General features: G+C 61.8%; 113 protein-coding genes and 1 tRNA gene (2 of these 114 running past the window's edge). 59 read left to right on the top strand and 55 right to left on the bottom strand.

Translation table 11 applies throughout. The features are described 5' to 3' along the window. Positions 1-313 carry the 3' end of a hypothetical protein gene (locus RIF72_RS06135; protein ID WP_309073963.1) on the top strand. It extends 410 nt beyond the left edge of the window, so only the last 313 of its 723 coding nucleotides appear in the window; its start codon lies beyond the left edge, outside the window; its stop codon occupies positions 311-313. Between the two features lie 20 nt (positions 314-333). Here RIF72_RS06135 and disA read toward each other — a convergent pair whose 3' ends face one another. The 4 genes from disA to RIF72_RS06115 form a co-directional block, all read right to left on the bottom strand. Beyond that, the gene (disA, locus tag RIF72_RS06130; RefSeq protein ID WP_309073962.1) at positions 334-1,410 is read right to left on the bottom strand and encodes a DNA integrity scanning diadenylate cyclase DisA; all 1,077 of its coding nucleotides are present in this window, start codon (positions 1,408-1,410) and stop codon (positions 334-336) included. Positions 1,411-1,699: 289 nt separating this feature from the next. Continuing rightward, complete coding sequence (locus RIF72_RS06125) at positions 1,700-2,323, bottom strand: Pr6Pr family membrane protein (RefSeq protein ID WP_309073961.1); 624 nt, start codon at positions 2,321-2,323, stop codon at positions 1,700-1,702. Positions 2,324-2,377: 54 nt separating this feature from the next. Next, positions 2,378-3,751: a DNA repair protein RadA gene (gene radA, locus RIF72_RS06120; RefSeq protein ID WP_017197019.1), complete on the bottom strand. Its 1,374-nt coding sequence runs from the start codon at positions 3,749-3,751 to the stop codon at positions 2,378-2,380. Between the two features lie 39 nt (positions 3,752-3,790). After that, positions 3,791-4,918, bottom strand: a complete 1,128-nt coding sequence (locus RIF72_RS06115) for an FUSC family protein (RefSeq protein ID WP_309073960.1) — start codon at positions 4,916-4,918, stop codon at positions 3,791-3,793. 236 nt (positions 4,919-5,154) lie between these two features. Here RIF72_RS06115 and pstS point away from each other — a divergent pair, with 236 nt between their 5' ends. From pstS to pstB, 4 genes are all read left to right on the top strand, one after another. Next, a complete protein-coding gene (gene pstS, locus RIF72_RS06110; RefSeq protein ID WP_309073959.1) occupies positions 5,155-6,273 on the top strand; it encodes a phosphate ABC transporter substrate-binding protein PstS in 1,119 nt (372 codons plus the stop codon). A 136-nt stretch (positions 6,274-6,409) separates the two neighbouring features. Then, positions 6,410-7,342, top strand: a complete 933-nt coding sequence (pstC, locus tag RIF72_RS06105) for a phosphate ABC transporter permease subunit PstC (RefSeq protein ID WP_309073958.1) — start codon at positions 6,410-6,412, stop codon at positions 7,340-7,342. Beyond that, on the top strand, positions 7,343-8,446 hold the full coding sequence (gene pstA, locus RIF72_RS06100; RefSeq protein WP_309073957.1) for a phosphate ABC transporter permease PstA: 1,104 nt from the start codon (positions 7,343-7,345) through the stop codon (positions 8,444-8,446). Between the two features lie 58 nt (positions 8,447-8,504). Next, positions 8,505-9,284, top strand: coding sequence for a phosphate ABC transporter ATP-binding protein PstB (gene pstB / locus RIF72_RS06095; RefSeq protein WP_017197024.1), 780 nt, complete (start codon positions 8,505-8,507; stop codon positions 9,282-9,284). A 159-nt stretch (positions 9,285-9,443) separates the two neighbouring features. Here the strand turns inward: pstB and RIF72_RS06090 are convergent, their stop codons facing one another. Beyond that, on the bottom strand, positions 9,444-10,460 hold the full coding sequence (locus tag RIF72_RS06090) for an anion permease (RefSeq protein ID WP_309073956.1): 1,017 nt from the start codon (positions 10,458-10,460) through the stop codon (positions 9,444-9,446). Position 10,461: 1 nt separating this feature from the next. After that, positions 10,462-11,079 (bottom strand): DUF47 domain-containing protein, encoded by a 618-nt coding sequence (locus RIF72_RS06085; protein WP_043469600.1) that lies wholly within the window; start codon positions 11,077-11,079, stop codon positions 10,462-10,464. A 195-nt stretch (positions 11,080-11,274) separates the two neighbouring features. Here RIF72_RS06085 and RIF72_RS06080 point away from each other — a divergent pair, with 195 nt between their 5' ends. Beyond that, positions 11,275-12,006, top strand: a complete 732-nt coding sequence (locus RIF72_RS06080) for a hypothetical protein (RefSeq protein ID WP_309073955.1) — start codon at positions 11,275-11,277, stop codon at positions 12,004-12,006. A gap of 235 nt (positions 12,007-12,241) precedes the next feature. Here RIF72_RS06080 and RIF72_RS06075 read toward each other — a convergent pair whose 3' ends face one another. Then, on the bottom strand, positions 12,242-12,901 hold the full coding sequence (locus tag RIF72_RS06075) for a hypothetical protein (RefSeq protein WP_309073954.1): 660 nt from the start codon (positions 12,899-12,901) through the stop codon (positions 12,242-12,244). A gap of 240 nt (positions 12,902-13,141) precedes the next feature. Between RIF72_RS06075 and RIF72_RS06070 the strand changes: the two genes are divergently transcribed. Continuing rightward, a tRNA-Lys gene (locus RIF72_RS06070) sits at positions 13,142-13,214 on the top strand. A 283-nt stretch (positions 13,215-13,497) separates the two neighbouring features. Here the strand turns inward: RIF72_RS06070 and RIF72_RS06065 are convergent. Beyond that, positions 13,498-13,695 carry a hypothetical protein gene (locus RIF72_RS06065; protein WP_309073953.1) on the bottom strand — a complete coding sequence of 66 codons (198 nt, stop codon included), beginning with the start codon at positions 13,693-13,695 and terminating at the stop codon, positions 13,498-13,500. Positions 13,696-13,868: 173 nt separating this feature from the next. Between RIF72_RS06065 and RIF72_RS06060 the strand changes: the two genes are divergently transcribed. Beyond that, positions 13,869-15,395 (top strand): alpha-N-arabinofuranosidase, encoded by a 1,527-nt coding sequence (locus tag RIF72_RS06060; protein ID WP_309073952.1) that lies wholly within the window; start codon positions 13,869-13,871, stop codon positions 15,393-15,395. Here RIF72_RS06060 and RIF72_RS06055 read toward each other — a convergent pair. The 5 genes from RIF72_RS06055 to RIF72_RS06035 all read right to left on the bottom strand — a co-directional run bounded on the left by RIF72_RS06055 (position 15,392) and on the right by RIF72_RS06035 (position 18,811). Beyond that, positions 15,392-15,763 (bottom strand): hypothetical protein, encoded by a 372-nt coding sequence (locus RIF72_RS06055; protein ID WP_309073951.1) that lies wholly within the window; start codon positions 15,761-15,763, stop codon positions 15,392-15,394. The two genes, RIF72_RS06060 and RIF72_RS06055, sit on opposite strands and share 4 nt — an antisense overlap. A 95-nt stretch (positions 15,764-15,858) precedes the next feature. Next, complete coding sequence (locus RIF72_RS06050; RefSeq protein WP_309073950.1) at positions 15,859-16,167, bottom strand: hypothetical protein; 309 nt, start codon at positions 16,165-16,167, stop codon at positions 15,859-15,861. A gap of 12 nt (positions 16,168-16,179) precedes the next feature. Next, complete coding sequence (locus RIF72_RS06045; RefSeq protein ID WP_309073949.1) at positions 16,180-16,902, bottom strand: GAF and ANTAR domain-containing protein; 723 nt, start codon at positions 16,900-16,902, stop codon at positions 16,180-16,182. A 123-nt stretch (positions 16,903-17,025) separates the two neighbouring features. Then, positions 17,026-17,808, bottom strand: coding sequence for a GAF and ANTAR domain-containing protein (locus RIF72_RS06040; RefSeq protein WP_309073948.1), 783 nt, complete (start codon positions 17,806-17,808; stop codon positions 17,026-17,028). Positions 17,809-18,091: 283 nt separating this feature from the next. Further along, positions 18,092-18,811, bottom strand: a complete 720-nt coding sequence (locus RIF72_RS06035) for a GAF and ANTAR domain-containing protein (RefSeq protein ID WP_309073947.1) — start codon at positions 18,809-18,811, stop codon at positions 18,092-18,094. 98 nt (positions 18,812-18,909) lie between these two features. On the opposite strand from RIF72_RS06035, the gene RIF72_RS06030 reads away from it, so the two are divergent. The 5 genes from RIF72_RS06030 to RIF72_RS06010 all read left to right on the top strand — a co-directional run bounded on the left by RIF72_RS06030 (position 18,910) and on the right by RIF72_RS06010 (position 23,330). Next, positions 18,910-19,035 carry a hypothetical protein gene (locus RIF72_RS06030; RefSeq protein WP_309073946.1) on the top strand — a complete coding sequence of 42 codons (126 nt, stop codon included), beginning with the start codon at positions 18,910-18,912 and terminating at the stop codon, positions 19,033-19,035. A 50-nt stretch (positions 19,036-19,085) separates the two neighbouring features. Then, positions 19,086-20,090, top strand: coding sequence for a LacI family DNA-binding transcriptional regulator (locus RIF72_RS06025; RefSeq protein WP_309073945.1), 1,005 nt, complete (start codon positions 19,086-19,088; stop codon positions 20,088-20,090). Positions 20,091-20,138: 48 nt separating this feature from the next. Next, positions 20,139-21,239 (top strand): D-TA family PLP-dependent enzyme, encoded by a 1,101-nt coding sequence (locus RIF72_RS06020; RefSeq protein WP_309073944.1) that lies wholly within the window; start codon positions 20,139-20,141, stop codon positions 21,237-21,239. Between the two features lie 134 nt (positions 21,240-21,373). Next, positions 21,374-22,483: an ATP-binding protein gene (locus tag RIF72_RS06015; protein ID WP_309073943.1), complete on the top strand. Its 1,110-nt coding sequence runs from the start codon at positions 21,374-21,376 to the stop codon at positions 22,481-22,483. A gap of 187 nt (positions 22,484-22,670) precedes the next feature. Next, positions 22,671-23,330, top strand: a complete 660-nt coding sequence (locus tag RIF72_RS06010) for a biliverdin-producing heme oxygenase (RefSeq protein ID WP_309073942.1) — start codon at positions 22,671-22,673, stop codon at positions 23,328-23,330. Here the strand turns inward: RIF72_RS06010 and RIF72_RS06005 are convergent. Next, complete coding sequence (locus RIF72_RS06005) at positions 23,316-23,837, bottom strand: flavin reductase family protein (protein ID WP_309073941.1); 522 nt, start codon at positions 23,835-23,837, stop codon at positions 23,316-23,318. The genes RIF72_RS06010 and RIF72_RS06005 overlap by 15 nt on opposite strands. A 205-nt stretch (positions 23,838-24,042) precedes the next feature. Here RIF72_RS06005 and RIF72_RS06000 point away from each other — a divergent pair, with 205 nt between their 5' ends. The 8 genes from RIF72_RS06000 to RIF72_RS05965 all read left to right on the top strand — a co-directional run bounded on the left by RIF72_RS06000 (position 24,043) and on the right by RIF72_RS05965 (position 30,379). Continuing rightward, positions 24,043-24,345, top strand: a complete 303-nt coding sequence (locus tag RIF72_RS06000; protein WP_309073940.1) for an urease subunit gamma — start codon at positions 24,043-24,045, stop codon at positions 24,343-24,345. Between the two features lie 8 nt (positions 24,346-24,353). After that, entirely contained in the window at positions 24,354-24,725 is a 372-nt protein-coding gene (locus RIF72_RS05995; RefSeq protein ID WP_309073939.1) for an urease subunit beta, read from the top strand. Then, entirely contained in the window at positions 24,722-26,452 is a 1,731-nt protein-coding gene (ureC, locus tag RIF72_RS05990; RefSeq protein WP_309073938.1) for an urease subunit alpha, read from the top strand. The genes RIF72_RS05995 and ureC overlap by 4 nt, the downstream gene beginning before the upstream one ends. Before the next feature lie 8 nt (positions 26,453-26,460). Further along, entirely contained in the window at positions 26,461-26,934 is a 474-nt protein-coding gene (gene ureE / locus RIF72_RS05985) for an urease accessory protein UreE (RefSeq protein WP_309073937.1), read from the top strand. 141 nt (positions 26,935-27,075) lie between these two features. Continuing rightward, on the top strand, positions 27,076-27,747 hold the full coding sequence (locus tag RIF72_RS05980; RefSeq protein WP_309073936.1) for an urease accessory protein UreF: 672 nt from the start codon (positions 27,076-27,078) through the stop codon (positions 27,745-27,747). A 21-nt stretch (positions 27,748-27,768) separates the two neighbouring features. Further along, complete coding sequence (gene ureG, locus RIF72_RS05975) at positions 27,769-28,386, top strand: urease accessory protein UreG (RefSeq protein WP_309073935.1); 618 nt, start codon at positions 27,769-27,771, stop codon at positions 28,384-28,386. A 239-nt stretch (positions 28,387-28,625) separates the two neighbouring features. After that, entirely contained in the window at positions 28,626-29,327 is a 702-nt protein-coding gene (locus tag RIF72_RS05970; protein ID WP_309073934.1) for an urease accessory protein UreD, read from the top strand. Further along, entirely contained in the window at positions 29,327-30,379 is a 1,053-nt protein-coding gene (locus tag RIF72_RS05965; RefSeq protein WP_309073933.1) for a nickel transporter, read from the top strand. The genes RIF72_RS05970 and RIF72_RS05965 overlap by 1 nt, the downstream gene beginning before the upstream one ends. A gap of 205 nt (positions 30,380-30,584) precedes the next feature. Here RIF72_RS05965 and RIF72_RS05960 read toward each other — a convergent pair whose 3' ends face one another. From RIF72_RS05960 to RIF72_RS05940, 5 genes are all read right to left on the bottom strand, one after another. Next, positions 30,585-31,592 carry a formylglycine-generating enzyme family protein gene (locus tag RIF72_RS05960; protein ID WP_375164201.1) on the bottom strand — a complete coding sequence of 336 codons (1,008 nt, stop codon included), beginning with the start codon at positions 31,590-31,592 and terminating at the stop codon, positions 30,585-30,587. A 122-nt stretch (positions 31,593-31,714) separates the two neighbouring features. After that, complete coding sequence (locus RIF72_RS05955) at positions 31,715-33,328, bottom strand: GMC family oxidoreductase N-terminal domain-containing protein (protein ID WP_309073932.1); 1,614 nt, start codon at positions 33,326-33,328, stop codon at positions 31,715-31,717. Positions 33,329-33,378: 50 nt separating this feature from the next. Further along, positions 33,379-34,917, bottom strand: a complete 1,539-nt coding sequence (locus RIF72_RS05950; RefSeq protein WP_309073931.1) for an aldehyde dehydrogenase family protein — start codon at positions 34,915-34,917, stop codon at positions 33,379-33,381. Between the two features lie 156 nt (positions 34,918-35,073). Continuing rightward, complete coding sequence (locus RIF72_RS05945) at positions 35,074-37,428, bottom strand: arylsulfatase (RefSeq protein WP_309073930.1); 2,355 nt, start codon at positions 37,426-37,428, stop codon at positions 35,074-35,076. A 98-nt stretch (positions 37,429-37,526) separates the two neighbouring features. Then, complete coding sequence (locus RIF72_RS05940) at positions 37,527-39,596, bottom strand: BCCT family transporter (protein ID WP_309073929.1); 2,070 nt, start codon at positions 39,594-39,596, stop codon at positions 37,527-37,529. A 419-nt stretch (positions 39,597-40,015) separates the two neighbouring features. Between RIF72_RS05940 and RIF72_RS05935 the strand changes: the two genes are divergently transcribed. From RIF72_RS05935 to RIF72_RS05925, 3 genes are all read left to right on the top strand, one after another. After that, the gene (locus RIF72_RS05935; RefSeq protein WP_309073928.1) at positions 40,016-40,852 is read left to right on the top strand and encodes an IclR family transcriptional regulator; all 837 of its coding nucleotides are present in this window, start codon (positions 40,016-40,018) and stop codon (positions 40,850-40,852) included. Positions 40,853-41,102: 250 nt separating this feature from the next. After that, entirely contained in the window at positions 41,103-41,504 is a 402-nt protein-coding gene (locus RIF72_RS05930; RefSeq protein ID WP_309073927.1) for a sigma-70 family RNA polymerase sigma factor, read from the top strand. Positions 41,505-41,509: 5 nt separating this feature from the next. After that, positions 41,510-42,511: a hypothetical protein gene (locus RIF72_RS05925; protein WP_309073926.1), complete on the top strand. Its 1,002-nt coding sequence runs from the start codon at positions 41,510-41,512 to the stop codon at positions 42,509-42,511. Between the two features lie 67 nt (positions 42,512-42,578). Here the strand turns inward: RIF72_RS05925 and RIF72_RS05920 are convergent, their stop codons facing one another. After that, the gene (locus RIF72_RS05920; protein WP_309073925.1) at positions 42,579-45,368 is read right to left on the bottom strand and encodes an alpha-amylase family glycosyl hydrolase; all 2,790 of its coding nucleotides are present in this window, start codon (positions 45,366-45,368) and stop codon (positions 42,579-42,581) included. 317 nt (positions 45,369-45,685) lie between these two features. On the opposite strand from RIF72_RS05920, the gene RIF72_RS05915 reads away from it, so the two are divergent. Continuing rightward, positions 45,686-45,883 carry a hypothetical protein gene (locus RIF72_RS05915; protein WP_309073924.1) on the top strand — a complete coding sequence of 66 codons (198 nt, stop codon included), beginning with the start codon at positions 45,686-45,688 and terminating at the stop codon, positions 45,881-45,883. Next, positions 45,880-46,110, top strand: a complete 231-nt coding sequence (locus tag RIF72_RS05910; RefSeq protein ID WP_309073923.1) for a hypothetical protein — start codon at positions 45,880-45,882, stop codon at positions 46,108-46,110. The genes RIF72_RS05915 and RIF72_RS05910 overlap by 4 nt, the downstream gene beginning before the upstream one ends. Before the next feature lie 74 nt (positions 46,111-46,184). Here RIF72_RS05910 and RIF72_RS05905 read toward each other — a convergent pair whose 3' ends face one another. From RIF72_RS05905 to RIF72_RS05885, 5 genes are read right to left on the bottom strand one after another with little or no spacing between them, the layout of a single operon-like run. Continuing rightward, entirely contained in the window at positions 46,185-47,228 is a 1,044-nt protein-coding gene (locus tag RIF72_RS05905; protein ID WP_309073922.1) for a beta-propeller fold lactonase family protein, read from the bottom strand. A gap of 5 nt (positions 47,229-47,233) precedes the next feature. Then, positions 47,234-48,064 carry an aldo/keto reductase gene (locus tag RIF72_RS05900; RefSeq protein WP_309073921.1) on the bottom strand — a complete coding sequence of 277 codons (831 nt, stop codon included), beginning with the start codon at positions 48,062-48,064 and terminating at the stop codon, positions 47,234-47,236. Further along, positions 48,061-49,101, bottom strand: a complete 1,041-nt coding sequence (locus RIF72_RS05895) for an NAD-dependent epimerase/dehydratase family protein (protein ID WP_309073920.1) — start codon at positions 49,099-49,101, stop codon at positions 48,061-48,063. Before RIF72_RS05895 ends, RIF72_RS05900 begins: the two co-directional genes overlap by 4 nt. Continuing rightward, the gene (locus RIF72_RS05890) at positions 49,098-50,069 is read right to left on the bottom strand and encodes an aldo/keto reductase (protein WP_309073919.1); all 972 of its coding nucleotides are present in this window, start codon (positions 50,067-50,069) and stop codon (positions 49,098-49,100) included. The genes RIF72_RS05895 and RIF72_RS05890 overlap by 4 nt, the downstream gene beginning before the upstream one ends. Positions 50,070-50,081: 12 nt before the next feature. Then, on the bottom strand, positions 50,082-50,903 hold the full coding sequence (locus RIF72_RS05885) for an aldo/keto reductase (RefSeq protein WP_309073918.1): 822 nt from the start codon (positions 50,901-50,903) through the stop codon (positions 50,082-50,084). Positions 50,904-51,090: 187 nt separating this feature from the next. Between RIF72_RS05885 and RIF72_RS05880 the strand changes: the two genes are divergently transcribed. After that, a complete protein-coding gene (locus RIF72_RS05880) occupies positions 51,091-51,966 on the top strand; it encodes a helix-turn-helix transcriptional regulator (protein ID WP_309073917.1) in 876 nt (291 codons plus the stop codon). Positions 51,967-52,028: 62 nt separating this feature from the next. Here the strand turns inward: RIF72_RS05880 and RIF72_RS05875 are convergent, their stop codons facing one another. Together RIF72_RS05875 and RIF72_RS05870 are read right to left on the bottom strand one after the other, a co-directional pair. Further along, positions 52,029-52,238, bottom strand: a complete 210-nt coding sequence (locus tag RIF72_RS05875) for a dodecin (RefSeq protein ID WP_011773002.1) — start codon at positions 52,236-52,238, stop codon at positions 52,029-52,031. A 108-nt stretch (positions 52,239-52,346) separates the two neighbouring features. Beyond that, positions 52,347-53,153, bottom strand: coding sequence for an SDR family oxidoreductase (locus tag RIF72_RS05870; RefSeq protein WP_309073916.1), 807 nt, complete (start codon positions 53,151-53,153; stop codon positions 52,347-52,349). A gap of 160 nt (positions 53,154-53,313) precedes the next feature. Here RIF72_RS05870 and RIF72_RS05865 point away from each other — a divergent pair, with 160 nt between their 5' ends. Beyond that, on the top strand, positions 53,314-53,745 hold the full coding sequence (locus RIF72_RS05865) for a universal stress protein (protein WP_054808808.1): 432 nt from the start codon (positions 53,314-53,316) through the stop codon (positions 53,743-53,745). Between the two features lie 82 nt (positions 53,746-53,827). Here the strand turns inward: RIF72_RS05865 and RIF72_RS05860 are convergent, their stop codons facing one another. From RIF72_RS05860 to RIF72_RS05830, 7 genes are all read right to left on the bottom strand, one after another. Then, a complete protein-coding gene (locus RIF72_RS05860) occupies positions 53,828-55,504 on the bottom strand; it encodes a thiamine pyrophosphate-binding protein (RefSeq protein WP_309073915.1) in 1,677 nt (558 codons plus the stop codon). Further along, complete coding sequence (locus tag RIF72_RS05855; RefSeq protein ID WP_309073914.1) at positions 55,501-56,292, bottom strand: cyclase family protein; 792 nt, start codon at positions 56,290-56,292, stop codon at positions 55,501-55,503. Before RIF72_RS05855 ends, RIF72_RS05860 begins: the two co-directional genes overlap by 4 nt. A 7-nt stretch (positions 56,293-56,299) precedes the next feature. Next, positions 56,300-57,934 carry an NAD(P)/FAD-dependent oxidoreductase gene (locus tag RIF72_RS05850; protein WP_309073913.1) on the bottom strand — a complete coding sequence of 545 codons (1,635 nt, stop codon included), beginning with the start codon at positions 57,932-57,934 and terminating at the stop codon, positions 56,300-56,302. Between the two features lie 41 nt (positions 57,935-57,975). After that, on the bottom strand, positions 57,976-59,757 hold the full coding sequence (locus tag RIF72_RS05845; RefSeq protein WP_309073912.1) for a flavin reductase: 1,782 nt from the start codon (positions 59,755-59,757) through the stop codon (positions 57,976-57,978). Positions 59,758-59,784: 27 nt separating this feature from the next. After that, the gene (locus RIF72_RS05840; RefSeq protein WP_309073911.1) at positions 59,785-61,026 is read right to left on the bottom strand and encodes a styrene monooxygenase/indole monooxygenase family protein; all 1,242 of its coding nucleotides are present in this window, start codon (positions 61,024-61,026) and stop codon (positions 59,785-59,787) included. A gap of 44 nt (positions 61,027-61,070) precedes the next feature. Next, positions 61,071-61,859, bottom strand: a complete 789-nt coding sequence (locus tag RIF72_RS05835; protein WP_309073910.1) for an SDR family oxidoreductase — start codon at positions 61,857-61,859, stop codon at positions 61,071-61,073. Positions 61,860-61,982: 123 nt separating this feature from the next. Next, positions 61,983-62,132 (bottom strand): hypothetical protein, encoded by a 150-nt coding sequence (locus RIF72_RS05830; protein ID WP_179017524.1) that lies wholly within the window; start codon positions 62,130-62,132, stop codon positions 61,983-61,985. Positions 62,133-62,327: 195 nt separating this feature from the next. Here RIF72_RS05830 and RIF72_RS05825 point away from each other — a divergent pair, with 195 nt between their 5' ends. Next, entirely contained in the window at positions 62,328-63,251 is a 924-nt protein-coding gene (locus RIF72_RS05825) for an AraC family transcriptional regulator (protein ID WP_309073909.1), read from the top strand. 63 nt (positions 63,252-63,314) lie between these two features. On the opposite strand, the gene RIF72_RS05820 is transcribed toward RIF72_RS05825, so the two are convergent. From RIF72_RS05820 to RIF72_RS05810, 3 genes are all read right to left on the bottom strand, one after another. Further along, positions 63,315-64,463 (bottom strand): Fic family protein, encoded by a 1,149-nt coding sequence (locus RIF72_RS05820; protein WP_309073908.1) that lies wholly within the window; start codon positions 64,461-64,463, stop codon positions 63,315-63,317. A 137-nt stretch (positions 64,464-64,600) separates the two neighbouring features. Beyond that, on the bottom strand, positions 64,601-65,302 hold the full coding sequence (locus RIF72_RS05815) for a FadR/GntR family transcriptional regulator (RefSeq protein WP_309073907.1): 702 nt from the start codon (positions 65,300-65,302) through the stop codon (positions 64,601-64,603). A 74-nt stretch (positions 65,303-65,376) separates the two neighbouring features. Then, entirely contained in the window at positions 65,377-66,180 is an 804-nt protein-coding gene (locus RIF72_RS05810; protein ID WP_309073906.1) for an alpha/beta hydrolase, read from the bottom strand. A gap of 129 nt (positions 66,181-66,309) precedes the next feature. On the opposite strand from RIF72_RS05810, the gene RIF72_RS05805 reads away from it, so the two are divergent. The 5 genes from RIF72_RS05805 to RIF72_RS05785 all read left to right on the top strand — a co-directional run bounded on the left by RIF72_RS05805 (position 66,310) and on the right by RIF72_RS05785 (position 71,706). Next, complete coding sequence (locus tag RIF72_RS05805) at positions 66,310-67,818, top strand: four-carbon acid sugar kinase family protein (RefSeq protein WP_309073905.1); 1,509 nt, start codon at positions 66,310-66,312, stop codon at positions 67,816-67,818. Positions 67,819-67,906: 88 nt separating this feature from the next. Then, a complete protein-coding gene (locus tag RIF72_RS05800; RefSeq protein ID WP_091464645.1) occupies positions 67,907-68,809 on the top strand; it encodes an NAD(P)-dependent oxidoreductase in 903 nt (300 codons plus the stop codon). A 101-nt stretch (positions 68,810-68,910) separates the two neighbouring features. After that, complete coding sequence (locus RIF72_RS05795) at positions 68,911-70,377, top strand: GntP family transporter (RefSeq protein WP_309073904.1); 1,467 nt, start codon at positions 68,911-68,913, stop codon at positions 70,375-70,377. Then, a complete protein-coding gene (locus RIF72_RS05790) occupies positions 70,377-71,252 on the top strand; it encodes a class II fructose-bisphosphate aldolase (RefSeq protein WP_309073903.1) in 876 nt (291 codons plus the stop codon). Before RIF72_RS05795 ends, RIF72_RS05790 begins: the two co-directional genes overlap by 1 nt. A gap of 61 nt (positions 71,253-71,313) precedes the next feature. Beyond that, the gene (locus RIF72_RS05785; protein WP_309073902.1) at positions 71,314-71,706 is read left to right on the top strand and encodes a DUF1304 domain-containing protein; all 393 of its coding nucleotides are present in this window, start codon (positions 71,314-71,316) and stop codon (positions 71,704-71,706) included. Between the two features lie 24 nt (positions 71,707-71,730). Here the strand turns inward: RIF72_RS05785 and RIF72_RS05780 are convergent, their stop codons facing one another. Further along, entirely contained in the window at positions 71,731-72,150 is a 420-nt protein-coding gene (locus tag RIF72_RS05780) for a VOC family protein (RefSeq protein WP_309073901.1), read from the bottom strand. 157 nt (positions 72,151-72,307) lie between these two features. Between RIF72_RS05780 and RIF72_RS05775 the strand changes: the two genes are divergently transcribed. Further along, the gene (locus RIF72_RS05775; protein ID WP_309073900.1) at positions 72,308-73,663 is read left to right on the top strand and encodes an acyltransferase; all 1,356 of its coding nucleotides are present in this window, start codon (positions 72,308-72,310) and stop codon (positions 73,661-73,663) included. Then, positions 73,660-74,016 carry a GNAT family N-acetyltransferase gene (locus RIF72_RS05770; protein ID WP_309073899.1) on the top strand — a complete coding sequence of 119 codons (357 nt, stop codon included), beginning with the start codon at positions 73,660-73,662 and terminating at the stop codon, positions 74,014-74,016. Before RIF72_RS05775 ends, RIF72_RS05770 begins: the two co-directional genes overlap by 4 nt. Before the next feature lie 32 nt (positions 74,017-74,048). Here RIF72_RS05770 and RIF72_RS05765 read toward each other — a convergent pair whose 3' ends face one another. Then, positions 74,049-74,426: a hypothetical protein gene (locus tag RIF72_RS05765; RefSeq protein WP_309073898.1), complete on the bottom strand. Its 378-nt coding sequence runs from the start codon at positions 74,424-74,426 to the stop codon at positions 74,049-74,051. Between the two features lie 289 nt (positions 74,427-74,715). On the opposite strand from RIF72_RS05765, the gene RIF72_RS05760 reads away from it, so the two are divergent. The 11 genes from RIF72_RS05760 to RIF72_RS05710 all read left to right on the top strand — a co-directional run bounded on the left by RIF72_RS05760 (position 74,716) and on the right by RIF72_RS05710 (position 87,813). Then, positions 74,716-76,278, top strand: a complete 1,563-nt coding sequence (locus RIF72_RS05760; RefSeq protein WP_309073897.1) for an aspartate aminotransferase family protein — start codon at positions 74,716-74,718, stop codon at positions 76,276-76,278. Then, positions 76,275-77,618 carry a lysine N(6)-hydroxylase/L-ornithine N(5)-oxygenase family protein gene (locus RIF72_RS05755; RefSeq protein ID WP_309073896.1) on the top strand — a complete coding sequence of 448 codons (1,344 nt, stop codon included), beginning with the start codon at positions 76,275-76,277 and terminating at the stop codon, positions 77,616-77,618. The genes RIF72_RS05760 and RIF72_RS05755 overlap by 4 nt, the downstream gene beginning before the upstream one ends. Next, entirely contained in the window at positions 77,615-78,205 is a 591-nt protein-coding gene (locus RIF72_RS05750; protein ID WP_309073895.1) for a GNAT family N-acetyltransferase, read from the top strand. Before RIF72_RS05755 ends, RIF72_RS05750 begins: the two co-directional genes overlap by 4 nt. Then, on the top strand, positions 78,202-80,043 hold the full coding sequence (locus tag RIF72_RS05745) for an IucA/IucC family siderophore biosynthesis protein (RefSeq protein WP_309073894.1): 1,842 nt from the start codon (positions 78,202-78,204) through the stop codon (positions 80,041-80,043). Before RIF72_RS05750 ends, RIF72_RS05745 begins: the two co-directional genes overlap by 4 nt. A gap of 184 nt (positions 80,044-80,227) precedes the next feature. Continuing rightward, positions 80,228-81,271, top strand: coding sequence for a LacI family DNA-binding transcriptional regulator (locus tag RIF72_RS05740; RefSeq protein ID WP_309073893.1), 1,044 nt, complete (start codon positions 80,228-80,230; stop codon positions 81,269-81,271). Continuing rightward, positions 81,268-82,251, top strand: a complete 984-nt coding sequence (locus RIF72_RS05735) for an ABC transporter permease subunit (RefSeq protein ID WP_309073892.1) — start codon at positions 81,268-81,270, stop codon at positions 82,249-82,251. Before RIF72_RS05740 ends, RIF72_RS05735 begins: the two co-directional genes overlap by 4 nt. A gap of 7 nt (positions 82,252-82,258) precedes the next feature. Then, positions 82,259-83,218: a carbohydrate ABC transporter permease gene (locus RIF72_RS05730; protein WP_309073891.1), complete on the top strand. Its 960-nt coding sequence runs from the start codon at positions 82,259-82,261 to the stop codon at positions 83,216-83,218. A gap of 76 nt (positions 83,219-83,294) precedes the next feature. Continuing rightward, positions 83,295-84,902, top strand: coding sequence for an ABC transporter substrate-binding protein (locus RIF72_RS05725; protein WP_309073890.1), 1,608 nt, complete (start codon positions 83,295-83,297; stop codon positions 84,900-84,902). 90 nt (positions 84,903-84,992) lie between these two features. Then, positions 84,993-86,498 (top strand): glycoside hydrolase family 32 protein, encoded by a 1,506-nt coding sequence (locus RIF72_RS05720; RefSeq protein WP_309073889.1) that lies wholly within the window; start codon positions 84,993-84,995, stop codon positions 86,496-86,498. 50 nt (positions 86,499-86,548) lie between these two features. After that, positions 86,549-87,328 (top strand): SDR family oxidoreductase, encoded by a 780-nt coding sequence (locus RIF72_RS05715; protein WP_309073888.1) that lies wholly within the window; start codon positions 86,549-86,551, stop codon positions 87,326-87,328. 68 nt (positions 87,329-87,396) lie between these two features. Beyond that, positions 87,397-87,813, top strand: a complete 417-nt coding sequence (locus tag RIF72_RS05710; RefSeq protein WP_309073887.1) for a hypothetical protein — start codon at positions 87,397-87,399, stop codon at positions 87,811-87,813. Between the two features lie 21 nt (positions 87,814-87,834). Here RIF72_RS05710 and RIF72_RS05705 read toward each other — a convergent pair whose 3' ends face one another. Continuing rightward, complete coding sequence (locus tag RIF72_RS05705) at positions 87,835-88,908, bottom strand: FUSC family protein (protein ID WP_309073886.1); 1,074 nt, start codon at positions 88,906-88,908, stop codon at positions 87,835-87,837. A 134-nt stretch (positions 88,909-89,042) separates the two neighbouring features. Here RIF72_RS05705 and RIF72_RS05700 point away from each other — a divergent pair, with 134 nt between their 5' ends. Together RIF72_RS05700 and RIF72_RS05695 are read left to right on the top strand one after the other, a co-directional pair. Further along, positions 89,043-89,513, top strand: coding sequence for an SRPBCC family protein (locus RIF72_RS05700; RefSeq protein WP_309073885.1), 471 nt, complete (start codon positions 89,043-89,045; stop codon positions 89,511-89,513). Beyond that, positions 89,510-90,025: a GNAT family N-acetyltransferase gene (locus RIF72_RS05695; protein WP_309073884.1), complete on the top strand. Its 516-nt coding sequence runs from the start codon at positions 89,510-89,512 to the stop codon at positions 90,023-90,025. Before RIF72_RS05700 ends, RIF72_RS05695 begins: the two co-directional genes overlap by 4 nt. Positions 90,026-90,039: 14 nt before the next feature. Here the strand turns inward: RIF72_RS05695 and RIF72_RS05690 are convergent, their stop codons facing one another. From RIF72_RS05690 to RIF72_RS05680, 3 genes are read right to left on the bottom strand one after another with little or no spacing between them, the layout of a single operon-like run. After that, positions 90,040-90,441, bottom strand: coding sequence for a VOC family protein (locus tag RIF72_RS05690; RefSeq protein ID WP_309073883.1), 402 nt, complete (start codon positions 90,439-90,441; stop codon positions 90,040-90,042). 9 nt (positions 90,442-90,450) lie between these two features. After that, positions 90,451-91,074 carry an FMN-binding negative transcriptional regulator gene (locus tag RIF72_RS05685; protein WP_309073882.1) on the bottom strand — a complete coding sequence of 208 codons (624 nt, stop codon included), beginning with the start codon at positions 91,072-91,074 and terminating at the stop codon, positions 90,451-90,453. 6 nt (positions 91,075-91,080) lie between these two features. Beyond that, positions 91,081-92,001, bottom strand: a complete 921-nt coding sequence (locus tag RIF72_RS05680; RefSeq protein WP_309073881.1) for a DMT family transporter — start codon at positions 91,999-92,001, stop codon at positions 91,081-91,083. Between RIF72_RS05680 and RIF72_RS05675 the strand changes: the two genes are divergently transcribed. Further along, positions 92,000-93,415, top strand: coding sequence for a PLP-dependent aminotransferase family protein (locus RIF72_RS05675; protein WP_309073880.1), 1,416 nt, complete (start codon positions 92,000-92,002; stop codon positions 93,413-93,415). The two genes, RIF72_RS05680 and RIF72_RS05675, sit on opposite strands and share 2 nt — an antisense overlap. Before the next feature lie 141 nt (positions 93,416-93,556). Here RIF72_RS05675 and RIF72_RS05670 read toward each other — a convergent pair whose 3' ends face one another. Next, the gene (locus RIF72_RS05670) at positions 93,557-95,188 is read right to left on the bottom strand and encodes an MFS transporter (RefSeq protein ID WP_309073879.1); all 1,632 of its coding nucleotides are present in this window, start codon (positions 95,186-95,188) and stop codon (positions 93,557-93,559) included. Positions 95,189-95,817: 629 nt separating this feature from the next. Between RIF72_RS05670 and RIF72_RS05665 the strand changes: the two genes are divergently transcribed. Further along, positions 95,818-96,018: a hypothetical protein gene (locus RIF72_RS05665; RefSeq protein WP_043469623.1), complete on the top strand. Its 201-nt coding sequence runs from the start codon at positions 95,818-95,820 to the stop codon at positions 96,016-96,018. 66 nt (positions 96,019-96,084) lie between these two features. Then, positions 96,085-96,345: a hypothetical protein gene (locus tag RIF72_RS05660; RefSeq protein WP_309073878.1), complete on the top strand. Its 261-nt coding sequence runs from the start codon at positions 96,085-96,087 to the stop codon at positions 96,343-96,345. A gap of 106 nt (positions 96,346-96,451) precedes the next feature. Here RIF72_RS05660 and RIF72_RS05655 read toward each other — a convergent pair whose 3' ends face one another. Next, complete coding sequence (locus RIF72_RS05655; protein WP_309073877.1) at positions 96,452-99,025, bottom strand: ATP-dependent DNA ligase; 2,574 nt, start codon at positions 99,023-99,025, stop codon at positions 96,452-96,454. A gap of 38 nt (positions 99,026-99,063) precedes the next feature. Here RIF72_RS05655 and RIF72_RS05650 point away from each other — a divergent pair, with 38 nt between their 5' ends. Further along, a complete protein-coding gene (locus tag RIF72_RS05650; RefSeq protein ID WP_309073876.1) occupies positions 99,064-99,930 on the top strand; it encodes a Ku protein in 867 nt (288 codons plus the stop codon). A gap of 79 nt (positions 99,931-100,009) precedes the next feature. On the opposite strand, the gene RIF72_RS05645 is transcribed toward RIF72_RS05650, so the two are convergent. Together RIF72_RS05645 and RIF72_RS05640 are read right to left on the bottom strand one after the other, a co-directional pair. Then, positions 100,010-100,276 carry a Rho termination factor N-terminal domain-containing protein gene (locus RIF72_RS05645; RefSeq protein WP_309073875.1) on the bottom strand — a complete coding sequence of 89 codons (267 nt, stop codon included), beginning with the start codon at positions 100,274-100,276 and terminating at the stop codon, positions 100,010-100,012. 106 nt (positions 100,277-100,382) lie between these two features. After that, a complete protein-coding gene (locus RIF72_RS05640) occupies positions 100,383-100,907 on the bottom strand; it encodes a DUF6328 family protein (RefSeq protein ID WP_309073874.1) in 525 nt (174 codons plus the stop codon). Positions 100,908-101,024: 117 nt separating this feature from the next. Between RIF72_RS05640 and RIF72_RS05635 the strand changes: the two genes are divergently transcribed. Beyond that, positions 101,025-101,249, top strand: a complete 225-nt coding sequence (locus RIF72_RS05635) for a hypothetical protein (protein WP_309073873.1) — start codon at positions 101,025-101,027, stop codon at positions 101,247-101,249. Between the two features lie 108 nt (positions 101,250-101,357). Here the strand turns inward: RIF72_RS05635 and RIF72_RS05630 are convergent, their stop codons facing one another. After that, positions 101,358-101,528, bottom strand: coding sequence for a hypothetical protein (locus RIF72_RS05630; RefSeq protein ID WP_017197102.1), 171 nt, complete (start codon positions 101,526-101,528; stop codon positions 101,358-101,360). A 309-nt stretch (positions 101,529-101,837) separates the two neighbouring features. On the opposite strand from RIF72_RS05630, the gene RIF72_RS05625 reads away from it, so the two are divergent. Both RIF72_RS05625 and RIF72_RS05620 read left to right on the top strand, forming a co-directional pair. Then, positions 101,838-102,317: a Dps family protein gene (locus tag RIF72_RS05625; protein WP_017197103.1), complete on the top strand. Its 480-nt coding sequence runs from the start codon at positions 101,838-101,840 to the stop codon at positions 102,315-102,317. A 41-nt stretch (positions 102,318-102,358) separates the two neighbouring features. Beyond that, positions 102,359-103,318: a DNA topoisomerase IB gene (locus RIF72_RS05620; RefSeq protein WP_309073872.1), complete on the top strand. Its 960-nt coding sequence runs from the start codon at positions 102,359-102,361 to the stop codon at positions 103,316-103,318. Between the two features lie 70 nt (positions 103,319-103,388). Here RIF72_RS05620 and RIF72_RS05615 read toward each other — a convergent pair whose 3' ends face one another. The 5 genes from RIF72_RS05615 to RIF72_RS05595 form a co-directional block, all read right to left on the bottom strand. Beyond that, entirely contained in the window at positions 103,389-103,664 is a 276-nt protein-coding gene (locus tag RIF72_RS05615) for an HPr family phosphocarrier protein (RefSeq protein WP_054809227.1), read from the bottom strand. A 70-nt stretch (positions 103,665-103,734) separates the two neighbouring features. Further along, on the bottom strand, positions 103,735-105,762 hold the full coding sequence (locus RIF72_RS05610; RefSeq protein ID WP_309073871.1) for a fructose-specific PTS transporter subunit EIIC: 2,028 nt from the start codon (positions 105,760-105,762) through the stop codon (positions 103,735-103,737). Then, positions 105,759-106,751, bottom strand: a complete 993-nt coding sequence (locus RIF72_RS05605) for a hexose kinase (protein WP_309073870.1) — start codon at positions 106,749-106,751, stop codon at positions 105,759-105,761. Before RIF72_RS05605 ends, RIF72_RS05610 begins: the two co-directional genes overlap by 4 nt. Continuing rightward, positions 106,748-107,539, bottom strand: coding sequence for a DeoR/GlpR family DNA-binding transcription regulator (locus tag RIF72_RS05600; protein WP_309073869.1), 792 nt, complete (start codon positions 107,537-107,539; stop codon positions 106,748-106,750). The genes RIF72_RS05605 and RIF72_RS05600 overlap by 4 nt, the downstream gene beginning before the upstream one ends. A gap of 725 nt (positions 107,540-108,264) precedes the next feature. Then, complete coding sequence (locus RIF72_RS05595; RefSeq protein WP_309073868.1) at positions 108,265-108,597, bottom strand: hypothetical protein; 333 nt, start codon at positions 108,595-108,597, stop codon at positions 108,265-108,267. 276 nt (positions 108,598-108,873) lie between these two features. Between RIF72_RS05595 and RIF72_RS05590 the strand changes: the two genes are divergently transcribed. The 3 genes from RIF72_RS05590 (at position 108,874) to RIF72_RS05580 (ending at position 111,500) form a co-directional block, all read left to right on the top strand. Next, the gene (locus RIF72_RS05590; protein WP_309073867.1) at positions 108,874-109,647 is read left to right on the top strand and encodes a GAF and ANTAR domain-containing protein; all 774 of its coding nucleotides are present in this window, start codon (positions 108,874-108,876) and stop codon (positions 109,645-109,647) included. 348 nt (positions 109,648-109,995) lie between these two features. Then, positions 109,996-110,325, top strand: a complete 330-nt coding sequence (locus RIF72_RS05585; protein ID WP_309073866.1) for a hypothetical protein — start codon at positions 109,996-109,998, stop codon at positions 110,323-110,325. A 38-nt stretch (positions 110,326-110,363) separates the two neighbouring features. Next, on the top strand, positions 110,364-111,500 hold the full coding sequence (locus RIF72_RS05580; RefSeq protein WP_309073865.1) for a glutamate--cysteine ligase: 1,137 nt from the start codon (positions 110,364-110,366) through the stop codon (positions 111,498-111,500). A gap of 3 nt (positions 111,501-111,503) precedes the next feature. On the opposite strand, the gene RIF72_RS05575 is transcribed toward RIF72_RS05580, so the two are convergent. Next, a complete protein-coding gene (locus RIF72_RS05575) occupies positions 111,504-111,905 on the bottom strand; it encodes a VOC family protein (RefSeq protein ID WP_011773069.1) in 402 nt (133 codons plus the stop codon). Positions 111,906-111,924: 19 nt separating this feature from the next. Further along, positions 111,925-112,225 carry the 3' portion of a helix-turn-helix transcriptional regulator gene (locus RIF72_RS05570; protein WP_309073864.1) on the bottom strand. 140 nt of this gene lie beyond the right edge of the window, so 301 of the gene's 441 nt are visible here — the last part of the coding sequence; the start codon falls outside the window, past its right edge; its stop codon occupies positions 111,925-111,927.

Below are 112,225 nucleotides of genomic sequence, written 5' to 3'. Positions count from 1 at the left end.
GACCATGACCATCACCAACGGCGGCACCGCCCCGTGCGAAGTCAACGTAGGCACCTCCCAAATGGAGTATCTCCTGATGAGTGGCTCGGACCGCATCTTCTCGTCAAAGGACTGCCAGACGGGCGGCGAAGACCTCATCAGGACCATCCAACCCGGCAAGAGCGAGACCGCAAACTTCCCCTGGCAACGCAACCGCACGCTTGAAGGCTGCGCCGCGATCACTGCTACGCCGGGGGCTGGCGGCGCTTACTACACGTTTGAAGCGCGCCTCGGGAACAAGTCGAGCCCCAAGGTCGCCTTCCAGCTGAACTAGCAGCTTTCGACGACGGCGGGCTAGAGGAAGCGGTCCAGGAGGCTCGCCTCGGCCATGCGGCTCAGGCCCTCGCGGACTGTGCGGGCGCGCTGGTCGCCGATGCCGTCCACGGTCATGAGGTCGTCGATCGTGGCTGCCATGAGGTTCTGGAGCCCGCCGAAGTAGTCCACCAAACGGTCGGCCACGGCTTTCGGCACGGACTTCAAGCCGGACAGCAGTCGGTATCCCCGGGGCTGCACGACGGCGTCCAACTGCTCCACCCCGCCGGCGAAGCCGATGATGTGGGCAATGCGGCTGAGGTCGATCAGTTCCGTGGGGCCCAGGTTGAGGAGGGCCTGGACGGATTCCTCGATTTCCTCCGGCGTAGCGTTGGGATCGGAGTAGTCCCGGATGATGACATCGCTGCCCGGGCCGCGACCCACGGTGAGTTCTTCAACCTGGAGGGACAGGAGGCGGCCGTCTTCGCCCAATTCCAAGACGTATTGGGCGATTTCCTCGGAGATGCGGCGAACCATTTCCTGGCGTTGCAGGGTGACGGCAACATCCCTGACCGTAACCAGCGCTTCGATTTCGAGGGCCGAAAGGGAACTGGTGACCTGGTCCAAGCGGGCGCTGTACCGTTCCAAGGTTGCGAGGGCCTGGTTGGCGCGGGCGAGGACCTTTTCTGAGCCCTCCAGGACGTGACGCAAGCCGTTCACGTAGAGCGCGATGATTTGCATGGACTGGCTGACGGAAATCACGGGAACGCCTGTTTGGATTGCGACGCGCTCGGCGGTGCGGTGCCTAGTGCCGGATTCCTGGGTTTCAATGCTTGAATCAGGGACCAGTTGGACGGCTGCACGGACAATGTTGCTGGCGTCCTTGTCGCAAATGATGGCACCATCCATCTTGGCCAACTCACGGAGGCGTGTTGGGGAGAAGTCGATGCCAATATCGAAGCCGCCGGAACAGATGGAATCGATGGTGCGATCGTAGCCCAGCACAATCAAGGCGCCGGTGCGTCCGCGGAGGATGCGTTCCAAGCCATCACGCAATGGAGTTCCGGGTGCGACTCTGGCCAAGGTCGCCTTGAGCGACTCTTCCGGACTCCGGGCCATAGGGTTTCCCTTCGAAGGTGCAAGCCACGGCTCACAGACAAGCTGAATCGGGCGTCAGCGCGCGATACCGAAAAATGCCCACATGACGACAAGCACAATGATAGGGCTTCCAGGCACCGTTAACCGCACCAGCAAGCCCCAAAGTGGGTCATTTCGTTATGTTCGGTGATGCCTGGAAGGTGCATTTTCCGAGCTGTCCGACAGGTGTACTTTGCCGAAGTTTCTCTGCTGACATGGGCGAATATAGCTAGTTGCTGTAGTTATTCCGCCATTCCTTGAGCAGGCCTGCCTAGTAATCAACCTGCCGCTTCAGCTTGTTCCCGAGCCACAGCATCGCCAGGCTCACAACGAGGAAGCCGACGGAAATTGCTACGGCAAACACCACCACGCCGCCCCAGCCACCTGCGCGGGCCGGATCGATGAACCAGTACGGGTACCAGTTCACGAACGCTCCGCGTATGAGGCTGTAGGCCAGGTAGCCGATGGGATAGAGCAGCCAATACCAAATGTGCTTGGGACGGAGGGTGGCCCTGGGCGGTTGGAACAACCAGTCCGCAACCATCACCACGGGGATCAGATAGTGGACCACGAAGTTGACCCAGGGGAGCAGGGAGCCGAGGTCCTCACCGGCCAGCAGTGCACCAAACACCAGCCCCACAACGGCCATGGCGATAGTGGCCGTGCCTCGGGTGACGTCATCGATTTCACTGGGTCGCTTTCGGATCAGCACCCGGTAGCCACTGATCAGCAGCACAAGGGCAGCGAAGATGTTGGACAGGTTGGTGAAGTAGCTGAAGAAGTTCCAGGGGTCATAGCCCATGCCCAAATGAACTGTCAGCTGTGTTCCCACGGCCACCAAGGTCAAAAGGCCAAAGAAAAAGCGTCCCCCGATAAGCACATTCCGTTTGGTCATGCCTCTCATCCTCGCCGAACACGCAGCACAGTAGACTCCGACACCCCGGCGTACTTACGTGATCAGCAGTTCCAATGCCTCGGCCAGATGCCCTACTTCACGCACGGAGAAGCCATCCGGGATAACACCGGCGCCTGCCGGGCTGGCCGGAACAATAGCGTGCGTGAACCCGAGTCGGTGAGCTTCCTGGATGCGCTGGTTAATCCCGGGCACGGGACGTACTTCGCCAGCCAAGCCCACCTCGCCGAACGCAATGAGCCGTTGGGGGAGTGCCTTGCGGGACTTAGCCGATGCGACGGCCAGGGCAACAGCCAGGTCCGTGGCCGGCTCCGTCAGCTTCACTCCGCCCACGGTTGCAACATAGGAATCATCCTTATGAAGCATGCAGCCGGCACGCTGCTGAAGCACTGCGAGCAACATGGCAACCCTGGAGCTTTCCAGCCCGCTGGTGGCGCGGCGGGGCTGGGAATTGGCGCTCTCAGCGAGAAGGGACTGAACCTCCGCCAGCAGCGGCCTGCGACCCTCCATGGTTACCGTGATGCAGGTTCCGGAGACGGGCTCCCGGGTCCGCGAAACGAACAGTCCGCTGGGATCGGCCAACCCCTCGATGCCGGCCTCATTGAGGTCAAAGCAACCGACGTCGTCCGTGGCACCGTAGCGGTTTTTCACAGCCCGGAGCAGCCGCAGGCGGGAATGGCGCTCGCCCTCGAACTGGCATACAACGTCCACCAGGTGTTCCAGCAAGCGCGGCCCTGCAATGGTGCCTTCCTTGGTCACGTGGCCCACCAGCAGCGTTGTCATGTTGCGTCTCTTGGCCGCAGAGATGATCGACGCCGCAACCTCACGCACTTGCGAGACACCACCGGCGCTGCCCTCGACGTCCGCACTGCTCAGGGTTTGCACGGAGTCCACAATCAGCAGTTTGGGCTCGAGCTTCTCCACTTGGCCCAAGGCCTGCCCGAGGTCGGTTTCGGCGGACAGATAAAGGGTATGGGCGACGGCGTCGATGCGCTCAGCGCGCAGCTTCACCTGCGCCGCGGATTCCTCACCCGTGATGTAGAGGACATCCTGCCCGGTGCGCGCGAATTTCGCCGCGACGTCCAGCAGGAGCGTGGACTTTCCGACGCCGGGTTCCCCCGCCAGCAGGATGACGGCACCTGGAACGAGCCCTCCGCCCAGGACGCGGTCGAGTTCGTCCACGCCCGTGGGCAGGAACGCCGCCGTGGTCCCATCCACCTCAGCGATACGGCGGGCAGGCTCCAAAACGGTTGCGGCCGCCGTCGTACGCGCTACCGTGGCACCGTACTCCTCCACCGTTCCCCAGGCCTGGCACTCACCGCAACGTCCAACCCACTTGATGGCAGTCCAGCCGCATTCGGCGCACTTGTAGGCGGGTGTTTTGGATGCGCGGGAGGTCTTGGAAGCCATGGGTTCAAGCGTAGTGGCGGCCACCGACAGTATTAGCCGCTACAGCGCTGGCAGCACAGCCCGGGCCTCGTCAGGTTCCATCCCGCTCGCTTCCAAAAGGTCCACCATGAGCGGCCGGAACAGCATGACTACGGTTTCGCCCTCGAGCCTCTGGACGTCCAGCATCTTGGGATGCAGCCGGGCTGCGATATCAGAAAGATCGTTCCTGGCACGGCGGAGATGCACACGGCGGGTACCTTCACTTTGCTCCGACAAGCCGATGTTCATCTCATCAATCGCGGCTGCAGTTTCCTGAAGGACGTCGGAGATACTGTCGATCGCTTCATCGGACAACGCTGCGTGGTTGATCGCACTGGTGAGGCGCCGCGCGAACACCCGGCTGTTACGGAGCGCGAGGTCAATGTATTCCAGCGAATGCTCCAGGCCGGCGAGTTCGTCGCGATGCCTTCGATGGGCCGGAGCCAGGGTGGCGACTTCACCCGATGCCCGCAAAGTCTGCCGCATCCGGTCCACCAAGGGCTGGCAGTTACGGCCGCGGATCAGGGCATGCCAAGCTACGGTGGAGTCACTCTCGCTCATCGCCTTGGCACACTCGCGGAGCACCTCGGCGAGTTCATGCAGGATCTTCTCGACGTCCTTCCGAGGCTCCCGCCGCGGATCCTTCGGCACCAGGATGGTCACCAGAAGCGCAAACACACCACCAATCACGGCGTCCAAACTCCGTGTAAAAGGCCCTCCGGCCGGCGCCGGCAGCAGCACCACCAACAACGACTGCAGTCCCAGCTGGGTGGTGAAAATCGTGCCGCTGTCCAGGAACCGGGCCAGCAGGATGGAGAAAAGAAGCACGACGGCGGCCTGCCAGATCCCGGCGCCCAGCCAGTGAAGCAGCAGGTCGCCAACTACGATGCCCAGGGTGCAGCCGAGGCCCACCTCGATCACCCGGCGCAGGCGAGGCTCGCGGGAGAATCCAAGGGCGATCAAAGACGACGTCGCCGCGAACAGGGGACCTTGATGACCCAGCACGTATTCAGCGAAAGCATAGGCGCCAACGGCGCACACGGTCATCTGTATGGCCGGCGTCAAGGAATTGCGGCTGCGGACCAGGCCCGTCCGGACTCTGGCGCGCAGGAACCTCTTGCTTGCAGAAAATCCCTTCGCGGCAGCCATGCCTTCCAGTCTATTTGCCCAAGCCTCCCGACTACCGCAAGCCAGGTGTCGCTCAAGGTGGCACGCGCCACATAACCCAATGGTCCGCCGTCGTTCACCTTCCGTTCACCTTTCACCGCAGATCCTGTTACCTGCGCTCCTTACCTTCAGTAAAGGAACAAAAAGGTCCACAGCTCGCGCACGCCGAAATCTCCGTTCGGCCCGCATCGAAGAATCCCTGGAAGGGGCACATCCAAGTGAAGGCAACTCACTTCGGCCGCAACGCGGCAATCGCGGTCATCGCAGCCGGCGCTCTCGCGCTCACTGCTTGCGGTTCAGACAACGCAACGGGCACCACGCCGGGCACTCAGTCGTCAGCCGGCTCCAACGTCACCGGCACCCTGACCGGCATTGGCGCCTCCTCCACCGGCGCCGCCATGGACGCTTGGAAGGCCGGCTTCTCGGCCGCGAATTCCGGCGCGACGGTTCAGTACTCCCCTGACGGTTCCGGCGCAGGCCGCAAGGCCATTATCGACGGCTCGGCACAGTTCGCCGGCTCCGACGCCTACCTGAAGGACGAAGAGCTCGAGAGCTCCAAGGCCAAATGCGGCCCCGACGGCGCCATCAACATCCCGGTGTACATCTCCCCGATCGCCGTTGCCTTCAACGTTCCCGGCGTCACCGACCTGAAGCTCGACGCCACAGCTGTCGCCAAGATCTTCCGCGGCGAAATCGCCAACTGGAACGACCCCGCAATCGCCGCCCTCAACGAAGGCGTCTCCCTGCCGGACCTTAAGGTCACCCCGGTCAACCGCTCCGATGACTCCGGCACCACCACCAACTTCACCGAGTACCTCGCAGCTGCTGCACCCGAGGTTTGGACAGACAAGGCTGCCGGCATCTGGCCCGCAAGCCTGGCCGGTGAAAACGCCAAGGGCACCTCCGGCGTCGTCAAGACCGTCACCGACACCCCGGGCGCCGTGACCTACGCTGATGACTCCGCCGTTTCCGGCAAGCTGGGCACCGCCTCCATCAAAGTGGGCGAAGAGTTCGTCAAGATCTCCGCAGAAGCCGCTGCCAAGGCCGTCGAAGCCGGCGCTCCTGTTGAAGGCCGCGCCGCCAACGACATCGCCATCAAGCTGGACCGCAAGACCACCGCATCGGGCGCCTACCCCGTAGTCCTCGTCTCGTACCACGTAGTCTGCACCACGTACGAGACCAAGGAAGTTGCTGACCTGGTCAAGGCCTTCGAAAGCTACGTTGTATCCGACGAAGGACAGCAAACCGCTGCTGACGCCGCCAAGTCCGCACCGCTCTCCAAGACGCTGCAGGACAAGGCCAAGGCCGCTATCGAAACCATCAAGGCCAAGGCCTAAGGTTTCCCTGCGGGTTTACTGAACCCGGCTGAACACCGAAGTTCCCTGTCCCGCGCAGAGTGGCCGCAGCGCCGCTCGCGCGGGGCAGGGAACTTAGCCATGTAAGACCAGTTCACTGAGACTGAAGGATCGTGAAGTGACCACCAACTCCCTGACAACCTCCCAAGGCGCAGGACGCGCCGGGGACAAGGTTTTCTCCGGGGCCGCCATGGCCGCAGGGTGCCTGATTCTCGCGGTCCTCTTCGGAGTCGCGCTATTCCTCGTGGTGCAGGCAATCCCCGCCCTCACTGCCCCGGCTGGGGACATCCAGGGCGGCAACGGCTTCTTCGCCTATATCGCCCCGATCGTGGTGGGCACCCTGATTGCCGCCGTGATCGCCCTCGTCATCGCCACTCCCGTGGCAATCGGCGTGGCACTGTTTATCTCGCACTACGCCCCGCGTCGGCTCGCTTCGGGCCTCGGCTACGTGGTGGACCTGCTCGCAGCCATCCCCTCCGTTGTCTACGGCGCCTGGGGTGCGGCTTTCCTGGCGAAGGAAATCTCCCCGGCCTACGACTGGCTGGCCACGTACCTCGGCTGGATCCCGATCTTCGAAGGACCGGCATCCGCCACCGGCAAAACCATCCTGACCGCTGGGATCGTCCTTTCCGTCATGGTCCTGCCCATCATTACCTCCCTGTCACGCGAAATCTTCCTGCAGACCCCCAAGCTGCACGAGGAAGCAGCGCTCGCACTCGGAGCAACCCGCTGGGAAATGATCAAAATGGCCGTGCTGCCCTTTGGCCGCCCGGGCATCATCAGCGCCATCATGCTAGGCCTTGGCCGAGCACTCGGTGAGACCATGGCCGTTGCCCTGGTGCTCTCCTCCGGTGTCTTGACTGCCAGCCTCATCCAGTCCGGCAACCAGACCATCGCCGCCGAAATTGCCTTGAACTTCCCCGAAGCCAGCGGCATCAAGGTCAACACGTTGATCGCCGCCGGCCTGGTGCTGTTCGTCATCACGCTGGGCGTGAACATGATCGCCCGCTGGATCATCACCCGGCACAAAGAATTCTCGGGAGCCAACTAAATGTCCGCCACAGTAGTCCGCAAGCGCTCAGCGCTCACCAAGGGCCAGCTGCCCAAGTTCGCGCCCTACATTGTCCTGGCTGCCGCGCTCATTGTCGGCGCGGCCATCCTGGCGCTCATCGGCTTCAACGCCTTCGGCTGGGGCATCGTCTCCGCCATCCTGTTCGCGGTGGGACTGGTTTCCTGGAGCGGCGCTGTTGAAGGTGCCCGCAAAGCCAAGGACAAGCTCGCCACCTGCCTGGTGGTGGGCGCCTTCCTGATTGCATTGCTGCCCTTGATCTCGGTCATAGTCACAGTGTTGGTCAACGGCATCCCCGGGCTCATCACCCCCGGCTTCCTCGGCACCTCCATGAACGGTGTCACCGGTGCCTACGACAACAAGGCAGTGGAGGAAGGCGCCCCCGTCCTCGGTGGCATCTACCACGCGCTGTTGGGCACCATCCAGATCACGCTCCTTGCCACGGTGATCTCCGTGCCCGTGGGCCTCCTGACTTCCATCTACCTCGTGGAATACGGCAATGACCGTCCGTTGGCCCGCGCCATCACGTTCTTCGTGGATGTCATGACCGGTATCCCGTCCATTGTGGCCGGCCTCTTCGCGGCAGCGTTCTTCTTCGCCATCGTTGGCCCCGGCACCAAGACCGGTGCGGTGGCCGCAGTCGCGCTTTCCGTCCTGATGATCCCTGTTGTGGTCCGCTCCAGCGAGGAAATGCTCAAGATCGTCCCGAACGAGCTCCGCGAGGCCTCATACGCGCTGGGTGTGCGTAAGTGGCGCACCATCACCAAAGTGGTCATTCCGACGGCGATCTCCGGCATCGCGTCCGGCGTCACCTTGGCGATCGCCCGGGTTATCGGTGAAACCGCTCCTATCCTGGTCACTGCCGGGTTCGCGACCACCATCAACAACAATGTGTTCGGTGGCTGGATGGCCTCGCTGCCCACGTTCATTTACACGCAGATCCTCAACCCGACGTCGCCGTCCAACCCTGCTCCCTCGGATCAGCGTGCTTGGGGCGCCGCGCTGGTGCTGATCATTCTGGTGATGCTCCTGAACCTCGGAGCCCGCCTCATCGCCCGTCTGTTCGCACCCAAAACGGGACGCTAGGCTGCCCTTCTGCGGCCTCATCCAAACTTCCACACCCCCAAGGAAACAAAGGAACACCATGTCCAAGCGCATCGACGTCAAAGACCTGAATGTCTACTACGGCAACTTCCTGGCCGTCGAGGACGTCAACATCAACATTCAAGCCAAGTCCGTCACGGCCTTCATCGGCCCGTCCGGCTGCGGCAAGTCCACCTTCCTCCGCACGCTGAACCGCATGCATGAGGTCCTTCCCGGCGCGCGTGTTGAGGGCGAGGTCCTCCTGGACGGCGACAACCTCTACGGGCCCGGCGTGGACCCCGTAACCGTCCGCACCCAGGTGGGCATGGTTTTCCAGCGCCCCAACCCGTTCCCCACCATGTCCATCCGTGACAACGTGCTGGCCGGCGTGAAGCTGAACAACAAGAAGATCTCCAAAGGCGCGGCAGATGCCCTGGTTGAGAAGTCCTTGGTGGGCGCGAACCTGTGGAACGAGGTCAAGGACCGCCTGGACAAGCCCGGTTCCGGCCTTTCCGGTGGTCAGCAGCAGCGCCTCTGCATCGCCCGCGCCATCGCCGTCGAGCCCCAGGTGATCCTCATGGATGAGCCCTGCTCCGCGCTGGACCCCATCTCCACGCTGGCCGTTGAGGACCTCATCAACGAGCTCAAGGACCAGTACACCGTGGTGATCGTTACGCACAACATGCAGCAGGCCGCGCGCGTGTCAGACAAGACCGCGTTCTTCAACATCGCCGGCACCGGCAAGCCCGGCAAGCTCATCGAGTTCGCCGACACAACCAGCATCTTCAACAACCCCGCCCAGAAGGCAACGGAAGACTACGTCTCCGGCCGCTTCGGATAAGGGTTCCATAGGTTCCGGCTTCTATGGGGGGAGTCGGCACAGAACGACGGCGGCCGTCGCCTTGGGGGTACGGCCGCCGTCGTTTTTTCATACCCAACTGGGTCGCAGATCAGGTCGTTCTCAGCGCTGGGAACGACCTGATCTGCGACCTACTTGGGTTTAGAGGTCCGCGAGGGGCGAGAGTGCCAGCTCTAGGATGAAGGCCGCTGCTGCCGTGATCAGCGGTGTGGCCACCCAGAACAGCAGAATCCTCCTGACCAAACGCCTGTTGACGGTGTGGAAGCGCTGGTTTACGCCCGAGCCCAGCACAGAAGCGGTCAGTGTATGGGTGGTGGAAAGCGGCAGGTGAAATCCGATTGCGCCGATAAAGAGCATCACGGACGTCAAGGTCTGTGCCACGAAACCGCGCAGCGGATCCACCCGAATGAGTTTGTGGCCGAGGGTGTGGGAGATCCGCCAACCGCCAAACATGGTCCCTGCAGTGAGCATGATGGCGGTGAGCAGGAGAATCCAGAGAGGCACGTCGCTGCCGCTGGACAAGCCGGCGGCCACTATGGCCAGCACCATGACAGCGGCCGTGCGCTGACCGTCCTGCAGCCCATGGCCGAATGCCACAGCGGCGGCTGAGATGGCCTGCGCCCGGCGGAACCGTCGATTCACCACGTTTGGTTGTGAGTAGCGCGCAGCCCACGTCACAGGCCACACCAGCAGGTACGCAGCCACGAATGCGATGACGGGGGAGAGTACCAGGGGCAGTGCAACTTGGGTCAGCAGGACGTTGTCCATGCCTCCCACCGCGTTGCCGCCCACAAGGACGCTCGCCGCCCCGGCGCCGATCAGGCCGCCAATCAGCGAGTTCGTTGAGGACAAGGGGATGCCGCGCCACCACGCGTACACGCCCCACAGGATGGCTGCGGTGAGCGCGGACGCCAGCATGGTGAGGCCGCTGGTGCCCTCCGGCAACGTGATCCACGATTGCGTGAAGGCGAGGATGAAGGTGCCGCTGAGCATGGCACCCACAAAATTGAAGACGGCAGCCAGGAGGACAGCGATTGACGGCGTCAGGGCGCGGGTCCGCGTGGACAGCGCGACGGCGTTGGAGACGTCGCGGAAGCCGTTGAGGAACGCAAACCCGGAGGCCAAAGCAACTACGAGGACCAGGAAGGCGATGGTCACGTCATGATTCCTTGACGATGATGCTGCCTACCTGAGTGGCGACCTTCCGCATGTCCTTGGTAACTTCCACCAGTTGGTTGGCGATGTCCCGGTGCCGCGCGTACTGGGTGGACTTCATATCCTTGAGCATTTCGGCCACCCAGATCCGGTGCGACCGTTCTGCACGCTTGGCCAGCCGAAGGATTTCGATCCAGTAGTCCTCAAGTTCGTCCAGGTCTTCAAGCTTCCGCATCGCATCCACGGTGAGCTCGGCCTGCCGGCTGATGATCTCCAACTGGTCTGCAGCCCGCTTGGGGAGCCGATCCAGCTTGTAGAGAGCCACGAGGTCTCCGGCGGCGTCGAGCTTCTCCATGGCCTCATTGAGGTGACGGGAGAGCGTGTACATGTCCTCGCGGGGGAGCGGGTTCACGAAGCTGGTGCGCATGTGCGTCAGCAGCGCGAAATGAAGGTCGAGGGATTTGGACTCGTGCTCGTGCAGTTCTTCGGCGAGACGCTGGTGCTCGCTGGCCGGCGCACCGAGAATCTCCGAGAGCGTTCCAGTAGCGGCAACAATGACGCCGGCCATTTGCGCGAGCAGTACGAGCCCGGCAGGTTCCTGGGGAAAAAGGCGCAGCTTCATTTCGCTTCCGGGCTGGGGACGGATGGGCACGGGTGGTTTGACTTGACGTCGCCCGTTTCGGTCCCAACTTTACCGGCACCACCGCGACGTCTGGGAAGCGCGCGACGCCGTGGCGGGGAGTTGTCCCCATCGCTGAGTTTCCGTAGCCGTGCAACACTGTAGAAGCACCGAATAAATCCACTCAATGGGGGAAACATGCGACTCAATCATGTCATGAAAATTTCCGGCATCGCCGCTGCCGGCCTGCTGGCACTGACTGCCTGTGGCGGAGCAACGGCAGGCCCGACGACGGCTGGTTCCGAATCGTCGTCGTCCTCGTCTGCGCCAGCATCGCCTTCAGCGTCCGCCTCCCCGTTGGCCTCGACTTCGTCAGAAGGCGCCGGCACCTCCTCGGGCTCATACAAGGTGGCGGCTTGGGCGCTGCCCATCTCGGAAGCAGGGGACAAGCTGGGCAGCCTCAAGGGCGACAGCTTCAGCGTGGACATCTACCAGGTGGCCACCGATGTCGCGTCCAAGGACAGCATGTTCGTGGACAAGGAAACCAAGGAAAACCTGCTCAAGAAGGGCGATCCCGTGGTTTACCTGAACTACGTGGTCACCAACACCTCGTCCGCGGACATTCCCCTGAGCCACTCGCTGATCACTCCCAGCGCAAAGTACACGGACTGGAAGTACCTCGGCGGCATGCCTTCGGACTCCAGTAGCGACGGGTACAAGAAGCACGGCCTCAGCAGCTCCGGCACCAAGCTGAAGGAAGAGGCCCCGTTCGTGCTGAAGCCGGGCGAGTCCTTCAACATTGCGGAGAACTTTGCCTACACCGCGGGCAAGGAAACCGAGATCGAGGCCACAATGACTCCTGCTGCAGCTGACGGCAAGCTGGACCACGACAAGAAGGAAAAGGCCGAAACCACGGTCACCCTGAAGTAGTTCCCAGCGCATTTGCCCGGGCTTGCCTCAGCGCAGGCCCGGGCAATCTGCGTTCGGGCATAAAAATGGTGCCGAACCGGATACGCCTCTCGGCGGTAGGCCGCTCGAAGCGGCTATAAGTTGAAGCCCGGGGGTTTCGCGGTTCGACACCAGCTTTAGTTTTCACCGTCTGGCGGGCTAAGTCAACATTGACAGGCCGGGCCCGACGTGGGTACGTTTTGCCCCGTTTTGCTGGTTAGTCGAGCTCGCCCAAGCGCCACGCGTTGGCAGCGTGCTCGAGGTCTTCGGCTGTCTTCACCAGCTGGTGGGAATTACGTGTGAGCTTGCTGGCGTGACCCTCGTTGCTGTGTTCCGCGCCGTCGGCAAGAGTCGCCTGGCCGAGCGCCACCACGCGGCAGAAAGCGGCGGAACGTTCCAGCGCGACGTCGAACTCGCCGTCGAAAGCGCCCGACAAAATGGCGTCAGCCATGGTCTTCATTTCGTCGGCTCCCGGTGGCTCTGCTGCGCCGGCCACCACATTGGAAACCTGCGCGGTGTCGCGTCCTGCCCTGAAGTAGACGGAGATCCGTTCGGGGTTCTGGATGGTGGCGGCGCGGAGGGCGTAGAGCCTCCAAAGAGCGCCGGGCAAGGAGCGTGCAGGGCTCTCGGCCCACATCTCAGCGATGGCTTCGAGGCCTTGCTCGTCAGCCAGCTTCACCAGGCGGCGGGTGACCTTGGGATCGTCGCTGTCGCGGCCCCGCCTCACCAGCGCCTGGGCGGCGAGATGGGCAGCCTCCGAAACCCGGGCCGGATCTGCCCCGCCGGTGAACGGCTCGAAATCGATGGGCGCGAAGGGCTTGGGCTTGTGATGCCTGTTCGCTCCGCCGTACGCACGTGATCCTGGCTGTTCGCTCATGAGTTCACCGTACTCCTGTGCTCTGGTGGGGTCGAGTAACGGTTGACGGGGCTGCCGTTCGTGCTGCCAGCGCGCCTTCACCACCTACTTTGCGGCCGCCCCGGGCCCGACACGCCGTTGCCGCCGCGCGTCGCCGTCGAACTCTCGCCCAAAGAAGGTGACGACGGCGCATGCCGCCTTGAGTTCCGCATCGGCCTTGACGTTGGGGTACAGTATTCATGGCTGTTTCTACAGCTGGAGGGGCCTTTAGCTCAGTTGGTAGAGCATCGGACTTTTAATCCGTGGGTCGTGGGTTCGATCCCCACAGGGCCCACCCTCCAAGGCAGGCCGGAGACGTTGAGTCTCCGGCCTGTTTCTGTCTCTGGGGTGCCAATCCAACAGAAGCCCAACTAATTCAACCCGCTGCGACGTCCTCGGGCCCTGTTATCAGCGAGCAGGCTCGTCTGTGAGCGTCCGGCCTGGATGCGGGCGGAGCTTGTGGTCCGATTTCTTACATCACACCCCGTCCTGTGGATAAGCCATGCATAGTTTTTTGCATGTGGGCAGAACGTGTAAAAAAACTGCCATTTCTTTACACGTCATGGTTACGTTGTTAGTTACTTTCTATGTCGAACTGGGATCCTGATGGGGCCGCTGACGCCTCGGAAAGCCAGCTCCTCGAGTCCTGCGCCGTACATGACCAGGTCCCAAGCCGGTGAGCGGGCGGCCACCACTCCGGCCAAGAGCATCCAGGTTGTGAACACCATGACAACAAGAGCGATGGCCCAGCCGAGCCACAAGAAGATCTCGTTCATGGACCGAAGCTATAGCGTGGCACCGACATCCACTGTCTTCAGCGCCCGGTCCGTAGCTTCGGAGCCCGGCTGAAGAAACCCCTTGACTCACACCCCTCGGCACAGTCAGCATGGTTTCTATAACGTTGTAGAAACCGGCAAAAGCAGCAACCCAGCAGATAAGGACTCACCCTTTGGGAAATCAAGAGAACCCCACGGCCAAAATCACCCTTGACCCCGCGTTCGTGGTTGGCCCGGTCAGGAGGAAGACCTTCGGCGCTTTCGTTGAGCACCTGGGTCGCTGTGTCTACACAGGTATCTTCGAGCCCGAGCATCCCAAGGCCGATGACGACGGGTTCCGCACCGACGTCCTGGCGCTCACCAAGGAACTGGGTGTCTCCACGGTTCGGTATCCGGGCGGCAACTTCGTGTCGGGCTATCGCTGGGAGGACGGAGTTGGGCCAAAGGAAGACCGCCCCACGCGGCTCGACCTCGCCTGGCACTCCAGCGACCCCAACTTGGTGGGCGTGGACGAGTTCGCCAAGTGGTCGGAGAAGGCTGGCGTCGAGCCCATGATGGCAGTCAACCTGGGCACTCGAGGAACCCAGGAAGCTTTGGATCTGCTGGAGTATTCCAACATCAAGGGTGGAACGGCCCTGTCCGAACAGCGCAAGGCGAATGGCGCCGTCGAGCCCCACAACATCAAGATGTGGTGCCTCGGGAACGAGATGGACGGCTTCTGGCAGATCGGCCATAAGAAGGCGGGCGAGTACGCGCGGGTTGCCGCCGAAACTGCGCGGGCGATGCGCATGGTCAACCCGGATCTTGAACTGGTTGCCTGTGGAAGCTCAGCACCCACCATGCCGACCTTTGGTGAATGGGAGCGCGTGGTCCTCGGCGAGACCTACGAACTGGTGGACCTGATCTCGGCGCACCAGTACTTCGAGGACTTCGGAGACCTGCAGGAGCACCTGTCCGCCGGGCACCGGATGGAAGCCTTTATCAAGGACCTCGTGTCCCATATCGACCATGTGAAATCGGCAATGAAGTCTGCAAAGCAGGTCAACATTTCCTTCGATGAATGGAATGTCTGGCACATGTCCCGCGACGAGTCCAAGGCCCCGACGGGGGATGACTGGCCGGTTGCGCCGGTGCTGCTCGAGGACCGCTATACGGTGGCTGACGCCGTGGTGGTGGGCGACCTCCTCATCACGCTGCTGCGCAACACGGACCGCGTGCATTCAGCGAGCCTCGCACAGTTGGTCAACGTGATCGCACCCATCATGACGGAGCCAGGCGGCCGGGCCTGGAAGCAGACCACGTTCCACCCGTTCGCACTCACCTCGCAGCATGCCTCCGGCACGGTGCTGAATCTCGCCGTCGAATCCCCGCGGCTTTCCAGCGAAAAGACGTCCGGATTCACGTCGCTGTCGGCGGTGGCAACCTTTGACGCGGAAGCCAACGAGGCCGTGGTCTTCGCCGTGAACCGCTCGGCAACTGACGCACTGACGCTGGATGCCGCCGTCGGAAGCCTGAATCCCGAAAGGATCATCGAGGCTGTCACCTACACGAACAAGGACCCGTACTGGCAGGCGACGGCGGACGATTCGACGTCGGTTCTGCCGTCCGAAAACGTCAGCGTAAAGCTCGACGGCGACCGCCTCACCGCCGAGCTTCCGGCCGTGAGTTGGAGCATGATCCGTCTGGCCCTCAATTCCTAGGCAATAGCCTGCGAACCGTCCCTGAAGATCGGATACGCCGAGATGGGCGTGACTGTGGCCGTCGGGGTGGGCTCCGGTGCCTGCGTTGCAGGTGCCGGGGCCGGCTCGTCGAAAGTCACGATTTCCATTGACTCCATGTCCAGCAGGCGTCGGCTACCGGTTTCGTCCTGAAGCCAAAAAAGGTCGGTGCCGGCCACTGTTTTCACTACAGTGCCCCGATGATAGAGGCGGCCATTGTGCCACGCCTCGATGAAATCGCCCGGCTTCAGCGCGTGCGGCTCATCCCTGCCGGGCAAGGTGCCGAACGCCTGAGCCAGGCTGGCCTGTGTCTTCAGCGCTTGGAAAAGATCCCTGTTTGCAATGCTCATGTCTGCCACCCCTCAGCTGGCTGCGTCGTCTATGAACCCAGCTTTGCGCATGTATGTTGCGGGCGCGTTGCAGGAAAATGAGCGGGGTGTGACAGCTACGGGGAAGCGGGACCGTCGTCCGGGGAATCGGTTTCCCCGGGAGCGTCGAGGGGGAATTCGTCGGAGTACGGCGCGTGGGGTCCGGGGCCGCTGTTGGACAGTTCATTGGCAGCCATGGCCAAGAGGTCGCGTTCCAGCTCGGGGAGGGAGAGCATGCCCTGCAGGTAAGCTTCAACCTCGTACTCGCCCACCGATCCGCCGATGCTGAAGTACTGCAGCCATAAAGTACCTGTGGTGATCCCCGCGCCTGAAAGTGCCGCATGGAGTCTGCGGCGTTGCTCGGGTTCGTTGTTATCGAAGCCCATTGTCCTGCGGCCCTAGTTCCGGTCTGCCGGGATCCCGGCTACGAGCTCCGCGCTGACTTCCTGGAGGCTCTGGCTCTTGTTGCGCGCCTGCAGTATCAGTTGTTGGAGGGCTCGTTCATGAGTAATTTTGTGGCGTTCCATGAGGATTCCGCAGGCGCGGTTGACCAGGTCCCTGCTGTGTAGAGCGGTCTGGAGGCCCTCGCTGATGCGCTTGGGCGTCTCAGCGCTTTGGATGTGGGCCAGAAGGGTTGCGGCCGGGGAAGCATAGAGCTCCATCAACGAAACGGCGGCGGCGTCAAACACCGAGGGTTCGGAAGCATAAATTTTGATGGCACCAATGCTGTGCCCGTTGGCCATAAGCGGGGCGCTGACCACCGACCTGATAGGTAGCGCGGTTACTGCGGCACTCCATTCAGGCCAGCGGGGGTCGGTGCGGACGTCGTCGAGAAGAACCGTTTCCTCAGACGCCCAGGCAGTGAGGCAGGGACCTTGGCCCAGCTCGTACTGCAGATGGTCGGCTTGCTCTACGATGCTGTCCGTAGAGCCTGTGCTGGTTCTGCGGGCTTGGGAATCGAGGATGGAAACCCCTGCCCCGATGGTCCCTGGTACGGATTCCTTGATTGCCTGCGAGAGGTTCTGAACGGCCTGGTCCACTTTCTCCTCAGTGAGGAGAAGGCCCAGTATCCTGCCGATGGCGCCGGAGAGCTCATCCAGAGGAAGTTGCTTCTTCGTCATGGTCATCTCCCGGCCGTTCATGCCGGCAAGCCGACACGTAAATTCTGTGAATTGCTGGATTCCGTGCTGCAATTCCAGCCTAGTGCTTTTGGAACCTCATCCCCCAACCGCGTGGCTCAATTTCTACTCCTCAAATGCGGTTGGGATATTCCGGTCTCCCGCAACGTGGTTGATGACGTTTTCCGCTACAGCGCGAAGCTTGATGTTGCGGTGGCTGGAAGCGCTGACCAAGATTTGGAAGGCGGCATCGCGGCTGCAGCGGTTCTGTGCCATGACGATTCCGACGGCGGTGTCGATAGCCGTGCGGGACGCCAAGGCGGCTGCGAGGTTCTCGCGCGCATCCCGCAGCTGGGCAATCTTCAGGGCTAAGTACAGCGCCTTCGCTCCCGTTGCGGTGATCCTCTCCGCGGCAGCAATGTCCTCATGGGAGAAGCCATGGGGACGCGTTGAGTAAAGATTCACTACGGCCTCTGCGGTGCTGTTCAGTTCCATCGGCAGGGCGAGGATTGAGCCAACGTCTGTGCAGGCAGCGGCCTGCATGTAGTCCAGCCACCGCGCTTCCTCACGGACATCCGGGACGTGGGTGATGGTGCGTGTGCGGAGGGCTGCGAGGCAAGGGCCGTCTCCGAAGCTGTTCTGGATGTCGTCCAGTTTGCGGGCCAAGGGATCACTGTCCGCGACAGCAACTGGCTTTTTTTGTCGAATAACGGTCACGCCGCAAGCGATGGTGTTGCCATTCCCGCTGAGTTTTTCGGCAGTCATGGTTACGAGATCCTGAAGGAACTCCCGTATGTCAGTGTTCTCTACGAGAAGCTCCTGCAAGTGCTCCAGGAAATCTGTAAGATCTACGTGGTCCTCATCAGGAGCCGGGACCGGGATCTGCTCCGAGGGCTGGGTTTCAGTCAATGCGTGTTTCCTTACTACTGCCCGGCCGGTTCCGTCCGACCGTCAGAGCTGAGCTCCGTCAAGGCAGTGTCTACGAGTTGCATCTGGCCCGGGGCTAGAGCCAGAAGTTCGTTAAGGTAGGCCTCCAAAGCCAATTCGTCGGCGTTTCCTCCAATCCCGAAGTAGTAGGTCCACAATCTATCAAGGCTGATATTTCCAATCTGGAATCTGCAAGACGCCTGCAGACGTTGATCAAATTCCCCGTAGTATTCCGATGCCTCCCACGGTTCGGTGTCCACGAAAGCTACCTTCCCTCCTGATCCATACGGCCGGCGCGGTCCAGGATGTCTCCAGCTATGTCATGAAGCCGTTTGTTGCTGTGGCGTGAGGCCACTTGTATGAGCCGGAGCGCAGATTCGCGGTTGCAGTGGTTCTGCATCATGATCAGGGCGATCGCAGCGTCCACGATGGCGCGGGATTTGAATGCGGACCGTAGGTGTTCAGGATAGGGGTCCTCGGCGTGCATGCGAAGGGCCAGCCGGAGAATCCTTGACAGCGATTCGGCATGGCTTTCCACTCGGGCCACAGTGTCCGGACCGAAGGTCCCCAACTCCGTGGAGTAGCAATTCAGAGCGCACTTTGACCCGTCATCGGTCTGAATCGGGACTGCCAGCACAGACCGGATGCCCTCATTCGAAATTGCCTTTGCATAGTGCTGCCAGGACTCATCGGACTGCAGATCCGGAATCAGCACCGTGCGCTGTTGCCGGAGCGCCGTAAGGCAGGGGCCGTCGTCGAACTCGTATTGCTTTTCATCCAGGCGTCGGGCAGCGTCATTGCTGCTCGCAACCGTGGACGGGCCGCCGTCGCGCTCCACGGTGATGGCGCACAGCATGGGCGAGTCACCCCCAAGAAGGGACGCCGAAATGGTTGCCAGTCCAAGAAGAAATTCGGTGAACCCCGGGCTTTCCAAAAGCAGGTCCTGCAGCTGTTCCGCTGTGGGCACTGCGTCACTCTGGGCCATGCGGCCTCAATTCCAGCAACACCGGAGTCCACGCATCTCCGGCTGGGCGGCAGTGCGCTCGTGTTCGCGCAAAACCCGGATATTCAACTCCGGACCAAATGCCACACCCGAAATCTCCTACCTCCGACACTACGCCGATGCCATTGAACATGACAGGGCGGAAGCCGGAGATCACGACGTTGGTGGAAATCGAGGCAGTCGCCGCCGTGATGGACGCCGTATAAAGGCGCTCCATCTGCAACGATGTATACCAACGTAGAGAAGGAGCACCCGCATGGCCGTCACCATGAACGACGTCGCACGCGCGGCGGGAGTCTCGCTAAAGACGGTCTCCAACGTCATCAACAACTACGAGTTCATCCGACCCGCCACCAAGCAGCGCGTCCTTGAGGCGATCGACGAGCTCGGTTATGAAACCAATCTGACGGCCCGCAGTCTCCGTTCCGGTAAGACCAGCATGCTTGGGCTGGTCCTCGCCGACCTCTCCATCCCCTACTATGCCGAGCTGGCCTCGGACATCATGAAGGCGGCGTGGGCCCGCGGTTACCGTGTCCTGGTGGAGCAGTCCGGCAACGAGCCCGAGCATGAGAAAGCTGCGCTTCAAGGCCAGTTTCGCAGTCTCACGGACGGCCTCCTCTTCATCCCGCTAGCGCTCGACGCCGAGCAGATCATCTCTGCTGCCGGCAAGAAACCGCTGGTCCTCCTGGGCGAATTCGTGCAGGACCCACGCTTGGACATGGTCCTCATCCAAAACCAGGAAGCTGCCGCCGCGGTTACCACGCACCTGCTGGCGGGTGGCCGCCGTCGTATAGCAGTCCTGGGAGCGCACGACGGCGATGAAACCGGCAGCAACGGCCTTCGCCTCCGTGGGTACCGGGCTGCGCTCGCTGCCGCCGGTGTGGAGTACGACCCGGCCCTGGTGGTCCCCTGCGATTGGCGGCGCGACGCCGGTGCGGACGCCACCGCGAGGTTGCTGGACAGCGGTGTGGAATTCGACGCTGTCTTCGGGCTTAACGACGTCCTCGCCCTGGGGGCACTGCACGAACTGCTGGTTCGCGGCCGGAAAGTCCCGGAAGAGATAGCCGTGGCCGGCTTCGATGACATTGATGAGTCCCGGTTCGCGTCGCCGTCGTTGACCACTGTGGCGCCGGGACGGACGGAAATTGCGGAGCGCGCCGTCGAACTCCTCATCCAGCGAATTGAAAGCAAGGACGCCGCCCTCACTGTTCAGCAACCGAAAGCGGCGTTCGAGATGCGCGTCAGGCAGTCGGCGCCGTAGGGTGCTTGGCTTCGGGGGGTCAGCGTCCCGGCCGTTAGTGTTTGAGGAATGAACGTGATTCCCGCTGAAGTCATCACCCCTGCCGTCCTGATCGACGTCGATGTCTTGGACCGGAACATCGAACGGATGGCGTCGAGCATGCGCGGGCGCGGGCTGGGGCTTCGTCCGCACGTGAAGACGCACAAGACTCTGGAGATAGCGCGCAAGCAGCTCGCGGCGGGAGCCGTTGGCATCACTGTGGCCACGATCGGCGAGGCCGAGGTCTTCGCTGCGGACGGCGTGACGGACATCTTCATCGCCTACCCGCTCTGGGTGGAAGCGTCCCACGCGGAACGGCTTCGCGCCTTGGCGGCTCAGTGCCGTCTCGCGGTCGGCGTGGATTCAGCGGAAAGTGCGACGGCGATGGGTCGCCAGCTGGGTACGGATGCCGGAAGCATTGAGGTGCTGATCGAAGTGGATAGCGGACATCACCGGAGCGGCGTGCTGCCGGACGAGGTGGTGGATGTTGCGCGCGCCGCCGCTTCTGCCGGGCTGAACGTGGCAGGGGTCTTTACTTTCCCGGGGCACAGCTACAAGCCCGGCATGCCCGCCGGGGCGGCGAGCAACGAGAATGAATCGTTGGGGACGGCCGCCGAAGTTTTGAATCAGGCCGGCTTTGACGTGAAGACCATCAGCGGGGGATCCACGCCTACTGCCCTGATCTCCGGCGAATCCGCAGCAACCGAACTGCGCCCCGGAGTTTACGTGTTCGGTGACGCCCAGCAATTGGAACTCGAACGCTGCAGCTGGGACGATGTCGCGCTGACCGTCGCCGCTACCGTGGTCAGCAGGCACGAAGCCCGCGGCGGGAACGTGCGCCGGATTGTAGTGGACGCTGGGAGCAAGATCTTGGGCAGTGACCGCCCGGACTGGGCCACAGGATATGGGCGGCTTCCCGAATACCCCGAGGCCCGCGTCAGTGCACTGTCCGAGCACCACGCCACGGTGGTGTGGCCGGATTCGTCCGAATTGCCGCCCCTGGGCACGCGTCTCCGGGTCATCCCCAACCATGTGTGTCTGACGATGAACCTCGTTGATGAGGTGACTGTGGTCCGTGCCGGGGCCGTGGTGGAGCATTGGACGGTGGCGGCGCGGGGGCGGAACAACTAAGCCGGGGCGTCTATTGGGAGACTCGGACACTCCTTTCCTAGATAGGGTGGGCTAGCATGGGAATATTCACCATATTCACCTCGTTACCCAAATTCACCAAACTCACCTAGATTCACCTGATCCTGGAGGGGACAGTGCCCACGACCGAGAATCCCTTTAGGCCCACAGCCGGAGCTACCCCGCCGGAAGTCATTGGCCGTTCCGGGCTTCTGGACGAGTTCGAATACGGACTTGAGCTCGGCTCAGGTGCGCCTGGTTTGCTGTCCATCTTCACTGGAGCCCGGGGTATCGGTAAGACGGTCATGCTGGGGGCAGCCCACGACATCGCCCGCGAACACGGGTGGGCCGTCATTGCCGAGACTGCCACTGGGACATTCATGGGCCGCGTTGGGGAGAAGATGCGCCGATTGACCCAGGAACTGGCTGACAACCCTGAATCCCGCCGCCGGATCACCGGGTTGTCGATCGCCGGCTTCAGCATCACCAGCCAGCTGACACCCGAACGCCAGGTCGACTGGCGTGAGCTGGGAGAAACCCTGCTGGCGCTACTTGATGAACGCGGCACGGGCCTGCTGATCACGGTGGATGAGATCCACGCCGCTGATCGTACGGAACTCGCCCAACTGGCCGCCAACGTACAGCACTTCATCCAGGACCGCCTACCCATCGCATTGATCTTCGCAGGACTGCCCGCAGCAGTATCGGACCTCCTGAACGAAGGTGTTGCGACGTTCCTTCGCAGGGCCGACAAAATCGACCTGCACGCCGCAGCTGTCCGCGACGTCGAGAAGTCCTACACCGACACGTTCGGCGCCGCGGAAATCAGCATCCCGCCTGAGCTGGTCCGTGAGGCAGCAGTCGCCTCAGGCGGATACCCCTTCCTGATCCAGCTCATCGGCTACTTCCTCTGGCGAGAAGCTGAGAAGAACAACGGAACACTCTCTTCTGACGCGGTTGACAGAGCCATAGCGGCCGGCATCCGACGCAACGAACGCGTCGTCATTGAAGCAGCCCTCGCAGCAGCCTCAGCTAAGGACCGTGAATTCCTCCATGCCATGTCCATAGATGACGGACAATCAACGACGGCCGACATCATCCACCGCACAGGATCCCGGCCAACCCTCGTTGCGAAGTATAGGAACCGGCTTCTTGACGCCGGCCTCATAGAATCAACCGGACATGGCAAGGTTGACTTTGCCATTCCCGGCCTCCGCGAGTACCTGCGCAAGAATCCGGACGCCTGACACCGCAGTGAGACGCTTGAATTGAGGGGGCTTCCCGGCATCATCCAGGCAGTGGAGGTGCCGTTCATAGGCAGAACGGCCAAGTGCGCTCGTGAACCAGCACAAAACCTTTACCCTCTACCCGCACTGTGACAGAGTGTCATCAAACAGCCTTTTGGTCCGTTTCGCTTGACGACTGGAGCACCCTATGACCGCCTTTTCCGAGGAGCTCAAAAGCCATACAGCCTCCGCGCACGAGCATGCCGAGCAGGCTGGATTTGTCACTGAATTGCTGGCCGGCCGGTTGGAGGCGAATCAGGTAGCAGCCATGTTGCTGCAGAACTTCTTCATCTACAGGGCTTTGGAGTCAGCGTTGGATGTCAACCAGGACCCCCGTCTCGCACCCTTTACGGACCCAGCACTCATGCGGGTCCCTGCACTGCAAAAGGACTTGGCGGTCCACTACGGGGACGAATGGGAGCGGAAGCTGGCCATAGGCGAACTGCACGTGACGGCAGGCGCCCAGGCGTACGCCGACGAGCTCGCTGCACGCGGTCCGGGCTCGGCCACCTATCTCATGGCGCACCACTACGTTCGGTATCTGGGTGACCTGTCGGGCGGGCAGATCATCTCCGCTCTTGTTCAGCGCCACTACGATCTCAGGCCTGAGGGGCTCAACTTCTACGCTTTTGACGGGATCGGGAAGATCAAACCGTACAAGGACTCATACCGCAGTCACTTGGACGAGGCTGATTTCTCGGACACCGAGAAGCAGGAAATTCTTCATCACGCCGAAGTGGCCTTCGAAACCAACCGGCAGGTTTTCGTGGACCTGATGGACCGGTACCTGCAGCTAAGCCACGGCTGACACGCTCCGGAACACGGTGTGGAATTCCCGGTCGTGGTAAACAAGCGGAGCTGAGCCTGACGGGTTGGACCGGATGTCCAAAACCCTCGCAGCCAGCAACACAGAGCCGCCCAGCGGTGCCCGGTGGATGATTTCGCACCGCAATGCCCACACGGCCTCCTTGAGCAGGGGCTCTCCCGTGGGCAGCACTTCCCAGTCCATGGAGTCCGTGAAGCGCGGGGCTGATGGGTCCGCGAAGGTCCGCGCGAGATCGAGCTGTTCGGCTCCGACCAAGTGGACCACGATTGTTTGGGCGGCTGCGATGTGTGAAGCCGAACGGCCGCTGGTCACAGAGAACGCCAGAGTGGGCGGATCCACTGCCACCGATGCCACCGAGGACGCCGTCAATCCCACTGCTCCCTCAGGTCCCGTTGCGGTGACAATGGAGACTCCTGCCGGATGATCGCGAAAAGCGGCCTTGAAGAGTTGGCCGACTGGTTCGGATAACGGGGGCTTGGGGTGGGTCATTCATACACCTTCGTGGGACTGGAAGTGAGTTGGGCATGGCGCATCTTGCAGGCACGCACCTGATCGAGGCTAGGACCTCAACTTAAGTTGAGGTCAATTCCTGAGAAACCGACCCTCGACTGAGACGATTTGGAAACGTAGCCGAAACTTCTGCTCCCTACGCTGGTCACAAATCGTCCAGGTGTCCGGCGTCCAAGGAGTAACCATGCATCTTTTGCCCCGTGAGCAGGAGAAACTCATGATCGTGGTGGCCGCCGACCTCGCGCGGCGCCGCCAAGGGCGAGGACTAAAGCTGAACTACCCCGAAGCCGTGGCGATCATCAGCTACGAGCTCATCGAAGGCGCCCGCGACGGCCGGACAGTCGCCCAGCTCATGAGCTACGGAACCACCCTGCTCCGCCGGAAAGACGTGATGGAAGGCGTACCGGAGATGATCCACGACGTCCAGATCGAAGCCACCTTCCCGGACGGCACCAAGCTCGTCACAGTCCACAACCCCATCCGTTAGGAGCCCCCATGATCCCCGGTGAATACAGGCTCCAGCCCGGTTCCATCGCGTGCAACAGCGGCCGTGCGACGATCGCCGTCGAGGTCGTAAACCGCGGGGACCGCCCCGTCCAGATCGGTTCGCACTACCACTTCGCTGAGGCGAACAGCGCCCTGGAGTTCGACCGCGACGCCGCCTACGGTCGCCGTCTGGACATCCCCGCGGGCACGGCAGCACGCTTTGAACCCGGTGATAAGAAGACGGTCCAGTTGATTGAGCTAGCCGGGACGCGTGAGGTGCACGGGCTCAGTAACGCGGTCAATGGAAAGCTCGACGGCGGCACTCGCCTGAGCGGGACTGCTTCGCTGAGCGGGGCTGCTTCGGAAGGAGACGCTGTATGAGCTTCGAGATTCCCCGCAAACAGTACGCCGAGCTGTACGGCCCGACCACCGGTGACTCCATCCGTTTGGCCGACACCGAACTGTTCCTCGAAATCGAGAAGGACCACACGGCCTACGGCGAAGAAGTGGTCTTCGGCGGGGGCAAGGTCATCCGCGACGGCATGGGTCAGAACGGCCAGCTCATCCGCTCGGAGGACATCCCGGACACAGTGATCACCAATGTGATCGTCCTGGACTACACGGGCATCTACAAAGCCGACGTTGCCCTTAAGGACGGGCACATCTTCAAAATCGGCAAGGCCGGCAACCCGCAGATCACTGACGGTGTGGACATCATCATCGGTGCCAGCACGGAAATCATCGCCGGTGAACGGAAAATCCTCACCGCCGGCGGCATCGATACCCACATCCACTTCATCTCCCCGGAACAAGTGCCAGCCGCACTGTGCAACGGCATCACCACAATGGTCGGCGGCGGCACCGGCCCTGCCGAAGGAACCAAAGCCACCACCATCACACCCGGCGCCTGGCACATTTCCCGGATGCTTCAAGCTGCCGAGGGACTCCCCGTCAACATCGGCCTCTTCGGCAAGGGTCACGCGTCCGCCGTCGAGCCCCTCGCAGAGCAGGTCCGCGCCGGTGCCGTCGGGCTCAAAGTCCACGAGGACTGGGGATCAACAACGTCGTCCATCGACATGTCGCTGCGGGTTGCCGACGAATACGACGTCCAGGTTGCCATTCACACCGACACCCTCAACGAATGCGGCTTCGTGGAAGACACCATCCGGGCAATCGACGGGCGCGTGATTCACACCTTCCACACCGAAGGCGCAGGCGGTGGCCACGCTCCGGACATCATCAAGATCGCCGGCCTGCCCAACGTGCTTCCCGCCTCCACCAACCCCACGCTGCCGTACACAAGAAACACCATCGAAGAGCATCTGGACATGCTGATGGTCTGCCACCACCTCAACCCGGACATCCCTGAAGACGTGGCCTTCGCAGACTCACGAATCCGAGCCGAAACCATCGCCGCGGAAGACGTCCTGCACGACCTCGGCATCTTCGCCATCACGTCCTCCGACTCCCAAGCCATGGGACGTGTGGGCGAAGTGGTCACCCGCACCTGGCAAGTAGCGGACGCCATGAAACGTCAACGCGGTGTCCTACACGATCCGTCCGGCGCCGTGCACGGTTCCGCCGAATCCGACAATTTCCGCCTCAAACGCTACGTCGCCAAATACACCATCAACGCGGCCATTGCCCAAGGCATGGCCGACGTCATCGGCTCCGTGGAGGAGGGCAAATTCGCGGACCTCGTCCTTTGGGATCCCGCCTTCTTCGGCGTGAAACCCGAACTCGTCATCAAAGGCGGACAAATCGCCTACGCGCTCATGGGCGACGCCAACGCTTCCATCCCCACACCGCAGCCACGCACCATGCGGCCCATGTTCGCCACGTACGGCAGAGCCCTCCAACAAACGTCCATCACGTTCCTGTCCAAGGCGGCCATCGACGCCGGAGTGCCCGCCCAGCTCGGCCTCGAACGCATCATCAAACCCGTCACCGGCATCCGCAACCTCACCAAAGCGGACCTCAAATACAACGGCGAAACCCCGGACATCGCTGTCGACCCCGAAACCTACAAAGTGACGGTCGACGGCGTCGAGGTCACCTCCCAGCCCTCCGACGTGCTGCCCATGGCGCAGCGCTACTTCCTCTTCTAGGAGCCTTCATGATTATCGAAAAGATCCTGGGCAACCTGCACGAACAGCCCCACGACTACGCTGGCCACCACAAAGAAAAAGTAGTGCTGCCCAGCGCCCTGCTCGTCAAACGCATCCAACGCGTCACCACCGACCACGGCAAAGAACTCGGCATCCGCCTCCCCGCCGGCCTCGGCGACCTCCGCGACGGCGACATCCTCGCCGTCGACGAGCACAACATCATCGTCGTCTCCGTGCTGCCCACCGACGTCCTGGTCATCGCGCCGCGCAGCATCCACGAAATGGGGGTCGTGGCACACTCGCTCGGCAACCGGCACTTGCAGGCACAGTTCTTTGACTCTTCATCCGAGTACGGCTGCGAGGTCATGGTTTGTCAGTATGACCACACGGTCGAAGATTATCTGAAGAGTGTCGGCGTCCCCTACGACAGGCAAGAACGGGTCATGCCGGTTGCCTTCCGCCATGCTGAGCACTCGCACTAAAGCTGTGCGCCGCGTCAGGTTGGGTGTGCGCGCTTGCGCTTCGCTGGGAAGGGGGCCGTGCCCGCTCCGCGATGCCCGCCACGCCGCGGCCCCCTTCCCAGCTCCGCTCCAGCGCGCGGTCCGCACCTCTGGCGGTGCGCTTTGAGCGCCGATTATCAGCTGGCTCTTCAGCAGTTGACTGACTCTGCGTTGCCTACGGGCGCTTTTGCTCATTCTTTGGGGTTTGAGAGCTACATACATCGGGGGCTTGTGGGGGATGAGGGGTCGTTTGGGGAGTGGTTGGGGGTGTTTGTGGGGCAGCAGCTGACTTATTCGGATGGGTTGGCTTTGCGGTTCTTGTATGAGGGGGTGGATGTGGGCTTGCTGGATGGGGTGTTGTCTGCGCAATTGTTGGCTCGGGAGGTGCGGGAGGCTTCTTTGAAGATGGGGGGCCGGCTGTTGGAAATCGGCGGCGAAGTGTTTCCTTCGGGGGAGTTGGAAGCGTATCGGGGGCTTGTTCGGGAGGGGTTGGCTTCGGGGCATCAGCCCTTGGCTTTTGGGGTGATTGCACGGTCCTTGGGGGTTCCTTTTGAAGCGGCGCTCTCTGCGTATTTGTTTGCCACCGTTACTTCGCTGACGCAGAACGCCGTGCGGGCCATACCGCTTGGGCAGAACGCCGGGCAGCGGGTACTTCGCCAGGCGCACGACGCCGTAGCTACCGCCGTCGAAGATGTAGCACAGCTGTGCTGGGAAGACTTCGGGGCCGTCAGCCCCGGCCTCGAAATTTCACAAATGCGGCACGAACGGCAACGCGCCCGCATGTTCATGAGCTAGCTAGTGCAAAGGACAGAAAACATGACAGACCCCATCAAAATCGGCGTCGGCGGACCCGTTGGAGCAGGCAAAACCCAACTCGTGGAACGCATCACCCGGCACATGAGCGGCGACATCTCCATGGCCGCCATCACCAATGACATCTACACCATCGAAGACGCAAAAATCCTCGCAGCCAACGGCATCCTCCCCGAAAACCGCATCATCGGCGTTGAAACCGGCGGCTGCCCCCACACCGCCATCCGCGAAGACACCTCCATGAACACCGCGGCCATCGAAGAACTCAAAGCCAGGCACCCCGACCTCCAAGTCATCTTCGTCGAATCCGGAGGCGACAACCTCTCCGCCACCTTCAGCCCCGAACTCGTCGACTTCTCTATCTACATCATCGACGTCGCCCAAGGCGAAAAGATCCCCCGCAAAGCCGGCCAAGGCATGATCAAATCCGATCTGTTCATCATCAACAAGACCGACCTCGCACCCCACGTTGGAGCGGACCTGGCGGTCATGGAACGGGACTCCAAAGAGTTCCGCGGCAACAAACCGTTCTGCTTCACGAATCTGAAGACCGACGAAGGGCTGGACGCCGTCCTCAACTGGATCCGCCGCGACGTCCTGATGCTCGATCTAACTTCGTGACGGTGCTTGGGGCGGTGGCTTCGCCGGATTTTGGGCCGTGCCCGCTTCGCGATGCCCGCCACGCCGCGGCCCAAAAATCCGACTCCGCCGCCTCGGTGGTTTCGTCACCACGCGGGCGGTTGGAGCTTGGGGTTTCTGTGCGTGGCGGGCGGTCCGTTGCTTCGCGGCAGTTTCATGAGGGCGCATTGAGGGTGTTGCGGCCGCATTACTTGGATGAGTCCGGGCAGGTTTGTTATGTCATGGTCAATCCGGGCGGGGCTTATCTCGGGGCGGATCTGTTTGTTATTGACGTGGAGGTCGAGGCCGGGGCGGATCTGCTCCTGACGACGCAGTCCGCCACCAAGGTGTATCGGACTCGGGGATCATTCGCTGAGCAGCGGATGAACATCAAACTGGAGGAGGGCTCGCGGTTGGAGCTGATGCCCGACCAGCTGATTGCCTACCGGGAAGCGAGCTACCGGCAGAATTCGCACATCCGTCTCCATCCGACGTCGAGCCTTGTCTTGGCCGAAGTCATCACGCCCGGGTGGTCCCCGGACGGCGCGTCCTTCAAGTACGAAGAGGTGCGGCTACGCAACGAGATCTATGTTGAGGCCGGGGATGGAGTGAAGCTCTTGGCGCTGGACAACCTTCTGATCCGGCCACCCTGCAATGACGTGACCGGGATGGGGTTCATGGAGGGCTTCAGCCATTTGGGGTCGTTGGTGGTGGCGGACCCGAGGGTGGAGCAGGGGCTTGCTGATGAGCTGGACCAAATGGCCCGTGAATTTGATGCCTATACGGGCGTGTCGTTGACCGCGTCTATTGCCGGGACTGCCGGGCTTGTGCTGCGATCGTTGTCCTACAGCACTGAGGAGCTCAACAATTTGCTGGGTGCCTGCACCGGCGTCCTGCGGGAACGTTGGTACGGGCAGGCGCCCTTGAACCTGAGGAAGTACTGATGACTACGCTGACTGAGTTCGCCACCATGTACCGGGAGCGGGAGACTCTGTCCTTGCGGACCCGGCTGTTGTTCACGTTCGGTGCCGTGGCCGCTTTGCACGTTGCCGCCGTCGTGCTGTTGCTTGTTGGGGCAGCTGGTGGCGCGCAACAGCTGGCGCTGGGGCTGGTGATCACCGCGTACGTGGCCGGAATCAAGCACAGTTACGACTGGGACCACATCGCTGCAATCGACAATTCCACGCGCAAATTCGTGGCACAGCACAAAGATCCGGTGAGCGTGGGGTTCGCGTTTAGCTTGGGCCACAGCTCCGTGGTGATCCTCGCCGGGCTGCTGGTGGTTGCGGGTGCCACGCTGATCGGGCAGTTCATGGAGGACGGGACCACCGGCAACAAGGTGCTGGGCATGATCGGCAGCGGCGTTTCCGGGATGTTTCTGTTGGCGATGGGTCTGTTCAACGGCTCGGCGTTCCTTCGTGCCACGCATGTGTACCGTCATATGCGGCGCGGAGGCGAGGTGCGTCCCGAAGACCTTGAAGCGAAAGGGTTCGTATCCCGGTTGCTCGCCAAACCGCTGTCCAGAGTGGAGCGGCCCCGGAACATTTACGTGATCGGCTTCCTGTTCGGCCTCGGGTTCGATACCGCCACCACCATCGGGCTGCTGGTCATCACCACGACGGCGTCACTCGCCGGAGTCTCCCCGCTCGCCTTGATGGCGCTGCCGCTCGCGTTCACCGCCGCCATGACCCTGTGCGACTCCGTCAACGGCGTTGCCATGATGAAGATGTACAAATCCGCTATTCACAACCCGAAGCGCAAGCTCGGTTTCAATGCCGTCATCACTGCTATTTCGGCAGTTTCGGCGCTGTTCATCGCCGCGATCACGCTCGGGGGATTCATCAATGCCGCGTTTGAACTTGAGGACCCCCTGACCCTGTGGCTGGGCAGCATTGACCTTGGCGACGCCGGTCTGATCCTGGTGGCGCTGTTCGTGGTCGTCTGGGCGGTGTCCGCGGTTCGTGGGAGCGTAACTCGGCCAGCCACGCCCAACTGAGTCGCAGTTCAGGGCGTTTAGAGCCCCCCAAACGCCCTGATCTGCTACCTACTCGGGTTAGGAGACCGCCACTGCGTTGAAGAGCTCGTTGGTGTCCACGCCGAGGTCCGGGGTGTCCAGCACGTTGGTCAGGAACACCACGCAGCGATCCTGCTCCGGGAACCTCCCGCGATCACATAGGTTTCCCTTATTGTCGACACTTTCTTCAGGTCAGCCCGACGGTGCGAAAGCCCAGGTTGCCGGAGGACGATTCGGGGGTATTGGAGGTGCGTGCTGCGACGCGGTAGCGGTTGCAGTAGGAATCGTGGCAGAGGTAAGAGCCGCCGCGCATGACACGGCCGTTGCCGATGGTAGGTCCTACCGGGTTCTCGCTGGGGGAGTTGCGGTAGTACTTGGGCAGGAACCAGTCGGCGCACCACTCCCACACGTTTCCGGCCATCTCATACAGGCCATACCCGTTGGGCGGGAAGGAGCGGACGGGAGCCGTGCCTGCACATCCGTCTTCAAGGGTGTTGGTGTTGGGGAAGTTGCCTTGCCAGATGTTGCAACGGTGTTGGCCGTCCGGGGTGAGTTGATTTCCCCAGGCGTACCGCATGCCGTGCAGGCCGCCGCGGGCGGCGTATTCCCATTCGGCTTCGGTGGGCAGTCGGCGGCCGGCCCACGCACAGTAGGCGATGGCGTCGTGGTGAGAGATGTGCACGGCAGGGTGTTCCGGGATGTCCTGCCAGTTGGAGTTGGGGCCTGTGGGGTGTGCCCAGTCGGCCCCCCGGATGTTGAGCCACCACGGCGCTCCGGCGGCGGCTCCGAGGATGTCCTGGCGTCTGGCCGTGGAGAGCAGGTGGAACACGGCGGAGGATCCGTAGTGTTCGGCCTCGGTGCGGTATCCGGTGGTCTGGATAAAGGCGGCGAACATGGTGTTGGTGACAGTGATGGCATCGATCGTGAAGCCGTCCAGTGCGACCTCATGGACAGGTATCTCGCCGTCTGCTGGGTACCCTTCCCCAAATGCGTCCCCCATGCTGAATGTCCCTGCGGGGATGTCAACGCCAAGGTGTGCGTCCTGCCTGGTAGGACTGGAAGTGTCTGCATTCCTGCTTCCGGAGGCGCCAACAGGAAGCGGCCCACGGGAGGGCGTGCAGCATCCCTTCGTTTGGCCGGTGTTGAGGGCGCTTCGAGATAACTCTCCTGTGAGCCTGGTGATTGGCAAGTTCATGGTTCCTATTGGTCAACTGTTTCTTGTAAGGAATGCCGGGAGCCTTCGGGCTGTTGGTAAGGGGTGTTCCTCCACTGCAGGTGACCTCACCCGGGGAGAGGTCACCTGCAGGGCGTGGTGGCTCAGACGGTTGCTGGAAGAGGTTCTTCACTCGCCGTCGTTGCCCTGGTTTCCTCAGCGATGAGTTCGGCTGCGCGCTCTCCGATCATGTACACGGTGATGTTGGGGTTCACGGTGACGAGCTCGGGCATAACTGAGGCGTCCACGACTCTCAGTCCTGTAACCCCTATAACCCGGAGTTCGGGGTCCAGCGGTGACATCTCATCCTCGACGGCGCCCATGCGGACCGTGCCGGCGGGGTGGTAGACGGTGTTGTGGGTGCGCCGGATGTAGTCCTGGATCTGCTCGTCAGTCTGGACGTCCGTTCCGGGGAAGAGTTCTTCACCGGCCCACTCCGCCAACGCAGCCTGCGCCACGATCTCACGGGCCTTGCGCAGGCCCTCGGTCATGATGCGCAGGTCGTAACCCTCGGGGTCCGTGAAGTAGCGGGGATCGACGCGCGGTTTGTCCCGATAGTCTCGCGAGCGGAGGCGCACGGTGCCCCTGGAACGGGCATGCGTGACGTTGGGGGTCAGGCAGAACACGTTATCGGCTGTGGGGTAGCCCTGCCGGTAGGTATGCATGTCGAAGTTGACGGTCCCGTAGTGCATCATGAGGTCCGGCCGGTCGAGGCCGTCGTCGATTTGGGCGAACACTCCGATTTCCCACCACTGGGTTGATTCAGTGACCATCGGCTTTTTAGCCTGCCACTGGATGACGGCTTCGGGGTGGTCCTGGAGGTTGGCGCCGACGCCCGGCGCGTCAACCAATACATCCACTCCCACCTCTGCCAGGTGCTCAGCGGGGCCGATCCCGGAGAGCATTAGGAGCTTGGGTGAATCAATGGCTCCGGCAGAGACAATGACTTCACGCGAGGCCCCGATCGTCGTGGGAGCCCCGAACGCGTTAGCCACCACTTCGACGCCGACACACCGCTTGTTGTCGTCGAAGACCAACCGGGTGGCGTGGGTAGAGTCGAGGATCACGAGATTTTCACGGTCCGCGGCTGGATGCAGGTACGACACCGATGATGAGGCCCGCTTGCCGTCTTCTGTGGCGTTGATCTGGAGGAAATTGGCGCCCTGCGTCACGGTCTTGCCGGCATTGAACTTGGCGCGCGGGATCCCGGCCTCCTCCGCAGCGTCCAGCAGAGCCACACCGCAGAGGTCTGTGGGAGGCACGTTGCGCAGGCGGACCGGCCCGTCGTGGCCGTGGTGCTCGCCGTCGTCGGCGTTGTTTTCAATCTTGTTATAAATCCTGAAGGCCATCTCGGCATTCCAGCCTGCGGCGCCATACTTTGATTCCCATTCGTCGATGTCCTCTGCCGGGGCCCAGAACGCGATGCAGGAATTGTGTGAGGAGCAGCCGCCGAGGACCTTGGCGCGGGCCATTCGCATGAACGAGTTCCCGTTCTCCTGGTCTTCTACGGGGTAGTCCCAGTCGTAGCCGGACTCCAGTAGTTCCATCCACCTGTTCAGGGTGAGGACCTCGTCGATGCCTTCGTCCCTGGGACCGGCCTCAATAAGGGCCACCCGCACTGAGGGGTCATCACTCAGCCGGGCGGCGACCACAGCACCGGCCGATCCGGCGCCCACCACTACATAGTCAAAATTCTGCTCTTGCGGTCCGTTCAACATACTTTCCTTTCGGGGTTGTGCCTTTGGAACCTGTGCGTCGTGTCGTTCCATCACTGGGGAAACCAGCCTGTGACAGCGGGACGCAGGTTTTGGTATACGTGCTTGATTTCCTGGTACTCGGCCAGTCCGGTCGGGCCAAGCTCCCGTCCGGTTCCAGACTGCTTCATGCCGCCCCATTCGGCCTGGGGCAGGTAGGGGTGGAAGTCGTTGATCCAGATGGTGCCGTGACGCAAGCGGGCGGCCACGCGTTGGGACCGTCCAGCGTCCTGGCTCCAGACGGCCCCTGCCAGGCCGTAAATCGTATCGTTGGCGAGGGCTACCGCTTCGTCCTCACTGGTAAAGGTTTCCACGGTAACCACCGGGCCGAACGCCTCCTCGGTGAGTACTGACATTCCACTGTGGACGTTGTCCAGGACCGTGGGGAGGTAGTAGTGGCCGTTGGCCAGTTCATCTGTTCCCGTTCGCCCTCCACAACGCAGGCGGGCACCCTCTGTTAGACCTGCCTCCACGTAGGCGGCGACCTTGTCGCGGTGGGCTGCCGAAATCAAAGGCCCGGCGTCCACATCCGTGTCAAAGGGGCCGCCAAGGCGGATGTTTTGGGCGCGGCGCACGAGTTCGTCGACGAAAGCCTCTGCTATGGAGTCCTCCACGATCAGGCGTGCGCCGGCCGAGCACACCTGTCCGGAATGGACAAAGGCCGCGTTGAGGGCATTGTCGACGGCGGCATCGAAGTCGGCGTCGGCGAAGACGACGTTGGGGTTCTTTCCTCCCAGCTCCAAAGCAACTTTCTTGACGGTCTCTGCCGCCTGGACCGCGATCGTTTTGCCGGTGGACAGGCCGCCGGTGAAGGAGATCAGGTCGACGTCCGGGTGGCTTGCCAGGGGTGCTCCGACTACAGAGCCGGGTCCCAGGACGAGGTTCGCTACCCCCGGCGGCAGGCCCACTTCTTCCAGAACCTGCATCAGCAGTATCGCCGTGTGGGGTGTGAGCTCGGCCGGCTTCAGGATAATGGTGTTTCCGGCCGCCAGGGCCGGTGCCACCTTCCAGGCTGCCTGCAACAGGGGATAGTTCCACGGGGTGATCAGGCCGCATACTCCGACTGGTTCGTGAACGATTCGGCTGACGACGTCGGGACGGCCGGCATCGACCACCCGCCCTGCCTGTTGACCGGCGAGTTTGCCGAAGTAGGTGAAGCATGCCGCGACATCATCCATGTCGATCTCTGATTCGACCAGGCGCTTACCCGTGTCCAAAGACTCCGCGCGGGCGAATTCGGTCTTTCGCTCGCGCAGCCGGCGTGCCACCGAGAGGAGGAGGTCTCCGCGTTCAGGCTCCGGCACCAAGGACCAGAGGCCCGCGTCATGCGCGGCTTTGGCCGCCTCGATCGCACGGACGGTGTCGGCTTTCCCGGCTTCAGCAACGAGCCCAACGAAGGACCCGTCCGCGGGACAATGGATGGCACCTGTTTTTCCTGCCTGCGGGGCGACCCATCGGCCTCCGATGAACAGGGTTTCCGCCCCATCAGGGATTCCTGGCACTGCTACCCGATCATCATCGACTGGTTTTTCTCCAAGATACGTTTCGGACATGTTCTGTTCTTCCTCTTTATAGATTTGATTTTTCAGCGGGAGGGCACGTTCCCGTGCCTCAAGAGAACACTGGTGTACGGCGCGCAGCCCGGACTTGGACCCTTCGGTCCGGGCTGCGCGCCAGCTTTGGGGGACGGTGTCTTCCCCGGACGTTGGCTACTGGTGGGCCAGTGCGATGCGCTGGCGGTCCGCAGCCGTAAGGTGCTGGTCGTGACCGTCGTCTTGCAGGTCAATGCGTACTGTGTGGACCGTCCCAGTGAATGCGTTGTCGATCGGGAGGTAGTCGCTGCTGACCGGAGTGCCGCGATCGACACCGACGTTGAGCGTCTCATCAAAAGAGAAGTAGTAGGAAGTGGTTTGCTCTACCCGTCCCTTGCCGACGATCTTGCCGTCAGCACTGAGCCGGATTTCCGCGCCCTTTCCGATGCCTCCTCCGTCGTACTGGAATTCCAGAGCCAGCTCCTGGGTTCCCGGCGCGAGGCGTTCGTCCGATCGGACGATGTAGAGATCCCGTCCGTAGCAGTTGTGGGCGTAACTGAGATGTCCGTCCGTCACGTAGAGTGACCAGCCCCCGAAGCGCCCGCCTTGGGCTATCAGGACGCCTTCGGCATCCCCGGCGGGGACATCGACCCTCGCGGTGACACTGTGTGACCTGTTCTTCACGTTCAGGGTCGTTTCTTCGGTGAAGCGTCCCATGCCGGCTCTGTACGTAATTGAAGTCCGGGCGCCAAGCAGGTCGATTCGCCCGGCAACTTCGGGGTTCTCCCGCTCTGTGACCCGGTCGTCCAGCGGAAAGACGTTGTATTTGCTGGCTTCGATCAGGAAAAGTTGCTGGAGTTCCCTCAGCTTCTCAGGATGCTTGTGAGCGAGGTTGTGTGCTTGGCTCCAGTCAGAGCGGGTGTCGTAGAGTTCCCACTGGTCATCGGCAAAGGAGGGCAGGCCCTCCGGGACCATTTCCCAGGGAATGCCATGGCGTGTCACCGCCGTCCACCCTTCGTGATAAATGCTTCGGTTCCCGCACATTTCGAAGTACTGGGTACGTCTGCGGTCTTCAGCATCGGGAGCGTTAAAGGTATAGACCATGCTGGTGCCCTCGATAGGCTGCTGCGTCACCCCGTTGACTGTGACGGGGTGTGGGATGCCGGCTGCCTCGAAAATCGTGGGAGCGATATCAATGACGTGGTGGTACTGATTCCGGACGCCACCGCCTTGCTGGATTCCGTTGCCCCATCGCATGATCATCCCGTCGCGGGTGCCGCCGAAGTGTGAAGCGACCTGCTTGGTCCATTGATAGGGGGTGTTCATGGCCAGCGCCCATCCGACAGGGTAGATGGCGTATGTGCTCGCGTCCCCAAGGGCGTCGAGTTCCTTGGACATGGTTTCTGTGCTGTCTTTGAAGCCGTGACCAACCAGGTGCTCGCGCATGGTGCCTTCGATGCCACCTTCGCCGGATGCCCCGTTGTCGCCGAGGATGTAGATGAAGAGGGTGTTGTCCAGTTCGCCGAGTTCGTCCAGGGCATCGACGAAGCGCCCCACCTGGGTGTCCGTGTGTTCGGCGAATCCGGCGTAGGTTTCCATAAATGCTGCGGCTACCCGGTGCCCGGTGTCGCCGATTTCATCCCAGTGCGGTACGACGTCGGCCCACGGGCTGAGTTCTGCGGATTCGGGAACAATCCCGAGTTCCTTTTGCCGGGTCAAGGTCGCTTCGCGTTGGGCATCCCAGCCACAATCGAAACGGCCGCGGTACTTGTCCTTCCATTCAGGGGCGACGTGGAAGGGGCCGTGGGTGGCGCCAAAGGCGATATAGCTGAAGAACGGCTTTTCAGGGGTGAGGGTTTTCTGGGTCTGGACCCAGTTGATGGCCTGGTCAACCAAGTCTTCTGAGAGGTGGTAGCCGTCTTCGGGCTGGCGCGAGGGCTCGATCGGTGTTGTGCCGTCGAAGAGTTGGGGGTACCAGTGGTTCATCTCGGCGCCCATGAATCCGTAGAACTTATCGAAGCCTTCGCCCACTGGCCATCGGTCGAAAGGGCCCGAGGGACTGACCTCGCGCGGTGGGGTTTGGTGCCATTTGCCGAACGCACCCGTGCTGTATCCGTTCATGCTCAGGGTCTGGGCGATGGTTGCTGCGCTGGCAGGTCGGAAGCCGGTGTAACCGGGGGCGGAGGTGCTCATTTCAGTAGTTACGCCCATGCCCACGGAGTGGTGGTTCCGCCCTGTCATCAAGGATTGGCGTGTAGGGGAGCACAGGGCTGTGACGTGGAAGCGGTTGTAGCGTAGGCCTTCTTCTGACAGCCTCTCGGCAGTTGGCATCTCGCACGGCCCACCGAAAGCACTTGAGGCACCGAAACCCATGTCATCGATGAGGACCACCACCACGTTCGGCGCGCCCTCCGGGGCGCGCAGCGGGGCAATAGGGGTGAAGGGTGCTTGCTGTTCATGAATTCCCATCGCCGCCGCTACCGGCGGATTTCTCCGAACCGGGATCGGGAGGATGTCGCGGATCTCATTCATTGTTTTTGCTCCTAACGAACGCTGTAAGTTTTTTCGGTGTTGCCAGCCCTTTCAAACCATGGAAAGGTGCCGCAAATTCAGTTGTCCGGTGTGCTGGTTTATTGCAGTGGGGCCGTCGTCGGCCGGGCGTCGCTGGGCAGGAGCGAGGGGTCCGATTGCGAGAGTTCCTCGGCACGAAGGACGTTCTCGTGTATGGATTTCTCGCTTTCGCCTGCTTCTGAGTCCTCGGTCTCCGGCATGGGCACCGCGCCGATTTCGCCGGTCTCCGGGTCCCAGCCGTCGGCCCATTTGCCGGTTTCGTAGTCAAAACCCACCGGCTCGCCCTCTGCATTAGTGCGCTGATACCACTCCGTGTACTCTCCGTCCTCGGAATCGGTTTCGGCACCGGCTCCGCATCCCGGCTCGGTCTCGACCACTTGAAGGCCGAAGTCGTCTCCATACTTGTGGACACCCTCCAGCACGGCATTGCTCACTGCAATTTGGGCATACTGGGCGCGCAGAATACAGGGGTCTGATCGCAGCTCTCGGAACCAGGCGAAGATGATCAGGATCATCACAATGGCGAATGGCACAGCAGTGACAATCACCAGTGATTGCAGCCCTGCGAGAGCGGATGTGTTCCCAATTATCAACATGACCACTGCGATCCCGGCCATGACCAGTCCCCAGAAAACCACCACGAGTTTTGGAGGATCCTGACTGCCCCGCGTAGTGAGAATCCCCATAACCATTGAGGCAGAGTCGGCAGAGGTGATGAAGAAGATGGCCAACACCACCATGATGACCAACGGAAGCCACTCCGCGAAAGGAAGATTGTCCACCAGAGTGAACAGCACTTCGGGGGCAGCCATGGAATCGCTGAACCCCGGTTTCCCTTCACGGTGCATCCAAATTGCAGTAGCGCCCATAATTCCGTATGCGACAAAAAGCAGGGCCGACGGAATGAAGATCACTCCCAGGATGAATTGTCTGATAGTCCTGCCGCGCGAGATCCTGGCGATGAAGATTCCGACAAAGGGTGACCAGGAGATCCACCAAGCCCAGTAATAGACAGTCCACGTGGATTGGAACTCGCGTGTGTCCTCGCCCCAGGAAGCGGAACGTGCCATTAAATCGAACAGCGATCCGATGTATTCCATGATTGCTGATGGCAACATGTTCAACAGGAACAGCGTGGGGCCCAAAATGAAAACCGCGCCGACGATTCCCAGAGTGAGAATGATGTTGATATTTGAGAGATAGCGTATGCCTCTGGCGACGCCGGAAACGGCAGAGACCAGGAAGCAGATTGTCAGTACGCCGATGATACCGATGAGGATAGTATTCGTCAGTTCAGAGACACCGGAGACAATAGTGACGCCTTGGCCGATCTGGAGTGCCGCGATCCCCAACGCCGCAGCCGTGCCGAACAGAGTGGCGACGATGGCGAAGATGTCCACCAGCTTTCCAGCGAATCCGTCAGTCTGCCTCTTACCGAAGAGGTGACGGAAGATCGAGGACATCAGCAGGGGGCGTCCGCGCCGGTAACCCACATAGGCGACGGCCCCACCCACCAAGGCGTACATGGCCCACGCGTGAAATCCCCAGTGGTAGTACGTTTGCGCCAGCGCTTGGTGCATGGCCTCGACTGACTCCGCCTCGACCGTCCGCGGCGGCGGGTTCAGGTAGTGGGCCAGCGGTTCGGCGGGGCCCCAGAACAGCACGCCGATGCCGAGACCGGCAGCGAAGAGCATTGCCACCCAGGAAAACGTGGAGAATTCCGGGGTCTCACCGTCCTTGCCCAACGGGATTTTCCCGTACCGGCTGACCGCCAACCATAACAGGACCACCAGCACCACTGTGGCGACGGTGTTGAAGAGCCAGCCCAAGTTAGTGGTAGTCCAGGCGAACGCCGTGCTTGCAACTTCGGAGACGCTGGACGGGCTGACGATGCCCCAGACGACGAACGCTACTGTCAAGGCACCTGCGGCAGTAAGGACCACTCTGTCCAGACTGTAGCGCCGACGTTGTTCATCAACGCTAATACCCGGAACCAGCGCCGGGTGAATGTTATGGGGGTACCGCGGCCGGAGGTAGTCCAGGCCGCCTAATGGCTTGCCGTCCTTACGGCCACTATGTTTAGCATCGTCGCCGTTCCTTCTGGGGCTGAACGTTGCGTCTTTAGCCATGAAACATGCACCTCTGTTCGTTTAGTTTGCACTTCAGTCAGAGTGAAGACTGACGATTTGCCGTGAAGCAGGACGACTTCGCTCAGTTCAGCGGTGGAGCCGGCAGTTCATTGTGGCCAGGATGCCGCGGAGTTCCTCCTGACCGCATGAAACTGAAGTTCGTCCACGATGATGCCCGAGCAGTGGGTTCTATGCATTGGACTTTTGTCCCCGCAGAGGCGGGCCACTTCAAGCAAGGACAGTTTCGGAAGTAGTTCGCTATGTGTACCTAGTTGCGGAGTCCGCAACTTGCACTTTTAGTGTTACCCGGATCACCTTCGGCGTCAAGGGGTTTTCGGGGACTTGGGGGTTTGTTTCGTTGGCGCAGGACTCACCGTCCCCGTCCGTGTTCTTGGAAACGGGTCTGAGAGTATAAGTACATGGCATTTCCAGAGCGGGATCATGACTCGTCGACGGCCCCCGCGCAGACTCCCGCCGAGGTCAGGGAGGGCGGTCTCCAATCAGTTGACCGTGCCATTGCAGTTCTGAGAATTTTGGCGCGCAGCGGCAGTGCTGGAGTCACGGAAGTCGCCGAGGAGATGGGAGTCCATAAGTCGACGATCTCCCGTCTCCTGAGAGCGCTGGAAGTGCAAGGTATGGCGCAGAGCAGTGGTCGAGGACAGTACCAACTCGGACTTGGTATCCTTCATCTGGCCAACGCCATACCAATGAGGCTGGACCTGACAAGGGAGGCGCGTCCCATTCTCGAGGCCCTCGCCGCAAAGTTCGGAGAAACTGTCAACTTGGCCGTTATGAACTCAGACCACGTCGTGAACATTGACGAAGTCTTTGGCCCATCAACGCTCGCCGCCACTCAAAATTGGATGGGCCGTTTGACCCCCCTTCACGCTACGTCGAGCGGCAAAGTCTTCTTAGCGTCACTTTCAAGTTCACAGCGCAGTCGCCTCTTGAAAGATTTGGGCATGCCCGCGATAACAAAGCAGACCATCACCTCACGGCAGGAGCTGGAGCAGCAACTCGATGTCGTGGCTAACCGAGGATATGCCATAGTGAGGGGAGAGCTTGAAGACGGACTCAACGGCATCGCCGTCCCCATCCGAGGCGACGGCGGAACCGTCATGGGCGCCGTTAGCATCGCTGGCCCCTCTTTCAGATTCGACCCTGAAAGGGTCAGTGGGCTGATTGAAGAACTGAAAGCAGCTGGCCGAAAAATTAGTGAAAACATGGGGTACGGTCCCGTACCGACCCGTCAATAATCGGAAACCGTGCGGTGCCGCGAGCCGGGACTTCTGACACTGCCCAATAAAAATATTTTGCCCCGTGTAACCCTGGCCGCCCGGCCGGAAACTATACAAGTATCCTGCAGTTCAGGGCTCTAATTATCAGGGGGAACAATCGTGCTTTCAGAGCGCGAATTGGCGTTCATCGCCATTCACAAAGACAGCTACCCATCCATTTTCAGGTTCGTCTGCCGACGCGTTGAATCAGTAGAGGTTGCTGAGGAGATTGCGGCCGACGTCTTCCCGCGTCGTATGGCAAAAATGGACCGACGATTCCAGCCCGGACCTCCCGTACCTCTTGACGGTTGCACGGAACTTGGTGGGAAATGCGTACAGGAGTCGCGACAGGCGCCTGGCGTTGCAGGAAAAGCTGCGGACGACGGCGGTCCAACGGTTTGGTGACGACTCTGAGAACGTTGCTGTCCAGGATGCGATGGAACGCCTTCGCGCCAAGGACCGCGACATTTTGCAGTTGGCCTACTGGGACGGATTGGGGACGTCTGACATCGCCAAGGTGCTGAAGTGCAGCGAATCGGCGGCTAAAGTCCGCCTTCACCGTGCCCGTACAGCCTTCAGAAAACAACTGCCTGCAGGGGCCGAATCGACTACACACAAGATGGGGGTCTGAAGACAATGGATCCGATCAAGAACCAGATATCAGCGATTGACCCGCTCACTATCGATCCAGTGGCGGAACCCAATGGTGAAGAAGCGCTCCACAAAATCCTGTCGGGCACCACGGTGTTCAGTGACAGCCGCCCGCTCGCCGCAGTGACGTCCCTGGAACAGCGCCGGCGCCGCAAAGCCCAGATTGCCGGGGGACTGTTGCTCGGCGCTGCTGCCGTTACAGCGGGAGTACTCGTGGCCGCCAACTTTGGTTCGGTGAACACGGCGCCCGCGCCTGCCGTCACGGTTACGTCCACAGAAGCGACACCGACACCCAGCGTTTCGGTCAGCCCAACGCCCACAGCTACGCCGTCAGTCACGCCGTCGGTAATCCCCACGGTGGCCGCGCCGATTACCCCTCCGCCCGTTCCCACGGTTCCGGCTGTGGCGCCAACACCTGCTCCGACGCAGCCGCCCGCTCCCGCTGCTACTTCCCAGACATTCACCTTCCCGGACGGACATATCTCCTTCGCCTATCCGGTGGGCTGGGCCGTCCGCCCGGAGCAAGGGCCTTCCCACGGAGCCACCATCTTGGACAGCACCGGCGCTGAAGTCGCGTTCATGAGCAGCGGTTTCTACGGCGACGGCACCGGTGGCCCTGTGACCAGGACGGTGTACGACCGCGCAGTGGTCCCAGGTCTCACGGACACGTCCGGCAATCCAGTGGAGTTCGGCTTCGCGGCGAATCAGGCCAGGTATGTTCCTTACGGAGCGTCCGCGGATAGTGCCCCTGTGCTGGATCCGCCGAGCTACTTCATGGACCTGCGGATTGCTTCCGAACTCCAGCCCGGTGAGACGGGGTCCGGATCCAACCAGATCTTGATGCCCAACGGGTACATGTCCGCACGAGTCATCTTCGACGTCGACAAGCAGCCTGCCTTCGCAACGCCGGAAGCAGCCAAGGCCTGGATGGGCAGCGCCCAATATGCCCAACTCAAGTCCATGTTGCTCAGCCTGAGCTACAAATAAGCCCATCTGAGTAGCAGTTGAGGTCGTTCTGAGCGTTCAGAACGACCTCAACTGCGACCTACTTGGGTTAGCGGACGGTGACCAGGTGACTGGCGGGGTCGTACCGGAAGGTGATCGGGCCGCCGTCGTGCTTCAATGCGATGTTGCTGCCGTTCGGGGCTCCGGCAATGCCGTAGTTCTCAGCCCAGGAGCCGTTGATCGCGGCCTTGAACTCATAAGTTCCTGCAGCGAGATTGGGCACCGTAAGCTTCCACAGTCCATCAGTGGCATCCAATGACAGCTGGGCGTGGGCGCAGTCCGGCATCCAATCACCTGCGCAGCCGAGCTCGGAGTTCAAGCTTCCCGGCACCGAGACGGCGGATGGCTGCTGACCCGGAACAGCTGCGCTGATGACGTTGGTGGCGTGGTCGTACAGGAACGTGATAGCGCCGCCAGCGTGCGTGAACGCCACGTTGGGACCGTCCAACTCGCCACCCGCACCGTAGTTTTCGTCCCAGGTGCCGTTGAGTGCAGCCTTGAACTCGTAGCTGCCCGCCGGCAGGTTGGGGACGTTCAGTTGCCACAACCGATGCGTCGGCTCGTAGCTCATGAGTGCTTGCTCGCAGCCCGGCTGCCAGTCCTCGGTGCAACCCAGTTCGGTGTTGAGGCTGCCAGCAACAGTGACGGTTTCGGGCTGCGTCGGCTCGCCTACCACGCCGCTCCTCGGCTCACTCGCCGACGTCTGCCCGCGGTTGTCCAACACCACCGCCCGATACTCCACCGAGGACCCCGACTCCAGGGACGATACATCGTGGAACACCTGGTAGGGCGCGTTATCGTCGGTGCCAATCGGAGCCCACTTTCCACCCGCAGTACGCGCTTCGAAGGTGACCTCGTAAAACGAGTTACCGTCGACGTCGGCCGTCACCTTCAGGCGAGTCGCGTCACCAGCCGCGGTGACCGGCTTTTTAAGCACGACGCCGGGCGCCGCCTTGGATTTGGCAAGTCGCCCCGCTGCTTCGTAAACCACAGCGGAAAGCGGCGGGACGGTGACGGAAAGGTTCGCCTGGGAGTCGGTCTTGGCGTTCTTCGCGGCGTCACCGTAGATCAGCTTGAAGGGCTGCTTGGCTTCATACGTGGGGACCGCCGCGGTCTGGGCTGTCTCGCTGTTGTTTACGGCAACGATGTATTCGCGCTGCTCCTTGGCATCGATGCGGGTGAAGGCGTAGATCCCGGCGCCGTCCGCTGCATAGCGGTTTTGCTGGGCACCGCTGCGGAGCGTTGGGTGTTCAGCCGTGAGGGCCGCGAGTTCGCTGATCTTTTTGTACAGCGGGTGCTGGGTGTCGAAGTTGTCCGTGGCGTGGGTGGAACTGGTACCCAGGAGATCGTCATCCAGGTATTCCTGGACCTTGCTCGCGAACATTGTCTGCCGTGAATCCTGGTCCCCGCCGGCACCGGTGAAGCCCTGCTCGTCGCCGTAATAGATCACTGGATTGCCGCGAGAGAAGTACATCAGCTCATGGGCGAGCTCGTCGCGCTCCACCAATTCGGCGTCGGACGCTCCCTCGTTGTCCTGGGAGATGAAGGTGCCGATGCGGCCCATGTCGTGATTGCCCAGGAAGGTGGGCAATTGATAGACGTTGGAGTCAGCGTCCGTGTACCAGTCATCCCCGTTGAAGAAGTCCGCCAAGACGGTGGCTTTGCTGCTCTGGGACGCGAAGCTGCGGGCTGCTCCTTGGAAGCCGAAGTCCAGCACTGCCTGCATCTGGTTCTTGGTGGTGAACTTGGACGTGATGCTCTTGGAGGTGTCGAAGACCTCGCCGAACATGAAGAACTCGTCCTTGCCTTGCTCTTTGGCATAGCTAAGGACTTGGGGCCCGAACTGCTGCCAGAACTCATCATTGACGTGCTTCATGGTGTCAATGCGGAAGCCGTCGATCCCGAAGTCGCGGATCCACGTTTTGTAAACATCCATCATTCCATTCACCACCTTCGGGTTCTCGGTGAACAGGTCATCCAGGCCAAAGAAGTCGCCGTAGAGGGAGTCCTCGCCGGCAAAGTTGGTGTTGCCGCGGTTGTGATAGAGCGTGGGGTCGTTCAGCCAGGACGGAACCTTGACGTCCTTCTCTGCCTCGGGGACCACGGGCGTGTACGGGAAGGACGTCGCCGGGTCCAACGCCGGGAAGTCCTGCGTCCCGGCGTAGTCGCGGTCGTCGAAGACCTCACCAGCAGCTGTCCGATAGGGTTCTGTTTCCTTGGAAATGTACGGTGCCGAGGAGGTCTCCTCATACTGGATGACGTCCGCGGTGTGGTTGGTGATGATGTCGAAGTACACCTTCATGCCACGGGCGTGTGCGGCGTCGATGAGGGTCTTCAACTCGGCGTTGGTGCCCAAGTGGGGGTCGATCTGGGTGAAGTCCGTGACCCAGTACCCGTGGTAGCCGGCCGAACTGTTTGCCAAGGTGCCGTCACCTTGGACGGCTTTGTTCTTGAAGCTCGGAGTGAGCCAGAGGGAATTGGTGCCCAGCCCTTGGATGTAGTCCAGCTGGTCCTGGAGGCCCTTCAAGTCGCCGCCGTTGAAGAAGCCTTTATGCGTGGGGTCGTAGCCGGAGACCATCGGATCAGAACCCAGCCCACCGTCGTCGTTGGCCGTGGTGCCGTTGTTGAAGCGGTCAGCCATGACGAAGTAGAAGTTCTGATCGCTGAGGCTGCCGCGGATTGAGTGCTGGGCGGCCGGATCGGGTGTGGTGGCCGGTGCGGCACCTGCGGGGAGGATGGCCGAGGCGGTGAGCGCCGCCGTCGTCAATACAACTGCGGCGATTCGGCTGAGTGGTGGGCGCTGGGGGCAGGGGTGGTGTCTATTGCTGCGAGATAACAAGTGATGGAACCTTCCGCTAAGCGACAGTGCTGTGAAATAGAGCCCCTGTGGGACAAGTCACAACTGTAAGCGCTTCCGAGGCCTGAATCTAGAGATCTCTTGGATTACAGATTGTGAACGGCATTATATTGGCGGCAATGTTGGAAGCGCTTGCACGCATTCATGCCGAAAGTTTTCGGGAATAGCACTGTTCCTTTGCATCACTTCAGCGCAAAAGGCTATGCATCTGCCCATAACCAAGCTGCTATGCCTTGCATAGGGTAGAAGAGATCTGCTTCACAAACACCCCGATCTACCTCCAAGGATGAGTTTCAACGATGAAGAGCATCGCCCTCCTGCGCGAACGAGCCACCCGCGTCATGCCTACCGGTTCCCACTGCCCGGCGTCAGGCCTGTGGAGCCCGGCCTCCGACCCGGATGCCGTCCAGGTTTTCGCGGAAGGCCACATCCTGCCGGCGCACAACGGTGTACCCACTATCTGGCGGCGCCGCACTGCCGCTGAAGTGTCGGCATGACCAGTACCATCCTGAACAGGCCCGCCGACTACCGGCACGTACCGGTGGCAGAGTGGACTGAACTAAGCTCCGGCGATCCCGTGTGGATCTACGACGTCGCATGGGGAGCCGGAACTGGCCGCGTGGACGATGTTTCCAAGCACCAGGAATTGCTCTGGGTCATCCTCGAGCCGACGGGACGCAAGCTTATCTGCGGAACGGACGACGTTGAGGTCTGGACCGCCTGAAAAGACTCGCCGAGGTGGCATCTAATACCAATGTCTGAGCGGATCATGCGTATTAAATGCCATCTCGGCGGTAGTTAACCAGCGGGAACCAGCACACTCGGAGAGCCCGTCTCCACCCGGCTCACGATGCCGCCTGGCAGGCCGCTTTCACGGTCCAGTTTGAAGCTCACGACGTCGTCCGAGCCTTCGTTGGCGACGTACAACCAGCCTTCGCGGACCAGGTGGTGGCGCGGCCACTCACCGCCGCACGGCACCTCCGCGAGGGGCTCCAGCTCAGCCCCGCCGTGGGACACCTTCAACACGCAGATGCGGTTGGATCCCCGCACGCCCACGTAAGCGAAGCGTCCGTCGGGTGAGAGCGCAATCTCCGCGCCGGCGTCGCCCTCTTTTGCCCCAGCGGCACTCGCTGGAACTATGGCAGTCAGCTCGTAGGTGCCGTCCGGTTCCATCCGAAGTGCGGCTACCTCAACGGAATATTCGGTGTCCACGAACACGGTTCCGCTGTGATGGCGGGCCATGTGCCGGGGCCCGGAGCCCTTCGGCAGGATCACCTGATGATCCAACTGCAGGCCTTCACCCGGCGAGTACCGCCACACCCTGACCAGATCATGCCCCAAATCCGTGGTCATGACGCGGCCGTCCGGCAGCATCAAGCTTGAGTGCGCCCGGCTGGGTCGCTGCTCGTCCGGAGACGTTGCAGTGTGGGGATCGACGGCGGCTGCCGCGCTGGTGCGCGAGGTGATGGCGCCGTCGTCGTCCAGTTCATACAAGATGACCTGACCGTCGCCCCAACAGGTGGCCACAATAAAGCGACCCTGAGGATCGGCGGCTACGTGGCAGGTCGCTTCGCCTGCGGGCCAGGGGTCGCCGAAAGCCTCCAGTTCAGCGTCCCCCCTCCGGCGATACGCCCGCACCGTCTTGCCTTCCTCGGCTACGGCGTAGACCACCGGGAGTGACGGGTGCGGTGCAAGGAATGATGGCGAGTTGGCGGCGACAGCCAAACCAATGGCGGTTAGCTGGCCGTCATCATCGGCCGAAAGCGCGACGATGCCATCGCCGTTGCCGTTCCTGTCGGCTGTGTAGGAACCAACCCAGATCAGTGCCTTTTGAGTAGCCATGGTGATCAGTGCCCCTGTACGTCTGAGTCCACACCGGCGTCCGGTCCGGCGTCGAGGGTTTGCAGTCGGGTGAGGTCGTCATGGTCCAGTTCAAAGTCGAAAATGTCCAGGTTCTCTTTCATTCTTTGCGGATTCGCGCTTTTGGGTATGGCCACCAAGCCCTGCTGAATGTGCCAGCGCAGCACCACCTGGCCCGGCTTCTTACCGTACTTCTTGCCGATGCCGGCCAACACTGGCGCGTTCAAGAGGTCGCTGCCGGCGCCCAGCGGGCTGTACGACTCGGTGATGATGCCGTTCGCCTCATTGAAAGCCCGGGCAGCGGGCCGCGGGATGGACGGGCTGACCTGGATCTGGTTGACGGCGGGAACAACATCAGTCTCCCTGAACAGTTGGTCCAGGTGGGAGGGCTTGAAGTTGGAGACGCCAATCGATCGTGCTTTGCCGGAGGCCTGCAGTTCCTCGAAGGTCTTCCACGTGGACACGAACTCACCGCGGCGGGGGAGCGGCCAGTGGATCAAGAGGAGATCGACGTATTCCAGCCCCAACCGCTCCAACGAGCCGTCCAGCCCGGCGACGGCTTTGCCGGAGCCTTGGAACTCGCCATCCAATTTGGTGGTGATGAAGAGCTCTTCTCTATTCACCCCGCAGGCCCGGATGCCGTTGCCCACTCCCTTCTCGTTGCCATACTTCTTCGCCGTGTCCAGGTGGCGATAACCGTGCGACACCGCTTCCGCCACGGCATCGGCAACCTGGGCATCATTCAACGGCCACGTGCCGAGTCCCAGTTGCGGAATCTTGTTGCCATCGTTGAGTTCAATGAGCGGGGCAATTGTCATGCGCGCACATTCCTTTCGTAAAGCCGATCGCATAGCTCCATATAGTCCTCTTGAACCACCTGTAGCTCAGGATGCCGATCATGCCATGTCACGATCTCCCGCGCACCGTCCGCGAACGGAATCGTGGCCCGGTAATCAGGGACGAGTGCCTTGATTTTGGAGTTGTCGAACACCACGGAGTGCGAGCGGTCGCCCAAAAGATTGGGGCCGAGCTCCGGGCTGTGGGCTGCGATGGTGTCCGATGAAACATGGAACAGCTCCGGTTCTTCCACCCCGGCCGCACGCGCAAACAAGCGATAAATCTGGTTCCACGGCAGGAACTCGTCAGAGGTAATGGTGTAGCTCTCACCCACAGCTTGGGGCCGGCCCAAGAGACCGACGAACGCCTTGGCAAAATCCCGGGCATGGGTAAGCGTCCAAAGGGACGTTCCATCGCCGTGCACCAGGATCGGCATTCCAGCCCGCATCCGGTGGATGTCGGTCCAACCGCCCACCATGGCGATCTTGGTCCGGTCATAAGTGTGGGACGGCCGGACTACTGTCAACGGGAAGTGCTGCTCACGGTAAGCCTCGAACAGCAGTTCCTCGCAAGCAATCTTGTCCCGCGAGTACTGCCAGAACGGGTTCTTCAACGGAGTCGACTCCCTGATGGGAAGCGTCGTAGGGGGCTTCTGGTACGCCGAAGCGGAACTGATGAAAACGTACTGCCCGGTCCGCCCGCGGAACAGTTCCAACCCGGCCCGCGCCTGATCCGGTGTGTAGGAGATGAAGTCCGCAACGGCGTCGAACTCTCTTCCTTGAAGTACCTCACGCACGACGGCGGCGTCACGGACATCCGCGTGGAGGACTTCCGCGCCTTCCGGCACCGGCCTGCCGGCTGACCTTCCCCTGTTGAGGATGGTCAGCCCGTGGCCCAGTGCGACGGCGCGTTCAGCCGCCGCCGCACTGATGACCCCGGTCCCGCCGATGAACAGGATGTTCCGCGGCGACACGGTGTCCGCCGCCGTTCCGAGGGTGTGGGGGAGGGCGCTGCTCACCAGGCGTAGTCCTCGGGGGCGGTGCGGTGGCCCGGGAAGATGTCGTCAAGGCGCTTGAGGGCGTCCGCGTTCAGGGTGACCTCAAGAGCGCGGATAGCAGCATCAAGGTGTTCCTGGGTTCGAGGTCCCACGATGGGAGCCGTCACGGCAGGCTGGTGAAGCAACCAAGCCAGCGCTACATCTCCGGGCGCATGACCCAACTCGTCCGCAAAATCCTCGTACTGGCGGATCTGTTCCTCATGCTTCTTGAGGGTCTCCAGAGCCCGGCCCTCAGTGCGGCGAACACCCTGCTCTTCCTTCTTCAGCACGCCGCCAAGGAGCCCGCCCTGCAGTGGCGACCACGGGATCAGGCCCAAGCCATATTGCTGCGCGGCGGGAATTACTTCAAGCTCAACTTCGCGCCGGAACAGGTTGTAGATGGACTGTTCGCTGACGAGACCCGTGTAATTCCGCCTCCGGGCGGCTTCCTGGGCTTGGGCGATGTGCCAGCCCGCAAAGTTGCTGCTTCCCGAGTACAGGATCTTGCCCTGCTGGACAGCTACCTCGATGGCCTGCCAGATCTCGTCCCACGGCGTATCCCGATCGATGTGGTGGAACTGGTAAATGTCGATGTAATCCGTCTGCATCCGCTTCAGGCTGGCATCGAGTGCACGGCGGATATTGAGCGCCGACAGCTTGGACTCGTTGGGTCGGTCCGTCATGGTGCCATACAACTTAGTGGCCAGGACGGTGCGCTCACGGCGCTCGCCGCCCTTCGCGAACCATCGACCGATGATTTCCTCGGTCCAGCCGCGGTGCCCGGTTCCTCCGTACACGTTGGCGGTGTCGAAGAAGTTGATGCCGGAATCCAGCGCGGAATCCATGATCGAGTGAGCTGTGGCTTCGTCCGTCTGCGGACCGAAGTTCATGGTGCCCAGGCAGAGCCGTGAAACTTTGAGGCCGGAACGGCCCAGATGCGTGTACTGCATGTTTGTCCTTTCTTAGAGCTGGGTGAAAGCAGCGACGGCGGGATCGGACCCTATGCGGGCGCCCGCCTCAAGTGCCGTGATCGCAGCCAGCTCGGATTCGGTGAGGGTGAGATCGGCCGCGCCGAAGTTCTCGCGCATCCTTTTCGAGTCTGCGGACTTGGGGATCACGATTGTGCCCTGGGCAAGGTGCCAGGCCAGAATCACCTGTGCAGGAGTAGTGCCGTGGGCCGCCGCCACAAGGGCCACCTGCTCGGAGTTCAGGTCCTTGCCCTGGCCCAGCGGGCTGTAAGCTTCCACGGCGATGCTGAGGTCGCGGCACTTGTTGGCCAGCTCGGCCTGTTGGTACGTGGGGTGGACTTCGATCTGGTTTACGGCGGGAACTACTTCAGCTTCTTTGAGCAACGTGTCCAAGTGGTCCGAGAGGAAGTTGGAGATGCCGATAGCCCGGATCTGCTTGTCCTGGTACAGCTTCTCCATCTCTTTCCATGCCTGCGTGTAGAGGCCCTGCGAGGGGACAGGCCAATGGATCAGGTACAGGTCGATAACTTCAAGGCCCAAAGCGTCGCGGCTGCGCTGGAAGGCGTCATAGGCCTCGCCTTGCTCGCCGTTGCGGAGCTTGGTGGTGATGAAGAGTTCTTCGCGGGGGATGCCCGAGGCCGCGACGGCAGCGCCGACTCCTGCCTCGTTGCGGTAGGCAGCCGCGGTGTCGATGTGGCGGTAGCCGGCTTCCAATGCGTCTTCCACGACCTTCTGCGTTTCCTCGGCAGGTACTTGGAAGACACCGAACCCGAGCTGGGGAATGGTGACGCCGTTGTTTAAAGTCAGCTCTGGCATGACGGTCTCCTTCGACGGAATTGGTTAGGGTTGCGACACTCCAGAAAGCGTTTTCGGAGGCTCTGTACTGAGCCTATGCACTTTTGGCGGCAGAGTCAGCAATCCAACATGATCCTGTTTTTCCTAGGTCTGATAGTCCTACCCAAAATGGTGGTCTTTCACACGCCCCGAACGGCAGAATGGACGGATGGGTCAAAGCGCCGAGTTCGGTAAATTCCTCAAGGTCATGCGTGCCCGCCTCTCGCCCGAGGACGCTGGAGCGCAAGAGTCCAGCGGTGCCCGCAGGGTGCCCGGGCTCCGCCGCGAAGAAGTTGCCCGACTCTCCGGAGTCAGCACTGACTACTACACGCGCCTGGAACAGGGCCGCAACATCCACCCATCCAAGGCCGTCCTCGACTCTGTGGCCCGCGCACTGCGCCTGGACGCGGGGGAGCAAGCGCACATGATGGACCTCCTGGAGCACTGTGCAAGTTCCGCAGGCAATCCCGGTCCCGTGCAAAAGGTCAGGCCCGGGCTCCGGCAGCTGCTCGACGCCGTCGGCGATGTTCCTGCCATGGTGCTGGGCAGGCGCGCCGACGTCTTGGCCGGAAACCGCATGGCCCACCTGCTCTTCACCGATTTCCCGTCACTCCCCGCCGGGGAGCGGAACTTGACCCGCTGGATCATCCTGGATCCCTTGGCGGAACAGCTGTTCAGGGACTGGAAAACTGTGGCCGCTGAAGCCGTGGGCGCCCTCAGGATGGACGTGGGCCGACACCCCAACGATCCGCAGACCAACCAACTCGTGGGCGAGCTCGCCGTACACAGCGAGCACTTCCGGCAGTGGTGGGCCGGGCATAGGGTGGCATCGCGATCCGCCGGCACTGTTCGGCTGCACCACCCGATTGTGGGTGACTTGGAACTGAACTTTGAGACGCTCAGTCTCCCGGACGACCCCGACCAGATGCTGAGGATCTATTCCGCGAAGGCCGGTTCGCCGTCGTCGGACGCTTTAACGCTGCTGAGCTTCGGTGAGGCGGCCGCCGTGCCCGAACCCGAACCCGCCCGCCGAGACGACAGTTAACGCCCATGTTTTCGGAAAACATGGGCGTCAACTGCCATCTCGCGGGATGGGTAGAGGGGTGATCAGCGCTCCAGGCGGAAACCAAGCTTGATGGTGACCTGCCAGTCGGCCACGGCGCCGTCCTCAAGGTGGCCGCGGATTTCCTTGACCTCAAACCAGTCCAGGTTCCGCAGGGTCTGGGAGGCTGTTGCGATGCCATTCTTGATCGCGTCGTCAACGCCCTCGGTGGAAGTTCCTACAATTTCGGAAACGCTATATGTGTGGCCAGCCATGGTGCTCCTCATCAACGTCTTACGAATCTCTGGAAAATCAGGCCCGCCAGGCAGGCCGTCCATGCAGACTAGCCCACGGATCACCGTGCGGCCAGAGTCTGCAGGGGCTTAGCTTTCGCGCCAGTCGTTGCTGGTGATGTGCGAACCTGCCTGTGGTCCCATCTGCAACATTCCGCCGTCCACAGGCCACGAGGCGCCGTTGACGTAGCTGGAATCCGGTGATGCCAGGAAGGCGATGACGGCGGCGATTTCCCGCGCATCGCCGGGGCGCCCCAAGGGGACTCCAGGCCGTTCCTTCTGTTTGGGATCCTCGTCCTCCTGGCCTGTCATGGGAGTGGCAATCTCACCTGGTGCCACGTTGTTGGCGGTGATGCCGTGCTCAGCGAGTTCCAAGGCCATGGTTTTGATGAGGCCACCCAGGCCGTGCTTGGACGCGTCGTAGGCGGAGGCTCCAACCCTCGGCTGGAACTCATGGACGCTGGTGACAGCGATGATGCGCCCACCGCGGCCGGCCTTCACCATGCGTTTGGCTGCTGTTTGCATTGCGATGAAAGCCCCGTTGAGGTTGGTATCCAAGGTGGACATCCACGTGTCGTAGTCCAGCTCAAGGAACTTAGTGCCATCGCCGGTTCCGGAGTTGTTGACGAAGACGTCCGCACCGCCAAGTTCCTCGGCGAGCTTGTCGATGGCTGCAGCTGTTCCCCGGACATCCGTGGTGTCCAGTTGGTGGACCACAGCTTTCCTGCCCAGGCCGCGCACTTCCTCCGCGGTTTCCTCAGCGCCCTGCTGATCCGAGTGCCACGTGATCCCCACGTCCATTCCTGCTTTGGCCAAGGCCACCGCGGTGGCCCGCCCGATGCCGGAATCCGATCCCGTGACGATGGCGGTCTGCGGGGAAAATGGTGCGTCGCTCATTGTCTTGCCTTTCGGTCGTGTGATCGCTCCGATGCTTAATCACTACCCAGTGATTCCGGCCGTAAACACTCCCGGCGCAAAAGGGTCATCCCGGCGGATGGGGATGGAGTGTAGATTTCTTGCAGCAGCACCCAGTGAATCCCCACAACCAGGAGTACTCATGTCAGAAGTTATTGTGGTCGGCGTTGACAGCAGCGAGACGGCCAAGCGCGCAGCAGTGGCAGCAGCGAAGCTCGCCACCGCCCTCGGCGCCGAACTGCACGTGATCAGCGGCTTCTCCGATGACCGCATTGAAGAATTCGGCAGCGGCAGCGACCGCATCACCGTCTCCTCCGCGGACTCCGCAGAATACGTGGCCCGCAAGGTTTCCGAAGAGCTGGACGTTCCCGCAGGCAACATCAAGTACTTCGCAGCCCGCGGCACACCTGCCAACGCCCTCATCAACTACGCCGAGACCAACAACGCCTCGCTGATCGTGGTGGGCAACAAGCGCATGAAGGGCCTCGGCCGCGTACTCGGCAGCATCGCCAACAGCGTGGCCCACGGTGCTCCCTGCGACGTGTACATCGTGAACACGGACGTCGACGCATAACCACCCCAAGTAAGTGACAGCAAACGTCGCTATGACCGCTCATAGCGACGTTTGCTGCTACCCAGTTGGGAGAGCCCGGTGCTTAGTGGCCTTGAAAGGCCTCGGCCAGCCACCATGAACCGCCGTCGGAGGCGATCTTCGCGTCGATCACCAACGGACGGTCCTGAGTTCCGGCTTCGTAGGCAGCGATCCACGGGAGCACGGCATCAAGGTCGGCCACGGTCCGGACGGTGACGCCCTCAGCCCCGAACCCGCGGGCGATCGCTGCAATGTCGGTCTCGGGAAACACCACGCTGGAGAGGTGCTTCTCGGAATGCTCCGAAGCAAAGTGGTGTACCTCTGCCCCGTAGGCTGCGTCGTTGTAGACGATGCACACCAGGGGGAGTTTGAGCCGGGCGGCGGTCTCGAGTTCGCTGATGCCCATGAGGAATCCACCGTCCCCGGCACCCAGGACCGGGAGCCGTTGCGGTTGGGCGAGGGCGGCGCCGACGGCCGTGTAGAGTCCGAGTCCGATTGCTTGGAAAGCCTGGGTGAAGCAGAACCCGAATTCGTCCGGCACGGCGAGGTATTGGCTGGGGTACCCCATGAAGTTGCCTGAATCGACTGCCACGATCCGCTCGGCAGGGAGCAGGGTGTCGAGTTCACGGGTGAGGACCCGGGGATCGATGGATGTTGCCGTGGACAGGTCTTCAGTTTCGAGGTCCCGCCATCTGGAGCCCTGTTTGATGGCCAGTGCGTTGGCTTCGGTTCGGTACTTTTCCGCTGGCTCTGACTGCACGGAGCGCAGCGCCTCCAAAGCATCGACCGCGGTTAGCGCCGAATCACCCAGCAAGCCAAGGGTGATGGGGCGGTTGGCGCCGAGCGCTGAATCTTCGACGTCGATCTGCACCACTTTGGTGCCTGCGGAGATCAGTCGGCCGTGCCGCATGGTCCACATGTTCAGCGCGCAACCCCAGCCCACAATCAGGTCCGCGCCGCTGATGAGCTCTGCCGTGGTCGGGGAGGAGAAACCACCCGAAATACCCAGATTGTGGGAGTCGGCGTTGAACAGCCCACTCGCCACCGCGGACGTCGCCACCAAGGCGCCGGCATGCCGTGCGAGTTCCAGGATCTCGTCCCGTGCACCACGTCCGCCGCGTCCGGCGACGAACACGGGCCGTTCCGCGGCCGCGATCAGTGCCACCAACTGCTCAACGGCGGCAGCGTCCGGACGAACCTTCAACGGCTCGGGCACGACGACGGCACTCACTTCGTCTGCCGCGGTGCCGCTTTGGACATCCAACGGCAAGCTCAGTACCACCGTGCGGCGCTCGTTCACCGCGGTCCGGAAAGCCCGGACGGTGTCCGCGACGGCGGTTGCGGGGGAGTGGATGCGCTCGGCCACGGCGCCTACGCTGCGGGCCAGTCCGTCTTGGTCGATCTTGAAGTTGGACCTGATCGCTGCAGCTTGGGTGTCGGCGGTGAGCACGATCAGCGGTGTGCGGCTCTTCGCTGCCTCACCGATCCCGGTGATGGCGTTGCTCAAACCGCACCCTTGATGCGTGGTCACCACGCCCACCTTGCCGGACATCCGCGAGTAAGCGTCAGCCATGGTCGCGGCGCCGCCCTCATGCCGGGCTGCTGTGAACCCGATGCCTTCGGCCATGAGCGTGCTGGTGACATCGAAGTTGCCGCTGCCCACCACGCCGAAAACATGCCCGACGCCGAGTTTCGCCAGCGTCCTTCCCACCAGCGTGGAGACCCGCACATGTTCGCTCATGCTGTTTCCACCACGTCCTTTTCAATCAGCGCGTACACGCGGCTGGGGCTTCCGGTGCCGCCCACGATCGGCAGCGGAGCGACCACCAGGGTGGCACCCGTGACGGGGAGCCGGTCCACATTCCGCAGGGACGTCACGCCGTATTTGTCCGCGCCCAGAAGGAAGGAGTGGACGGGGAACATCGGATCGAGGGCCCCGGCTTGGCCAGCGTCGATGCCCACGGTTTCCACGCCGAAACCGCTGATTGAGGCGTTGCCGGCAAGCCACTTGGCACCTGCTGCGGAGACCCCGGGAGTGTGGGGTCCGGCGTCGTCCGCGTTGACGAACGCCGCCGCATCAGTGCCACGTTCCGCCCATCCGGTCCGGAAAATGACCCAGCAATTCTGAGGGAAGGCACCGTGCTCCTGTTGCCACTGCTCGAAGTGTTCCGGTTCCAACAGGAAATCAGGGTTGCCGAGAACCTCGGCGGTCTTGTCGATCACTACAATCGGGCCCACCAGTCGGTGTGGTTCGATCTGGTCCACCGACTTGCCGTCCTTACCCGTGATCCAGTGGACCGGGGCGTCCAAGTGCGTCCCGGCGTGTTCGCCCACGGTGACGTCGTTCCACGCCCAGGCCGGACCGGCGTCGTCGAAATTGCTCACCGGCGAAACGGACAACCCCACCGTGTTCGCGAACGGCTGCGGCAGGTTCAGGATGGGGGTCTCGGAACTGAGCGGCGTGGTGAGGTCGATGATCTCCACGGAACCTCTCGAAAGGGCTGCAGTGAGCCCGGCCAGAACAGACATTGTTCTCCTATCGCTTGCTTGGTTTCAGTGCTGATTGAATACGGGAAAATCGTGAGGGTTTCGCGGTCAACTTCTGCGCAACCAGATGTCCGGAACCCCCGGAAAGCCCGGGACCGGGATGGGTTGAAGCGCCGATGTGCCACAGCCCTTGGACGGCAGCCCGGTGTCCGGCGGCGGAGGGGAAGGGCCGCCACAGCAGGTTTTGGAAGAGCTCCGCGGAACCGCCGTAGGGGTCTCCGTTCACCGCGTTGGGGTTGGCCGAGGACAAGTCCGTCGGCGTCAGAATGTCCGAAGCAAGAACAGTGGCGCGTGTGCCCGGAGCGAACTGCTCCAACCGGTCCAGGACCCGTTCCAGATATCCCTGCTTCAGTTCGTGGGTCCAACCTTCGGCAACCGACAGTTGGCCCGCCGCATCACCCACGGGAGAGAACGGCACTTCCTGCAACTGCAGCCACAGCGTTGCTTTGCCCTCCGGAGCCCGCGACGGATCCAGTACGCACTGCTGTCCCACCACCACGGTGGGTTCGCTGGGCAACAGGTCGGCTTCGGCCTGGGCGCAGGCAATTCCCGTGCTGTCCGAGCCGTTGCTGATGTGAACCAGCGGAACGCTGTTGAGCCTGGGATCGAGCCACTCGACAGGACGGTCCAGGGCCAGGTGGATCTGCATGGCCCCGCGGCCGTTTTGGTAGCGTTCAGCGGCTTCGGCAGTACCGGCCGGTGGCTGGCGAAGGAGTTGGGTGTAGAGGGCCTGGGGCGATACGTTCGCGAGCACCGTGTCTGCGGTGACCACACCTTGCGATGTCTGCACTCCGGCCACGGCACCGAATGAGTCCACCAGGATCTCGTCGGCCTCCGCACCCAGCATGATCCGGACGCCGTTGTCCCTGAGCAAAGACTCAAAGGCGGCCACAAACTGCGAGGCGCCGCCCTTCACAACAGGAAGCCCGAAGCTGTGCATGCTCATGGCCATCACGGGCAGCATGACTCCACCGGTTGCCTGGTCCGGGCCGAGCCCTGCGTGCAGGAGCCAGGGAGACCACAGCTGGTCCGCTTCCCACCCGTCAAAGCGGCTGCGGGTGTAATTCCGGCCGCTCATCACGGAATCCCGGACAAAGGCCTCCGTCCCTGAGAAACGCCCGCGTCCCACGGCTCCGAAGGCAATCTTCGCCACCTCCCCAAACGAGCGAAGTTCCGCCCCGAAAGCCCCGAAAACCGTTCCGGCATTGCGGCCCAGATCATCGAGCATGGCCAGATACGCGGCCCCATCGCGTGGCTCCTTGAACGCAGCAGCCGTCTCGGCCGGGTCCCTGTGTGCGATGACCACGCGGTGGGCTCCGATAGCAGGATCCGCAGCAACGCTGGCCGTCACTGGGCCGGAGGTGTTGCAGTACTCCAGACCCCGGCGGTGCAGTTCTTCTCCCAACGCCGAGTAGGCGCCGCCGGACACGAACAACGGGTGCCAGGAGGAGAAGGTGTCGTGGATGAAACCCGGGAGGGTACGCTCCGCGGATTGGATGAACCCACCCAACCGATCCGAGCGCTCAATGATGCACACGCGCTTCCCTGCCAAGGCCAGCTCGGCTGCCGCGACCAGCGAATTGATGCCTGAGCCTATGATCGCGACGTCAAGGGGATGGTCCATATCCGTTCCTTTCAGAAGTGCACAGAAGTCAAAAGGCGTGACTAGAAATCCGGATGGCTGGCAGTGGCGTGGTATTTTCCGCCGTGGAACACCAGGGGAGCGCCGTCTTGGTGGTTGTAGCTTTCCACCTCACCCACGTAGATGACATGGTCCCCGGCATCATGTCGCGCAACGGTGCGGCACTGGAACGTTGCTACTGCACCCTCCAGTAGCGGAACACCGGCGATGCCGTCAGCTGTTTCCACGCCGGCGAACTTGTCCGTGGCGGGCGTGGCGAACTGGCGGGACAGGACGTGCTGGTCACTCGCCAGGATGTTGATGGCAAAATGCGTTGCGTCCTCGAAATCGCCCAGGCTGGGGGCGCGTTTGCTGGGGCACCAGAGCACCAGCGGCGGATCCATGGACACTGACGTGAAGGAATTCGCGGTCATGCCCACTTTTCTGCCGTCCGCAGACACAGTGGTAACCACCGTGACGCCCGTGGCGAACTGACCCAACGCACCCCTGAAGTCCCTCACATCGAAGGCAGCAGCATCGTCCTCTTTCCGGGCCTGCATGAAGTCAGCGGCCGCGGTGGGATCGAACCACCAGGGGTATGACGTCCGGGGATCATCGAAGCCGCTGACGATGCTTGCCGCCAGTGCCGGATGGTCAGCGGCTTCACGGAGGAGCGTCTTCTGATGATCGCGGCGTGGCTTCAGGAGATCGTTGGTCCACTCCACCGCCCATTGCCCCCAGCCGCGCCAAAATTCGTCGAAGGTGCGCTCCATCCAGGCACGGTCAAAAGGCTGCTGGCCTCGGCGAACTATCGAATCAAGGTAGTACTTCGCGGCCAGGGTGGCGTTGTTGGAACCCTGCCCGGTGAGGGGATCGTTGAGGACCACGGCGTCACCGAGCCCGAACACCAGCTTCCCGTTGCCGAGTTCCCCGACGGCGGACCTCACCGTGGGCGTGATGCGCCCCAGGAGCGTCGCGCCGCTGTCGGTCAGCTCCGCGGTGGCAAAGTTCTCTGCCTCGTGCGGGAAATGTTCCCGCAGGATTTCCAGCGAACGCTTGAGCTGCTCTTCGGGGGTTCCGACGTCGGTCCAGCGGTCCATGGGGCCGCCCACCACGCCCTCGAACACCATCATGCGGCAGGGGCCTGATATGGTCAGGCCCGGGAACGTGAAGAATTCGCCGACGCCGGGGGCCATGGACATGCGGATGGCGTCGCCCGCGCTGCCGGTACCGGCGGCGGACGAGCCGGCGGAAGCACCGTCGTCGGACGAGCCGGCGGAAGCGCCGCCGTCGGGCGTGACGTAGTTCAGCGCCAGCACCCGCTGCGGCCGGTCGAAGGGTGATTTCGCCTTGTCGCGGGGGAAGATCTGGCCGATCTCACCCTTTCCTGTGCTCACAATGACCAGCTCATAATCATGGGCGAGTTCTTCGAGCATGCGCGGTGTGACTTTCTCAATGCGGAAGTCACCACCGGCTGCAACAAATGTTTCGATCCAGAGGGCACTCTTGATGCGCTGGTCAATGGACCGGGCGGGACCGTCCAGGGGTGCTTCCCATTCGATGGGTTCATCAGCATCCACACGTAGCCGGATTGAGGTGATGCCAGGGACGGATCCGGATTCGTAGAATTCGGTGAGCGCCGTTCCCATGTGGGCTTCGGCGTCGAGGGCTGTGGAGAACATGCACTGGCTGGACATGACCTTGCCGGTGCGGATCTGGGCAGCGGAACGGTCGGACAGAAGCGTCACCGCGTAGCCGTCACGTTGCAGGCCCAAGGCCAGCTGGGCGCCGGATTCGCCGGCCCCCACGATTGCTATCTTTCGCATGGTTGAGTCCTTATTAGCAGGGTCGTGCTACGAAACTTTGGCGGCAGACAGGTCCGCGAGGTAGCTCGCGGCTTTATCCGGATACATAAACCACTCCTGGAATTCCGGTGGGTGGTTGAAGCCGTTGGCGAAGCGATGAGCGATAGCCGGCTCGCTGTTCGCAGCCCCCAAGAGCTCGAGGACATGGGGCGGAGGCGGAGCCAGGAGGGCATTCGTCCAGTGTGCAACGTGCTGCGCGTAATCCCAATATCGCTCAAAAGTGGCCTGCATGAAGTTTGCATCGTAGGCTCCACCGCCGTACCGGGTGATGCTGTCCAAGTACGACGCCGCGCATTTGCTCGCGTTGTTGGAACCCTGCCCCGTGATCGGATCGTTCAAAACCACGACGTCGGCCAGGCCAAGTACCTGCCGGCCGCTCGGCAAGGTGGCAATTGGGTGGCGGACGGTGGGCGCAAACCTGCCCTGGAGAACGCCGTTGGGATCAGTGAGTTCCACATCAGTGGCGCGCTCTGCTTCCCACGGCAGGAAGGCCTTGAGGATGTTCTTGGAGTTTTCCAAATGCTCCTCGGGTGAGAGTCCCTTCCAAGAGTCCATTGGCCCGCCCGGAACCCCTTCGAAGACCATGATTTCGCAGGGGCCGGTGGTGGTGAGCGCCGGGAAGACGAAGTACTCGCCAACGCCGGGGATCAGGTTGAACGAGACCGCCGAGTAGTCCTCGCGCGGCTTCAAGCCCTTCACGTAGGTTAAGGCCAGGGCGCGCTGCGGTGCATCGTAGGTGCTGCGGTCCGCGTCACGGGTGAACAGTTGCGCGATCTCGCCCTTGCCGGCGGCCACAATCACCAGGTCCGAGTTCTGCGTGTACTTCTCCAGCTCGGCTACCCCCGCGTCTTCGAAGACGAGCTCTCCGCCGCGTGCTGTGAACTCCTCCATGAACTTGGGGAACTTCAGGCGCTGATCGATCGACTTGGCGTGGTTGTCCAAGCGGGAGGCCCAGCTGATGGCTTTCTCACCCGGCAGTTCGGGGTGGGGGATGGTGAAAGAGATGCCGTCAACGGTGGGGGCGTCAGGCCAAAAATCCAACCCCAAGGCCCGCTCGTGTTCCAAGGCGTTGTGGAAGATGCACTGGCTGGAGGCAACCTTGCCTTCGTGAATCTCTTCCGGTGTGCGGTTGGAAATGGTGGTCACTTGGTAGCCGGCGTCCAGCAGTCCGATACCCAGCTGCAGCCCGGACTGGCCGGCACCGACGATGGTGATGTGGCGTTGTGTCATGGCGTTGCCTTTCTCTATGGTGGAAGTTGTTGTGAAGCTTGGCGTTAGTTTGCTGCGAGCAGGGGAATGGTCTCTTCGGCGCGTTCCGGGCCCAAGGCGGAATAGCCGCCGTCGACGGCCCAATCTGCGCCGGTCACGAAACTTGCTTGGTCGCTGGCGAGGAACGCGACGACGTCACCCACCTCGTGGGGGCGGCCGACCCGCTTGAGTGCGTGGAAGGGGGCCGCCACGGAGTCTGTCTTTTCGAGGTTCCCGTTGCTGAGTGAGTCCATGATGTTGCTCCAGACCCAGCCGGGGCTGACGGAATTCACGCGGATACCGTCTTCTGCGAAGTCCACGGCCATGCTCCGGGTGACTTGCACCAGCGCGGCTTTGCTCGCCGGGTATAACCAGCGGCCGGTTTGGGCTACTGAGCTGGAGATTGAGGTGAAGTTGATGATGGCGCCGTGCCCGGAGGCCTTCAGGTGGGGGCGGGCTGCGTTGCTGGCCACCACTGCGCTGACGAGGTTGACGTTGAGTGCCTCGAGCCAGTCGGCGCGCCCGGAGGCAGCGCCGTCGTCCTTGTAGGTGCAGGCAAGGTTCACCAGGATGTCGAGGCTTCCGTGCGCGGCGACGGTTGCGCTGACCAGCCGATTCACGGCGTGGTCATCGGTGATGTCAGTGTGGGAGTAGTGGATGCCTTCGCCCAGTCCGGTGGTAAGTGATTCGCCGTCGGGATCTATGTCCGCAACCACCACCGCGGCGCCGGCGTCCCGCAGCGCGGCCACCACGCCCTGCCCGACCTTGGTTGCACCGCCGGTAACGATTGCCGTCCTGCCCTGAAGTCCTGACATGGTCCAAGCCTTTCCCGTACTTGTCACGTTGTGAAAATATGACGTGCGTCATAGTTCTTCTAGAAACGACTCTAGGCAGTCGCTGAAATCCGGACTATCCATTTGGCGCAAGGGCCATCCGAATTACGCAGGGTCTTCCTCTTCTTCGTGCCAACCAACCCAAGCCGCGGAGGTGAGTTGAGCGTTCTTGGCTTGAAGTTCCGCCGCCCAGAGCTCGAAGTGGTTTTCATCCCACTCCTCCCGCCGGTGGTGCACGAGCTTGATGTTCTTCACTGGTCCTCACCTCGCTTTCGGCGCTGTTATGGTGATGTGAGCTGAGTCATACTTGTCCTAAGAGCGACTCTAGGCGGCCGTTGAAATCCGGAATATCCACGTGGCGCGAGGATCATCCGAAAAGCGCAAAACTGTGGAGTAGGTGCCGAAATGGTGAAGATTCTTCCTCGTGATGTTTTGCGGGGACGGCCAACAATGGCCACAACTGACGTGGACGAAGCACACGCCAAGATCGCTGAGCTGTTCTGCAGCCATGAGCTCGCGCCACGCACCCGGACGTCGTCAGTGGACATGAAACTGCGCTCCTTGCATCGGGGCGATGTGGGGATCGAGTTCCTGGACTACGGCGCGGATGTTCGGATTGAGCCCGAGGGCCTTCAGGACTTCCATCTGGTGCAGATCCCGCTGGCGGGACACGCTTCCATGCAAGTAGGTGCGAACACCGTGGAATCCAGTCCGCGTATGGCCACGGTTCCGCCCATCGACCGGCCATTTTCCATGAGTTGGGACGGCGGAAGTCCGCACCTGATTGTCTACGTGAGGCGTTCGGCGCTTGAACGGGTGGCCGAGCAGTTGTACGGCGACAGCGCTGTGGACCTTGGCTACGGCATGGACCTCTCAGGTGGAGCGGGCCGCGCGTTCCTGAGGTCCGTCGTCGAACTTCATGACGACATGATCAGTCAGCCCGCCTCCAGTGCCCCCGCGTTCGTTCAGGGGCTGCTGGCGGACAGCATGGTGTCCCGACTGCTGATGGCGATGCAACCGCCCGGCGGGGAAGCGCGAAGCGCGGAAGCGGAGGGTCGGCTGGTCCGCGAGTGCAGGGAGCTGCTGGAGCGGCACGCCTTTGAAGAACTCACGGTGCCGGACATCGCCGAGTGCTTGGGTGTTTCGGTGCGGACCCTCCAAACCGCGCTCAGGGCGGAAGTCGGTGCGACGCCGTCGGAGTTGTTGCGGAGCATCCGGCTGGATCGCGCCCGCGAGATGCTCCTGGAAGCGAGTCCGCGGGAGCAGAGCGTCACGGCAATCGCGGAGTTGTGCGGCTTCACGCATCAAGGGCGCTTCTCCGCCCTGTATCTGAGGACTTTCGGCGAGCTCCCGTCGGAGAGCCTGCGCCGCTGAGGCAAGACATTGAGATCTACTATTGTGCGTTCAGATGCACAATAGTAGATCTGCCGGTGCGGACTATTCTGTATCGCGCAGAATGCGCGGGAGGAATCCCAGCCGGTCCAATTCCCGAACCAGGAGGGGCGTTAGTTCGCTCGGGGCGAGTCGAAGCCGGTAGGATCTCTTTCCTTTCGCCACCGGTTCTATGACTCCGCGCTCCAACAGTTTTCGAATGTCCTGGCTTCGAGTCGCGGGTGAACCCGTGAATGCTGAACTAAGGTCTGCGGCCTTCACTTCAACTTTGCGGGCGATGATTTTTAAAGCGAAGGCTTCTTCCGCTGTGAAGCGCGATGACGCAAGGCCTCTTTCGATTGCAGGAACTAAAAGACCTTCTGTAACGAAGTCCTTATTGCCGAGTTTCACCAACCTGCTTAGGTCCGTCAGTAGTCCTTCCAGGACATAAGTCGACCAGCGAATGAGAGATTCAGGTTCGAGGGAGTCGGCATCTTCGAGCCGCTCGTAGTAGAGGTCGCGATTCTCCCCAAATACTGCCGTTGGGTTTAGAGCCCTGTATCCGGCGGTGTCGGAAAACCCCTGCCGTCGCATGGCTGCGTACGTCAGGAGTCTCCCGACTCGACCGTTGCCATTCCCGAAAGGATGAATCCAGACGAACCGATGGTGGGCGAGGGCGATCTTGAGCAGTTCATAGTTCTGATCTACATCCGCATTGATGAAGTCCAGGAGTGCCGTCATATCACCGTGCACGCTCCCATGCGGTGGTGGCCGGTGCGACGAGCCGCTGATGGTGACATCGGCGAGTCTATAAGCGCCAGGCGTGCGGTCCCCTTCGCGTTTCAAGCCGGCAACGGAGATGCGGTGCAGCTCCCGGACAAAACCATGCGTTAGTGCCGTCCCCCGGTCAATGGCGGAGTCGACGAAGGCTGTTGCTTCTTGGAGCTGGACGATTTCTTGGACCCCGTCGTCCGGCATGACGTCAATCCGATTCGCGTGTTGAACACCGGCAACCGCATCGACAATTGAGGTGCGATTGCCTTCGATGCGTGCGCTCATGATGCTCGACAGCAATTGAAACAGCGTGCGGAGCTGCGCGAAGACCTCGGGAGGGGTGGTTCCATCCCCTAAATCTGCGCGAACCCGTTCAAGCTGGATGATGGCTCTCGCCAACGGAGACCTAAAGGGAAACTCGGGAAACTCAAGTGGTCTCACGCGCAGAATTTTCGGACGGCACTGGCAACAATTAAGAGCATGATGCGATTCTGCCCTAAAAATCAAGGATTCCAACTGTCCGCACCCATGCAAGATTTAAATTCATTGTGCCTAACAATTAAGGCGTTCTCTACCTGCTACGCCTCCAGCACGTACGTCTTCAGGTCGTCCAGGGTCTGCTGCATGTGCGCATCCATGGCGAGCCGTGCCTCGTTGGGATTGCGGGATTCCAGGGCGGCCGCGATCTTCCTGTGGTGCCCGATTGCGTGTTCCTGGATTTCAGGAAACGCTGAAGTTTCGGCCCGTCGGGCTTCGAGGACCCGGTGCAGCGGCTCGAAGAGCACGGCGACAAAGACGTTGCCTGAGGCGTGAAGGATCACGTCGTGGAAGGCAAGGTCGGCTTCCACGAAGGCGGCGAGGTCATTGGTTTCGTGGGCGGCCTGCATCTTTTCCACATGCTCTTTGAGGGCCGTCAGTTCATCATCGGAGATACGCTCCGAGGCCAGCTCGCATGCGCCGGTTTCAAGCATGCGGCGCAGTTCGATCAGCTGGATCGCGGCAGCCGCATCCTTGGTTCCCTCTGAGGCCGCGCGCAAAACGGCTTCCAGTGACGCCCACTGGTTGAGGGGGTTGACGAAGGTTCCACGGCCGCGTTCGACGCTAAGGATCCGCTGCGCTTCAAGGGTTTTCATGGCTTCACGCACGGTCATGCGGCTTACCTCGTGTTTGGCGCTGAGCTCCAGCTCTCCCGGGACTACCGTTCCGGGCGGAAACTCGCCCGCGATGATCCGGTCCAGCAACTCGTCAGCAACGACGCCGACCAGCGACTTGCGTGCCATGTATCCCCGTTTCCTATACTTCAGACCGCCCGGCTCCCCGTGTATTTCCCTCGTACGGGCGGTTGTCAGACATCTTACGCTGGCGGTGGCCAGCTTGTTTTCCAAAACCCGGTTAGCACCGTGGCGCATTTTTCCGGCTGTTCCCAGTGGACGTTATGGCCAGCGCCGAGGATGGCGCTTAGCTGCCGATTCGGGCTTTCGTCCACGAATGCGCGCATTTGCTCCATGGGCCGCACCCGGTCATCGGTGCCGGCTATCACCAGCAGTGGCGCGTGGACCCGCCCGGGCACTGAAGGTTCGACGCCGGTCATGGCAGCTACGGCGCTGGCGGACAGAATCGGGAACGGCGCATCAAACCCTGTGCTGAGCCGCGACATGTCGGCTGCGGACAGTTCCCCGAACCAAGCATTCATGAGCTTCGCTACGGTCTCGGGATCAAAAAATCCCTGATCCAGTTGCGAGCTCAGTAGCTTCTGGAACCCCTGATTCTGCGGCACGGGCGCCATGCCCACCAAGGTTATGGTGGCCACCAGTTCGGGGCGGGCTGCCGCAAGTGTCAACGAAACACTGCCTCCCATGGAATGCCCCACCAGGTGCACCGGTCCGCTGTTCCTGACTTCAATGGCTGCCGCTACCGAACCGGCCACCGAGTCCAGCGTCCACGGGAAGTCCGGTGGCACTTCTTCGCCAGGGTGGTAGCCCGGGAGGTCGAAAATCCAGACCGTCCGGCCGGCGTCGAGCAGTTTTTTCGCAAGTGGTTCCCAGTACACAGAGCCGGAAGCCCAACCGTGGATCAGTGCCACGGGAACCGCCTCACCTGCGGAAACGGTAGGCGTGAGGACGTTCACGAACGGGAGCGCAACAACACTGTCAGCCATGCCCCCAGCCTAGTGATGCGCAGCACCTTGCGCGCTGTAGAGCCGTGTGTCACACTAATTCAAATGATAGATGTCTGACATCTTACATTCAGCAAACCGCTACATAGATTTCCCACGATGGAGTGCAAAGTGACCCTTGAAGCCGACGTTCTGGCCGCCTTCCCGGTGGAGGTCCAGATTCCTGCTCAGTTGGTTGCCGACGCCGTTACGGCGTCCTCGGCAACGTCCCCCCGCGTCCTGGTAGTCCTCGACGACGACCCCACGGGAACGCAGTCCGTTGCGGATCTCGCCGTGCTAACCCAGTGGGACGTCGCAGATTTCGCATGGGCCTTCACCCACATCCGGCAGAACCAGACCAAGCCTGCCGTGTACGTCCTCACCAATACCCGCAGTCTGGACCCGGCCGAAGCCGCAGCCCGAAACGAGGAAATCGTCCGCAATGCCCTGGCCGCGGCAGCCGGAAATGTGAGGCTCGGTTTTGTCAGTCGCAGTGACTCCACCCTCCGTGGCCACTACCCCTTGGAGCCCGACGTCATTGCAGCCACCGTGGCTTCCGAGACCGGTGAAGCCACCGACGGCGTGGTGATCGTTCCCGCATTCCCCGACGCCGGCCGAGTCACCATCGGCGGCGTGCACTACATGCGGGGCACCGGTGAAGACGCAGGCACACTCACCCCCGTGGCCGAGACGGAATTCGCCAAGGACGCAAGCTTCGGCTTCAAGAACTCCGAGATGGCCAAGTACGTGGAGGAGAAGTCGCGGGGCCGGTTCCCTGCAGGCGATGTGATCGTGCTTGACCTCAACATCATCCGCGCCGGCGCCTCCGCGCAGGACCCCACCATCTCAGCGAAGGCCATCGCTGACGCCCTTGAGTCCGCCACCAACTCCACGCCGATCGTGGCCGACATCGTCACCGAGAATGATTTCCGCGCCTTGGCCCTGGGCCTCGAAGAAGCCGAGCGCCGCGGCAAGAAGCTCCTGTACCGTGTGGGCCCGCCCTTCGTGAGGGGCCGCATTGGCCAGGAGATCCGCACCGCGTTGACCTCCCAGGAGGCTTTTGCAGGCAACACTCCCTCCACGGCCGGCGGCCTGATCGTGGTCGGCTCGCACGTCGGCGTCACCACCCGTCAGCTCAACGCCCTGACCGCAGAACACAGCTCGGCACGGACCATTGAGATCGACGTCGAGAAACTCATTGCCGGGACCGAAAGTGCGGGCGAAAGCGAGGCCGAGGCCTACATCGCAACGGTCGTGTCCGACGTCGTCGACGCACTTCGCAAGGGTGACGTCATCGTCCACACCAGCCGCCTGCTCATCAAGACCGACGACGCCGCAGCAAGCCTGAAGATCGCACGCACCGTCTCAGCCGCCGTCGTCGCAGTCGTGAACCGGACGCTGAAGACCTTCCCGCCACGGTTCGTCATCGCCAAGGGCGGCATCACGTCCTCGGACGTCGCCGCGCACGGCTTGGAAATCCGCCACGCAATTGTCCGCGGCCCCATGCTGCCAGGCATCGTTTCGCTATGGGAGCCAGTGGACGGTCCCGCGAAGGGCATCCCGTACATCGTGTTTGCCGGAAACGTGGGCGACGACCAATCCCTGACTGAAGTAACCCGCAAGCTCAGCACCTCTTTCTAGAACCACCATCCCCACTTGCCCCCTAACCTCGCAAGCTCGGCCAGGGAACCCGGCAAGCGTGGGCCCTACCTATTCAATGGAGAACACCATGACCAGCAGCAACTACACCGTCACCGTCCTGGGCCTGGGCGCCATGGGCCTGCCCATGGCTACCCGGCTCGCGTCCGAGCTGACTGTCCACGGCTTCGATATCGCCGAGCCCCGCTTGGAACTCGCCGCAGAAGCCGGCATCAAGACCTTTGCTTCTGCACGCGAGGCATCGGATGGCGCCGACGCGCTGCTCTTGGCCGTCCGCAACGGCGAGCAGCTCAACGACGTCCTTTTCGGCGAGAACGGCGTGGCTTCGGTACTGAAGCCGGGCGCCGTCGTGATCCTCGGCAGCACCGTTGGTACTGAAGCCATCCCCGCCACGGTGGAAAAGCTTGCGGAATACGGTGTGGCCCTGGTGGATGCGCCGCTGTCCGGCGGCCCGAAGCGTGCCGGCGAAGGCGATCTGCTGATCGTTGTCGGGGCGGAGCCCGAAGCACTTGAAAAGGCGCGTCCTGCCTTGGAACTGTTGGCCTCCACCCTGAGCATCGTGGGCGACAAGCCCGGCGACGGCCAGGCCCTCAAGACCGTCAACCAGCTCCTCTGCGGTGTCCATATCGCCGCCGCTGCCGAGGCCATGGCTCTTGCCGACGCCCTCGGACTCGATCAGGCCAAGACCCTCGCCGCCCTCGAAGCCGGAGCCGCCGGTTCCTTCATGCTTTCAAACCGTGGCCCGCGCATCCTCGAGGCCTACTCCGAGGACGGCGCCGAGGTACTCAGCCGCCTGGACATCTTCGTCAAAGACATGGGCATCGTTGGTAAGGCAACCCGGGCCGCCGGCCTCGCCGCACCCGTTGCGGCCGCTGCCGAACAGCTTTACCTTCTCGGCCAGGCCCAGGGTCTCGCCGCCGCCGACGACTCTGCCGTCATCAAGGTTGTAGCGCCCGCAAAGCGCACCGCCTAAGCACCCCACCAGAACGCGCGACGACGGCGATCCCCCCTTCGCCGTCGCCGCCACCTCCCGCCGGTCTTCTCTAGACTGGTATGTCAAAGGAGACACCCCCAATGAATCCCCTCGTCAACTCTTTGATGGTTCAGGCGGCGGACGCCCCCGCCATCAAGCCCGTAGTGGAGCTGGGCACACCTCTGCTGCTGACCATCGCCGCAGCGGGCATCGCCCTGTTGCTGGTGCTGATCATCCGCTTCAAAATCCAGGCTTTTGTTGCCTTGCTTGCCGTCAGCATCCTGGTGGGCGTCGCCGCGCAGATTCCGCTCAAGGACATCTTCACTGTTGTGACCACGGGCGTTGGCAGCACCATGGGCAAGGTCGCATTGCTGATCGCCCTTGGCGCCATCCTCGGCCGCATGATTGAAGTTTCCGGCGGCGTGCAGTCGCTGGCCACCCACTTCACTGAGAAGCTCGGCGCCAAACGTGTTGCCATTGCGCTGACGGCCGTCGGCTTCCTCGTGGCGATCCCCGTGTTCTTCGAGGTGGGCGTGATCGTCCTCGTTCCCATTGTTTATGCGTTCGCGAAGATCGCTAACGTACACCCGATCAAGTTCGGCCTGCCCATGGCCGGCATCATGCTGTCCATTCACGTGGCCGTCCCGCCGCACCCGGGCATCGTTGCCGGCGCCGGCGTGTTCGGTGCGGACATTGGACTCATCACCCTGATCTCACTGATCATCTGCGTGCCGCTTGGCTTCCTGTCCTACTGGGTTGCCAGCATCATGAACCGCAAAGAGTACGAACTGCTTCCAGGCGTCAAGCAGCAAGTGGACGAGTTCGGTTCCGAATCACTGGTCCACGTAGGCCATGACGGCCCCGGTGCCCACGCCATCGCTCCTCCGCGGCCTGGCCTGATCATCTTCCTGATCGCCGCTCCCATCGTCCAGATCCTCCTCGGGACCGTGGGAACGCTGACCCTCCCCAAGGACAACTACTGGTACGGCGTGGCCGCCTTTGTCGGCAACCCGTTCTTCGCACTCCTGGTGGCTGTGGCTCTGTCCTTCTTCCTGCTGGCCGTCCGCCGCAACTGGTCCCTCAAGGAAACGGGCGAGATTTTCGAAGGCGCACTTCCTCCCATCGCTTCCATCCTCATGGTGGTGGCCGCTGGTGGTGTGTTCGGTGAAGTCCTCCGTGCATCCGGAATCGGCGCAGCTCTGTCCCACACCTTGGATAGCCTCGGCCTGCCGGTCATCGTGCTCGGCTTCATCATCTCCCTGGCACTGCGCGCCGCCCAGGGTTCTGCCACTGTCGCAATCGTGACGACGACTGGCCTGCTTACCTCTGCCGTGATGGAAGGTGGCTACACGCCGGCCCAGATCGCGGTAATCGTCATTGCCATTGGATTCGGTTCATTGGGCCTGTCCCACGTTACCGACGCCGGGTTCTGGACGGTCGTCCGCTACTACGGCCTCACAGTGTCTGACGGCCTGAAGACCTGGACCGTCCTCACCACTATCCTGGGCCTGGCAGGCTTCGCGTTGACTTACGTTGCCTGGATCCTGGTGGGAGGTTTGGCCCACTGATGCGCGCCAAACTCGACCATATGGTCAACTCTGCCCTGGCCTCCGGCTCGGCTGTTCCGGCTTTCACTTGCTACGACTTCACTACAGCGCTGGCTGTTGTTGGCGCGGCGGAAGAATCGGGGCTCGGCGTGATCCTGCTCGTCGCTCCGAAGACTGCGTCCACGCCTAATGGACTGCGGCTCATCGCGGCCCTTCGCGGCCTGGCCAACGACGCCAGCGTCCCGGTTTCGGTGCAGTTGGACCACGCCTCCGACCTCAGGGTCATCCTGGAATCCGTGGCGGCCGGTGCGGATGCGGTGCTCGCTGACGGTTCATCATTGCCCTACGAGGACAACATCGCCCTTGTCCGTGAAGTCCGTGCGGCGCTGGACGAGGCAGGCGCTGCCGACGTCGTGATTGAGGCGGAGTTGGGCGGCCTTGCGGGCGACGAGGACAAAGCCTTCGGTGCCGAACGTTCAGCGCACGACGCCGGAGCGTCCGTTGCGGGACTTACCAACCCGGCACAGGTGGCCGACTTTGTGGAGCGCACGGGTGCCCAGCTACTGGCTGTCGCCGTGGGCAACGTGCATGGGAAGTACAAGGGCGAACCAAACATCCGTTGGGACGTACTGCAGGAAGTCGCTGCTCAGACCGAGACGGCACTGGTGCTTCACGGAGCCTCAGGCATCCCTGCCGCGGAGTTGGCGAAGGCTCCCTCAATGCGCGTTGGAAAGGTGAACTTCAACACGGAACTGCGGACCGGTATCCTGGCGACGCTGGAGTCGGAAACCGCAGCCCACCGGGCCGACGGCGAGAACCTGCAAGGGTTGTTGGCACGATGGAATGGTTCGGCTGCGACCTTTGCCGGCGCCACGCTGGAGTTGCTCAGCGCCTGACGAGCAGCGCGCCCCAAGCGCGGCAACCAAGCCCGGCAACGAGGGAGGCTAGGATCAAAACATGATCCTGGCCTCCCTGATTTTCGCGACGATTGCCGCCCTGCTCCACGTCTATATCTTCACCATGGAGTCCATTACCTGGACAAAGCCCAAAACCTGGAAGACATTCAGCATCACCTCCCAGGCCGACGCGGAAACCACCAAACCGCTCGCGTACAACCAAGGTTTCTACAACCTGTTCTTGGCCATCGGCGCACTGATCGGCATTGTTGCAGTGGCTATGGGTGCGCCCCAAGTGGGCTGGACCCTTGTCTTCAGCAGCTGCGGTTCCATGCTCTTGGCTGCCCTCGTGCTTGCAGCAAGCGGCAAGAAGTACCTCCGCGCAGCTACGCTCCAAGGCGCCACGCCGTTGCTCGCCGTCGTGCTTGGCGTGCTGGCAGTGACGCTGGGCTAAGCCAAGATGGACTAAGCCAATGGACTAGGACTCCGGCGGACCATCCTGGGCCGCGGCGTCGTCCATCCACACAACTTCCCAGTGGTGCCCGTCCAGGTCACGGAACGCGCGGCTGTACATGAATCCCATGTCCATGGGGTCGTATGTTTCGGAACCGCCGGCTTGGAGTGCTTTGGCAGCCAGGGCATCCACGTCCTCACGGCTGTCGGCTGAAATGGCGACGATGGCGGCCGTCGAATTTAGTGTGTCCGCGATGGGTTGCTTGGTGAATTCGCTGAACTTGGCGTGGGTCAGCAGCATTGCAAAGATGGTGTCGCTGAAGACCACGCAGGCCGCAGTCTCGTCGGTGAAGTTCGGGTTGATGGAGTAGCCAAGGGCCGTGTAGAAGGCCTTGGATGCCTCGAGGTCGCTAACGGGCAGGTTCACGAAAATCGACGTAGTCATGGGTCTGATCCTGCCGGTGTTTCGGCGGCTCGTCCAGAGCCAATCTCGGGTTTGGGGATAATAACGGCTGGGTCGGGCGCCCTGCCTGCTGGCCCAAGTCCTTGCGCGGGCGGACAATGGAGTCAGCACGCAGGCGCGTGCCATTGTAGGGAGAGCCATGGAGATGGACGCGCATCCTCTGGCCAGCCAAGCAACGGCTGTGCAACGGGACCCGGCGATCGACCTTGTCCGCTTCACCTGCCTGCTCCTGGTCGTCGCGGCACACTGCATGATGGTCAGCCCTGTCCTGCACAAGGATGGCACTGTCACTACCTTGAACGTGCTCATGGAGCAAAGCTGGTTCACCCCTGTGGCGTGGGGGCTCATGATCGTACCGCTGTTCTTCGTCCTGGGTGGCGTGACCGGATTGCAATCCTGGCGGCGCTTAAACGCACATGGCGGCAACGGGTTCGACTTCGCCCAGCTACGGCTCCTGCGACTGGTTCGGCCGGCCATGGCTGTGCTGGCCGTCATGTGGGGAGGACTATGGGTTGCGCTGCTGCTTGGTGTCCACCCGCAAGTCATCCAGTTGATGACTGCCGGCGCCGCAATGCCCCTGTGGTTCCTGGCGGCGTACCTTACGGCCCAACTCAGCATCCCGCTCATGGCCCGGCTTCACGAACGCGTGCCACTGCTGACTTTCGCTGTGCTGGTGGCACTGATCATTACAGTGGATTCCCTTCGGGGCGCTGTCCCCGTCGTGGCGTTCGCGAACATGATCTTCGTGTGGTGCGCTGTCCAGCAGCTGGGGTTCCTCATGGCCGATGGCTTCTTCGAGAAACGTAGCCGCAGTTGGCTTCTTGGTGCCGTGGTTTCCAGCAACCTTCTGCTGGGATTGGTGACCGGCGTGGCCGTGTATCCGGGGAACATGGTGGTGAACCTGAACCCGCCCAACTTTTGCCTGCTTCTTTTGGGCATTTCCCAGGCGGCGACGCTTCAACTGCTCCAAAAGGGCATTCGGTGGATCGCGGACCTCCGTTGGGTGCAAGTAGTCATTGCTGTAGCGGGGCGTCGATCCATGACCATCTATCTGTGGCACCTCCCACTGCTGGTGGGCATGTCCGGGTTGCTGTTGCTCACCGATGTGCCCAAGCCGCTGGCCGGGACTGCAGAGTGGTGGTGGGCGCGGATTCCGGTCTTCTTCGCAGTGCTGACCTTGCTGGTCCCGGTGGTATGGCTTTTTGGTCGCTTGGAGAACCGTCCGACGGCGGCTAGCCACGCGCGGGGCCCGTCACGCACCGCCGTGGTGACCGCCGCCGTCGTGGTTTTGGTCCCGCTGGCGGACGCCGCCTTCAACGGATTGACCCTTGCCCTGTTGGGTGGGGGAGCGGCGTGCTTTGCCCTTTCGGTCCTCTTGCTTGGCAGGGTTCCGACGCCGGTGCTGACGCGGCCCACGCAGGAAGACGCGGAAATGCACGAGGGGCGGTGGCGCACGTTGCCAGAGCCGGATTTACGTGCCAATCTCGAAACATGACCGAGTACACGGATTCACTGGCAGAGTCGTTCCGAGCTGGCGTCACCACGGTGCGCAACGACAAATTTCACCGCTATGAGCTGCACGTGGACGGTGAGTTGGCCGTGATATCCCAGTTCATGGACAAGCCCGGTCATATTGATTTCATTCATACTGAAACGAAACCCGCGTTCAACGGCCAAGGTCTTGCAAAAGTACTGGCGCACTTTGCGTTGGATGACGTGGTGGCCTCCGGAAAGCGCATCATTCCGCATTGCCCCTACATCGCCGCGTACTTGAAGAAGCACGAGGGCTACGAGCAGGACGTCGACTGGCCCGCAGAAAAGCCGGTGGGCGAACCCGAGAACGAGTAACTTGCCGTTCCCTTCCCTGAGGAACCGGTTCGCTAGGGAAGCAGGGACCGCTTTCTTTGCCATTGCACTGCATGCCACAAGAGCAGGGCAGCAGTGATCAGCAACGCAGCCAAGAGTGCATACGGTGCGTTGGAGAGCATGATGAAGTTTATTTGGGCCGTCTGGGCTGACTCGGCGGACTGAGCTTGCGCAGAGCTCACTATCGCACTGGTCGCCGTAGTTAGAGCCCATAATCCAAACCATGCCAAGCCGGCGTCCAGGGCCCACAAGGCAATGATGAATGGATTGAGCTGGACGCGCTTGCGTTCCGGACCCGCGGTTTCCGGCACGTGGGGGCTGACGGCGGGCTGGGCGTTGCCATGCTCGTCGATTTCGCGGAAGCCGATCCGCTCATGAGTGTGATCCTTCATGTGGTCCCCCCACCGTAGGCAGCCGATAGTCCTAGCACTCTACCCCCTGCAGCCCGGTGGACAGCAGGCCGTGCACGCGGGTCCATGAGAGCATTCGGCGGACCGAAAAAAGTGCCATATTTTGCACCTTAAGCAGCTCCAAAAAAAGTCAATGACGTACTTCAGTGTCGCGCAGTCATGAGAAACCGCCTTCTCAGCGAAATACATCACAAAAGTTTGACGCAAAGGCTTACCTAAGTAAGGCTTACCTTGCTAACAAGCGCCCCCAACGCAATGGAAGGAAGCTGACGTGACGTCACCTAGTGTCGAAGAGCGGATCGCTCAGGAGCAGGACTTTGGCTCCAAAGTGGAACTGGCCCTCGCTGCCACAAACCAGCTGTTCAACGCACGAAATTCACCCAGTTACGTCGCTCAGGTTCTTCAGGGGGTCAACGCGGTTTCAACCAAAGTCCAGCGGACCGCCCAGCCGTTCACCGGCGTCGGACATGCTGAACTAAAGGCCAAGGTTGGTGCCGTGGATCTTGAGCGCCCGCTGCCGGACACGGCTGCGGCGTTGGAAGAGCTCGATGAGCTCTACCTCAAGGACGCCATCTACTTCCACGATTCCCGCTATGCCGCCCATCTGAACTGCCCCGTGGTGATCCCGGCGCTGGTGGGCGAAGCCGTACTCTCGGCCGTGAATTCCTCCATGGATACGTGGGACCAGAGCGCCGGTGCCACCATGATCGAGCGCCGCCTCATCGATTGGACCGCGGAGCGCATCGGCTTCACGGAAGACGCCGATGGCGTGTTCACGTCCGGTGGCAGCCAGTCCAACTTCCAGGCGCTGCTGATTGCCCGCAATCACGCCGTTGCCAAGCTGCGGGCCGCGATTGGGGACGCTCGCCTGCCGCACCTGCTTGACCGACTCCGGATCTTTACGTCCGTGGACAGCCACTTCAGCATCCAGAAGTCTGCTTCCATGCTGGGTTTGGGCTTTGATGCCGTCATCGCAGTGCCCACCACCGAAGACCACCGCATGGACCCCGCCGCGCTGGCTGTTGCTTTGGCGGAAGCGCACGACGCCGGCCTGGTGCCGATGGCGGTCGTGGCCACTGCCGGGACTACGGACTTCGGTTCGGTTGACCCGTTGTCCGAAATGGCCGCTTTGGTTCGCGCCTACGATTCTTGGCTGCACGTGGACGGCGCCTACGGTGGAGGGCTCATCGTTTCCGGCAGGCACCGGCACCTCCTGGACGGAATCCACTTGGCGGACTCCGTCACCGTGGACTTCCACAAGACCTTCTTCCAGCCCGTTAGCTCCAGCGCAGTCCTGGTCCGCAACGGCTCCATGATGGGGCACGTCACTTACTACGCGGATTACCTGAATCCGGAGAGTGCGGCAAGGGCCGAGATCCCCAACCAGGTGGACAAGAGCATCCAGACCACCCGCCGTTTCGATGCCCTGAAGCTGTGGCTGACCCTCCGCGTCATGGGTGCCGACGCCATCGGCGCACTCTTCGACGAAGCGATCGACCTCGCCGCCCGGGTGGGAACCTTGCTGGCCGACGACGCTGAGTTCGAGCTCGCTGCCGCACCGCAGCTGAGCACCTTGGTCTTCCGCTACCGCCCTGTGGTTGATGGTGCAGCCCTCGACGAAGATGCTGCAGACGTTCTTAACCCCGCTATCCGTGCCGCGATCTTCGCTTCCGGCGAGGCCGTTGTTGCCGGCACCAAGGTGGCTGGCCGCCACTACCTCAAGTTCACGCTCCTCAACGCCGAGGCGAGCCTGAGGGACATCCAGGAAATCATTGAACTTATCCGCCGGACGGGCGACAACCTGTTGGCGAACACCACGGAGGCCGCAGCGTGAGCACCCAAGACAACGGCAAGATCTACGACGTTGCAGGCATCGGCGTCGGGCCTTTCAACCTGGGCTTGGCCGCGCTGAGCGAGCCAGTGGAGAACCTCGACTGCGTTTTCCTTGACCGCCGCGAGTCCTTCGACTGGCACCCCGGCATGATGTTGGAGCCGGCGCACCTGCAGGTCCCGTTCATGGCGGACCTCGTGACGCTCGCCGACCCGACGTCGCCTTTCTCTTTCCTGAACTTCCTGAAGCAGACCGGCCGCCTGTACCGCTTCTATATCCGCGAGAACTTCTACCCGCTGCGTGCCGAGTACAACCAGTATTGCCAGTGGGTGGCCGGCCAGCTTGAGTCCGTGCGTTTTAGCACGGATGTGCTGGATGTGACCTACGACGACGGTGTGTACCGGCTTTCGGTGCAGGGGCCGGCGGGTGCTGAGGTGCTTCGCGCCCGCAAGCTGGTCCTGGGCACCGGGACTTCTCCGTATGTCCCGGACTCCTGTGCAGGAATAGTGGACGCCGGTGGACTTGTCCTCCACAATGCCGATTACCTGTCGAGGAAGAGCGAGCTGCAGTCCAAGCGCAGCATCACCATCGTGGGCAGCGGCCAGAGTGCCGCGGAGCTTTACTACGAGTTGCTGCAGGAAATCGATGTCTACGGCTACCAGCTCAACTGGGTCACCCGTTCGGGCCGTTTCTTCCCGCTTGAGTACACCAAGCTCACCCTGGAGATGACCTCGCCGGAGTACGTTGACTACTTCCACTCGCTCCCGGGCGAGCAGCGTGATTCGCTGATCAAGAGCCAGAAGAACCTGTACAAGGGCATCAACTCGGACCTGATCGACGACATCTACGACCTCCTTTACACCAAGAGCCTCTCCGGAATGGTGGACACCCAACTGCACACGCACTCCTCCCTCACCGCTGCAGAGTGGGATGCCACCACCGGCACCCATACACTCCGGTTGCACCACGAGGAACACGGGCAGGGCTACTCCTTGGAATCCGAAGCCGTGGTCCTCGCCACGGGCTACACGTACAAGGAGCCCGCCTTCCTGGCAGGCATCCAGGATCGGATCCGTCGTGACGCCAAGGGCCGCTTCGACGTCGAGCGCAATTACGGAACCGGCGTTGAACCCGGCGAAATCTTCGTCCAGAACGCTGAGCTGCACACGCACGGCTTCGTCACCCCGGACCTCGGCATGGCCGCCTACCGCAACTCCTGCATCCTGCGTGAAATCACCGGCCGTGAGGTCTACCCGATCGAGCGCAGCATCGCGTTCCAGCAGTTCGGCGCTCCGGCTCCCGTGACTGCTGCCGTCCCCGAAACCGCTGGAGCCACCGTATGAGCTTCACGTTCCGGCCCGTTGATCCCTTGGCGGACGCACCCCTCCTCCACAGCTGGGTCAGCCAAGAATATGCGCGGTTCTGGGGCATGGTTTCGGCCACCGGGCAGGACGTTGTGGAGGAGTACTCGAGGATCGCCGAGTCCGGCCATCACCAAGCGTTCCTGGGGCTCGACGACGGCGTCCCCGCCTTCCTGATGGAGCGGTATCGCCCGGAGTCATCGCCGTTGGCGGACGTCTACGAGGTCCAGCCCGGTGATGTGGGTATGCATCTCCTGGTCTCCCCGCCCAGCGGTGAGCCGCAGGCGGGATTCACCACCGCCGTCATGCAGTCCGTCATGACGGAACTCTTCGATGACCCGGCAACCCGGCGTGTCGTCGTCGAGCCTGATGCCCGCAACCACAAGATCCATGTCCTGAATGAGAAGGTGGGCTTCCGGCCGCACGGCGTGGTGACCCTTCCCGCCGTCGATCCCGCCGAAGACCACAAGCAGGGGCTGCTCAGCTTCTGCACCCGCGAGGCTTTCCTCGCTACCTTGACCCCGATTCTGGCCGCGCCTGCCGCGGCGACCAGAGGAGAATCCCTGTGACCACAACTGCCGACAACGCGACAATCACCGCCGTTGATTCCGTGTCCCACCTGACTCCGGAGCGGTGGGCCATCGCCAACCGGCATCTGGTTCGCAAGGCGATCGCCGAGTTCTCGCACGAGCGCATCCTGGTCCCGGAACTGATCCGCGAGGAGGCTGCCGGCGTCGGACTGTACAAGGTCGTGAGTGATGACGACGCAACTGAATACCGCTTCCGTGCCCGGCTGCTGCAACTGGAACACTGGTCCGTATCTGCGGAATCCATCGTTCGGTTGCGGGACGGCGAGGAGCTCCCTGTGGACGCCCTGGACTTCATTGCCGAGTTCCACGAGGCACTGGCTATCCGCCAAGAAATGCTGCCTGTGTACCTCGAGGAAATCAGCAGCACGCTTGCCAGCCACGCCTACAAGCAGGGCAAGCCGTTCAACTCTGCCCAATTGGCTGCGGGTATCACCGGCGGCGCTGACCGCGCCGCTGATTTCCAAGCCATTGAGCACAGCATGACAGAGGGACACCCGTGCTTCGTGGCCAACAACGGACGACTTGGATTCGGGATCGCCGATTACCATGCGTTCGCGCCGGAAACCGGGGCAATCGTAAAGCTGCAATGGATCGCCGTTCATCGCAGCAAGGCAGTTTTCACCTCCAGCGCAGGGTTGGATTACCGGACACACTTCGAGGCCGAACTTGGCCCCACGGCTCTTGCGTGGTTCAACGCGGAACTGTCCGCATCCGGCCTGGACCCGGAGGACTACCTCCTCATGCCGGTCCACCCTTGGCAGTGGGACAACAAGCTCACGGTGACGTTCGCGGCAGAAATCGCCCAGCGCCACATCGTGAACCTTGGCAGCGGCGAAGATTCGTACCAGGCGCAGCAGTCCATCCGTACGTTCTTCAACATCGATTACCCGGCAAAGGCCTACGTCAAGACGGCAATGTCTGTGTTGAACATGGGCTTCATGCGCGGTCTGTCCCCGCAGTACATGAAGGCGACGCCCGCCATCAACGACTGGTTGCAGGAATTGATCGGCAATGACCAGGAGCTCCAGGACCGGGGCCTGGCCATGATCCGTGAAACCGCGGCCATCGGCTACCACAACCACTACTACGAGGCTGCCTCGGCCAAGGGCTCGCCCTACCGGAAGATGCTCTCGGCGCTGTGGAGGGAAAGTCCGTTGCCGTTGCTCAAGGACGGGCAGCAGCTGGCCACTATGGCTTCTTTGCTGCACGTTGATTCGTCCGGGGAATCGGTGGTGTCTGCGTTGATTCAGCGGTCCGGCCTGGCTCCCACCGAATGGCTGCGCCGCTACTTTGAGGCATACCTGGTACCGCTGGTCCACTGCCTCTACGAGTATGAACTCGCGTTCATGCCGCACGGTGAGAACGTCATCCTGATACTCGAGGACGGAGTGCCCGTCCGCGCGATCATGAAGGACATCGCTGAGGAAATCGTGGTGATGGGGGACCGGCTGGAGCTGCCGGAGGAGGTCTCCCGCGTCAAGGCCGAGATCCCCGCCGAGGAAATGGTCCTGGCCATCTTCACCGATGTGTTTGACTGCATTTTCCGTTTCCTAGGCGCAATCCTTGTGGAGGATGGGACCCTGCGCGAGGACGAGTTCTGGGGCGCTGCTGCTGCTGTGCTGCGGGAATACCAGCAGCGGCACCCGGAGTTGGCGGACCAGTTTGCGATGCATGACCTGTTCGCACCTGACTTCGAACTCTCCTGCCTTAACCGCCTGCAGCTCCGGAACAACCAGCAGATGCTCGACATCTCCGATCCCTCCGGCGGGTTGCAGATGGCGGGCCGCCTGACGAACCCCCTGGCTAAGTTCGCCTGATCTACTCCGCCGAGGTGGCAGTTAACACCAATCCTGCTCGCAGATATGGGTATCAACTGCCGCCTCGGCGCAGCGAGTGCTTCCTAACCCTTGACACTTGAATGTGACGCCGGATACATTGGTGCACGTTATACGAATAACTAATACGAATAACCACTACGCTGATACGGCCCAAGGAGGTGCCATGGCTAAGTCGAAGCCGAATTCCAAGCCGACCATGCACGACGTCGCTGCTGCTGCCGGTGTTTCGCAGGCCACTGTATCCCTTGTGCTGAATTCAGCGGGCGGGTCGCGGTTCTCCGACGAGACCCGACGCAAGGTCAAGGATGCCGTCGCGCAACTCGGCTACCGCACGAACGCCCACGCAAAGTTCCTCCGCGATGGATTGGCCGGCATGGTGGGGTTCATTGGCGACTCCGTCGCGACTTCCCCGTTCGCCGGGGCGATTATCGAAGGGGCGCAGGAGCGCGCCTGGGAGGATGGGCTCCTCCTGCTGACCATGAACACCGGCGGAGACAAGGACCTTGAGGCCGCCTCCCTCGATGCCATGCTTTCCTACAATGTGGCAGGCGTGGTTTATGGCTCCATGTATCACCGGCTGCTGGAGGTGCCCAAGGCGCTCGCGGGTGTCCCCTCTGTTGTGCTGAACTCCCAAGACCGGGCCGGGCACCTCCCCAGCGTGGCACCCGACGAGGTGAACGGTGGCTACTCAGCTACCCGCCACTTGCTCGATGCCGGGCACACCCGCGTGGGGATGATCAACATCGAATTGCTCGAAAGTGGCCTTCCTGCAGCGGTTGGTCGCTACGAAGGCTACACGGCTGCCCTTGCAGAGGCTGGGCTGGACGTGGATCCTGCCCTGGTGCGCTTCGGTAGGGGTGGCGAGGACGACGGCTATAAATATGCAATGGAATTGATGACTGCCCCGGAGCAACCTACGGCAATCTTCTGCGCCAATGACCGCACGGCTTGGGGGGCTTATCAAGCGGTAGCCGATCTTCGGCTTTCGATCCCCGATGACGTGTCGATTGTGGGTTTTGATAACCAAGCCATCGTCGCTCCCCATCTTCGTCCAGGACTGACGACCTTTGAACTGCCCTTTATTGCCATGGGCAGGCGAGCGGTTGACCTTATCCTCCAAGGTGCCGAACCCGATGGCCGGGTGGAGCTCATGGAGTGCCCCCTTATTGAACGAAAGTCAGTTACACACCCTAAGGAGATGCCATGAGCCGCACTATGCCGGCGAAACGCGGGCGTCCATCTGCGGCACCGGTGCCGCAACTTCCGCAACGAAAAATTTCTGCTTCGCTCCGCCTTCGGCGCATTTTTCGGGCCTGGCAGTTATACGTATTACTAGCCCCGGCTCTGGTGTACATCCTGGTTTTCAAGTACTGGCCAATGTACGGCGTGCAGATTGCGTTCAAGAACTACAACCCGGTTGATGGTTTCACGGACAGCCCGTGGGTGGGGTTGGACCACTTCGTGCGATTCGTGAACTCCTACCAGTTCGGCCAGGTGGTGGGAAACACGCTGTGGATCGCGGTTCTGGGCCTTTTGGTGGCGTTCCCCATCCCCATCATTCTGGCCCTTCTGGTCAACCAGCTCCAGAGCGAGAGGTTCAAGAAGTTCACCCAGACGGTGCTCTATTCGCCGGCCTTCATTTCCACGGTTGTGGTGGTGGGCATCATGTTCGTGATCCTGTCGCCACGGTCGGGCTTGGTGAACAACGCGATCCAGCTCGCAGGAGGTGATCCGATCTTCTTCATGGGTTCGGCTGAGTGGTTCCGCCCGGTGTATGTCATCTCGGATGTCTGGCAGAACGCGGGATTCTCCATGATCGTTTACCTCGCGGCTTTGGCCGCGATCGACCCCGCACTTCACGACGCCGCGAAGGTGGATGGCGCGTCAAAGCTCCAGCGCATCCGCCACATCGACCTGCCGGGCATCATGCCGGTGGTGACCATCCTTTTCATCCTCGCTATCGGCAACCTGCTGAACGTGGGCTTCGAAAAGGCGTTGCTGATGCAGACACCGTTGAACCTGTCCACGTCAGAGATCATCCAGACCTACGTCTACCACGCGGGTTTGCAGCAAGCGCAGTTCAGCTACTCGGCCGCCATTGGCCTGTTCAACTCCCTCCTCAACCTTGCGCTGTTGCTCGTCTTCAACACGATCGCGCGTCGGGCCAACCAAGCGACCCTGTGGTGATGCCGATATGTCCCTGACAACCAAACCTTCAACTACCCGCCAGGCGAACCGCACTCCCAACCCGGGCCGCCCCAAACAATCGCTCCGTGACAAGTACGGCGACCGCGTCTTCAACATCGCCGCGACGGCAGTGCTGCTGTTGTCCATCCTCGCCGTGGTCTACCCGCTCTACTTCATCGTCATCGCTTCCGTCAGCGACCCTAATGCCGTCTATGAGGGGAAGGTCTGGCTGTTTCCGTCCGGTGTGACAACCGAGGGCTACGAAAGGATCTTCGCAGACAGCAGGATCTGGAACGGCCTCGGCAACACCCTCCTGTACACGATCCTGGGAACCGCCATCAGTGTCACCACCATCCTGTGCGCCGCCTACGCACTGTCCAGGAAAGACATGCCGGGCCGCAAGATCCTGATGCTCCTGTTCGTGATCACCATGTTCTTCGACGGCGGACTCATCACCAAGTATCTGGTGGTCCGGGACCTGGGCATGCTGGACACCATCTGGGCTGTGGTCCTGCCGGGTGCCGTGGGCGTCTGGAACCTGATCATTGCAAGGTCATTCTTCGAGCACACCATTCCGAACGAACTGCGCGAGGCGGCCCAGATGGACGGGGCAACGGATTTCAAGTTCTTCTTCAACATGGTCCTGCCGCTTTCCAAGCCGCTGATCATGCTGATGATCATGGTGCATGTGGTGGCCCACTGGAACTCGTTCTTCGATGCCCTGATCTTCCTCAACGACGACACCAAGTACCCGTTGCAGCTGGTTCTGCGCAACATCCTGATCCAGTCAGACGTCTCTTCCACCGGTACAACCGGCGGGGACATCGAATCCTATGCAGCAGCGCAAAGGATCGCAGAGCTCACCAAGTACGCCATGATCGTCGTCTCGAGCCTGCCACTCATGATTGCCCTGCCATTCATGCAGAAGCACTTCACCAAGGGCGCCATGATCGGCGCCGTCAAATAATCGCTCACCTCTAAGAAACGGTCCAAGGCGTTCGGCCCTGGGCTTCATCCAAAACACCTCAGAACAGGAAATGACCATGGCAATCAGCCGCAAACTCGCCGTCCTTGGCGCCGTGATGGCCGGAACGTTGACGTTCACCGCCTGCTCCGGCTCCAGCTCAGGCACCACGGAGATCAAAGATGCCTCTGCAGACTTCGGTTTTCAGGAGGAGGGCTTCCCGATTGTCAGCGAGCAGCTGACGTTGAAGTTCTCCGGAACAAAGTCGGCCCTTGCCCCGGACTACAACACGATGACCGTCGTGAAGGAATGGGAAAAGGCCACCAACGTCCATGTTGAGTGGGAGAACCTTCCCGAGACGGTCTTCCAGGAGAAGAAGAACCTGATCCTGGCCAGTGGCGACCTGCCGGACGCGTTCTTCAACACAGGCCTGACGGACGCCGAGATCGCCACCTACTCCGCCAGCGGCACTTTGATCCCTCTGGAGGGACTGATCGAGAAAAACGCGCCGAACCTGTCCAAACTCCTCTCCGAGCGCCCGGACATCAAGGCAGCGATCACCTCTTCGGACGGACACATCTACTCTCTGCCGTCCGTGGAAGAGCTCGGCCTGGTGCAGTTCCCCAATCAACTGGCCATCAACACCTCCTGGCTCAAGAAGCTCAACATCCCCATGCCCAAGACCATCGATGAGTTCCACGACGCCTTGGTGGCTTTCAAAGCCCAGGACGCCTCAGGCACAGGCAAAACCATTCCCCTGAGTTTCATGCCCGGCTCATGGTGCGGTGACATCGTGGACCTGATCGCTGCCCTCGGCGGAACTCCGGACAACATGGACCACCGCATCGTTCAGGACGACAAGGTCATTTTCACGGCCACCCAGGATGGCTACAAGAAGGCCATCCAAACATTGCACGAGTGGTACAAGGAAGGCCTGATCGACCCGGAGTCCTTCTCCCAGGATGACAAAGCCTATTTGGCCAAGGGCAAGGCCGCTACGGAAAACCTAGGCTCCTTTGTGTGGTGGGAAATTCCCGAGATGGTTGGCGCGGACCGCGCCGGCGACTACGCCCTGGTGCCCGTCCTTGAGGGAGTCGACGGTAAACGAATCGCCAGCCAGTCCAACAACCAGGAAATCGCCCGCGGCGCATTCGCCATCACCCGGGCCAACAAATACCCGGCAGCGACCATGCGCTGGGCCGACAACCTCTACGATCCCATCCAGTCCGCCCAAGCCAACTGGGGACCCATCGGTGAAACCCTCCAGAAGGACGCCAGCGGCATCCTGACCCAAATTCCGGCACCGGCCGGAACCAGCGAAGGCGAACGACGCCAAAAGGTGGCCCCGGGTGGCCCGAAGGCAAACACCGCCGAGAACTTCACCTCCGTCGTCGCGCCCGAACCACGAGCCGCGGCCCGCCAAAAGACGGTCAACGAAAACTACAAGCCCTTTGCGGGCAACGACGGCTACCCGCCCGTTGCACTTTCCAACGAAGAGCTCCAGCAGATCGGCACCATCCAGGCCGACGTCACCTCACTGGTCAAGCAAAACACCGCCAAGTGGATCGTCTCCGGCGGCATCGACCAGGAGTGGGACGGCTACGTCACCCAGCTCAAAAACGTGGGAGTCGACAAGATGATCGAGGTCTACCAAGCGGCCTACGACCGCTTCAAGAAGAACTCCTAACTACCAACACCCGGGCAGGCCGGAGCTGACTCACCGGCCTGCCTGGTCTACGGGACTGAACCCCCTCCACCCAGAAAGAGACTCACTTTCATGACTGCCGCCGCCACGACAACCGACACTTTCCGGCCCGCCCTTCATTACAGCACCGGAGGCACCTGGATCAACGACCCCAACGGCCTCATCTTCCATGACGGCGCCTACCACCTCTACTACCAGAACAACCCGTTCGGCAGCGAGCACGCCAATCTGTCCTGGGGCCACGCTACGTCCACCGACCTCGTGAGCTGGACTGACCATCCCGTCGCCATCGCCTGTGACGAGCACGAAGATATCTTCTCCGGCAGCATAGTCTTCGACCGGGAGGACACCAGCGGCTTCGGCAAGGACGGAACAGCACCCCTGGTAGCCATCTACACCAGCGCCTTCAAACCCGCATCCGGGCTGGAAGGAATCCAGGCCCAGTCGCTGGCCTACAGCCTCGATGGTGGATACACCTGGACTAAATACGCGGAGAATCCCGTTCTGGATCGTCGTTCAGCTGATTTCCGCGACCCTAAAGTGTTCCGCTACGAGGGCGACGCCGGCAGCTACTGGGTCATGGCGGCCGTTGAGGCGCAGGACTTCCAGGTTCTTCTTTACAAGTCCCTGGATCTCAGGAACTGGGAGTACCTGAGTACCTTCGGTCCCGCGAACGCCACAGGGGGTATCTGGGAATGCCCGGACCTGTTTCCCATGGCAGTCGACGGCGACCCCGAAGACGTTAAATGGGTGCTCACCGTTAACCTGAACCCGGGCGGTCCAAATGGCGGATCGGCCGGGCAGTACTTCGTAGGTGACTTCGACGGCGTCACGTTCACCTCAGCCACGACAGTGACTGACGGCCTTCAAGATCCTGACCGGCTGGGCGAGTACCAGTGGCTGGACTGGGGCCGGGACTACTACGCCGCCGTCTCCTTCAGCGATGCACCAGAGGGCCGACGCCTGATGATTGCGTGGATGAACAATTGGCAGTACGTCAACGGACTTCCCACAGCGTCATGGCGAAGCCCCATGTCACTGGTCCGGGAACTGACGCTCCAAACAATCGACGGCGAGACGCGCCTGGTGCAGACGCCGGTGGGGGACTGGGCTGCCGTAAGTGACTCGGTCTCAAACTTCAGCCTCCCTGAAACCACCATCCCGGAGGGAACCACGATTATTGACGGCGCAGCAGGCGTCGTCCAACGAATCGACGTCACCCTCACCCCGGGAACCGCCGAAGAATTTGGGCTCGTGGTACGTGGCGAAGGTGCGCTAGGAACCCGCATAGGCGTCCGCCCTACGGAAGCGACCCTCGTCATCGACCGCCGCGATTCCGGGCAAACAGACTTCCACGATGCCTTCGCATCCATCGACACCGCACCCATTCGGTCGGCAGACGGGGTGTACCAGCTCACCCTCTTCGTGGACCGCTGTTCCGTGGAGGTATTTGCTCAAGGGGGCCAAGTCACCATGACGGAACTGATCTTTCCGTCCTTGACGAGCAATGACGTCTCCCTTTACGCAGTAGGTGGTTCAACCACACTTAATAGTCTGCACATCACCCAGTACGCGTAGACCATTCACACACCTCGGCGCGGGAAAAGGGGAGGGGCTAGTCTAGGCGCATGACCACTCGAGCCAACGAACTCACTGCCTTGGTTACCGGTGCTACCGCTGGGCTTGGCGCAGAATTCGCCCGCCAGCTCGCCGAAGCCGGACACCACCTTGTCCTCGTGGCCCGCGATGAAGAGCGGCTAAAAGAAAACGCCGAGGTACTCGAACGCGACTTCAGTATCTCGGCGGAGGTCCTTTCCGCGGACTTAACCACCGACGTCGGCGTCTCGGCAGTGGCTGACCGCTTGCGGGACGCTGCACGGCCGGTGGATGTCCTGGTCAACAACGCGGGAATCGGACTGTTGAAGTCGTTCGAACGGAATGACTTGGACGAGGAACGTCGCCACCTGAGGCTCCACGTCCAGACACCCATGGAATTGAGCCACGCTGCACTTGAAGTCATGCTGGCTCGCGGCAAGGGGCGGATCATCAACGTCGCCAGCGTGGCAGCGTTCGCCAACAGGGGTACGTACTCCGCCGCCAAAGCATGGCAAGTGACATTCAGCCGGTGGGCCAACATCACCTACGCGAAATCCGGCGTGCAGGTCACCGCGGTTTGCCCAGGTTTCACTCACACCGAATTCCACGACCGTATGGGCATGGACAAAACCGTTGCTCCCCGGTTCTTGTGGCTCACAGCGGAGCGTGTAGTCCGCGAAGGATTGGAGGACAACGCCAAGGGCAAGAGTGTCTCCATCCCCACGCGCCGGTACAAAGTGGTCAGCTTCTTCGCGCGTATCCTGCCGGCGAAGCTCACCTCGGGCCCACCCCGGCGGCCGCTCGAACCGTAAAAACTGAGACCCGGGTTAGTATGACAGTTCATTCGAGCCTGAGGGGCAGTGCTGTGAAGAATAAATCCTTGGCATTCATCTTGGCTGTGGTAGTCAGCGGAGTGCTGTTGAGCGGCTGCACCGGAACGAGCAACACGGGCTTCAAGGCTTTGGAGCGAGAGGCGACGGAGGCCGACACTCCGCCGACGGGCCTGAAACTTGAGCTATTCGACTTGGAAAAGGTGCTGTTGGTCGCTGAAGCGAACGGGAAGAAGTACTACTTGGGACAGGGCAAACAGGGCCGCCCGTCATGCCTGGTCGTAGAAAATGCGGACCCATCGCTCTCTCATAGTGGCTGCACTGATTCCATTCAGGGGGAGATGCTGAGAATCAGTGGTCCCGACCAGAAATCTGCTGTTTTGGTTTCCGACGGCTATGACACTAAGGAGCTTGAGTCGAGCGGCCTGACGAAAATCCACCCGAATATCCTCGTCGTTACCAACTGATCCCTTTACGGACTGACCCGGTTACGTAACGACCCGGCCCCTCGGGGCCCGCACCAGCACCGCCACTGCGATCCCCACCACGGCTCCCAAGAACGTCTCAATGGCACGCTCCATGACCAGCACCCCTGGATCCATGGGCGCGGCGAGTTGCGCGATCAACAGGATCACCGGCGTGAAGAACACCATGGCCCACCCGTAATGCCGTGCCATGAACAGCTCGGTGGGGAACTGGCACAGAATCACCAGCACAGCGAGCACCTCCGCGGTTTGACCGGGGAAATACTGAAGCGGCGATAGCGGACTGGGGAAAAGTACGACGGCGACTATCCCCAAGCCGAGGAACGTCCCCACGATGCGGTGGATACCCCGGTGGACGCGACTTGGGAGGTCGGCGCCCGCGAGGGGCACGGCCGCGGCAGCCATGGCCCAGTGGGGATGGCCGCTGCCGCTCAGCACTCCTATTACCCCGGCTGCAGCGACTGCGAGGGAATAGCGTGCAGCGTGAACTAGAACAGCCCGGTCCAAGGCAGCCCGAGGGTGCGGCCCGCGAAGGACCGGAACGTCCCGGCCTGCACCCGCCGCCCACGTGCGCCGCCAAAACCAGCCGCTGAAACCAACCACCAAGGAAAACGCGGCGGACGCGGCGCCGATGAGTACCGCCGTCGTGAATGGCACATTGGTTGGCACGGAGGCGCAGGCACCCAGCGCGAGGATCCCGAAGAACGGGCCTATGGGCCTGAGGCGAACGCCGTCCGCATAAAGGGATCCGGCGCCGGCAAAAAGGGTTGCCACAAGTACCAACCACCAGGAGTGGATGTGGTGGACGGAGAGGAACACGCCGATGGTGAGCCCCCCAACCAGGAACAGGGCAGCCTGGGCTTGGTGTTTGAGCCTGAGCCGATGCGTTTCGTTGCGGCCGTACATGCCGGTGAGTGCACCGAACACGGCGTACATCATAAGGTCCGGGCGGCCGATGAGAATAAGGAACAGCCCTGGTACTGCAACGCTCAGGGCCACCCGAACGGCCGAGAGGTGGTCGTTGTTGGCAGGACCCATCCGGTGGAGTTCACGGGCATGCGACATGAGTGCGGGCACGGGGGAACACCACCAATCGGTCGGGGCTTGTCTTTGGAAATTAGCACTATCGCTGCCCGGGCCGCCATTAGCCCGGTCACAACCCGTAGCGGACTTGGGCGCGCGGACGGAGGAAGTTCTGGGAAGATCGAGGTATGCCCGTCGCTTTCGTCTGCCGCACCCGCTCCAGCCTGTCACCGCAGGAGTTGTTTGATCTTTCCCGGAACATCGACGCCCACGTTGGGTCGATGACGGAGAGCCGCGAGAAGGCCATCGGCGGCGTCACCACGGGCCTGATCTCGGAAGGTGAGACTGTTACCTGGCAGGCATGGCACCTCGGAGTCCGGTTCCGCATGACCAGTCGCATAACGCGGATGGAGGCGCCGTCGTCGTTCTCTGATGAACAGGTGAAGGGTCCTTTCAAGTACCTCCGCCACACGCACGAGTTCCGGCCGGACGGCAGCGGGACACTCATGGTGGATACGGTGGAATTCGCTGCGCCGTTCGGTCCGCTGGGGAGGCTGGTGGAGAAGCTGATACTGGCCCGATACCTGCAGAACCTGATTGAGAAGCGCAACGCGTTCCTGGCGGCACCAGCCCCTCCCGTCCTGGACTCCCGGCAATGATCAGGCTCGCGCACGCGGACGACCTGCTGATTCTGCAGGACATCGAGCGTGCCGCGGGCGAGGCTTTCCGGGCTTTGGGAATGGATTCCATCGCGGACGACGAGCCCCTTTCCACCGACGAGCTGAACAGCTATGCCACGGCCGGGCGCGCTTGGGTTTCCGTCGACGGGCTCGACTACCCGGTTGCGTACCTGTTGACGGACATCGTTGACGGCAATGGACATGTGGAACAGGTCAGCGTCCACCCGGATCAAGCACACCAAGGTTTGGGCCGGGAACTGCTGCATGCCGCACGCGTGTGGGCGCGAGGACACGGGATGCAGCGCCAGACCCTGAGCACGTTCCGGGACGTGCCGTGGAACGCCCCGTACTATCGCCGCCTCGGGTTCGAAGTGCTCGACGCCGGCAGCTGGGGTCCGGAGCTGACCCGCCTCATGGAACACGAGGCCGAGCTGGGACTGACCCGCTGGCCCCGCGTAGCCATGTGGCGTCCTGTGGTCCCGCCCAGGTAACTCAGTCGGTCGGGTTAACCGGCCACCAACTCGACCTCATAGCTGTCCGTGTTGAGCAGGTATGCCGCGTAGTGGTCCGGGCCGCCGGCGTGCGGGTACTTCGACTCGAACATCTCGTACCAGCCCGCGTCCGCACCTAGTGCCCGGATCCTGTCCACGTTCTCCCGGGTCCCGGCGTGGAAGGCGATGTGATTGACCCCGGGATCTGTGCGTCGGTGGGTTGTAGCGGTGGTTGCATCAGTCTGCTCCACCACCACGTACATGCCGTCAAGCTTCCAGCTGCAACCCGTGGGCCACTCCTGAAACGGCTCATAACCTAGCTCCCCCAGGAGCCAGCCCCACTCTTCCCTCGCCCGTTCAAGGAACGGCACCCAGATCTCAAGATGGTGGATCGATCCCACCGGAACCTCGCGCATGCGCCGATTCTACGAGGTCCTTGCCCGTTCCACATCGGCTGCGCTCGCCGAGTCGCCACGGGCACGAAGTCCCGCGATGACTCCGTCTACATCAGCTGGATTGCGGTTCTGGCTGAGTTTGGTTTTCGCTTCAACCCTGCTGATGACAAGCTCGACGCCGACAATCGCCCGCAACTGCCCGGCAATGAACCGCTCGGGTGCTTCGTCCACCGTCCAAGGTCGGGGCATTCCGCCCTCATGGTGGTCGGAGAGATGCCGCACGTGCCTGCCCAGCCACTCGACGTCGTCGTGGACCACTAATTCACCGTAAACATGTGCCGTGGAGTAGTTCCAGGTGGGCACTACCCGGCCGTGTTCGGCTTTGGATGCGTACCAAGAGGGCGAGATGTAGGCATCGTTACCCTGCACGATCATGAGGGCTTCCCCCTCGGAGGCAGAGGACCACTGCGTGTTGTTGCGGGCCATGTGCGCGTGAAGGGCGCCGTGTTCACCAAGTGTGGGTTCAAAGACGAACGGCAGCAGAGTTGCGAGTAGGCCGCCGTCCGTCATAGTGACCAGGTTGCCTGCTCCGGCATGATGAAGCAGGGAGGCGATGGCCTCATCGGAGGCTGCAAAATGAGCTGGTGTGTACATGGGTTCCTACTTCCTGAGCCTGACGCGAACGGCGGCACCGGCGCAGAGTATCACCGCGAGGCCGCCCACCACGGTGGTCCACGTCATTGACTCACCTAACAAGAGCCCGGCCCAGGCGATGCTCATGACCGGTTGGACAAGTTGGATCTGGCTGACCTGCGCCATGGGTCCGATGGCCAGGCCCCGGTACCAGGCGAAGAAGCCGAGGAACATGCTCACCACCCCCAGATACGCGAAGGACAACCACTGGACGGGAGTGGCGGAAGGTGCGCCGGACCCCAGCGATACCACCGTCAGTAGGATCATCACGGGTGCAGCCACCACTAGAGCCCAGGAAATGGTCTGCCATGCGCCGAGTTCCCGGGCCAGCAACCCGCCCTCTGCATAGCCGATGGCAGCAGCCACCACGGCTCCCAACAGCAGAAGGTCCGCCCAGTGCAGCGCACCAAATCCACCGGACTGAACCAGAGCGAACACCACGGCGGCAATCACGCCCACCACTGTCAGTACCCAGAACAAGGGACGAGGATGTTCCCGTCCCCTGATTACCGCTACCGTCGCTGTGGCTGCGGGCAGTAACGCGATCACCACAGCTCCATGGCTGGCGGAAGTACTGGTCAACGCGAACGTTGTCAGCAGGGGGAATCCAGCCACGATTCCTCCGGCTACTACAGCCAGCCGCACCCATTGGACGCCACGGGGACGGGGCTGCCGAGCCAGCGCCAAAGCAAGCGCTGCGAGGATGGCGGCAACAACGGCGCGGCCGGCACCGATAAACAGGGGAGACATTCCCTCCACAGCCACCCGTGTCAGTGGAACGGTGAAGGAGAAAGTGACGACGCCAAGGAGGCCCCACCAAACACCTGTTGATGTCCGCGTGGATACCACTGGCCGCAAAAGTGTAGTAGCGCTACTATTAGGACTCATGAACAACGATAGCAGTTCCCGAATCGTCTCGCGAGTAAAAGAATGGATCGCAGGGGCTGCGCCGGGAGCCAAGCTGCCATCGACGCGCCAACTCGTTGCTGAGTACCAAGCCAGCCCCGTCACGGTTCAGAAGGCCCTCAGGACACTCACGGCCCAGGGCCTGATTGAGAGCCGCCCCGGCGTTGGAACTTTCGTCAGGGCCTACCGCACCGCCAGGCCCTCCGACTACGGCTGGCAAACAGCAGCATTGCGGGCAGCCCAAGCCGCGCGACCCCTGAACTCTGCCGCCATGCGGAGCGCTACCAACGACGTTATCGCGTTCCATTCCGGCTACCCGGACCGCGAACTCCTCCCCGAAAGACTCGTCCGCGCCGCCCTCACACGTGCCGCAAGGGGAGACGCTGCCCTGTCCCGGCCGCCAGCGCAGGGACTTCCTGAACTCCAGACCTGGTTCGCGCAGGAACTCAGTACCTCAACGCCGGTGGGCGTCACCCCACCCCAGCCGAGCGACGTCGTCGTACTTCCGGGAAGCCAGAGCGGACTCAGCTCGATTTTCCGCGGTCTCGTGGGACACGGCCAGCCGCTGCTTGTAGAGTCGCCCAGCTACTGGGGTGCGCTGCTGGCGGCGGGCCAAGCGGGCGTCAATGTCATTCCTGTCCCGAGCGGTCCGGACGGTCCCGACCCTGATGAACTGGACCGGGCCTTCGAGGAATCGGGCGCCCGACTGTTCTACGCGCAGCCGAACTTCGCCAACCCCACGGGAGCGCAGTGGTCGGCCGATCGGGGGGAAGAGGTGCTCCGGATAATCCAGCGGCGCGGGGCCTTCCTGGTGGAGGACGACTGGGCGCACGACTTCGGCATCACCGCGCCGTCGGTCCCCCTCGCCGCCAAAGACGATTCCGGGCATGCGGTCTACATTCGCTCGCTGACCAAGAGCGTCTCGCCGTCCATCCGTATCGCCGCCGTCATAGCGCGAGGTCCGGCACGCGAACGCATCATGGGGGCGCAGGCCGCCGAGTCGATGTACGTCAGCGGTCTGCTTCAAGCAGCAGCGCTCGACGTCGTCACGCAGCCAGGGTGGCACACGCACCTTCGCGGCCTCAGCCACCAGCTGCAGTCGCGGCGCGACTTGCTGGTCACCAGCCTCCGCGAGCATGTTCCGCAGGCACATCTCAGCCACCTGCCAAAAGGCGGTTTGAACTTGTGGCTGCGGATGCCGGACGGGTTCGACGTCGAACAGCTCACCAAGGATTGCGAAGCGGCCGGGGTGCTCATTGCCGCAGGCACCGAGTGGTTCCCCGCGGAACCGGAAGGACCGTACATCCGGCTCAACTACGCCGGCCCCAATCCGGGCGGCTTCCCGGAAGGTGCGCGGATCATTGGCGAGGCAGTCAGGGGTTTGCTGCCGGCTTGAGGTGAGCACCGCCGTCGAACGCTATTTAACAGCCGTAGCCACCAACCTCAAGGAGAGCGCCTTGGGGCTGGTGGCTACGGTGGGCGGCTTGCTGCCGCGAACTATCTGAATCGCTGCGCAGAAGTTGCAGGCACTGAGTTCCTAAGCGGGAGTCAGGTCCTTGCTGCCTTTGCCAAACACGGCATCATCAAGGGGTTGGCCGTCGAACGGCATCTCGTCCAGGCTGATGAGCGGGTTGGTGTCCTGCGTTGCTACGAGCTCACGTGCCTCGGCCTGGGTGTCCACGCTGGGCATGGAGCCGGGCAGGGGGCGCTGCGCGGATTCACGAAGGAAGTAGATGGCGATCGCACCGATGATGGACGTGGCCATCAGGTAGTACGCAGGCATCATGTCGTCGCCCGTGCCTTCGATCAGGCCCTGGACGATGAACGGTGTGGTTCCGCCGAAGATCGCTACCGAGAAGTTGTAAGCGATGCCCATTCCGCCATAACGGCTGGACGTGGGGAACAGCGCCGGAAGGGCCGACGCCAGGTTGGCGACGTAGAACGTCACCGGGAAGGCGACCAGGGCGAGACCAGCCAGCGTGGACCAGATATCCCCAATGCCGATCAGCAGAAAGGCCGGAATGGCGAAGACGATGGTGCTGCCTGCGCCGATCCACAGCACGGGGCGGCGGCCGATGCGGTCGGAGAGCTTACCGGTCAGTGGAATGCAAACAGCCATGATCACCAGGACCGGGATGGTCAGCAACGTGCCGTGGACGGGGTCGTAACCCTTGGAATCCGTAAGATACGTGGGCATGTACGACGTCAGGGCGTAACCAACTGTATTGGCTGCGGCTGCGAGGATCATGGCCAGCACGATCTGGCGCCAGTATGCCTTAATGATGCCAATGGGGCCCTTGGCAACGGCAGCGTCCTGCGATGCGGCGTCCTTGGCGGAGGCTTCCTGGGCGTCCAGGGTTGCCTGGAACTGGGGTGATTCCTCGATCTTGCTACGGAAGTACACGGCGATGAGGCCCAGCGGACCAGCGATCAGGAACGGAATCCTCCAGCCCCATTCCTCCATGGCTGCCTGTCCGAGCGTAAGCTGCAGGACCGAAACCAAAGCGGCACCGAGGGCGAAGCCGATGTAGCTGCCCATATCAAGGAAGCTGGCAAAGTAGCCGCGGCGCTTGTCCGGAGCGTACTCGCTGACGAAGGTGGTGGCACCGGCGTACTCGCCGCCGGTGGAGAAGCCCTGGACGAGCTTCAGGATCACCAGCAACGCGGCGGCCCAGATGCCGATCTGGGCGTAGCCGGGAAGGAGGCCGACGGCGAACGTACTTGCCGCCATGAGCATCAGTGTTGCTGCGAGCACCTTCTGGCGGCCGACCTTGTCGCCAAGCCAACCGAACACGACGCCGCCGAGGGGGCGCGCGATGAAGGTTGCGGCGAAGGTGCCCAGAAGGAAGAGTGTCTGGACGGACTTGTCTGCTTCCGGCAGGAAAACAGGGCCCATGGTGGTGATGAGGTAGCCGAACACGCCGACGTCGTACCATTCCATGGTGTTGCCGACGATCGTGCCGCCTAGTGCTTTGCGCAGCATCGGCTTGTTCACCACGTTGACGTCGGATTCTTTCAGCCGGCGCTTCGGGCGAAGCTTCGTTTTCTTTGCTGTACCTGTTGAACTTGCTGCGTTTGTGGCGACCGGGGTGTGGTCTGCCAATACCTGGTTCCCGGTGGCGTTCCTTGCGCCATCCGGAGAGACGGTGTTGCTTTGGTCTGTGGGCATTTGGGCTTCTCCTAGGGAGGTCATTTGCTTGCGACTTCTGCTGCCCCGCTCTGGGCAGGGTTTCAATTTTACGGGTTTTTGACCCAAAACCCGAGTTGAGATCCGATTTTTGGGCCATCTGGGGGTGCAAATTGCCTAGCTGTGTTGCATCTCATTACCCGCTCTTGCCCTGCAATCATGCGGATCCTGGCTCGTTCTTGCCTTCCGGAGCACGTTGTTACCAAATTGTTTGGCAGAGCCCACTTATCGGGCCGGATTCTGGCCCGGAAGCTGACGGTTTCACGGGTTGCCCGTGCGACGCCGCGGCACGCAGTGTGGTGGCGATGGATGCTCTGCCGGTCACGTTTGCCATGCTTACCGAGGAAGAATTCCTGTGGAGCATGAAGAAGCTGCAGCTGAGGGGTTCACAAATCTGCCGGGACTTGGTTAGGGTATGAGGCATGGGAACACTGATTTTTGAGTAGACCGGCGCCTGCTTCTCCATAAGCACGCTACCGCGTTTCAGCTGACAAAAATCCACGCCTGTTGAGGCCCTGCCTCCATGCCGTTCCCGTTCTCGATGCCCTTTCCCGAACCGCAACGACAGGGATGCGTGTCTCTTCAGGACTCACACTTTTAGGAGTCCACGAATGACTGCCAACCCTTCCGAAAACAAGAAGACCCCGGCTTCCGGCGGTATTAAGTCCAAACTGACCGACGCCCAGAAGGCCATGCTGGCCAGCAAATCCGGGGGTGGTGCGCCAGCCGGTTGGCAAAGCACCGGCAAGGGGCACAAGCCCACCTCCGCCAGCGGCAAGCAAGCCAAGACCGAGAAGAAGGTTCGCTGGTAAAACCAGCGGACAGGCACACCGGAAATACAGGCACACTGGAAATACAGGCACTGGAAAGGAAGAACCATGACTGCGAATCACGAGTCCGAACGCATCAATCCTGAGGTTGCTAGCCACTTGGTGGAGTCCATGGGCATGGCGCCGATGCCCGAGCCGACAACCGTCGCCGTCGCACTGGGTGCTGACCAGAGCAAGCAGTGGCCGGACGGAAACGGCAAACGTCGCCACCCGAAGGAACGCGACCAAGCCCACGGCCGTATGGGCCAAGGTGCAGCTGTGACGGCGATCCATAGGACCAGCCGCCCGCAAATGCCGCACTCGTCCTAGCGAACACGCCGACCAACTGAACCAACCCGAACCAACCCTGCGTCGCCAGCCCAACTAGGTAGCAGTTCAGGCCGTTCTGAGCACTGAGAACGACCTGAACTGCTACCTAGTTGGGCTGGCCTACGTCGCCAGGTGACTTGTCCGGACGCCAGCCACGCCACACCGGGTGCCGTAGCCGGCCCGGGCCCGTCCATTCACCGAAAGTTACCTCGGCCACCAGATCAGGGCTCACCCACTTGGCGCCCGCAGCATCCTCTCGGGGAATGTCCGCGAAGGGGGAGTCATTCACCAGCAAGGGTTTCAGTTTCTCCATGACGTCCCGAAGCTGCCAGTCCTTGAACCCGGTGCCCACCCGGCCCACGTAGTGCAGCTTGTCGCCGTCGGGGATGCCCAGCAGCAAAGCTCCGAAGGTCCCGCTCCTTGCACCCGCACCGGGACGCCAACCGCCTACCACCACTTCCTGGCTTTGCTCCAGCTTGAGCTTGATCCAGGACCTGCTGCGGCGGCCGAGCACGTAGCGGCTGTCGGCCTTCTTGGCCATGACACCTTCCAAGCCAAGTTCGGCGGCGCTGTTCATGAGATCTTCTACGTCGTGATCCAAAACTGCTGAAAGATGCAGCGGACAGCCTTTGGGTAAGCGCTCCGCAAACCCGGAAAGCCTCTCACGACGCTCTCGGAAAGGCAGTCCGCTCAGGTCTGTGCCGTCGTCGTAAAGAAGGTCGAACAGCATGAGCTGCACCGGAACCGTTGTTCGGGCTCGTTCGATGTCCGCAGCTTTGACCAGGTTCATCCGGAGCTGCAGTCGCCCGAAGTCAGGCCGCGATCCTTTGCCGAGCGCCACAATTTCGCCATCAGCCACGAAGTCGCCGTCGGGCCAGCACGCACGGTCCGTAAGTTCGGGGTAGGCGGCGGTGAGATCGTTTCCGTTGCGGCTCATGAGTCGGATCTTGCCGTCGGTGCCGGTGATGATCGCCCGGATTCCGTCCCACTTGAGTTCATACAGCCAGTCATCGCCGCGGAGATCGGCAGTGGTCCCTGAGGTGGCGAGCATGGGGGTGTAGTTCGGCATGGCTTGGGGAGCCGCGGGTTTGGCGGGATCGGGCGCAACAGATTTAGCCGTAGTTTTCCCGACCTTGCGACCCCCCGGCTGCTGTTTCATGAGATGGATGAGCCAGTTCTGACCCGTATTGATGAGCGCGAAACGTTTGGTGCCACCAAGACCACCACCTGGCTCGCCTGTAAGGGTCGCGATTACTTCCTTGCCGTCGCGCCACTTCTCGCACGTGTACTCACCGCGGTCCCAAATGGTCATAGTCCCTGCCCCGTACTCACCCTTGGGAATCACGCCAGCAAAGTTCGCGTATTCCATGGGGTGGTCCTCGGTATGCACGGCAAGGTTGTTGCGGTCAGGAGTTTCCGGGACGCCACGCGGCAGCGCCCATGACGCCAGGACGCCGTTGTGCTCCAAACGCAGGTCCAAGTGGTAGCGGCGGGCATGGTGCTCCTGGATGACGAAGATGCCGCCTGGCGGTGGGGGATCGCCGGGCTTAGGTTGATCGGAAGAGGAGCCTCCGGTTCGGGGCGAGGCAGAAGCAGCCGACGACGACGGAAACGGCTCCGGGGTTTTTCCCGGATCGCGCATCCCGACGTATTTGGCGAGACGGTTCTCGACCGTCACCACACGCTCACGGGCCCGGACCGAACCGCGGGCGGAACCGGCGGTGCCTGAACTGCCTCCGGCAGCAGCGTCGTCGTCGTCATTCTCATCTTCCCCGTGGGGCGGCAGGTGCCGGTCGGAGATGGACGCAAAGTGGTCCTTCCCGGTAGCAACGCGCTTCATGACGGCCAAGTAGTCGAGGTGGTCCAGCGAAGGGGAGGAGAGCTCCCGCCAAGTGCGGGGCGCGGCGACTGTGGGGTGGGCCTTTCCTCGCAGCGAATAGGGGACGATGGTGGTCTTGTTCCCGCTGTTCTGGCTCCAGTCCACCAGCACTTTGCCGTGGCGGAGGGACTTCTTCATGTCGCTGACCACCAGTTCCGGGTGGTCCGATTCCAGGGCGCGGGCGAGCTCTTTGGCGAAGGCGGAAACTTGCTCGGACTTCAGGGTCCCGTCGAGACCGGTGTAGAGGTGAATGCCCTTGCTGCCGCTGGTGACAGGCACAGGATCCATGCCCATGTCCTGCAGGATGGAACGGGCCAGCTTGGCAACTTCAACGCACTCGGGCAGTCCCGCGCCAGGGCCGGGATCGAGGTCCAGGACGAAGCGGTCGGGCCGGAGCGGCTTCCCTGAAGGGTCCACCTGCCACTGCGGAACGTGGATTTCCAAGGAGGCGATCTGGGCCATCCACGTGAGCGTCGCCAGGTTGTTGACCATGGGATACACGTTGGTGTGGTCCGTATGCTGGATGGCGGCACGGGGAATCCACTTCGGCGCGGAGTCCTCGAGGTTCTTCTGGAAGAACACCTGGCCGGGGTGCTCGGCCGTGCCCACGCCGTTGACCCAGCGCTTACGGGTGACGGGGCGGTTGGCAGCGGCCGGAATCAGGAAAGGTGCCACGGCGGCGTAGTACTCCAGCACTTCTGCCTTGGTGGTGCCGGTTTCGGGGTAGATGATTTTGCCCAGGTTGGTGAGGGTGAGCTCGTGGCCTTCCACGTTCACCCGCTCCTGTTGCTTGCCTGCCACCTCTTCTCCTCCGCTGGGTTGTGCTGTTGACTGGGTGCATGAGGGCCATATGGAAGGGATCTATCGCGTTCGGTCTGGTCAACGTACCAGTGAAGCTCTACAGTGCCACGGAGGATCACGATATAGGCCTGCACCAAGTCCACAATAAGGACGGCGGGCGCATTCGGTACCAGCGGAAATGCGAAATTTGCGGCGAAGTTGTGGCGTACGAGGATATCGACAAGGCCTACGAAGAGGAAGGCCGCACGGTGGTCCTGACGTCGGCCGAATTGAAGTCGTTGCCGGAAGAAAATAGCCGCGAAATCGAGGTGGTGGAGTTTATCCCCGCTGAGCAACTGGACCCGATCATGTACGAACGCAGCTATTTCCTGGAACCGGACTCCAAATCGCCAAAGGCATACATGTTGCTTCGGCAGACGCTTGAGGACACGGACAGGATCGCGATCGTCCAGTACGCACTGAGACAGAAGACGCGTTTGGGGGCTCTGCGGGTGCGTGGAGACGTTCTGTTGCTGCAGGCCCTGCTGTGGGGAGACGAGGTCCGCGAGGCCAAGTTCCCGTCGTTGGAGACCGACATCAAGATCTCGGACAAGGAACTGGAAATGTCCTCCGCCTTGGTGGAATCCATGGCGCACGACTTTGATCCCGATGAATACACCGACGACTATCAAGCGCAGCTCCGAACGCTGATTGAGGCCAAACTGGAAAAGGGCGAAGCCTTGGATACCGAGGCCACGTTCGGTGCGACGGAAGGCGAAGGCGAGGGCGGGGACGTCATCGACCTCATGGAAGCCCTCAAGCGCAGCCTGGACAAGAAACGCGGCAAGGAAAAAGCGGACGACGACGCCGCTGCCGCCAGCAAAACTACCAGCAAACCAAAGGCGCGGGCCAAGAAAAAGGCGTGAACCGGCGTCGTGATTTTACCCATTGGAGGTTTGTGAAAGCAGCGGCCGTCCTGATTTACGGCCGCTGCTTTCATGGCTGTCAATGATTTCGCAGCATGGAGATGAGCTCGGATTTTTTCTTATCCGAGTAGCCCTTTAACCCAAGTTCTTTGGCGCGTGACTTTAACTTGTCCATGGTCCAGTCATCGTAGTCACCGGACTTTCCGCCCTTGCTCCCTACTTCCTTTCGGCCTTTGGCAGCGGCAGCGTTTGAGACGCGGGCAGCCTTCTCCTTGGAAGCGCCATCCTCGCGGAGTTCTTCATAAAGTTTGGGGTCCTTCAAACTAGAGTTTTTCTTTCCTGGCATGATGCGTTCCTTTCTCTGAATTGGCTAGGCGCCTGTCTCGTAGTGTGACGGGCTGGCTTGTTGTCTTTACTGGACGTGTCCTGGTGCTTGGCGGGTTTTAGCATGCTTACACCTCTCTTGCATTTCCCCCATTGCCGTTGCCGTTCCGGATGGCGCGGCGGTGCAGCCACAGCGGAGTACCCACCACGAGGAGGAGCAGGACCAGAATGATGAAACTGGCGGCGACAATCCCTGCGGTCCGGCCGGCGGTGAAGTCGAATACCAAGGTGGCGGAGCCGAGGATCAGGAGGGCCACCCCGCCTAGCGCCCACTTAGTCACGAAGTCGGCGGTGGAGACGAGTGTGGCCTTGAGCCCCCTGCGGAACAAACGGCGATGCACGCTGACGGGAAGGACGATGAGGACGGTGGTCAGGGCTGCCACCATCACGTTAAAGAGGTAGAGGCTCCGTTGCCAGTCGTCCAGCTCTACGAAGCGCTCTTGAAACGGCAGGGTTAGGAGGAACCCGCCCAGAATTTGGACGCCGGTCTGGAGTACCCGCAATTCCTGGATCAGTTCCATCCAGTTGCGGTCCATGCGCTCCTCGAGGGATTCATTGCGACCGGTTCTGGGAGCCTGTTCCGGCTCTACCATCTGTGCACCTCCATTGTGGTTCTGGTGGACGACGACCATGCGCGGGACTACGGTCGAACTGTCAGCATTCCTCGATCTTTTCTATCGGGGCCTCATCGGAATTCCAAGGAGGAAGCAATGAACCAGGACGAACACCGCGTAGACCCGGGGAGCGAACCCGGCGGCTACGGTACCCCTACCCCTGAGCAGGAAATGCCTGGCCAGGGTGATGAACGCGAGACGCCGGAGCGGCCGGCCCAGGGAGTCCCTGACACCCTTGGTGACGAATTCCCCACACCCCGGGACCCTGATGCGGCCCCGCCACCTTCGGCGACCGGTGAAGGCGCCGACGGCGACGGGTGATGCCGGAGGGCTGCTCCCAACGCACTTGCAGTGGTGGGAACAGCCCTCGCGGTCCGTAAGTGCCTAGTGCTTACCCGCTAAATCCGGGTGGGGTATGTCCGGTTCTGGTTAAACCGTGTGTCCCCTGCGACCCGACATGAAGCTCAGCAGCCAGCCGATGGCCGCAATGACGAGGAGGATGACGCCTACCCACAGCAACCAACTCAGGGCTTCGGTGAAGCCGCCTACCAAGAGAAGAACAATTGCTACTACACCAGCAATGATCAGAAGCGTATTCATGGTCAGCACGTTCCTTTCTGGGGGAATCTTTGATGAATCGCCGATTCCCAACTATGCATTCCGATTTACTTCGATTGAGTTATGCCGGTACTTGGAGGCGTTCCACGGCCTCAAAGTGCCTTTTCGTGTATCACGTACCGGCCTTCGCCATGTGGTGAAGTTCGCCGGTCGTGAACAGTAACACTCCTCATTGTACTACTAAGCATCCTTATGAAAGGCTTATTGCAGTCGTCACTTGATGATTGGGCAGTGGCCGCAGACATTCTGCGGCGCGTTTTTGGCTCACATGAACGTCCATGAGAGGAACACATGAAAGCGTCACAGCAGCTTGCAGACAACCTTCAAATCGTCCTGACCGACCTCATCGAGCTTCAGCTCCAAGGGAAGCAGGCGCACTGGAACATTGTGGGACCGAACTTCCGCGATCTCCATCTCCAGTTGGACGAGCTGGTCCTCGCCACGCGCCAGTTCGCCGACGACACCGCTGAGCGTATGCGTGCGCTCCATGCCCTGCCCGACGGGCGCAGCGCAACCATCGCCAAGGGCACGCGCCTGGAGGAATTTCCGGCAGGCCTGGTAAACACCAAGAACGCGGTCAAGCTGGTCACTGAGCGCGTGGAGCGTGCTGTCCAGACCATGCGCGACGTCCATGACGAAGTGGACGAGGAAGACCCCACGACGGCGGACCTGCTTCACGCGTTCATCTCCCGCCTTGAGCAGTTGGTGTGGATGATTAACGCCGAAATCATGAATGCCGGCGCTGCAGTGACGGATCCGGACGAGGCCTAGCCGTTACCGGCCCGGTTGATCACGAGTAGGGCGGAAGAACCGTGCCCAGGCTTAAGCGCAGTGACCTGTCCAAGCCAGGCATCGTCCGTCGCAAGGTAGGAAAAGGGTTCAGTTACAGGCATCCCGACGGGAGCCTGGTCAGCAAAGAGGATCGCCAGCGCATTAATGCGCTGGCGATCCCGCCTGCGTGGACCGATGTGTGGATCAGCCCCTACGAGCACGGCCATATTTTGGCCACCGGTGTTGATGGCGCAGGGCGCAGCCAGTACATCTACCATCCTCGGTGGCGCGAACGGAAGGACACCGAGAAGTTCCTTCGAGCGGCCAAACTGGGCCTGGTCCTGCCGGCAATCCGACGAAACGTCACCGTCCACCTGCAGGACACAGACAACCCCCGGCAACAGACCCTCGCTGCTGCAGTGCGACTCGTGGACCTGGGTGCGCTTCGCGTTGGCTCCGAGGTCTACATGAAGCAGAACGGCTCTTACGGGCTCACCACGCTTCGATGCCGCCACGCCAGGGTGGAAGGGCAGGACGTCTTCCTGAAGTTCCCCGGGAAGAGCGGCCAGTTGTGGGACACATCCATCCACGACCCCGGGCTGGCAGCCTTCCTTGAGCCCCTCGCGCAGCGGCCCGGCAAAGAGCGGTTGTTGGCATACCAAGCCAACGGCTCCTGGGTGTCCGTGGACGCATCCATGATCAATGAGTACTTGCGTGGTATCGCCGGCGAAGCCTACACATCCAAGGATTTCCGAACGTGGAAGGGCACTGCTGCTGCGGCGCTTTGCCTGATTAAGTCAGGCCATAAGGGCACTCCCCGCCAAGCGATTGTGCGGGCCATCAAGGAAGCTTCGGAGTTGCTGGGCAACACACCGTCCGTGGCCCGTTCTTCCTACGTCGATCCGAGGATCATCGAGGCCTACCTAGCGGGCAAACTGGAGGAAGTGAAGCCCACGGAAGCAGCCGTTGCTGCCTTCCTGAACGGCGACAGACACAGATAGAGCCTGCCGACACCCTTATCCGGGTGTCGGCAGGCTCTATCTGTGTCGCTGAGGGGTTTGCGTATCCCTGTTACGCGTCGTGGTCCGTTTCGAGGATTTTCACCAGGCTGTCCAGGGCCGCATCTGCACCTTCACCTTCGGCACGCAGCACCACAACGTCGCCGTGCGAGGCGCCCAGACTCATCAGGGACAGAATGCTGGCGGCGTCCATGGCGTCGTCCGCCGGCTCGCCCTGGCGTGCGATGGTGACGTCGAGATCCAGGTCTCCGGCTGCTTCGGCGAAAATCGCTGCCGGGCGGGCGTGGAGGCCGACACGGCTTGCAATGGTGGCTGTACGTTCTGGCATTGGTACTCCTCTTTGTGAAGGGTGGCTGTGGTGAGGGGTTGCTTTGTGGGAAGTCTAGACCGTGGTGGCTCTAGACGCTGGCAGTAGCAGGAACGGCTTCCGTTTCGACCGGCTTCTTGACTGCAAAGCGCTTGAGGGCGATAACGGCCAGGGCGCTGACCACCATGCCGGCGACGATGGCGATGATGAACATCGGCAGGTTACCGATGGCGAAGAACACGAACAGGCCGCCGTGGGGAGCCTGCGAGGTGACCCCGGTAGCCATGCAGAGGGCGCCTGTCAGGGCGCCACCCGCCATGCTGGCCGGGATGACGCGCAGGGGGTCTGCTGCGGCAAAGGGGATAGCGCCTTCGGAAATGAAGGATGCGCCCAGCAGCCAGGCGGCCTTGCCGTTTTCGCGTTCCGCAAGGCTGAAGAGCTTCTTATTCAGGACTGTTGCAAGAGCCATGGCCAGCGGCGGAACCATACCCGCAGCCATCACGGTGCCCATGATCAGCCAGGGTGCCTGGTTGTCGGCGCTGCCGGCGCTCAGACCGGCCACTGCGAAGGCGTAGGCAACCTTGTTGACGGGGCCGCCAAGGTCGAAGCACATCATGAGGCCGAGGATGATGCCGAGAACCACTGCGGAAGCGCCGCTCATGCCGGTCAGCCAGTTGTTCAGAGCTACGGTAAGGCCGGCAATGGGACCGCCGAGAACCAGGAACATCAGGCCCGAGGCGACGATGGAGGCAAGCAGCGGGATGATGACAACAGGCATCAGGCCACGAAGCCAGCGCGGTACCTGCCACGTCCCGATCAGGTGCGCGACGTAGCCGGCCAAGAGACCGCCTACGATGCCGCCGAGGAATCCGGCACCCATGAACCCTGATACGGCGCCGGCAACGAAGCCCGGTGCGATACCTGGGCGGTCGGCGATGGCGTAGGCGATGTAGCCAGCCAAGGCAGGGACCAGGAAGCCCATGGACAGGGCCCCAATCTTGAACAAGACTGCACCGAGGTAAATGGCAAGCCCACCTTCAGGCAGGTTGCCGAAGTTGTTCTCCAGCACCACCCTGTCGGCCACCTCAGTGATGTCGTAACCGCCCAGCAGGAAGCCCAAGGCAATCAACAGGCCGCCACCGGCTACGAAAGGAATCATGTAGCTGACGCCGGTCAGGAGTGCGCGCTTCAGCTTCTGGCCGATGTGCTCGCCCTTCTCCTCCTCCGCACGCTCAGCCTGCTCTTCAGCGCCGGCGTGGGGAACGCGGCGGGCCCGGGGGTCGTCGGCGGCCGCAAGTGCTTCCTGGACCATCTTGGTGGGTTCGTCAATGCCACGCTTGACCGGTGCGTTGATAACCGGCTTGCCCGCGAAACGTTCCTTGCCCCGGACATCCACGTCGACGGCAAAGATCACTGCGTCAGCTGCTGCGATCACTGCCGGGTCCAGGGGCTTTGCACCAGAGGAACCCTGGGTTTCGACCTGAAGGTCCACACCCATTTCCTTGGCAGCGGCAACCAACGAGTCGGCAGCCATGTAGGTGTGCGCAATTCCAGTGGGGCAAGCGGTCACGGCCACGATGCGCTTGGGTCCAGCCGATGCGCCGGATCCGATGGGAGCGGGTGCTTCGGCAGGGGCAGCGAAACTGCCTGCAGGTGCTGCAGCCGGCTTGTCGGCCAGTGCACCGTCGACAAGGTCCACAATGTCCTGCTCCGTGGCTGCCGCACGCAGGGCCGCCGTGAAGTCCTTTTTGATCAGCGAACGGGCCAGCTTGGAGAGCAGCTTCAAGTGCTCCTGGTCCGCGCCGTCCGGGGCTGCGATGAAGAAGATGAGGTCAGCGGGGCCGTCCTTGGCACCGAAATCCACTTTGTGGGACAGGCGCGCCATGGCCAGGGCAGGCTCCTGGACGGCAGCGGAGCGGCAGTGCGGAATAGCGATGCCGCCGGGAACGCCGGTTGCGGTCTTTTGCTCGCGGGCGTAGGCATCGGCGAAGAGGCCTTCAACCTCGGAAGCGCGGCCGGTGGCTGCAACTTTGCCAGCCAGGACGCGGATGACGTCGGCAGGGGAGTCGCCCAGGTTCTGGTCGAGGGTGACCAATTGGGGTGTGATCAGCTGGGTCACTGTGAGTCCTTCTGGAGGGCCGTGATGGTTACGGCATTGGGGGTTGTCTGGTGGACTGCCGGGACAGTGGAGCCCGGCAGCGAAGCAGCAGCGGCACCATGTGCCACGGCTTGACGAAGGCAGTCCTGCGAAGAGCCGCCTTGGGTTGCAGCCAACAAATAGCCGGCCAATGAAGAGTCCCCGGCGCCCACCGTGCTGACGGCTTTGATGGGCGGATGCGTGGCGAACCATGCTCCCTCAGCCGTCACCAGGACTGCTCCCTTGGACCCGAGTGTTGCAAGAACGGCACCTACACCGCTGGCGACGACGGCGGCTGCAGCTTCAGCGGCTTTGGCCGGATCCGCTTCCAGTTCGTCTGCAGTGGAGACGTTGGTAAAGCCGGCGGCGGCGGCAAGCTCTGCGAGCTCTTCCGCGTTCGGCTTGAGGAGGTCCGGCTTTCCTGCGGCATCGCCCACCAAGGCGGCCGCGAGCGGCGCCCCGGAGGAGTCAATGGCGATGTTTGGGGCGGCCGTTCCGTCCGCGTTCGACCGGAGTCGACGAGTGATGGTGGCGTAGAAATCCGCGGGCACTCCTGGTGGGAGTGAACCTGCGAGAACCACCCAGCTGGCGCCACGGGAGCGTTCCAGAAGCAGCCCGATCAGGGCTTCCTGCTGTTCACCGCTCAACTCCGGGCCGGGTTCGTTGATCTTGGTGGTGACACCGTCCGGTTCGGTGAGCGTGACGTTGCTGCGCAACGCCTGGCCGATGGGCAGCGCCGCGAACGGTACGCCGCCGTCGTGCAGCCCTGAAAGTACAGGATCCGAATCGGCGCCCGGAAGGACTGCCAGGGTGTCCAGGCCAGAGGCAACCAGCGCACGTGAGACGTTGACGCCCTTTCCGCCGGATTCCTGGTGGACGGCCACCGCACGTTGAACTTCACCGCGGGCCAAGGCGCCGGGAAGCTCTACCGTGCGGTCCAGGCTGGGGTTGGCGGTCAAAGTGATGATCATGCGATCACCACGTCGACCCCGGCGTCGGCCAAGGCTGCTGTGAGTTCCGCGGACGGTTCGCTGTCTGTAATCAAAGTGTCAACATCCTTCAGGGTGGCGAACTGGACCAGGGTTTCGGCGTCCAGCTTGGATGAGTCGGCCAGGGCCACCACGCGGCGGGCTGACGTGACGAAAGCGGCTTTCACCGCGGCTTCTTCGGGATCCGGGGTGCTGAGCCCGAAAGTTGCGTGGATGCCGTTGGCGCCAACGAAGGCAATATCCGGGCGAAGTTTGTGAGCTGCCTCCACCGTTGACTGCCCGACGGCGGCCTGCGTCAGTCCGCGGACACGCCCGCCCAGGATTTGGAGTGCTATGCCTTGCGTGGAGGAGAGCTTGCCGGCGATGGGAATGGCGTGCGTGATGACCACGAGCTCATCACTTCCGTTGGCCGGTGGCGTGCGCTGGGCCAGTAGGTCGGCGAGGGTTTCCGTAGTGGAACCCGCGTCCAACAGGATACTTCCCGTGGTGAGTTGCGGGATCAGGGCAAGTGCTGCGTTGGCGATGCGCAGTTTTTCCACCTGCCGCTGGATGGCGCGCTCGAGGATGCTCTCCTCGCGTGTGCTCAGGAGGTCAGAGGGAACGGCGCCGCCATGAACGCGCCTCAGGTTCCCGGAAACCTCGAGGGCCGCGAGGTCGCGGCGGATTGTCTCAGTGGTGATGCTGAAACGGTCGGCAAGGTCAGTGACGCTCACCCGTCCGCGCTCTGCGACGAGTGCGGAGATCAGTTGCTGGCGTTCTTCGGCGAACACTTACCCTCCATTGCGGTCAAGCTGCTTATGTTGCAGCCACATCAGTGACTGCTGTCACAACGATGTGGAATTGCTTGACTCTATCTTTGTTTGTGTTGGTAAGTCAATAGAAATCAACATAAACACAGATGATGAGGTGGAGAAAGCGGACGACGGAAGACCTCCAGGCATACGAAAAGGGCATGCCGCGCTCCCTGTAGCGCGGCATGCCCTCGTTCGGATCCCAACTGGGGGATATATGGGATCCGGTCTGTGGAGTGAACCTGCCTGGGTGCCCGGCCTGCGTGGGCTACGTCAAAGGCGCGGGAGGTTCTCCCGGCCTTGGTGGCGAAGGCACGGCAGGCCCGGGTGTGGGATCCGGCACGGGTGCCGGCCCTGGTTCCGGCAACGGAACGGGCTCAGGAGTGGGCCCTGGCTCGCGGGTGGGATCAGGATGTGATGGGTCCGGCGGGAATTCACTCATGATCACGCGCTTTGCCGGCGGGTGGAGTGCTGCGGCCGAAGGTTTCCCGGAACGGTAGAGGGATACCTGCTGGAATCCCATCCCGAGCCCGGGTAGTCGATGGGGAGGTTGTCCGGATCCGGCGGATCCGGAAGGCGGCGCTTGCTGGCTTGCACCAGCTTTCCACCTGTGGTCGAAGGATCTTTTCGTTGCGATTCTGCGTGCATGCTATCCCTCCCGGTAGCTCCGGAATTGTTGGTGTAGTTCATCATTGACCCCAACCTCAATCCGGGATTTCCATGCGGAAGCCGCAGTGGCACCCGAGGATGCGTGTATTGATAAGTACCTCGTACATCCGCAGCTGCGCTCCGGGAGTCAGCACCAGAGGTGCCTGGACCCTGCGAAGTTCGCAGCTCTTGGTTTTCATCGGTTCACCGCAGTGGAGGTACTGACCGCCGAACTGCAGCACGCCTTGGGGAATGCCGGGGCGGTTCAGGACCGCGGCCACGCGTCGCACGGACGCGACATGTTGGTAGGAGTACCTGCAAACGTTGCACTCGTAGACCACTTCCACCATGTTGGGCGCGGGTGGGTAGTGCGACTGAATCGAGTTCACCAGAAGGTGCTGGTCCGTATTGCAGCGAGAGCACCAAAGCGGTTCATCTGGTGGTTGATGTGCTTCGTCCGGGACTCTGGACGCTGGCTGAGCCGGCATGGGTCTGTACCTCTGCATCAAAAAATGCGGGGCGCCCGTCTGCATGAGCTGGAAAGCCTGAGTCCTGTGATGTGGACTATAGGTCGATTGTGCACATAGGTGCACGCCAGATGCAAGGATTCTGTTTCCATTGCCGGGCGGGTGACGAGTTGGGCTTGGGCGACAGTAAAATGAGGCATGGACGAAATAAACGTTGATTTCGCGGCGCCGGATGCTGTCTCCGCGCCCGACGATGTTTCGGTGCCCGAGCAGTTGCAGGACCTGGTGATAGACAGCGAAGATGTGGGCGGGTTTCTGCATGAGCTCGCGGTTTTTTCGGCTTCTGCCGTGTCCCAGGCTGTTGGCATGGATGTGCTCTGCGGCATCACTCTCAGCCGGCGCCGCCGCACTGCCACGGTAGCTGGAAACACCCATGAAGCCAGGCTGATCGATGAAGTTCAGCAGGCGTACGGTGATGGTCCTTGCCTGGAGGCGATGCGCAGCCATGGGACCCAGCATGTTCCTGACACCTCAATCGAGGAAAGGTGGTCGGAATACTGCAGCGTCATCGCCGAGCGAGGGCATCTTTCGGCGCTCTGCGTGCCTCTGGAACTGGATGAAGGAGCCACGGCAGCCCTGAACTTCTTCGCGCCGCAAGCCCACGCATTTGATGACGCCACCATCCGTAATTGCGAACTGTACGCAAGCCAGGCCGAGCGCTCGCTGCGGCTTGCTGTACGGATTGGTGTGAAGCAGCAGCACGCTGACGATCTGCAGGAAGCCATGCAGACTCGTACGGTGATCGACCTGGCCAGTGGAATCATCATGGGTCAAAACCGCTGTACGCAGGAAGAAGCGTTTCAAATCCTCAAGAAGGCATCGAGTACCCGAAACCAGAAACTGCGGGATGTCGCGGAGACCCTCGTCAAGAGCGTGGCCAAGGAAGCTCCCGTGGCCCACTTCGAAGCATAAAAGCCCGCGCACAAAGGGTAGGCGGCAACCCCCTCACTTGTGACGGGCGCCACTAGTGAACTACATTCATACATGGGTTAAGCAGATAGCCCTTGGAGCCTCATGAGTTGGAGCCATCCCGTATGGTCCAAAAACTGCACCTTTTAGCCGTGGCCCCTTTCGGCCGGCTCACAGCGTGTCTCCATGCAGGCTCCGTGAAGGAACAAAAGGAGAATGGCAATGACGCTTGGATCCCCGATTCCCGCCCCTAAGCCTGCACAGGGGCGGGCGCCTGCAACTGTTGATACTGGAGTACGTCCGTGGTGCACCGTTTGCAATACTGATTCATACATATTCGTAGAGACGGTTGTGGAAGCAACACCGACCCAGTCGGAGATCGTCGAAGTCAGCTACACCTGTAGCGAATGCGATACGTTTTACGCCCACGCAGTCCGTCTGGACGCCTTGGTACCCGCCATCCAGAGTGAATTTCTTTCCACTTCCGCAGCGGGTCTTTGGTTCAGCTGCACCCATTGCGGTGATCCCATGACCTTGGGACGCCCCACGGAACGCGTCATCGAGGCACCCCGGACCACTGACGATTCGGAGAGTCCCAGCCTCCTTGAGGTGTACCTGCAGACGCAGGTGCTCCACTGCCGCTGCGGTTTCCAAATGGAGGTCCCCCGCCACGTTGGATAACCGCCGCCTTTAAATAACTCATCATGGGGAGGGTGGCTATGCGCACGTTTGGTGTGGAGGAGGAACTCCTGATTGCCGATCCCGTGGACGGCATGCCCTTGGCATTGGCAGCCGACATCCTGGATGTGGCCTCCGCAGAGGGGCAGGACCCAAACCCCAACGAACCCTCGCTGAAGTCGGAGTTCAAACAGGAACAGATCGAAGTCAACTCGCAGCCCTGCCGGACCGCCAGGGAACTTGGGACCGAGATCCGGGCCGGTCGGGCGTTGGCCGACTCCGCTGCCCGGGTTGTCGGGGCGCGGGTTGCCGCGCTGGCCACCCCGCCGGTCTTCCATGCCACACCCACCACGGGCAATCAGCGCTACGCAACCATGGGCACGGAATTTGGCTTGATTTCCCGTGAGCAACTCACCTGCGGCTTCCACGTCCACGTGTCCATTGAGTCGCCGGAGGAGGGCGTTGCAGTCCTGGACCGGATGCGCCATTGGTTGCCGGTCCTCTTGGCGCTCAGCGCCAACTCCCCGTACTGGATGGGCGCTGACACAGGGTTCGCCAGTTACCGCACGCAGATTTGGAACAGATGGCCCACCGCGGGTCCCATGGATGTTTTCGGCACGGCGGACGGCTACCGGGCAGTGCTTTCAGAGCTGCTCGGCACCGGAGTACCGCTGGACGAGGGCATGATCTACTTCGACGCCCGCCTGTCCAGGGGACACCCGACGGTGGAACTTCGGATTGCCGACGTCTGTCTCTACGCCGAAGACGCCCTCACCATTGCGGTCCTCGCACGTGCCCTTGTGGAAACGTCGGCAAGCGAATGGCGCAAGGGGGAACCGCCGTCGAGCACTTTGACGCCGGTGATCCGCATGGCCAACTGGAAAGCAAGCCGTTTCGGCGTCAACGACCAGTTGCTGCACCCGCTGGAGCAGGCGCCATTTGCTGCCGCTGATGTGGCCGGCGCCCTGCTCCGGCACATCCGCCGTGCCCTGACCGAGTCAGGGGACCTCGCTCTCGCGCGGTCCGGAGTGGCGAACATCCTTCGGCGCGGAACGGGCGAGCGACTGCAGCGGCAAGCATATAGCCGGCGGTTGCGGCTGTCCGACGTCGTAACAGCCGCAATCACCTCCACGCATCAGGACGGCGAACGGTCGGATGCCGGCTTGATTAGTCTCTGACAGTTAGCCCTGATTGATACGGATCATGTTGCCCGAGGGGTCGCGGAAGGCGCAGTCGCGCGGGCCCCACGGCTGGTCGATGGGTTCCTGGAGTACCTCCGCGCCGGATGCGCGTAGCTTTTCGAAAGTGGCGTCGAGATCATCCGTGGTGAACACAAGCATGGGCATGACGCCCTTGGTGAGGAGTTCCTGGATGGCGTCGCCGTCTGCCTGTGAGCGGCCGGCGTGCGGCGGCGAAAGGACCAGCTCAAGATCAGGTTGGGCGTCGCTGCCGATGGTTACCCAGCGCTGTCCGTCGGAGCCTACGTCGTTCCGAACGTCAAAACCCAAGGCGTCCCGGTAGAAGGCGAGCGACTCATCAACATCGTTGACTGTGACGTGTGCGTACTTCAATGAAATGTTCATGAATCACACGCTATTGCCGTTATGACGCTGATGCTTCTTCAATCCTGCTCAGATTTTTATTCCCGGTTCTTTCAGGACGTGTGTGCTGCTTCGCGATGCAGTTGGGCATGGCCTTCACCGCGTGGTGCTCCCGGGCGCGGTATTCGCTGGGGTTGATGCCCACGACCTCCGTGAAGCGGCTACTGAACGACCCCAGGGAGGTACAGCCCACCTCCATGCAGGCGTCGGTAACGCTTGCTCCCGCCCGGAGCAGGGCCATGGCGCGTTCGATCCGTCTTGTCATGAGGTAGTTGTAAGGTGATTCGCCGTAGGCGGCCTTG

Origin of the sequence: Paenarthrobacter sp. (genome assembly GCF_031180005.1) — a bacterium.
In the GTDB taxonomy this organism is placed as follows: domain Bacteria; phylum Actinomycetota; class Actinomycetes; order Actinomycetales; family Micrococcaceae; genus Arthrobacter.
Note: the sequence above shows the minus strand (reverse complement) of the source record. Positions and strands in the feature narration are given on the sequence as shown.

What these genes read in the sequence shown, in the direction of transcription:
- RIF72_RS05855 (WP_309073914.1), bottom strand. Translation starts at nt 56,292, where the DNA reads ATGTCTGTTCTGGCCGGGCTCACTGCAGCCCTTTCGAGAGGTTCCGTG.
- RIF72_RS05935 (WP_309073928.1), top strand. Translation starts at nt 40,016, where the DNA reads ATGGCATTTCCAGAGCGGGATCATGACTCGTCGACGGCCCCCGCGCAG.
- RIF72_RS05950 (WP_309073931.1), bottom strand. Translation starts at nt 34,917, where the DNA reads ATGTCCGAAACGTATCTTGGAGAAAAACCAGTCGATGATGATCGGGTA.
- RIF72_RS05680 (WP_309073881.1), bottom strand. Translation starts at nt 92,001, where the DNA reads ATGAGTCCTAATAGTAGCGCTACTACACTTTTGCGGCCAGTGGTATCC.
- RIF72_RS05625 (WP_017197103.1), top strand. Translation starts at nt 101,838, where the DNA reads ATGAAAGCGTCACAGCAGCTTGCAGACAACCTTCAAATCGTCCTGACC.
- ureC (WP_309073938.1), top strand. Translation starts at nt 24,722, where the DNA reads ATGAGCTTCGAGATTCCCCGCAAACAGTACGCCGAGCTGTACGGCCCG.
- RIF72_RS05880 (WP_309073917.1), top strand. Translation starts at nt 51,091, where the DNA reads ATGGGTCAAAGCGCCGAGTTCGGTAAATTCCTCAAGGTCATGCGTGCC.
- RIF72_RS06025 (WP_309073945.1), top strand. Translation starts at nt 19,086, where the DNA reads ATGGCCGTCACCATGAACGACGTCGCACGCGCGGCGGGAGTCTCGCTA.
- RIF72_RS05865 (WP_054808808.1), top strand. Translation starts at nt 53,314, where the DNA reads ATGTCAGAAGTTATTGTGGTCGGCGTTGACAGCAGCGAGACGGCCAAG.
- RIF72_RS06010 (WP_309073942.1), top strand. Translation starts at nt 22,671, where the DNA reads ATGACCGCCTTTTCCGAGGAGCTCAAAAGCCATACAGCCTCCGCGCAC.
- RIF72_RS05965 (WP_309073933.1), top strand. Translation starts at nt 29,327, where the DNA reads ATGACTACGCTGACTGAGTTCGCCACCATGTACCGGGAGCGGGAGACT.
- RIF72_RS05580 (WP_309073865.1), top strand. Translation starts at nt 110,364, where the DNA reads ATGCGCACGTTTGGTGTGGAGGAGGAACTCCTGATTGCCGATCCCGTG.
- RIF72_RS05700 (WP_309073885.1), top strand. Translation starts at nt 89,043, where the DNA reads ATGCCCGTCGCTTTCGTCTGCCGCACCCGCTCCAGCCTGTCACCGCAG.
- RIF72_RS05890 (WP_309073919.1), bottom strand. Translation starts at nt 50,069, where the DNA reads ATGCAGTACACGCATCTGGGCCGTTCCGGCCTCAAAGTTTCACGGCTC.
- RIF72_RS05870 (WP_309073916.1), bottom strand. Translation starts at nt 53,153, where the DNA reads ATGAGCGACGCACCATTTTCCCCGCAGACCGCCATCGTCACGGGATCG.
- RIF72_RS05910 (WP_309073923.1), top strand. Translation starts at nt 45,880, where the DNA reads ATGACCAGTACCATCCTGAACAGGCCCGCCGACTACCGGCACGTACCG.
- RIF72_RS05605 (WP_309073870.1), bottom strand. Translation starts at nt 106,751, where the DNA reads ATGATCATCACTTTGACCGCCAACCCCAGCCTGGACCGCACGGTAGAG.
- RIF72_RS05670 (WP_309073879.1), bottom strand. Translation starts at nt 95,188, where the DNA reads ATGCCCACAGACCAAAGCAACACCGTCTCTCCGGATGGCGCAAGGAAC.
- RIF72_RS05775 (WP_309073900.1), top strand. Translation starts at nt 72,308, where the DNA reads ATGGAGATGGACGCGCATCCTCTGGCCAGCCAAGCAACGGCTGTGCAA.
- RIF72_RS05970 (WP_309073934.1), top strand. Translation starts at nt 28,626, where the DNA reads ATGGTCAATCCGGGCGGGGCTTATCTCGGGGCGGATCTGTTTGTTATT.
- RIF72_RS06000 (WP_309073940.1), top strand. Translation starts at nt 24,043, where the DNA reads ATGCATCTTTTGCCCCGTGAGCAGGAGAAACTCATGATCGTGGTGGCC.
- disA (WP_309073962.1), bottom strand. Translation starts at nt 1,410, where the DNA reads ATGGCCCGGAGTCCGGAAGAGTCGCTCAAGGCGACCTTGGCCAGAGTC.
- RIF72_RS05900 (WP_309073921.1), bottom strand. Translation starts at nt 48,064, where the DNA reads ATGACAATTGCCCCGCTCATTGAACTCAACGATGGCAACAAGATTCCG.
- RIF72_RS06035 (WP_309073947.1), bottom strand. Translation starts at nt 18,811, where the DNA reads ATGGCCCAGAGTGACGCAGTGCCCACAGCGGAACAGCTGCAGGACCTG.
- RIF72_RS05960 (WP_375164201.1), bottom strand. Translation starts at nt 31,592, where the DNA reads ATGAACTTGCCAATCACCAGGCTCACAGGAGAGTTATCTCGAAGCGCC.
- RIF72_RS05945 (WP_309073930.1), bottom strand. Translation starts at nt 37,428, where the DNA reads ATGAATGAGATCCGCGACATCCTCCCGATCCCGGTTCGGAGAAATCCG.
- RIF72_RS06050 (WP_309073950.1), bottom strand. Translation starts at nt 16,167, where the DNA reads ATGGGCTTCGATAACAACGAACCCGAGCAACGCCGCAGACTCCATGCG.
- RIF72_RS05995 (WP_309073939.1), top strand. Translation starts at nt 24,354, where the DNA reads ATGATCCCCGGTGAATACAGGCTCCAGCCCGGTTCCATCGCGTGCAAC.
- RIF72_RS06005 (WP_309073941.1), bottom strand. Translation starts at nt 23,837, where the DNA reads ATGACCCACCCCAAGCCCCCGTTATCCGAACCAGTCGGCCAACTCTTC.
- RIF72_RS05725 (WP_309073890.1), top strand. Translation starts at nt 83,295, where the DNA reads ATGGCAATCAGCCGCAAACTCGCCGTCCTTGGCGCCGTGATGGCCGGA.
- RIF72_RS05770 (WP_309073899.1), top strand. Translation starts at nt 73,660, where the DNA reads ATGACCGAGTACACGGATTCACTGGCAGAGTCGTTCCGAGCTGGCGTC.
- RIF72_RS06115 (WP_309073960.1), bottom strand. Translation starts at nt 4,918, where the DNA reads ATGGCTGCCGCGAAGGGATTTTCTGCAAGCAAGAGGTTCCTGCGCGCC.
- RIF72_RS05815 (WP_309073907.1), bottom strand. Translation starts at nt 65,302, where the DNA reads ATGGCACGCAAGTCGCTGGTCGGCGTCGTTGCTGACGAGTTGCTGGAC.
- RIF72_RS06075 (WP_309073954.1), bottom strand. Translation starts at nt 12,901, where the DNA reads ATGAGCGAACAGCCAGGATCACGTGCGTACGGCGGAGCGAACAGGCAT.
- RIF72_RS06030 (WP_309073946.1), top strand. Translation starts at nt 18,910, where the DNA reads ATGCCACACCCGAAATCTCCTACCTCCGACACTACGCCGATGCCATTG.
- RIF72_RS05665 (WP_043469623.1), top strand. Translation starts at nt 95,818, where the DNA reads ATGACTGCCAACCCTTCCGAAAACAAGAAGACCCCGGCTTCCGGCGGT.
- RIF72_RS05635 (WP_309073873.1), top strand. Translation starts at nt 101,025, where the DNA reads ATGAACCAGGACGAACACCGCGTAGACCCGGGGAGCGAACCCGGCGGC.
- RIF72_RS05630 (WP_017197102.1), bottom strand. Translation starts at nt 101,528, where the DNA reads ATGAATACGCTTCTGATCATTGCTGGTGTAGTAGCAATTGTTCTTCTC.
- RIF72_RS06055 (WP_309073951.1), bottom strand. Translation starts at nt 15,763, where the DNA reads ATGAGCATTGCAAACAGGGATCTTTTCCAAGCGCTGAAGACACAGGCC.
- RIF72_RS05695 (WP_309073884.1), top strand. Translation starts at nt 89,510, where the DNA reads ATGATCAGGCTCGCGCACGCGGACGACCTGCTGATTCTGCAGGACATC.
- RIF72_RS05905 (WP_309073922.1), bottom strand. Translation starts at nt 47,228, where the DNA reads ATGGCTACTCAAAAGGCACTGATCTGGGTTGGTTCCTACACAGCCGAC.
- RIF72_RS05720 (WP_309073889.1), top strand. Translation starts at nt 84,993, where the DNA reads ATGACTGCCGCCGCCACGACAACCGACACTTTCCGGCCCGCCCTTCAT.
- RIF72_RS05765 (WP_309073898.1), bottom strand. Translation starts at nt 74,426, where the DNA reads ATGAAGGATCACACTCATGAGCGGATCGGCTTCCGCGAAATCGACGAG.
- RIF72_RS06085 (WP_043469600.1), bottom strand. Translation starts at nt 11,079, where the DNA reads ATGAAGCTGCGCCTTTTTCCCCAGGAACCTGCCGGGCTCGTACTGCTC.
- RIF72_RS05790 (WP_309073903.1), top strand. Translation starts at nt 70,377, where the DNA reads ATGCGCGCCAAACTCGACCATATGGTCAACTCTGCCCTGGCCTCCGGC.
- RIF72_RS05915 (WP_309073924.1), top strand. Translation starts at nt 45,686, where the DNA reads ATGAAGAGCATCGCCCTCCTGCGCGAACGAGCCACCCGCGTCATGCCT.
- RIF72_RS05860 (WP_309073915.1), bottom strand. Translation starts at nt 55,504, where the DNA reads ATGAGCGAACATGTGCGGGTCTCCACGCTGGTGGGAAGGACGCTGGCG.
- radA (WP_017197019.1), bottom strand. Translation starts at nt 3,751, where the DNA reads ATGGCTTCCAAGACCTCCCGCGCATCCAAAACACCCGCCTACAAGTGC.
- RIF72_RS06080 (WP_309073955.1), top strand. Translation starts at nt 11,275, where the DNA reads ATGCGACTCAATCATGTCATGAAAATTTCCGGCATCGCCGCTGCCGGC.
- RIF72_RS06020 (WP_309073944.1), top strand. Translation starts at nt 20,139, where the DNA reads ATGAACGTGATTCCCGCTGAAGTCATCACCCCTGCCGTCCTGATCGAC.
- RIF72_RS05795 (WP_309073904.1), top strand. Translation starts at nt 68,911, where the DNA reads ATGAATCCCCTCGTCAACTCTTTGATGGTTCAGGCGGCGGACGCCCCC.
- RIF72_RS05750 (WP_309073895.1), top strand. Translation starts at nt 77,615, where the DNA reads ATGAGCTTCACGTTCCGGCCCGTTGATCCCTTGGCGGACGCACCCCTC.
- RIF72_RS05590 (WP_309073867.1), top strand. Translation starts at nt 108,874, where the DNA reads ATGGACGAAATAAACGTTGATTTCGCGGCGCCGGATGCTGTCTCCGCG.
- ureG (WP_309073935.1), top strand. Translation starts at nt 27,769, where the DNA reads ATGACAGACCCCATCAAAATCGGCGTCGGCGGACCCGTTGGAGCAGGC.
- ureE (WP_309073937.1), top strand. Translation starts at nt 26,461, where the DNA reads ATGATTATCGAAAAGATCCTGGGCAACCTGCACGAACAGCCCCACGAC.
- RIF72_RS05835 (WP_309073910.1), bottom strand. Translation starts at nt 61,859, where the DNA reads ATGTCAGGACTTCAGGGCAGGACGGCAATCGTTACCGGCGGTGCAACC.
- RIF72_RS05730 (WP_309073891.1), top strand. Translation starts at nt 82,259, where the DNA reads ATGTCCCTGACAACCAAACCTTCAACTACCCGCCAGGCGAACCGCACT.
- RIF72_RS05825 (WP_309073909.1), top strand. Translation starts at nt 62,328, where the DNA reads ATGGCCACAACTGACGTGGACGAAGCACACGCCAAGATCGCTGAGCTG.
- RIF72_RS05675 (WP_309073880.1), top strand. Translation starts at nt 92,000, where the DNA reads ATGAACAACGATAGCAGTTCCCGAATCGTCTCGCGAGTAAAAGAATGG.
- RIF72_RS05645 (WP_309073875.1), bottom strand. Translation starts at nt 100,276, where the DNA reads ATGCCAGGAAAGAAAAACTCTAGTTTGAAGGACCCCAAACTTTATGAA.
- RIF72_RS05685 (WP_309073882.1), bottom strand. Translation starts at nt 91,074, where the DNA reads ATGTACACACCAGCTCATTTTGCAGCCTCCGATGAGGCCATCGCCTCC.
- RIF72_RS06065 (WP_309073953.1), bottom strand. Translation starts at nt 13,695, where the DNA reads ATGAACGAGATCTTCTTGTGGCTCGGCTGGGCCATCGCTCTTGTTGTC.
- RIF72_RS05660 (WP_309073878.1), top strand. Translation starts at nt 96,085, where the DNA reads ATGACTGCGAATCACGAGTCCGAACGCATCAATCCTGAGGTTGCTAGC.
- RIF72_RS05740 (WP_309073893.1), top strand. Translation starts at nt 80,228, where the DNA reads ATGGCTAAGTCGAAGCCGAATTCCAAGCCGACCATGCACGACGTCGCT.
- RIF72_RS06125 (WP_309073961.1), bottom strand. Translation starts at nt 2,323, where the DNA reads ATGACCAAACGGAATGTGCTTATCGGGGGACGCTTTTTCTTTGGCCTT.
- RIF72_RS05955 (WP_309073932.1), bottom strand. Translation starts at nt 33,328, where the DNA reads ATGTTGAACGGACCGCAAGAGCAGAATTTTGACTATGTAGTGGTGGGC.
- RIF72_RS05735 (WP_309073892.1), top strand. Translation starts at nt 81,268, where the DNA reads ATGAGCCGCACTATGCCGGCGAAACGCGGGCGTCCATCTGCGGCACCG.
- pstA (WP_309073957.1), top strand. Translation starts at nt 7,343, where the DNA reads ATGTCCGCCACAGTAGTCCGCAAGCGCTCAGCGCTCACCAAGGGCCAG.
- RIF72_RS05810 (WP_309073906.1), bottom strand. Translation starts at nt 66,180, where the DNA reads ATGGCTGACAGTGTTGTTGCGCTCCCGTTCGTGAACGTCCTCACGCCT.
- RIF72_RS05925 (WP_309073926.1), top strand. Translation starts at nt 41,510, where the DNA reads ATGGATCCGATCAAGAACCAGATATCAGCGATTGACCCGCTCACTATC.
- RIF72_RS06045 (WP_309073949.1), bottom strand. Translation starts at nt 16,902, where the DNA reads ATGACGAAGAAGCAACTTCCTCTGGATGAGCTCTCCGGCGCCATCGGC.
- RIF72_RS05840 (WP_309073911.1), bottom strand. Translation starts at nt 61,026, where the DNA reads ATGACACAACGCCACATCACCATCGTCGGTGCCGGCCAGTCCGGGCTG.
- RIF72_RS05885 (WP_309073918.1), bottom strand. Translation starts at nt 50,903, where the DNA reads ATGCCAGAGCTGACTTTAAACAACGGCGTCACCATTCCCCAGCTCGGG.
- RIF72_RS05875 (WP_011773002.1), bottom strand. Translation starts at nt 52,238, where the DNA reads ATGGCTGGCCACACATATAGCGTTTCCGAAATTGTAGGAACTTCCACC.
- RIF72_RS05800 (WP_091464645.1), top strand. Translation starts at nt 67,907, where the DNA reads ATGACCAGCAGCAACTACACCGTCACCGTCCTGGGCCTGGGCGCCATG.
- RIF72_RS05850 (WP_309073913.1), bottom strand. Translation starts at nt 57,934, where the DNA reads ATGGACCATCCCCTTGACGTCGCGATCATAGGCTCAGGCATCAATTCG.
- RIF72_RS05785 (WP_309073902.1), top strand. Translation starts at nt 71,314, where the DNA reads ATGATCCTGGCCTCCCTGATTTTCGCGACGATTGCCGCCCTGCTCCAC.
- RIF72_RS05615 (WP_054809227.1), bottom strand. Translation starts at nt 103,664, where the DNA reads ATGCCAGAACGTACAGCCACCATTGCAAGCCGTGTCGGCCTCCACGCC.
- RIF72_RS05650 (WP_309073876.1), top strand. Translation starts at nt 99,064, where the DNA reads ATGAGGGCCATATGGAAGGGATCTATCGCGTTCGGTCTGGTCAACGTA.
- RIF72_RS05940 (WP_309073929.1), bottom strand. Translation starts at nt 39,596, where the DNA reads ATGGCTAAAGACGCAACGTTCAGCCCCAGAAGGAACGGCGACGATGCT.
- RIF72_RS05690 (WP_309073883.1), bottom strand. Translation starts at nt 90,441, where the DNA reads ATGCGCGAGGTTCCGGTGGGATCGATCCACCATCTTGAGATCTGGGTG.
- RIF72_RS05845 (WP_309073912.1), bottom strand. Translation starts at nt 59,757, where the DNA reads ATGCGAAAGATAGCAATCGTGGGGGCCGGCGAATCCGGCGCCCAGCTG.
- RIF72_RS05575 (WP_011773069.1), bottom strand. Translation starts at nt 111,905, where the DNA reads ATGAACATTTCATTGAAGTACGCACACGTCACAGTCAACGATGTTGAT.
- RIF72_RS05640 (WP_309073874.1), bottom strand. Translation starts at nt 100,907, where the DNA reads ATGGTAGAGCCGGAACAGGCTCCCAGAACCGGTCGCAATGAATCCCTC.
- pstB (WP_017197024.1), top strand. Translation starts at nt 8,505, where the DNA reads ATGTCCAAGCGCATCGACGTCAAAGACCTGAATGTCTACTACGGCAAC.
- RIF72_RS05715 (WP_309073888.1), top strand. Translation starts at nt 86,549, where the DNA reads ATGACCACTCGAGCCAACGAACTCACTGCCTTGGTTACCGGTGCTACC.
- RIF72_RS05780 (WP_309073901.1), bottom strand. Translation starts at nt 72,150, where the DNA reads ATGACTACGTCGATTTTCGTGAACCTGCCCGTTAGCGACCTCGAGGCA.